79 protein-coding genes (2 of these 79 only partly in view) are annotated in these 115,343 nt (G+C 39.9%); 43 read left to right on the forward strand and 36 right to left on the reverse strand.

The window, feature by feature from the left end:
* A protein-coding gene (locus BVC88_RS01990; RefSeq protein WP_075349422.1) for a TonB-dependent receptor crosses the window boundary here: on the forward strand, positions 1-1,976 show its 3' portion. The gene continues 901 nt to the left of window position 1, outside the view; 1,976 of the gene's 2,877 nt are visible here — the last part of the coding sequence; the start codon falls outside the window, past its left edge; the stop codon is at positions 1,974-1,976.
* A gap of 51 nt (positions 1,977-2,027) precedes the next feature.
* On the opposite strand, the gene BVC88_RS01995 is transcribed toward BVC88_RS01990, so the two are convergent.
* On the reverse strand, positions 2,028-2,510 hold the full coding sequence (locus BVC88_RS01995; RefSeq protein ID WP_075348965.1) for a cupin domain-containing protein: 483 nt from the start codon (positions 2,508-2,510) through the stop codon (positions 2,028-2,030).
* Between the two features lie 6 nt (positions 2,511-2,516).
* Complete coding sequence (gene wecB, locus BVC88_RS02000) at positions 2,517-3,611, reverse strand: non-hydrolyzing UDP-N-acetylglucosamine 2-epimerase (RefSeq protein WP_075348966.1); 1,095 nt, start codon at positions 3,609-3,611, stop codon at positions 2,517-2,519.
* A gap of 135 nt (positions 3,612-3,746) precedes the next feature.
* On the opposite strand from wecB, the gene BVC88_RS02005 reads away from it, so the two are divergent.
* Genes BVC88_RS02005 through BVC88_RS02015 form a run of 3 tightly spaced genes read left to right on the forward strand, consistent with a single transcriptional unit; the run spans position 3,747 to position 6,639 of the window.
* A complete protein-coding gene (locus BVC88_RS02005) occupies positions 3,747-4,412 on the forward strand; it encodes a hypothetical protein (protein WP_075348967.1) in 666 nt (221 codons plus the stop codon).
* Positions 4,409-6,112, forward strand: a complete 1,704-nt coding sequence (locus BVC88_RS02010) for a capsule assembly Wzi family protein (RefSeq protein ID WP_317044958.1) — start codon at positions 4,409-4,411, stop codon at positions 6,110-6,112. The genes BVC88_RS02005 and BVC88_RS02010 overlap by 4 nt, the downstream gene beginning before the upstream one ends.
* A gap of 14 nt (positions 6,113-6,126) precedes the next feature.
* On the forward strand, positions 6,127-6,639 hold the full coding sequence (locus BVC88_RS02015) for an FKBP-type peptidyl-prolyl cis-trans isomerase (protein WP_075348968.1): 513 nt from the start codon (positions 6,127-6,129) through the stop codon (positions 6,637-6,639).
* A 392-nt stretch (positions 6,640-7,031) separates the two neighbouring features.
* Here BVC88_RS02015 and BVC88_RS02020 read toward each other — a convergent pair whose 3' ends face one another.
* A complete protein-coding gene (locus BVC88_RS02020; RefSeq protein WP_075348969.1) occupies positions 7,032-7,859 on the reverse strand; it encodes a hypothetical protein in 828 nt (275 codons plus the stop codon).
* Between the two features lie 99 nt (positions 7,860-7,958).
* Positions 7,959-8,432 carry a 23S rRNA (pseudouridine(1915)-N(3))-methyltransferase RlmH gene (gene rlmH, locus BVC88_RS02025; RefSeq protein WP_075348970.1) on the reverse strand — a complete coding sequence of 158 codons (474 nt, stop codon included), beginning with the start codon at positions 8,430-8,432 and terminating at the stop codon, positions 7,959-7,961.
* A gap of 183 nt (positions 8,433-8,615) precedes the next feature.
* On the opposite strand from rlmH, the gene BVC88_RS02030 reads away from it, so the two are divergent.
* Positions 8,616-9,116 carry a fasciclin domain-containing protein gene (locus BVC88_RS02030; RefSeq protein WP_075348971.1) on the forward strand — a complete coding sequence of 167 codons (501 nt, stop codon included), beginning with the start codon at positions 8,616-8,618 and terminating at the stop codon, positions 9,114-9,116.
* A gap of 47 nt (positions 9,117-9,163) precedes the next feature.
* Here the strand turns inward: BVC88_RS02030 and BVC88_RS02035 are convergent, their stop codons facing one another.
* Positions 9,164-9,637: a YcxB family protein gene (locus tag BVC88_RS02035; protein WP_075348972.1), complete on the reverse strand. Its 474-nt coding sequence runs from the start codon at positions 9,635-9,637 to the stop codon at positions 9,164-9,166.
* A 150-nt stretch (positions 9,638-9,787) separates the two neighbouring features.
* Here BVC88_RS02035 and BVC88_RS02040 point away from each other — a divergent pair, with 150 nt between their 5' ends.
* On the forward strand, positions 9,788-10,018 hold the full coding sequence (locus BVC88_RS02040; RefSeq protein WP_075348973.1) for a hypothetical protein: 231 nt from the start codon (positions 9,788-9,790) through the stop codon (positions 10,016-10,018).
* Here BVC88_RS02040 and BVC88_RS02045 read toward each other — a convergent pair.
* Positions 10,015-10,422, reverse strand: a complete 408-nt coding sequence (locus BVC88_RS02045) for a Fur family transcriptional regulator (RefSeq protein WP_075348974.1) — start codon at positions 10,420-10,422, stop codon at positions 10,015-10,017. The genes BVC88_RS02040 and BVC88_RS02045 overlap by 4 nt on opposite strands.
* Positions 10,423-10,513: 91 nt before the next feature.
* Positions 10,514-13,048 carry a zinc-dependent metalloprotease gene (locus BVC88_RS02050; protein WP_075348975.1) on the reverse strand — a complete coding sequence of 845 codons (2,535 nt, stop codon included), beginning with the start codon at positions 13,046-13,048 and terminating at the stop codon, positions 10,514-10,516.
* Positions 13,049-13,158: 110 nt separating this feature from the next.
* Between BVC88_RS02050 and BVC88_RS02055 the strand changes: the two genes are divergently transcribed.
* The gene (locus BVC88_RS02055; RefSeq protein WP_075348976.1) at positions 13,159-14,265 is read left to right on the forward strand and encodes an NAD(P)/FAD-dependent oxidoreductase; all 1,107 of its coding nucleotides are present in this window, start codon (positions 13,159-13,161) and stop codon (positions 14,263-14,265) included.
* Here BVC88_RS02055 and BVC88_RS02060 read toward each other — a convergent pair.
* On the reverse strand, positions 14,262-15,158 hold the full coding sequence (locus BVC88_RS02060) for a UbiA family prenyltransferase (protein WP_075348977.1): 897 nt from the start codon (positions 15,156-15,158) through the stop codon (positions 14,262-14,264). The two genes, BVC88_RS02055 and BVC88_RS02060, sit on opposite strands and share 4 nt — an antisense overlap.
* A gap of 92 nt (positions 15,159-15,250) precedes the next feature.
* On the opposite strand from BVC88_RS02060, the gene BVC88_RS02065 reads away from it, so the two are divergent.
* From BVC88_RS02065 to BVC88_RS02075, 3 genes are read left to right on the forward strand one after another with little or no spacing between them, the layout of a single operon-like run.
* Positions 15,251-16,330, forward strand: coding sequence for a type III polyketide synthase (locus tag BVC88_RS02065; RefSeq protein ID WP_075348978.1), 1,080 nt, complete (start codon positions 15,251-15,253; stop codon positions 16,328-16,330).
* Positions 16,327-17,031, forward strand: a complete 705-nt coding sequence (locus BVC88_RS02070) for a methyltransferase domain-containing protein (RefSeq protein ID WP_075348979.1) — start codon at positions 16,327-16,329, stop codon at positions 17,029-17,031. The genes BVC88_RS02065 and BVC88_RS02070 overlap by 4 nt, the downstream gene beginning before the upstream one ends.
* Before the next feature lie 25 nt (positions 17,032-17,056).
* Positions 17,057-17,881, forward strand: coding sequence for a mechanosensitive ion channel family protein (locus BVC88_RS02075; RefSeq protein WP_075348980.1), 825 nt, complete (start codon positions 17,057-17,059; stop codon positions 17,879-17,881).
* A 31-nt stretch (positions 17,882-17,912) separates the two neighbouring features.
* Here the strand turns inward: BVC88_RS02075 and BVC88_RS02080 are convergent, their stop codons facing one another.
* From BVC88_RS02080 to BVC88_RS21255, 3 genes are read right to left on the reverse strand one after another with little or no spacing between them, the layout of a single operon-like run.
* Positions 17,913-18,590, reverse strand: a complete 678-nt coding sequence (locus tag BVC88_RS02080; RefSeq protein WP_075348981.1) for a nitroreductase family protein — start codon at positions 18,588-18,590, stop codon at positions 17,913-17,915.
* A 52-nt stretch (positions 18,591-18,642) separates the two neighbouring features.
* Positions 18,643-19,476, reverse strand: coding sequence for a hypothetical protein (locus BVC88_RS02085; protein ID WP_075348982.1), 834 nt, complete (start codon positions 19,474-19,476; stop codon positions 18,643-18,645).
* A gap of 40 nt (positions 19,477-19,516) precedes the next feature.
* Positions 19,517-19,681 carry a hypothetical protein gene (locus tag BVC88_RS21255; RefSeq protein WP_175574361.1) on the reverse strand — a complete coding sequence of 55 codons (165 nt, stop codon included), beginning with the start codon at positions 19,679-19,681 and terminating at the stop codon, positions 19,517-19,519.
* 113 nt (positions 19,682-19,794) lie between these two features.
* Between BVC88_RS21255 and BVC88_RS02090 the strand changes: the two genes are divergently transcribed.
* The 4 genes from BVC88_RS02090 to BVC88_RS21260 are packed head-to-tail and all read left to right on the forward strand — an operon-like array spanning position 19,795 to position 23,419.
* Positions 19,795-21,558, forward strand: coding sequence for a MutS-related protein (locus tag BVC88_RS02090; protein ID WP_075348983.1), 1,764 nt, complete (start codon positions 19,795-19,797; stop codon positions 21,556-21,558).
* Between the two features lie 52 nt (positions 21,559-21,610).
* Positions 21,611-22,750 (forward strand): 5-(carboxyamino)imidazole ribonucleotide synthase, encoded by a 1,140-nt coding sequence (locus tag BVC88_RS02095; protein ID WP_075348984.1) that lies wholly within the window; start codon positions 21,611-21,613, stop codon positions 22,748-22,750.
* Positions 22,747-23,262: a 5-(carboxyamino)imidazole ribonucleotide mutase gene (gene purE / locus BVC88_RS02100; RefSeq protein ID WP_075348985.1), complete on the forward strand. Its 516-nt coding sequence runs from the start codon at positions 22,747-22,749 to the stop codon at positions 23,260-23,262. Before BVC88_RS02095 ends, purE begins: the two co-directional genes overlap by 4 nt.
* A gap of 7 nt (positions 23,263-23,269) precedes the next feature.
* The gene (locus BVC88_RS21260) at positions 23,270-23,419 is read left to right on the forward strand and encodes a hypothetical protein (RefSeq protein ID WP_175574355.1); all 150 of its coding nucleotides are present in this window, start codon (positions 23,270-23,272) and stop codon (positions 23,417-23,419) included.
* Here BVC88_RS21260 and BVC88_RS02105 read toward each other — a convergent pair.
* Together BVC88_RS02105 and BVC88_RS02110 are read right to left on the reverse strand one after the other, a co-directional pair.
* Positions 23,416-23,880, reverse strand: coding sequence for a hypothetical protein (locus tag BVC88_RS02105; protein WP_075348986.1), 465 nt, complete (start codon positions 23,878-23,880; stop codon positions 23,416-23,418). The genes BVC88_RS21260 and BVC88_RS02105 overlap by 4 nt on opposite strands.
* Before the next feature lie 10 nt (positions 23,881-23,890).
* Positions 23,891-24,241 carry a DUF3127 domain-containing protein gene (locus BVC88_RS02110; RefSeq protein ID WP_075348987.1) on the reverse strand — a complete coding sequence of 117 codons (351 nt, stop codon included), beginning with the start codon at positions 24,239-24,241 and terminating at the stop codon, positions 23,891-23,893.
* A 348-nt stretch (positions 24,242-24,589) separates the two neighbouring features.
* Here BVC88_RS02110 and BVC88_RS02115 point away from each other — a divergent pair, with 348 nt between their 5' ends.
* Both BVC88_RS02115 and BVC88_RS02120 read left to right on the forward strand, forming a co-directional pair.
* Positions 24,590-25,192, forward strand: a complete 603-nt coding sequence (locus BVC88_RS02115) for an RNA polymerase sigma factor (protein ID WP_075348988.1) — start codon at positions 24,590-24,592, stop codon at positions 25,190-25,192.
* Positions 25,167-25,400, forward strand: a complete 234-nt coding sequence (locus BVC88_RS02120) for a hypothetical protein (protein WP_075348989.1) — start codon at positions 25,167-25,169, stop codon at positions 25,398-25,400. Before BVC88_RS02115 ends, BVC88_RS02120 begins: the two co-directional genes overlap by 26 nt.
* A gap of 33 nt (positions 25,401-25,433) precedes the next feature.
* On the opposite strand, the gene BVC88_RS02125 is transcribed toward BVC88_RS02120, so the two are convergent.
* Positions 25,434-26,297 (reverse strand): alpha/beta hydrolase, encoded by an 864-nt coding sequence (locus tag BVC88_RS02125; protein ID WP_075348990.1) that lies wholly within the window; start codon positions 26,295-26,297, stop codon positions 25,434-25,436.
* 10 nt (positions 26,298-26,307) lie between these two features.
* Complete coding sequence (locus BVC88_RS02130; RefSeq protein ID WP_075349424.1) at positions 26,308-27,744, reverse strand: aldehyde dehydrogenase family protein; 1,437 nt, start codon at positions 27,742-27,744, stop codon at positions 26,308-26,310.
* Between the two features lie 513 nt (positions 27,745-28,257).
* On the opposite strand from BVC88_RS02130, the gene BVC88_RS02135 reads away from it, so the two are divergent.
* Genes BVC88_RS02135 through BVC88_RS02145 form a run of 3 tightly spaced genes read left to right on the forward strand, consistent with a single transcriptional unit; the run spans position 28,258 to position 35,570 of the window.
* The gene (locus BVC88_RS02135; protein WP_175574362.1) at positions 28,258-32,145 is read left to right on the forward strand and encodes a DUF7507 domain-containing protein; all 3,888 of its coding nucleotides are present in this window, start codon (positions 28,258-28,260) and stop codon (positions 32,143-32,145) included.
* A 12-nt stretch (positions 32,146-32,157) separates the two neighbouring features.
* Positions 32,158-33,132, forward strand: coding sequence for a PorP/SprF family type IX secretion system membrane protein (locus BVC88_RS02140; protein ID WP_075348992.1), 975 nt, complete (start codon positions 32,158-32,160; stop codon positions 33,130-33,132).
* A gap of 2 nt (positions 33,133-33,134) precedes the next feature.
* Positions 33,135-35,570, forward strand: coding sequence for an OmpA family protein (locus BVC88_RS02145; protein ID WP_245803572.1), 2,436 nt, complete (start codon positions 33,135-33,137; stop codon positions 35,568-35,570).
* 214 nt (positions 35,571-35,784) lie between these two features.
* Here the strand turns inward: BVC88_RS02145 and BVC88_RS02150 are convergent, their stop codons facing one another.
* The gene (locus BVC88_RS02150; RefSeq protein ID WP_175574363.1) at positions 35,785-37,236 is read right to left on the reverse strand and encodes a helix-turn-helix domain-containing protein; all 1,452 of its coding nucleotides are present in this window, start codon (positions 37,234-37,236) and stop codon (positions 35,785-35,787) included.
* Between the two features lie 294 nt (positions 37,237-37,530).
* Between BVC88_RS02150 and BVC88_RS02155 the strand changes: the two genes are divergently transcribed.
* Entirely contained in the window at positions 37,531-38,100 is a 570-nt protein-coding gene (locus tag BVC88_RS02155) for an outer membrane beta-barrel protein (protein WP_075348995.1), read from the forward strand.
* Positions 38,101-38,120: 20 nt separating this feature from the next.
* Positions 38,121-38,762: a hypothetical protein gene (locus BVC88_RS02160; RefSeq protein ID WP_075348996.1), complete on the forward strand. Its 642-nt coding sequence runs from the start codon at positions 38,121-38,123 to the stop codon at positions 38,760-38,762.
* A 33-nt stretch (positions 38,763-38,795) separates the two neighbouring features.
* Here BVC88_RS02160 and rluF read toward each other — a convergent pair whose 3' ends face one another.
* Positions 38,796-39,527 (reverse strand): 23S rRNA pseudouridine(2604) synthase RluF, encoded by a 732-nt coding sequence (gene rluF / locus BVC88_RS02165; RefSeq protein ID WP_075348997.1) that lies wholly within the window; start codon positions 39,525-39,527, stop codon positions 38,796-38,798.
* Between the two features lie 208 nt (positions 39,528-39,735).
* Positions 39,736-41,040: a M23 family metallopeptidase gene (locus BVC88_RS02170; protein ID WP_075348998.1), complete on the reverse strand. Its 1,305-nt coding sequence runs from the start codon at positions 41,038-41,040 to the stop codon at positions 39,736-39,738.
* A gap of 323 nt (positions 41,041-41,363) precedes the next feature.
* On the opposite strand from BVC88_RS02170, the gene aspS reads away from it, so the two are divergent.
* On the forward strand, positions 41,364-43,118 hold the full coding sequence (gene aspS, locus BVC88_RS02175) for an aspartate--tRNA ligase (RefSeq protein ID WP_075348999.1): 1,755 nt from the start codon (positions 41,364-41,366) through the stop codon (positions 43,116-43,118).
* A gap of 23 nt (positions 43,119-43,141) precedes the next feature.
* Here aspS and BVC88_RS02180 read toward each other — a convergent pair whose 3' ends face one another.
* Entirely contained in the window at positions 43,142-43,831 is a 690-nt protein-coding gene (locus BVC88_RS02180; RefSeq protein ID WP_075349000.1) for a lysoplasmalogenase, read from the reverse strand.
* 343 nt (positions 43,832-44,174) lie between these two features.
* Between BVC88_RS02180 and BVC88_RS02185 the strand changes: the two genes are divergently transcribed.
* The 8 genes from BVC88_RS02185 (at position 44,175) to BVC88_RS02225 (ending at position 58,305) form a co-directional block, all read left to right on the forward strand.
* Complete coding sequence (locus BVC88_RS02185) at positions 44,175-47,513, forward strand: TonB-dependent receptor (protein WP_075349001.1); 3,339 nt, start codon at positions 44,175-44,177, stop codon at positions 47,511-47,513.
* A gap of 113 nt (positions 47,514-47,626) precedes the next feature.
* Positions 47,627-48,700 carry a DUF481 domain-containing protein gene (locus BVC88_RS02190; RefSeq protein WP_075349002.1) on the forward strand — a complete coding sequence of 358 codons (1,074 nt, stop codon included), beginning with the start codon at positions 47,627-47,629 and terminating at the stop codon, positions 48,698-48,700.
* A gap of 251 nt (positions 48,701-48,951) precedes the next feature.
* Entirely contained in the window at positions 48,952-50,040 is a 1,089-nt protein-coding gene (locus BVC88_RS02195) for a DUF481 domain-containing protein (protein WP_245803573.1), read from the forward strand.
* Positions 50,041-50,489: 449 nt separating this feature from the next.
* Positions 50,490-51,275, forward strand: coding sequence for an alpha/beta fold hydrolase (locus BVC88_RS02205; RefSeq protein ID WP_075349004.1), 786 nt, complete (start codon positions 50,490-50,492; stop codon positions 51,273-51,275).
* A gap of 16 nt (positions 51,276-51,291) precedes the next feature.
* Positions 51,292-52,368: an efflux RND transporter periplasmic adaptor subunit gene (locus tag BVC88_RS02210; protein ID WP_075349005.1), complete on the forward strand. Its 1,077-nt coding sequence runs from the start codon at positions 51,292-51,294 to the stop codon at positions 52,366-52,368.
* A 1-nt stretch (position 52,369) separates the two neighbouring features.
* Positions 52,370-55,432: an efflux RND transporter permease subunit gene (locus tag BVC88_RS02215; RefSeq protein WP_075349006.1), complete on the forward strand. Its 3,063-nt coding sequence runs from the start codon at positions 52,370-52,372 to the stop codon at positions 55,430-55,432.
* Positions 55,432-56,778 (forward strand): TolC family protein, encoded by a 1,347-nt coding sequence (locus BVC88_RS02220; RefSeq protein WP_075349007.1) that lies wholly within the window; start codon positions 55,432-55,434, stop codon positions 56,776-56,778. Before BVC88_RS02215 ends, BVC88_RS02220 begins: the two co-directional genes overlap by 1 nt.
* A 132-nt stretch (positions 56,779-56,910) precedes the next feature.
* Complete coding sequence (locus BVC88_RS02225; protein ID WP_075349008.1) at positions 56,911-58,305, forward strand: MltF family protein; 1,395 nt, start codon at positions 56,911-56,913, stop codon at positions 58,303-58,305.
* Here BVC88_RS02225 and BVC88_RS02230 read toward each other — a convergent pair.
* The 3 genes from BVC88_RS02230 to BVC88_RS02240 form a co-directional block, all read right to left on the reverse strand.
* A complete protein-coding gene (locus tag BVC88_RS02230; RefSeq protein ID WP_075349009.1) occupies positions 58,302-58,775 on the reverse strand; it encodes a RidA family protein in 474 nt (157 codons plus the stop codon). The two genes, BVC88_RS02225 and BVC88_RS02230, sit on opposite strands and share 4 nt — an antisense overlap.
* Positions 58,776-58,798: 23 nt before the next feature.
* On the reverse strand, positions 58,799-60,112 hold the full coding sequence (locus BVC88_RS02235) for a gluconate:H+ symporter (RefSeq protein WP_075349010.1): 1,314 nt from the start codon (positions 60,110-60,112) through the stop codon (positions 58,799-58,801).
* 80 nt (positions 60,113-60,192) lie between these two features.
* Complete coding sequence (locus BVC88_RS02240; RefSeq protein WP_075349011.1) at positions 60,193-62,496, reverse strand: T9SS type A sorting domain-containing protein; 2,304 nt, start codon at positions 62,494-62,496, stop codon at positions 60,193-60,195.
* Positions 62,497-62,534: 38 nt separating this feature from the next.
* Between BVC88_RS02240 and BVC88_RS02245 the strand changes: the two genes are divergently transcribed.
* The 3 genes from BVC88_RS02245 to BVC88_RS02255 all read left to right on the forward strand — a co-directional run bounded on the left by BVC88_RS02245 (position 62,535) and on the right by BVC88_RS02255 (position 66,504).
* Positions 62,535-63,725, forward strand: a complete 1,191-nt coding sequence (locus BVC88_RS02245; RefSeq protein WP_075349012.1) for an Lnb N-terminal periplasmic domain-containing protein — start codon at positions 62,535-62,537, stop codon at positions 63,723-63,725.
* A 61-nt stretch (positions 63,726-63,786) separates the two neighbouring features.
* Entirely contained in the window at positions 63,787-65,829 is a 2,043-nt protein-coding gene (gene uvrB, locus BVC88_RS02250; protein ID WP_075349013.1) for an excinuclease ABC subunit UvrB, read from the forward strand.
* Between the two features lie 30 nt (positions 65,830-65,859).
* Positions 65,860-66,504 carry an AlbA family DNA-binding domain-containing protein gene (locus tag BVC88_RS02255; protein WP_075349014.1) on the forward strand — a complete coding sequence of 215 codons (645 nt, stop codon included), beginning with the start codon at positions 65,860-65,862 and terminating at the stop codon, positions 66,502-66,504.
* Here the strand turns inward: BVC88_RS02255 and BVC88_RS02260 are convergent.
* On the reverse strand, positions 66,479-67,402 hold the full coding sequence (locus BVC88_RS02260; RefSeq protein WP_075349015.1) for a 1-aminocyclopropane-1-carboxylate deaminase/D-cysteine desulfhydrase: 924 nt from the start codon (positions 67,400-67,402) through the stop codon (positions 66,479-66,481). The two genes, BVC88_RS02255 and BVC88_RS02260, sit on opposite strands and share 26 nt — an antisense overlap.
* 52 nt (positions 67,403-67,454) lie before the next feature.
* On the opposite strand from BVC88_RS02260, the gene BVC88_RS02265 reads away from it, so the two are divergent.
* Positions 67,455-68,489 (forward strand): RluA family pseudouridine synthase, encoded by a 1,035-nt coding sequence (locus tag BVC88_RS02265; protein WP_089153050.1) that lies wholly within the window; start codon positions 67,455-67,457, stop codon positions 68,487-68,489.
* Between the two features lie 1,061 nt (positions 68,490-69,550).
* Complete coding sequence (locus BVC88_RS02270; RefSeq protein WP_139316504.1) at positions 69,551-73,843, forward strand: hypothetical protein; 4,293 nt, start codon at positions 69,551-69,553, stop codon at positions 73,841-73,843.
* 176 nt (positions 73,844-74,019) lie between these two features.
* On the opposite strand, the gene BVC88_RS21660 is transcribed toward BVC88_RS02270, so the two are convergent.
* From BVC88_RS21660 to BVC88_RS02305, 7 genes are all read right to left on the reverse strand, one after another.
* Positions 74,020-79,161, reverse strand: coding sequence for a glycine-rich domain-containing protein (locus tag BVC88_RS21660; protein ID WP_075349018.1), 5,142 nt, complete (start codon positions 79,159-79,161; stop codon positions 74,020-74,022).
* 438 nt (positions 79,162-79,599) lie between these two features.
* Positions 79,600-92,487: a PKD-like domain-containing protein gene (locus tag BVC88_RS02280; protein WP_075349019.1), complete on the reverse strand. Its 12,888-nt coding sequence runs from the start codon at positions 92,485-92,487 to the stop codon at positions 79,600-79,602.
* Between the two features lie 270 nt (positions 92,488-92,757).
* Positions 92,758-94,974, reverse strand: coding sequence for an autotransporter outer membrane beta-barrel domain-containing protein (locus BVC88_RS02285; protein ID WP_075349020.1), 2,217 nt, complete (start codon positions 94,972-94,974; stop codon positions 92,758-92,760).
* 324 nt (positions 94,975-95,298) lie between these two features.
* Positions 95,299-97,074 (reverse strand): transcription termination factor Rho, encoded by a 1,776-nt coding sequence (gene rho, locus BVC88_RS02290; RefSeq protein ID WP_075349021.1) that lies wholly within the window; start codon positions 97,072-97,074, stop codon positions 95,299-95,301.
* 192 nt (positions 97,075-97,266) lie between these two features.
* Entirely contained in the window at positions 97,267-97,956 is a 690-nt protein-coding gene (gene recO / locus BVC88_RS02295) for a DNA repair protein RecO (RefSeq protein WP_075349022.1), read from the reverse strand.
* A 39-nt stretch (positions 97,957-97,995) separates the two neighbouring features.
* Positions 97,996-98,580: a thymidine kinase gene (locus tag BVC88_RS02300; RefSeq protein ID WP_075349023.1), complete on the reverse strand. Its 585-nt coding sequence runs from the start codon at positions 98,578-98,580 to the stop codon at positions 97,996-97,998.
* A 9-nt stretch (positions 98,581-98,589) separates the two neighbouring features.
* Complete coding sequence (locus BVC88_RS02305) at positions 98,590-98,916, reverse strand: 2Fe-2S iron-sulfur cluster-binding protein (protein ID WP_075349426.1); 327 nt, start codon at positions 98,914-98,916, stop codon at positions 98,590-98,592.
* Positions 98,917-98,949: 33 nt separating this feature from the next.
* Between BVC88_RS02305 and BVC88_RS02310 the strand changes: the two genes are divergently transcribed.
* Together BVC88_RS02310 and BVC88_RS02315 are read left to right on the forward strand one after the other, a co-directional pair.
* Complete coding sequence (locus BVC88_RS02310; RefSeq protein ID WP_075349024.1) at positions 98,950-100,029, forward strand: hypothetical protein; 1,080 nt, start codon at positions 98,950-98,952, stop codon at positions 100,027-100,029.
* Between the two features lie 302 nt (positions 100,030-100,331).
* A complete protein-coding gene (locus BVC88_RS02315; RefSeq protein WP_075349025.1) occupies positions 100,332-100,907 on the forward strand; it encodes an HD domain-containing protein in 576 nt (191 codons plus the stop codon).
* Here BVC88_RS02315 and rodA read toward each other — a convergent pair.
* From rodA to BVC88_RS02340, 5 genes are read right to left on the reverse strand one after another with little or no spacing between them, the layout of a single operon-like run.
* A complete protein-coding gene (gene rodA, locus BVC88_RS02320) occupies positions 100,904-102,181 on the reverse strand; it encodes a rod shape-determining protein RodA (protein WP_075349026.1) in 1,278 nt (425 codons plus the stop codon). The two genes, BVC88_RS02315 and rodA, sit on opposite strands and share 4 nt — an antisense overlap.
* Positions 102,181-103,983, reverse strand: a complete 1,803-nt coding sequence (mrdA, locus tag BVC88_RS02325; RefSeq protein WP_075349027.1) for a penicillin-binding protein 2 — start codon at positions 103,981-103,983, stop codon at positions 102,181-102,183. Before mrdA ends, rodA begins: the two co-directional genes overlap by 1 nt.
* Positions 103,983-104,504: a rod shape-determining protein MreD gene (locus BVC88_RS02330; protein WP_075349028.1), complete on the reverse strand. Its 522-nt coding sequence runs from the start codon at positions 104,502-104,504 to the stop codon at positions 103,983-103,985. Before BVC88_RS02330 ends, mrdA begins: the two co-directional genes overlap by 1 nt.
* A complete protein-coding gene (mreC, locus tag BVC88_RS02335; RefSeq protein ID WP_075349029.1) occupies positions 104,494-105,330 on the reverse strand; it encodes a rod shape-determining protein MreC in 837 nt (278 codons plus the stop codon). The genes BVC88_RS02330 and mreC overlap by 11 nt, the downstream gene beginning before the upstream one ends.
* A 7-nt stretch (positions 105,331-105,337) precedes the next feature.
* Positions 105,338-106,366 carry a rod shape-determining protein gene (locus BVC88_RS02340; protein WP_075349030.1) on the reverse strand — a complete coding sequence of 343 codons (1,029 nt, stop codon included), beginning with the start codon at positions 106,364-106,366 and terminating at the stop codon, positions 105,338-105,340.
* Between the two features lie 307 nt (positions 106,367-106,673).
* Between BVC88_RS02340 and BVC88_RS02345 the strand changes: the two genes are divergently transcribed.
* From BVC88_RS02345 to BVC88_RS02370, 5 genes are all read left to right on the forward strand, one after another.
* Complete coding sequence (locus BVC88_RS02345; RefSeq protein ID WP_075349031.1) at positions 106,674-107,147, forward strand: ribosome maturation factor RimP; 474 nt, start codon at positions 106,674-106,676, stop codon at positions 107,145-107,147.
* 5 nt (positions 107,148-107,152) lie between these two features.
* Complete coding sequence (gene nusA, locus BVC88_RS02350) at positions 107,153-108,397, forward strand: transcription termination factor NusA (RefSeq protein WP_075349032.1); 1,245 nt, start codon at positions 107,153-107,155, stop codon at positions 108,395-108,397.
* A gap of 63 nt (positions 108,398-108,460) precedes the next feature.
* A complete protein-coding gene (gene infB / locus BVC88_RS02355; protein ID WP_075349033.1) occupies positions 108,461-111,337 on the forward strand; it encodes a translation initiation factor IF-2 in 2,877 nt (958 codons plus the stop codon).
* A gap of 380 nt (positions 111,338-111,717) precedes the next feature.
* Positions 111,718-112,263, forward strand: a complete 546-nt coding sequence (locus BVC88_RS02365; protein WP_075349427.1) for a hypothetical protein — start codon at positions 111,718-111,720, stop codon at positions 112,261-112,263.
* A 144-nt stretch (positions 112,264-112,407) separates the two neighbouring features.
* A complete protein-coding gene (locus BVC88_RS02370; protein ID WP_075349035.1) occupies positions 112,408-113,517 on the forward strand; it encodes a transporter in 1,110 nt (369 codons plus the stop codon).
* Between the two features lie 12 nt (positions 113,518-113,529).
* On the opposite strand, the gene BVC88_RS02375 is transcribed toward BVC88_RS02370, so the two are convergent.
* Positions 113,530-115,164: a carbon starvation CstA family protein gene (locus BVC88_RS02375; RefSeq protein ID WP_075349036.1), complete on the reverse strand. Its 1,635-nt coding sequence runs from the start codon at positions 115,162-115,164 to the stop codon at positions 113,530-113,532.
* A 111-nt stretch (positions 115,165-115,275) separates the two neighbouring features.
* Here BVC88_RS02375 and BVC88_RS02380 point away from each other — a divergent pair, with 111 nt between their 5' ends.
* On the forward strand, positions 115,276-115,343 hold the beginning of the coding sequence (locus BVC88_RS02380) for a protein N-terminal glutamine amidohydrolase (protein WP_139316505.1). Its footprint extends 574 nt past the window's final position; 68 of the gene's 642 nt are visible here — the first part of the coding sequence; it begins with the start codon at positions 115,276-115,278; its stop codon lies beyond the right edge, outside the window.

Raw genomic sequence — 115,343 nt, forward strand, 5'->3', positions numbered from 1 at the left:
ATCCAAATGGACCAAAAGGTCAAGAGTATCAGCAGATCCTAGGAGGATTTAATAAAACCTTGGGAGGATACAGAAGTAATAGTTTGATGGATATGGGTTTGAGTTTCTCTTTAGGAAATCAAATCGCAAGATCAAGAGCAACTTGGGGATATAATTTTGCTTTCACTTATAAGAATGAGACAGAATTTTATCAAGATGCAGAATTTAACCTTTATGCTAAGCCAAGAGAGTCCAATGCTACTGAGCTTGAAGCTTTAGAAAGACAAAAAGGTGATTATGGAGTGAATAACGTATTGTTAGGTGGATTAGCAGGAATCGCTTTGAAGACTGATAAATCAAAATTCAAATTGAATTTCATGCACCTCCAGAATGGTGAATCAAAAGCCGGTGAGTTTGATTTCGTAAATACTAACCTAGGTGCAAATTTCGAAGCAAAACAATACAATCTTGAATATAGCCAGAGAGCATTGACAAGTATCCTATTGGGAGGAACTCATTACATTAATGGAAGAGACTGGGAAGTAAACTGGAAACTAGCTCCGACTAGATCTACCATTGAAGATCCGGATATACGATTCACAAGATTTAGAGTGCCTGAAAATACAATCTCTACTGAGGTAGGTCTTCCTGCTAGAATCTGGAGAAACCTTGAAGAGTACAGTGTGGTAGGTAAATTGGATATTGCTCGAGCAACATCTCTTTTCCAGAGAGAAGCTAAAGTGAAGTTTGGAACAAACTATGTTTTCAAATACAGAGACTTTGATATCCAAAGCTTTCAGTTTGCTACTGGTAATACTGTATTTACTGGGGATCCAAATGAAATCCTATTGGATGAAAACCTTTTTGCCGCAGATAATAGAAACGGAGTAAGATACAATGCGGATTTTATTCCAATCAATCCTAATAAATATGAGTCATTCGCGACTAATATTGCTGGATATGGATCCTTGGAAACGAATCCTGCTGCAAACCTGAAAGCTATTGTTGGTTTGAGAGTGGAGCAATTCAACCAATTCTATACTGGAACCAACCAAACTGGAACAATCAATTATGATTTGGTTACCATGTTGGATGATTTGGACTTCTTTCCTACTGTCAACTTGATATACAATTTGAAAGAAAAGCAGAATTTGAGATTCTCTGCGTCTAGAACTATTGCCAGACCATCTTTCAAAGAATTGTCATATGCTGAAATTTTAGACCCAATCACTGGAAGAACCTTTATCGGGGGACTTTATCCAGAGACTACCAATGGAGGTTCTGAAGTGCTTTGGGATGGGAATTTGGTTTCTACTCGAATCAATAATTTTGATGTGAGATGGGAAGCATTCCAGGAAAGAGGTCAAATGTTCTCTGTGAGTGCATTCTACAAAACATTTGATAAGCCGATTGAAATGGTTCAATTCCTTTCTGATCCAGGTGCATTCCAACCAAGAAATGTGGGAAATGGAACAGTCGCTGGTTTGGAGTTTGAGTTTAGAAAGTCATTGAAATTTATTGCTCCAAAACTTGAAAACTTCAATTGGAATACGAACGTGACTGTGACGAACTCTCAGATCAAAATGTCTGAATCAGAATTCAGATCAAGAACTTTGACAGCTAGAGAAGGACAGGAAATAAAAGATACTAGAGATATGGCAGGTCAAGCTCCATACATTATCAATACAGGTTTGAGCTACCAATCATTTGTGAATGGTCTTGAAGCGGGTGTATTCTATAATGTTCAGGGACCTACTTTAAACCTTGTAGGTTTCGGAAACAGAACAGATACCTACACTGTTCCTTTCCATAGCTTAAACTTGAATATCAATAAATCCTTTGGTGCAGATGAGCGGATTCAAGCTGGATTTGGTATCCAAAATATGCTGAACGACAAAAGAGAATTGGTATTCCAGTCTTACGAGGCTCAAGACCAAATCTTTACAAGATTAGCTCCTGGGGTGAAAATGACATTTAGAGTGGCATTCTCATTCTAATCAATAGTACAACCACAGTGAAAATGGCCCCCAAGCAGTTGGGGGCTTTTTTTATGTCAATTGCTTAATAATCTCTGAATGATTTGGGAAATCCTGAAGTAATTCTTCTGGGCCGAAAAGCTTAAAATCTTTGAAATCAAATCCTGGTGCGACGACACAGGAAACTAAAGCATAACCATTTTGCTCTTCAATGCTGCTGCCAAAAATTGTATTCGCCGGAACAAGATGATAAGGTTTGGATTTTTCGGAAAGCGGACCAAGTTCCAATTTTTCATGGCCTTGATTATTTAGCAAATGAATAGTCAAGCAACTTCCTTCATGAAAATACCAATGCTCGTCGCTTCTTATCCTGTGAAACCTACTCACGCGATCAGCTGTCAATAAAAAGTAGATAGAGGTCATCAGGTTTCTATCGCCAGCCTTTGTGGGAATCGATTCCTGAGAATGGTAAGTTTCTTTATAAGACCCACCCTCAGGATGCGGCAAAAGCTCAAGATTTTGTACAAGGAAATTGACTCGATCCCCGTTTCCCATGCTAGATCAGGAATAAGACTCAATCAAAATATCCACGATTCGCTCAGCCGTTTTCCCATCCCACATTGGAATTCCTTGATACTGCTTCCAGGTACCCGCCATGATTTTTTCGAGGTATGGCTTAAGCTTAGCGGGATCAGTTCCAGCGAGCTCATTGGTACCCAAGTGTATGGTTTCGGCTCTTTCTGTATTGTCTCGAAGCGTGACACAAGGAACATTCATCACAGAAGCCTCTTCAGTAATTCCTCCTGAATCAGTGATTACACCTTTTGCATTTTTGACTAGGTAGTTGAACTCCAAATATCCCAAAGGATCGCTCATAAGTAGATTTGGAGCATCTATACCAAGGGATTGTAGATTTTTTGCTGTTCTTGGATGAACAGGGAAAATAATTGGGAGACCTTTAGTTCCTTCTAAAATTGCATCAATCATGGCTTTAAGCTTATGCTCTTGATCCACATTTGCAGGGCGATGCATGGTCATTACGAAGTATTGACCCGGTTCTAGATTTTCAAAAATTTTGCCTTCAGGCTTTTGAAATCTAGGCATCTGAGCCATTAGCGTATCGATCATTGTATTCCCCACATAGTGGATTTTGTCCTCTGCAAAACCACTTTTTCTCAAGTTGGCATTAGCAATTTCTGAGGTGGTGAAAAAATGATCCGTAATGCTATCTGTTACCATTCTGTTGATCTCTTCAGGCATGGTCAAGTCTCCGGAGCGAATTCCGCCTTCCACATGGGCAACATCGATTTGAAGCTTTTTTGCCGCTATAGAACAAGCTAAAGTGCTAGTTACATCACCGACAACTATCACAATGTCAGGGCGATTTTCCAGAAGTTCTTTTTCGAAAGCAACCATGATGGCAGCAGTTTGCTCTGCTTGTGTACCACCACCACCACCAAGATTTGCATCTGGTTCAGGAATATTAAGTTGCTCAAAGAAGTCTCCAGACATCTTTTTATCATAATGCTGTCCGGTGTGTACAAGTCGAAAGTTTACATCAAACCCCTCTTTTTGTTTTTTCTGAAGTTGGTGAATGATGGGTGCAATTTTCATGAAATTTGGTCGTGCACCGGCGACGATAGTAAAAATAGCCATGTAAATTCTGTTAGTATGGTAAAAGTAACAAATTAAATTTTGGACTCTGTCCAATTTGCTCCCTTTTGTTTATTCTCTTTTGGATGGTTTTTCGTTATTTTGCAGTTATTCTTTTCCTCAATAGACAAAAAATAAATGGGTTTTAATAGTTGGCAGCGTGGTAGGACAGCCCTTGTTTTAATAATTTCACTTTTTGCTTTATCCTCCTGTTCAGATACCCTTGAATCTGAACGAGTCGTGTATTCTAATGATTTTTCCACACTTGATTTGGCAGGGTTTGAAAATGGAAAGCTTTTTGTATTCCAGAACGACACGGTGGCTGGTTTTTATCATAATGAGGAAATAGCAGTTAATCTAGACGACCTTCCGTCTCACAACCTATTAAAAATTACGATCGATATTCTGATTCATGATAGCTGGGATGGGAATCCTGATGACGGAATCGGAGGACCTGATTATTGGTTTTTTGGGATAGATAATGAAGAAATTTTCAGAACTACATTTTCAAATTCTCCTTGCGAATCCACATACTGTTTGTATCAATCTTATCCTGATTCATATTTTAGGCAAAATAGGCCGAAGACTGATGCAGTGAAGAGCAATATGCCGGGATTGTGTCTTTTTGGTGCCTTTGAAAATTATACTACCCGTTACAGTATTTCCAAAATCGTAGAACATCAGAATTCGAACGTGAGAATATACATGAATTCAGATCTTTTGGCGACGAACTCACCCGATCCCGTTTGCGACGAATCTTGGTCATTGGCAGGTATCACCGTTGAAGCTTTAATTTTGAAATGATGAATAGAAATAAAGTATTTAGTCTATTCCTCCTTGCATTTTTAATGTTTGGACTTCTTCCGAAAGTCTTTTCTCAGACTATTTCTTTGGGAACTCCAGTTTTGGATGACTACCTCCGACGAGCTCAACTTTTGGGAAATATTGATTCTACATCTTCTTTCATGATAAGGCCGCTATATCCTGTAGATGCATTTGGGGTGAAAAATGGCTTTGATTTAGACAGTTCAATAGTAGACTTTGATAATTCAGTTTTTCACAGAAGATTTGGTCCTGAAGGTCAAGTTAAATTCTTAACAATGCCTGCCACCTATCGATTGCAATACAATTCAACGTATGCATTCGGGGTGAATGATGGGGCATTTATTCCGAATCGGGGATTTCAAAATATAATTAGTGCAGGTGCCTATGCGGAATACAAGGGTTTTAGTTTTCAGCTCCAGCCAGAGCTGTTAATGGCTCAAAATAAGGATTACCTGGGATTCCCTATTGAGCACCAAGCGACGATTCTATTTTATTATGAGTACATGAATCGTATCGATACACCGGAACGATTTGGGACGGGAGCCTATAACAAGTTATTTATGGGCCAGTCAAGTTTACGGTATAATTTCAAAGAGTATTCGATCGGAATTTCTACAGAAAACCTATGGTGGGGTCCGGGCAGACGCAATTCTCTTTTGTTAGGAAATAATGCACCAGGATTCCTACATTTCACGGCTAACACCAGAAAACCAGTAGAAACAAAAATCGGATCATTTGAAGGCCAAGTCATTGCTGGATTTTTGAAGTCCTCTAGCTATTTGCCTCCATGGCCTGATTATAACATCCAGGAAAATCCAGTCTACATTCCAAAACAAGCTGATGGAAATAGATTTCTTTCTGGTATTGTATTTACCTATCAGCCTAAGTGGGTCCCGGGACTCTTTCTGGGATATGGCTCAACCAATCACCTTTATCGAGATGATATCACTGATTTTGCTGATGTGCTTCCGATTTTTAATGGTCGAAAAGGATCGGATAACATTTATGACCCAATCCGGGATAAGCGACAACAATTCAGCTCAGGGTATTTCAGATGGCTAAGTCCGGAAGGTCACTTTGAATTTTATGGGGAATACGGAACTAGAGGAAACAGCAGAAGATTAGGCGACTTCATAATTACTCCGGAGTCCGGAAGAGGATTTACATTCGGGTTTTCCCATTTGATGGATTTGAATAAACCTGGACACTATCTTCAGATCAGTTCAGAGATGACTCAGACCGGACAGACTATAAGAGATGATATCAGAAGCTTGAAGACTTGGTACATTCATGATCATGTCCGTCATGGTTACACTCATAACGGGCAGGTGCTTGGTGTAGGAAATGGGCCTGCAAGTAATCAGATCTTTGTGGAGTTTGCATGGGTTCACAAGATGAATCGAATCGGTTTTCAAGTAGAGCGAATCGTCTATAATCTGGACTTTTATTATTATCGATATGAAGCCTCTAAGGACTTTAGAAACAAATATGTGGATCTAGTCCCTTCTTTTATAGCAGATTGGCAATTTGGAAACATCTTGGTAAATGCGAGAATGCAATATGTAAATACACTGAACTACATGTGGTTTTTAGAAAATCAACCTGACCAATATTTTGTACCAGGTTATGACAGGAGAAATTTTGTAGGGCAGGTAGGGCTAACCTATTTATTCAAATAACTCTTCTTTAGACTATGATAGTAGAAAAAAACAAGGTTGTATCCATTTGCTATGACCTAAAAGTTGATAATGGTGAAACTGGAATGCAGCCTTGGGAAAGTGTGCCCGAGAATGCTCCCTTTATGTTTTTAATTGGAACAGATTCAGTTTTCCCGAAATTCGAAGAGGCCTTGATAGGAAAATCAGCGGGCGATTCCTTTTCGGTTTTTATTGATTTTGAAAATGCATACGGAGATTACTATGAGGAGCGGAAGACAATTATTCCAAAGTCTAATTTTAAGCAAGAGGGAAAGAAAAATCAGGATCTTTTAAAAGTAGGCAAAGTAATTCCAATGCAAGACGAGAAGGGCGGTCAAATTAAAGGTGAGATCATTAAAATTGATTATTTGGGTGTTCATATGGACTTTAACCCTCCTTTGGCGGGGTACGATCTATCCTTTGAAGGAAAAATTGTTGCCGTAAGAGATGCTGATCCTGAAGAGATTTCTCATGGGCATGTTCATGGTCCAGGAGGACACCATCATTAATTTCAATCAAATGCCCTATCTCAAATAGGGCATTTGTCTTCTGGGAAAATTCGGTTTAGGGATGGGATTTACTATTGAAAATATCTACACAATCCTATTCATTTTGACTTGAATGAATTAGCCTCTGTCAGAAGTTTATACTAGATTTTATGGACTCAAATATTTTGAGTGAATTTAAACTTGTCTAGTAGGGCGATTAAACATTGTCTTTAATGAGTCTTTGTGATGGGAGTCAATTTTTATTTTATGTATATCCGCAATTGCACCAGAAAAAGGTAAAAAGCGACTTAATGTCTGGTAAACACTAGCAAAGCTGGTACTTCCGTCATTGGTCTTCCAGCCTCGTAAGCAAAGAAAAAGAGGGCTCTGGCATCAATACGGATAATCAGATTTTATTTTATGTCTTTGCCAAAAGTTTTATAAGCTTGCTCAATTGCAAGAGATTTTAATCCTTCTATACGGGGAGATGGGTATAAGGCCAAAGCTTTGTTTAATTGCAAAGAAGCATCAGAAAAATATTGCTCATTAAAATGCAGTATCGCGTCATTGTAATATTGAAGACCAGCTAACTGGATCAATGACACTTTTCTAAAAATAGATCTATCCTCCAAAACCCTGCTAGGATCACCTAGGCGTTGATTTAGATTATAAAACGGAGTATTATTAGTAGGCTTGTAGGACTCCAGATAGGCGATAACTTGGCTATGCGAGGTGATCATACCTCCAACAGGAAGTGTACTTTCGAAAATGATGTTTCTACCATCAAAATCAATCACTATAAACACATGGTAATCGGTCTCAATAATTTCAAAATTAAATCCATATCGCTCAAGCAGTAGACCCAATGCTGCTGAACCACTTACGCAGTCAAATTTTCCTTCAGTCAACATTGCATTAAAAGAGGAGTGTTGCTCATATTTCTTGAAAAGATCCCGATGCGATTTTTCAAAAATACTCCTAAGCAGGGCGATAGAATTTCCCTTTTTGTTGTGCTTTTTGTCTAATTCTAAGGTCAGATTTACCCATTTTTCATCCGAAAGACCTACTTGAGCATGTACAGCCCTGAATAAATCGTAAGGCGATTCTTGGCCTTTTTTCCAATGTTCTTCCTCCGATACTGATTCAAACTTGATCTCCTCTAATTGATCCATCGCTTCCTGGGCAAAGGAAATAAACCCCTGCAGAAGTAAAATGAATGTAAAGAGAAGTGCTTTTTTCATGAATGGATAAATCCTTTGTTACCAAATTAATTTAAAATTAACAATTCGGTAACATTGAAACAAATATTTATCCAAAACTTAACATTGAGATAATTCTATCTATTCATGATGATAAGGTTCATTTCGAAGAATTGTAAATGCCCTGTACAGTTGCTCAATAAAAAATGGTCTGATCATCTGATGCGAAAAAGTCATTTTAGAAATTGATAATTTACCATTAGATCGTCTATAAACCGCCTCAGAAAAGCCGTATGGACCACCAATTACAAAAATAAGCTGTTTCAAACCTGAATTCATTTTCTTTTGAAGAAAGCTTGAAAAGTCGATCGATGAGTAACTTTTGCCGTGCTCATCTAATAAAATGAGATCATCTGAAGGAGAAATTTTTTTTAGAATTAATTCTCCTTCTTTTTCCTTTTGAAGTGATTCTGAAAGAGTTTTGGTGTTTTTAAGGTCTGGGATTATCTCCAGCTCAAATCGAATGTAATGTCCCAGCCTAGACTCATATTCTTTTATTAATTGAATGATCGAGGGGTGGTCTGTTTTACCTACGGCTATCAATTTGATTTGCATTGGGGGTGATTTTTCTGAAAGGATATACTTTTTTGTGATTGAAGATAAGGAGTATTCTTCCGCTTAACCAAGTTAAAAGCCGTTGTACATAAAATCTGCCTGAATTCTATGACTTAACAAATCCTTGAAAAACAATTGTTTAAACAAGGTGTTAGTATTGCCTAACCAAAACTATTTTCTATCATGAAAAAATTCACAAGCTTAATGATGATTGCATTGCTAGTTTTCGCATCATCATTTACCCCAAAAAATGACTCTGTTCACGAAGTAGAAGCAGACATCGTTGACCTTGCAGTTTCCACTGATTTCCTTTCTACCTTGGTAGCTGCTGTAAAAGCTGGAGATTTAGTAGACGTGTTGAAGGGAGATGGACCATTCACAGTTTTTGCTCCAACCAACGAGGCTTTTGCAAAACTTCCAGCAGGTACTGTTGAGAATCTATTGAAGCCTGAGAATAAGGCAAAATTGGTGGCTGTATTGACTTACCATGTCGTGCCTGGTAAAATTCTTTCTACAGATCTAAAGAATGGCCAAAAAGCAACCACAGTACAAGGAAGTGAAATCACTGTTACCTTGAAAGATGGAAAAGCTATGATCAACAACGCTACTGTAACTGCAGCAGATATTATGGCTGATAATGGTGTCGTTCACGTAATCGATACAGTTATCCTACCTCCAATGTAATTCGAATTACAACTCAAAAGAGAGGGCTGCCAATTGGCAGCCCTTTTTTATTTTATAAATTCTTTTCTACGGAGGATCGTCTCCATGAATTTTCGCTCATTGTCCGAATTGAAAATTCTAAATGGAAGGTGGATAAATTGTGCTTTGGAAAGGTATAATACAAATGCATCTTTTGTTACCTCTACTTTCTTAATCATATTCCATTGGACAGGCATTCCTTGCTTGGTATTGATTTTCATTAATATCTGGCGACTGTCGATTTCATAAGCCATCTTTTCAAAAATCACTTTGTTTTGCTCCATCTGAGTGACTCCGGTAAATTGGATTGCCCAAAAAAGGACATAAAGTCCATAGGCGATCAATGCACCAATAAACCACCAAATAGAAGGAATCCAGAAGTAACCTAAACAAATCGATAAAGCAATTGGTATTACCCACCATTGCTCTTTGATAATGCTGATCAGCCCCATTTTAATGTAAGTACCTGACTCTAATTTATATTTCTTAGTTTTTACAATCATTACTTTAAATTTTCAGACCGCAAATATCCACCTATCCTTGGGATTTAGCAAGCCGAAATAAATCATAAAAGAATCACCATATTAAAAACATTTCGCATAATGCATTGATTTAAAAGTAGTATTCAATTATATTATCATAAAATTTTTAGTATGAGCAGTTTGGTGATTGATTTGATTCTTTGCGGCTTGGCGTACATTATTCTAATTTATTTTGTAGCCACTATGTCGAAAAATTCCTTTCGTAAAGGGAATAATAGAAGCGATGATGGTGATGGAGGGGTCGATAATATTACTCCACCAAAGATAGATTTGCCTCCAGGGGTAATTTGGCCATCAGATAGTCCAGTTAAAACCAATTCTCCGGAACCGGTTGAATTTTAGTGGCACTTATCGCAAATACCTTGTACCAAAAGGCTCATCTCTCGTTTTTTAAAACCCGAGGGTAATATGATTTTAGGAAGGGTTATTGAATCAAGGCAGGTCGTTTCACCACATTTTTCACATTTAAAATGCACGTGCTCATGATTGTGATGTTCTTCCTCGTGGGCGCATAGGGCATATTTAGTAGCTCCGCTGTCATCCAGTACTTTATGAATGAGGTCCTTGTCTAAAAAAGTCTTGAGCGTTCTGTAGATCGTAACTCGATCAAATTGGCTATTTAATCTTTCCTCTAAATCACTGTGTGCTAAAGCAACTTGCTTCTCTAAGAATTCTTGTATGATCTCCAATCTACATTCCGTGATTCTGAGTTTGTGATTTTGTAGTATCGAAAGGGCGTTTGTCATGACTGAAATCTTGCTTAAAAATAAGGAAAATACTTTCTTACAAAAAAGGGGCGTTTAACAAACGCCCCTTTTCAATTTTATCTGTTAAGATTTATTTTGGATCCAAAATCGTATTGATTCGCTCCAAAGCATCTTCTAAATGAAGTTTAGACATTTTATCTGAAGTTCTTGGGATCGCAGATCTGATGTTTGCCTGCAAGGTTTTCAATTCCCCTCTTGCCATAGGTCTGATATCAGATTGAGAGGCATTGATTTGTGGTCCTGCAAACCTTCTGAAATTTGCTGGAAGATTAGGCTCGCTTCCGGTTAAAAGAAGTTCCAATCTTTCAATATGCGCTCTTTGCAAAGCTCTTCTATGTACATCTATTGTTCGACCTGAGCTCAATTCTGTCCAGATTCCTTTTCTCAAATCATCAAAAAGCTCAGTCATCTTGTAAGCATCATTATTATTCAATGCTTCATTTTCGATCATTCGACCAAGTCTTCCCCACTCTAATATTCCATTTAGAGTGGTTACCTGTATTCCTCTGATGCGTTCTAAGGAACCAAAGTCACCGATTCTTGAAATGATCTCTTCATCCATCATCCACTCCGGAGTGGCAAAAAGATTGGTGTTTAAGAAGCTTACAGCAGACTTTTGAATGTCTTTTGAAGTGTGGATATAAACTGGGATGTCTTGACCTGATGCACGGTAGATCTCTGCTACTCCACCAACATTGGTTCTGACATGACCCATGTAACGATTGAACTGAGTGATAACTTGTCCATACATTTCTTCCAAGTCATCAAAATCCTTGAAAGGCTTATCTTCTTCCTTAGTCCATTCCATTAGGTTTGGCATAATACGCTTCAAGTTTTTGATTCCGTATTCAGAAGCGAGCATGGAATTATCTCCCAAGTCTTCGCTTTGAGCGGTAGGGTCGTAGCTATTTCCCTGGCGACCGTATCTATAGACAGGATCACCTTGTTTTTCCATGATCCATTTATCCAATGTAGCTTGCTCATCCTCTGGGCTTTTAGCACCTGGTATTGGTTTATAGCCCCACATTACGGCATACTTATCATATGGACCCACATTTGGCATCAAGCTCACGCCCTTATCTTCAGGCTGCGCTACATAGTTGAATCTGGCATAATCCATTATTGATGGAGCAGTACCCATCTCTGCGGTAAATGCGGCATCCCGAAGTTTCTCAACCGGATAGGCATGAGATGAAGCAAAATTGTGAGGAAGGCCAAGTGTATGTCCGACCTCGTGAGAGGATACGAAGCGGATTAATCTACCCATAACCTCATCGTCGAAATTAACACCTCTAGCATCAGGATTGATCGCTGCAGTCTGGATAAAGAACCAGTTTCTAAGAAGGTTCATTACGTTATGATACCATCCGATATCAGATTCTAGAATCTCACCTGATCTTGGATCTGAAACATGCGGTCCATAGGCATTCTGAATATCCGAAGCGAAATAACGAATCACAGAATAACGTGCATCTTCCGCGCTCCATGTAGGATCTTCCTCTTTTGTCGGAGCTTCTTTTGCAATAATTGCATTTTTGAAACCGGCAGCTTCAAATGCTACTTGCCAATCTTCTACACCTGCGATTAGATGAGGAACCCACTGTTTAGGAGTTGCCGGATCAATGTAATACACGATCTGCTTCTTTGGTTCTACCAATTCTCCTCGCTTGAATTTCTCCATATCCTCTTCCTTCACCTCAAGTCTCCATCTGTCAAGATATGTTCTTGAAGCAGCTTTCTGCTCATCGGAACCGTAATCAACGATTGATCTGCTAAACCAACCCACACGCTGATCAGAAAGTCGCTGCATCATTGGTTCTTTTGGAAGAAGAAGCATAGAAGAGTTCATTTCCAATGTGATCAAACCTGTCGAACTGTTTGAAGGTGGATCAGTTGCATTATAAGTCATTACATATCGAGCCTCGATATTCATCGGGTATGTATGGATGTGCGAAATAAAAGACCGATCGCTATCCAATCTGGTCACTTTATATTGTGTTCTTCTGTTTCGCGGCAATCCTAAAGCTTGAACATCTTTGCTGAATAAATCGGTGGCCTCGATTACAATACCAGTAGAGTCAGTTGATTTGGATTTGATATCAAACTTCTGAAGTATTGGCTCAAGGTTAGAGTTTTGAACTGCAATAGCGATAGGAAGGGAGTCAGCTGCATAATTATTTACTGAAACCACTTTCAGGAGGATATCATCATTGTTTTTTTCCCAGCGAAGCATAAGGGTATTGGTACGCTCTCCACCATAACCTAAACCATCTGCAGTCTTGGCTATTGTGGTCACCATAAGCATGTCGCGACTAAGTAGTGAATCTGGGATTTCGTAATAGAATTTGCCTTCAATCTCATGGACTTTAAATAATCCATCTTTCGATTTAGCATTTTTTGTAATTACCTCACCGTAAGGTTTTGGTCCATTGGTTTTTGCCCCGCCATTAGCAGGTCTACTTGGAGCGACTGTCGCAGCTGGAGTATTCTTGGCATCTTTTTTCTTCTTTTTTTGTGCCAAAGTATCCCCAGAGTAGAACATTACCCCCAAGACTCCTAGGATAAGTGTAAATCTCCTAAGTAATTTGGGTAGTGAGTTTCTCATGAATAGTTAAATTTTTGTTTTAGATAATTAAACAGCCAATTTCACCAAAGGGTAGTTAATGAACCTTCATTTTTGATAGGCGGTTTATTCTTAAAATTAAAGGCAATAGAGTGGTAGATAGGTTTGAAAATTTAATAATAGGAGGAGGTCTTGCGGGGTTGATTGCAGCCAATTTGCTTTCAAAGGCGGGTAGACAGGTACTCTTAATTGAGAAAAAGCCGTACCCATTTCATCGTGTTTGCGGGGAATATCTTTCGAATGAAGTTCTTGATTTTTTGAAAAGAGAGGGTTTGCTTCCTCCTTTGGATTTACCCCAGATTGATCGTTTTATTTTCTCCGACACTAGGGGTAAAAGCACGACTATTCCTTTAGACCTTGGAGGGTTTGGAATCAGCAGATATGTCTTGGATGATTTTTTATACAATAGGGCTTTAGAAAATGGCGCAGAAATCTGGACTGGAAATCAGGTGGAAAATATATCTTTCAATAAGGTTGATTTTACGTTGGAACTGGCAGATGGTAAATTCCTGACAGCAACCAATGTGATAGGGGCTTTTGGAAAAAGATCAAAACTTGATAAAGTCTTAAGTCGGGATTTTATAAAAAAACGCAGTCCCTATATTGGTGTCAAATATCATGTTAAAACAGAAATAGATCGAAATACAGTAGCCCTTCATAATTTCACCGGCGGCTATTGTGGCGTAAATGCGATTGAAGAAAATAAAGTAAATCTATGTTATCTAGGCAGCAGGGATCAGCTTAGGTCTATGGGTTCCATCGAAGAAATGGAACAGCATATTTTATTTAAAAACCCCCATTTGGAACGGATTTTTTCTGAAAGTGAATTCCTTTTCGATAAACCTGAGGTGATTAATGAAATCAACTTTGAAGTTAAAATGCCTGTGGAACAGCATATTCTTATGGCTGGAGATTCAGCGGGTTTGATCACTCCACTTTGTGGGAATGGAATGGCAATGGCTATTCAAGCTGGTAAGTTGGCAGCAGAAGCGCTCATTAACTTAAGCACTAGGGAAGAAATTGAAGATTATTATACTGCTAATTGGAAAATACTTTTTGAAAGAAGATTGATGATTGGAAGAGGGGTTCAGACTCTTTTTGGGTCAAAAAATGCGTCAAGATTTACCCGAAATCTGATAGCCCATGTACCATTTATGGCAAGACAGATTATAAAAAACACACATGGAAAGCCTTTTTAATATCCGAATGCCTGGAGAATCTGAGTGTTTTCCAGAAAATAGTAAACGAAAAACGCATTCAGAACAAGGGCAGAAATGGAATTCATTCCCATGGCCCAATTATAATTTGCATATTTCTCAGGGTTGGTCCGAACAAAGCTAAACCATAGAAAGAAAAACAATATTATCGGCGCCATTGCTGATCCATAGACCCACAAGACATTGATTTGATTTCGATCAAGGAAATACCAAACAAATGCAGCTCCAGTAAGCGCAAATAGAAAGGCTGAAAATGCAAAGGTGCCTTTGATTCCTAATAAAAGACTCAGGGTTCGGTCGCCTCTTCTAGCGTCTTCCCGGTGTTGATAAACCTGCGTCAAAGGATAATTTCCCCAAAGCATAAGGCTTGTCAAAAGACCGGGGATGATGATGTGAGTTTTAGTAAAAATATCCCAACCAAGATCACTGAGGCCTGCATAAGCCATAGCAAACGTAAAATAACCCTGGAATAATCCCGCAATGAACCAGCTGAGCCAAGGGTATTTTTTGATTCGAACAGAAGGATGGGAATAAGCCATACTGATCAATCCATAACAAAATAGCATACTTGCAAAACTCCAGTTGATCAACCCTCCCAGCCCTATTGCAATCGCAAAAAATAACAAGGAAACCCAATATAAATCCTTTGTCACTTTAGGGGGATTTTTTAGCCCTCCTATACTTTCTTCATCCTTGTCGAAATAGCTATTGTATCCATTGCTGGAAGGATATAAAAAAAAATGGAGTGCCAGAAAAACCCATAACATCCTGGATTCATTTAGATTAGGAGAGAGGGCCAGCGCAAATAGAAAAACAGGCATCAAAAATAATGAAAAGGGTATTCTCAGATGCTTAATTGTGGAAGCTGATATCATGAAGGCAAGAGTGATCGTCTGATAACCTTATCTGCTAAGGAAGGTTGTATTTGTATTCCTACAATTTAGAAATATTCATTTAACTTGATATAATGAATTCCAGCATAGTAAGCATAGGACTTGCAAATCCAGGTTCTCCAATTGATCAAAGTGCCATTGCTGATTTTATGCAAGCAGCACATCAACTTGATGAAAATGAGGCAAGAAAGTTGAATTTTTTGTACAGAAAATCCGGAATTACTTCCCGATACAGCGTCTTAAAAGATTTTGAAAAAAGAAATTTCATGGATTATTCTTTTTTTCCAAAGTCTGAAAACCTAGAGCCATTTCCGGGTACCAAAACCAGAATGGAATTATTTCAGCATCATGCTGGATCACTTTGTGAGTCTGCGGTTAAGGATTGCCTGAAGGAAACCGACGTAAACTTTAAAGATATCACGCATTTAATTTTGGTGTCTTGTACAGGTATGGTTGCTCCTGGAATTGAATTGGAGTTGATGCAACGCTTGGAGATGTCAAATACTGTGGAACGCTATTGCATTCATTTCATGGGTTGTTACGCAGCATTTAGTGGGTTAAAGTTGGCGGATAAAATAGTAAGAGCAGAGGCTGACGCTAAAGTCCTACTGGTGTCAGTAGAGCTTTGTACAATCCATTTTCAAAAAGAATATACTGAGGATAACCTGCTTGCCAACTCACTTTTCGCCGATGGAGCAGCTGCCGCATTGGTAGTCAATTCGGCTAAAGGATTAAAATTGAAGTCCTACCTGAGCCAAGTACTGTGGAAAGGAGAAAATGATATGGCATGGGGAATCGGTGATTTTGGGTTTGAGATGCGACTTAGCAAATATATTCCCGGACTGTTGGATGAAGGGATACAATCTTTGAAAGAGGTTTTTGAAAAGAAATTCAACTTGTCCACAATCAAGAATTTTGCAATTCACCCCGGTGGGAAGCAGATATTGCAAAAAGTCCAACAGGCATTTGGGATCTCCGAAGAGGAAAATCGTCATGCGCTTGAAGTTTTGAAGAACTTTGGGAACATGTCTTCAGCGACTATTTTATTTGTGCTCCAACGTTTTCTTCTTGATGATGAAGTGAGCGGTGATATTTTAGCTTTGGGATTTGGTCCTGGGTTAACACTTGAAACGCTACATCTGGAAAAATCATGAGTAAGTTCTCCCAAAGAAGCGAGGAAAAGGAGTTGATGGACGATCTCGAATGTTCAGGGGAGGAATTGGTACAAACCTTAAAAGAATTAAAAACCATTAATCGATGGCTAGGTGGAAATCATGTCACAACCAGTGGACTTGCGAAGTTTTTTGATTCCAATCCAAAGGATAAATATTTGATTGCGGATATCGGCTGTGGAGGGGGAGACATGATTCGGGTCATGCATGATTGGGCCAATAATCAGCTTTCACAGGTGAATTTTATAGGAATTGACGCAAATCCAAATATTATCAATGAAGCAAAATCTAGGCTCTTCGACCTAAAAAATGTAACTTTAGCAGTTCAAAACGTTTTTTCGGATGAATTTCTGAACCAAAAAGTAGATATCACTACTTGCACGCTCTTTACACATCATTTTACAGATTCCGAATTGGTGGATCTTATTAATGCCTTGAAAGTCAAATCTAAAATTGGTTTAGTCATAAATGATTTGCATCGGCATCCCTTTGCTTATTACAGCATTAAATATTTGACTGCAGTTTTCAGTAAATCACCGATGGTGCAGAATGACGCGGCAGTTTCAGTATTAAGGGCATTTTCCAGAAATGATTGGGAGCGAATTTTACAACAAGCCGGAATAAATGATTTTGAATTGACTTGGCACTGGGCTTTCCGTTGGCAAGTGCTTATTAAATCCTAATCAAAAAATCAAACAATTTACATTTATGGAAATTTCTCAGGAAACTACAGATGCATTAATCAGACAGGGAATAGATTTAGCCTATCAGGTAGTCCCATCAATTATTTATGCAATACTTTTTTACCTTATCGGTAAATTCATAATCAAAAAAGTTTTAAAGGGTTTAAAAACCTTTCTTGAAAAAAGAGAGGATAGCCCTTCATTAAATGTATTCCTGTACTCTTTTTCAAAAGTCATTCTTTTTATAGTACTCTTTGTCGGAGTGGCGGCTATTATTGGAGTTCCGGTCACCTCGTTTTTAGCAATTTTTGGTGCTGCAGGTCTTGCGATTGGTCTTGCTTTGCAAGGCTCTCTTTCAAATTTTGCGGGAGGATTACTTATTTTAGCTTTCAAGCCATTTAAAGTTGGGGATGTTGTCACCGGTCAGGGTCATACTGGAAAGGTTTCCAAAATTCAAATCCTCTATACTCATTTGCTCACTTTTGATAATAAGGAAATTATCATTCCGAATGGAAATTTGGCCAACTCCGATGTAATCAACATGAGTACTCAGGATACTCGCCGAGTTGATTATACAGTGGGGGTAGCTTATGGTACTAATATCAAACAAGCAAGAGAGATTATTTTGGGGATTTTTGAAAAAGATGAACGAGCTCTAAAAGATCCTGCTCCTGTTGTCTTCCTGAATAATTTTGGGGATAGTTCGTTGGATTTGGTAATTCGGGTCTGGACCAATGCGGAAAACCTCTGGCCATTGTATTTTGAAGGAATGGAAGCGATAAATAACGAGTTTGAAATAAATGGAATTGAAATTCCCTTTCCTCAGCGGGTTGTCCATCAAGGAAAATAAAATGTAAAAGGCGATCATTTGATCGCCTTTTTTAGTATTTGATAAGTATGTCTTTTAATTCCTTTCTCTGGATATCCGGAACAAACGTTTCTTCTTTAGAATAACCAACTGGAACCAGTAAAAAGGGTTTTTCATTGGATGGTCTTTCTAATATTTGACTGAGAAAGTTCATTGGACTTGGGGTATGTGTCACAGCTACAAGACCGGCCTGATGAATTGCTGCAATTAAAAAACCACAGGCAATACCAACAGATTCACTGACATAATAATGTTGGATCTTTTCACCATTTTCTAGCCCATAAGATTGCTTGAAGACCACAATAAGGTATGGGGCATCTTCCAAGAATGGCTTTTCCCAATTTGTGCCTAGTGGCTTAAGATCACTCTTCCAATTTTCTGGCATTCTGCTAGAATAGGAAATTTTTTCCTCCTCTTCTGCTGCCTCTCTAATTTTTCGTTTGATTTCCGGATCAGATACCAAACAAAAAGTCCAAGGCTGTTTATGCGCACCAGATGGAGCAGTACTTGCCGTTAGGATAATATTTTCGATTACTTCAAGTGGCACTGGTCTGCTGTCAAACTCACGAACAGTCCTTCGTGAATCCATCAGCTTATAGAAATCCTGGGAGCTTTGGATTAGCTCGGCTTCACTTGGTTGGTTGCGCAGATATCTGATGTGTTCGAATCCTTCGATTAATTTTTTCTCCATAAAAAAACGGCTATTCGTGAAAATAGCCGTTTCAATTTAATTTTCCTTGATTTTAATCTAAAGTGACTTCTTTTGAGCCTCCTGGGTAGATGATTGTCACGATTTTATCGCAAACCCCAGTTCCATAATCCACGGTCACTTCTACTCCTGTAAATAGAAATTGTAAGGTCCCGGCGCCTGGAACCCATACGCCAGTTTCCACACAGGTTTGCTTTATAATCAATGGATCAACTACAAGGGTGCTGTAATCGACTCCTGCTCTGCTTTTCCCAGTTGCCGTCCCGGTAATTGAGGCTTCATAACCTTCACCTCCCGGGTTAACTACTCGAACTTGGTTACTTGCCACGGTGACAAATGTATTATCAGGCCAAGTTATTTTTCCATTTTCTATTTTTACTGCCAGAGAAACAGTCCCTCCGATAAAATCAATCCCTGTATTGGTAATAGTTCGTATCCCTTCGATTTTTTTGTCATTGACGTGATAGCCATCGAAGGTAGTGATCACTTGTGCACCAGGGAAAAGGAGATTCCCAGAGTAAGAAAGTATGATTTTACCTTTTCTGGTGATACCGTTGCTACTGGTACAGCCCGCTCCAAAATCAATTGTTATTTTTTTTCCGGTCTCATCGAGATTTGCTGTCGCAGAGGCACAAATTTCAGTTAGTGAAACATCCTTGGTTATTCGTGCTCCCAATCCACTGTTATTAAGAGCTGTTAGAGTGATATTGTCCAGATCTTCAAATGCTTGAGTGATAAGATAATCATCATTTACAATGGTCAAATCAGGCTCTCTTAAAATCTCTTCAGAGTCAGAATTACAAGCAGAAAGGAAAAAAATTAGAAGCGACAATGCTCCAATTCCATAAGTAGTTAAAAGCTTTTTCATAGTTTAGATAGGTGTGTTTAAAAATCCTAAGTTAAAGATTTTAATCCTTTTTGACTTTGGGAGCTTGCTCTTTCTTTTTGTTTCCCACGCATCCAATGTTTTGTGTCAACGAAATATCCCTTGGGAAAATGCCAAAGTCTTCAGTTAAGTCCCAATCCTGAATCTCATCTAATTCAGGTTTTGGAGTTTTGTTTTCTTTTTTCATTGTTTTGAAGCTATAGAATTTGAAACGAATAGTATGCCACAAAGATTTTAATCCTGCGTGATTTACTTCCACTCTTTTTTAATCTTGGCATAGATCAATTCCTATCTTTGAGCATGAAGGAATTCGATTTTAAAAGGGAACAGCTAGCCGAGAAATTGGGTAAATTGAAAAGTAAAACTACAACACTCTCTTTTTTGAGAGTTCTTTCTTTTTTTGGAATAATAGGCTTTTTTATTTTAAGTCTTTCTGAAAGTCCAATTTGGTTTATTTTATTTTTTGGGACGGTAGCTTCTTTTGTCTATCTGATTTCTTCCTATAACCAGCTCAAAGATCAAGAGGCAATTTATTCCTCTTTGGAAAAAATGGATGGTAACAGACAATTGAGGAATTCCAGAAACTTGAAATCTTTTGATGCTGGTCTCGAATTTCAAAGTAAATCACATCCATTTTCAAATGATTTGGATCTTTTCGGAGATCATTCCCTATTTCAACTACTCAACCATACTGTATCTCAAGAGGGAAAGAACAAGCTAGCATCACTTCTAAATTCTGATTTTGATCTGAAAAAAGCCGCAGCATTTCGAGAAGCTATTGATGAGCTGTCGACCAAACCGGATTTTCTTCAGGCTATGGAAAGTATTGGGACGTCATTTTATCGAGATGAAAAATCAATTCATTCTTGGATTAATTGGCTCAAGACAAATGAAGAGGAGAAATCATGGATCAAGTTTTTTGCAGTTCTTGGACCGATAGGAGGGATAATATTGATGGTTCTCGCTAATCTAGGAATTATCCCGGCAGGTTTTTATGGGATATGGGTTTTAGTTGGAATGAGCTTTTTGGCGGTAGTATTTCGATCTTTAAAGAGAGCAGGGGATGAAATTCCTTCACGAAATCAGCTTAAAACTTATAGGTATTGGATGGTAGAACTGGAAAAACAGGAATTTCAAAGTGAGTTATTACAAAATGTTACGCCCGGTTTTTCTAACGGGAATTCTAAGCCTTCACTACTTTTAGAAGAGCTTGATCGATTGGGGTTATGGATTCAAAACCGGATTAACATTCTATATATTCCAATTAACCTTTTCTTTTGGACGGATCTTTTGCTTTACATAAGACTGATCAAATGGAAGAAAAATCACGGGAAACTGGTATCAGAGTTTCCTGAGCAATTGGCATTCTGGGAAATGTTAATTTCGTTGGGAACATTTCAATATGAGCTTGGAGGAAAAGGGGAGATTATCACTATAGAAAAAGGAATCAGAGGTTTGGAAATAGCTCACCCCTTACTTAAGCCTGAGATTGCAGTTTCGAATGATTTCAGTCAGGATTCTTCTACCAGTATAATCTTGCTAACTGGTTCGAATATGAGTGGCAAGACGACTTTCATGCGGACGCTTGGGATAAATTGTGTTCTGGTGAATCTCGGGTTGAGGCCATTTGCAGCGAAATTTGGATTTGGGAATTTCCAGCTCTATACCAGCATGCGGAATACCGATAATCTGGGAGAAAGCATCAGTTCATTCTATGCCGAATTGAGTCGAATCAAATTGGTGATTGATAGGATTGAAGCAGGAGAAGAAATTTTTTTCCTTTTGGATGAAATCTTGAAAGGCACAAATACTGAAGATAGAATCGCCGGATCAGAAGCCTTGATCAGGCAGGTTGTGGATACAAAAGCTTTGGGAATAATTAGTACGCACGATATAGAATTGGCCGAATTAGAAAATCGGATTTCAAAAGTGAAAAACTTCAGCTTCCACTCCGAGATCCATGATCAATCCATCGATTTTGATTACAAACTCAAGGAAGGCGCTTGCCCAAGTTTCAATGCACACAAGCTGATGGAATTAATGGGAATCCGTTTTCAGAATTAGCTTTGGTTTTTCCTTAGCTCAGATTGTCTTATTTTTGAAAAACAGTTAAGCAATGCAAACAAATTCACCCATTCTTGGAGTACTAGGTGGAGGTCAGCTAGGCCGGATGCTTATCCAATCTGCCATCAACTACAATCAAGATATCCACATTTTAGACCCCGATCCCAATGCGCCGTGTAAGGACTTGGCACAGGACTTTACTGTGGGTTCTCTTAAGGATTTTGACACGGTTTATGAATTTGGAAGTAAATGTGACGTCATTACTGTAGAGATTGAAAGTGTTAATACAGAGGCGCTTAAAAAATTAGAGCAAGAGGGAAAGCGAGTTTATCCACAGCCTCACATTTTAAGACTGATACAAGACAAGCGAGCACAAAAGGAATTCTATAGGACTAATGGAATTCCAACAGCAGAATTCATTTTAACTGCTGATAAAGCGGAAGTTATCCACAATGTGGGGTTTTTGCCAGCAGTTAATAAACTTGGTAAAGAAGGCTATGATGGACGCGGAGTTCAGGTTTTGCGTTCAGCAGCGGATTTGGGAAAAGCCTTTGATGCTCCTGGTTTATTGGAAAAGTTAATTGACTTTGATCGGGAAATCGCGGTGACAGTAGCACGGAATTCCAATGGAGATTTGGAAGTTTATCCAAGCGTAGAATGTGCTTTTCATCCAACAGCCAATTTGGTTGAGTTTCTTTTTGCACCGGCTGAAATCAGTAATGAAATAGCGGAGCGGGCGAGTGAAATAGCCAAGGCAGTTATTCTCAAACTGGATATGGTTGGGATTTTGGCTGTTGAAATGTTTGTGACGAAAGATGGGGAAGTTTTGGTGAATGAAATTGCCCCGAGACCTCACAATAGTGGTCATCATTCCATTGAGGCTAATTTCACTTCTCAATTTGAGCAGCATCTTCGTGCGGTGATGAACTGGCCGCTAGGTAATACTGAGTTGAGATGTCCTGCAGCAATGATCAACTTGCTGGGCGAGGAGGGGTTTACGGGTCCTGTACTGGTCGAAGGAAAAGAAGAAGCATTGGCAGAAAAAGGAGTTTATATTCATCTGTATGGCAAGAAAATCACTAAGCCATTTCGAAAAATGGGCCATGTGACTTTGCTCGATGACAATGTGGATAACTTGAAGAAAAGGGCTCAAAGAATCAAAGAACTCATTAAAATCAAATCAACGATATGAACCCACAGGTAGGTATAATCATGGGAAGTCAATCCGATCTTCCGATAATGGCAGAGGCCGCAGCATTTCTGGATGAATTGGGAGTTTCTTATGAATTAACAGTAGTCTCTGCGCATCGAACTCCTCAGCGGATGATTGATTATGCGGAATCAGCTCGCGAAAGAGGTCTGAAAGTCATTGTAGCAGGAGCAGGAGGAGCTGCACATTTACCTGGAATGGTGGCTTCGTTGACTAGTCTGCCAGTGGTAGGAGTGCCAATAAAAAGCTCTAACTCCATAGATGGCTGGGATAGTATTTTGTCTATTCTTCAGATGCCAAGCGGTATTCCTGTAGCTACAGTGGCTCTTAATGGGGGTAAAAATGCTGGGATTCTAGCTGCTTCGATAGTTGGATCATTTGATGTCGAAGTGGGATCAAAGATGGATGCCTTCAAAAAAACCTTAAAGGAAAAAGTGGAGCAATCAGCTGCAGAAATAGAGTCAAAAGGGTGGAAAGAATTTTTAAAAAAATAGTGCTTGGATGATTAATTGGAAAAAACCTGTTCGTTTCAAGATTGGAGATGTTCCTTGGGAATTTCCTTTGAATGTCTTGATACTTTTAATCTTAATTACGATTATTCTAATGCTTGGAGGAGCTTATTTGGGATTTCAATTTGGATCTGGGGGTTAGTTTTTAGTAAAAATCCCCCAACCATCATCTGTTTTTTCATTTGGATTTAGGCTTTTAATCCATTCAATAAAAAGTTTTCGGTATTCTTCTATAGAAGCCCGGAGTAATTCTAAATGTTCTTCTGCATGGGTTTCTTCCATCGCGAGCTGATAGGTCATCCCATTGAGGTTTTTTGCATGCACTTTTATAAAAACAGCTTTTTCCATTTTGGAAACAAAATCTGAGGTGGATTCTGCAGCTGCGAATTTGGAACTTATCAACATTGCGTCTTGGAGCATGATGCTTCCGTAGAGCTCTCTTCTAGCCTCATCCAAGCTCCCGACCAATGCTCTGGTCAGGGCTAGGATATCTTTGGCTTTTTTCATTAGGGGGTGTTTGTAGATTTTTTCGTGCTCTTTTCTGAAGCTACTTTCATCATCCTCATCCCAGGCATCCTCTTCTTCATCAAAATCATCCCACATACTAATTTTTTTAGAAAGGTAATTTATCCTCTTCACCTTCTGAATGAAAGGTGTCCACATCTGGCATTGCTGAAGTGCTAGGTGCTGGTGCGCCACCATTTCTATCTACTCGATAGGCTTTTACTTCGGTATACCATCTTCCGTTATATTCTCTGCTTTCCACGTCAATGCTGAGAGTAACTTGCTCACCCATCCCAATTGCAAATTGATCTATTTTATCTCCCCAAAGTGAAACACATACTTTTTTCGGGTATTGTCCTTCAGTTTCGATAATAAATTCTTGTTTTCTCCAAGCGTTTCCACTCTTTGAATTTCCACCTACTTCGGGTAGTTTTTGAATTACTTTTCCGCTTAATTCCATTGATTTACTTTTTTTCTTAGATCACGAATGTACACAATGAAGAGGAATCTGAGGAGTCCGAGTTTGTAAAAAAAGACAAATTTTGAATTCGTATTTAACATTCTTTGGCATTATCATTGGTTGAGGGATTAGTCAAATCAATTATTCTGCAAATAAATGATTGGTTTTTCGAATCATGTCCGATATAATCTTTTGATTTATCTGAAGATTTCTTTCTAAGATTAAAATCTTTCGAATTTCTTTGCACAGTTCTAATTGAAATAATACTTTTAGCAACTACAATTTTTATTTACCCTAAAGAGATACTATGGCCTAGACCTTTACGTTTATCATAAACCAACTTATAAAATGAGTAAGCGAATAGGTCCTAAGGACAGCGAATTGATCGCTCAGTATCGAAATGGCAGTGATGCTGCCTTTGATCTTTTAGTAGATCGGTACCAAAGCAAAATTTACACTACCATTGTTTTGATCGTTAAGGATCAAAAAGTTGCGGAAGACTTGCTTCAAGATGTTTTTGTCAAGGTAGTGAATACACTTCACTCAGATAAATACAATGAGGAGGGGAAATTTCAACCATGGGTGATGCGTATAGCACATAATCTGGCAATTGATTATTTCAGAAAAGCCAAGCGCTATCCTACCATTGTCATGGAAGACGGGTCTAATGTGTTGAATTCTCTAAGATTTGCAGAGGAAAATGTTGAAGATCGTCAAATAAGAGAAGATAATATTGAGCTGGTAAAGCGCCTCATTGAGGAGCTTCCTGAGGCTCAAAAGGAAGTGTTGATCATGCGACATTACTTGGATTTGAGTTTTCAGGAAATTGCGGATCAAACAGGAGTGAGTATCAATACCGCTTTAGGAAGAATGCGGTACGCTTTAATACATCTTAGAAAAAAAATGAAACAATTAAACATTGCCTATGACAAAACAATTTACCCAAAATGACCTGATCAGGTATATCTATCAGGAAATGAAGGAGGTAGAAAAAGAACTCTTGGTGCAAGCCTTACATAGTGATGATTCACTTATGGAAGAATACATTGAATTGCTGAGCACAATAGAGCAAGTGGATCAAATCCAACTTCAGCCTTCCGCAAGTGTAGTAAATGCCATTAAAGATATGGCTCATTCTACGGGACTCCAGCGAGTCTAAATCCCTTGGTAACCCGGCATTGTCCGGGTTTTTTTATTCTAAATTTTGCTCCAAAAAGCTAGCAGCATCTTTAAATGCTTGTGAATAAGTCAGATCATTGAATCCATGACCTTGGTTTTCAATTCGCTTGTATTCAAATCGAGCTGATACCGCATTCAGTTTGTCTGCAAAAAGATCGCTTTGCCAGACAGGTACTACGGTGTCGCTTGTCCCATGAAAGAAAATTGTAGGAACTACCGCCCCCCGGATAAAATTACTTGGGCTGGAATCTAAATAGGAACTTGCCTTTTCTTCAGGATTACCACCCAGCAAAGCATTAAGGCCGAGTTGAGTGATTTGATTATAAGTATAAAGCGAAACTAAATCGCTTGGAGGAAAGAATGCAATTACTGCTTTAATATTTCCAATAGTTTGATGTTTGTAGCTATGAAGTAATGCCAAATGACCCCCAGCGCTGGCACCAGCCAAGATAATTTGGTCAGAGATATTCCAATTCACAGTTTGTAATTGAATCGATCTCACTGCTGCAATCACGTCGTTTTCTTGTGTAGGAAATTTATTGTCTCCCGTTAAGAAGTCAAAAAGTCGATAATTAATGGAGGCGATGGCATATTCAGGGAATTCTCTTTGGAAAGACTGCCTAAACTGGAGAAATTCTTCCTTGCTTCCATCTATCCATCCCCCACCATGTATATATATAATGAGTGGTGTATTTTCTCTAGACCTTCCTTTTGGGAGAAATAAATCGAATAGTTGATTTGTCTCATTGCCATAAGATTGATCAAAAAGATCCAAGGCAGGTAATTCACCTGCCATGGGACTCTCAGTATTCTCGCTACAGTTCCATAGTAGAATGCTGAATGAAAGTAGGAAGATTGATCGGTAAAGTATTTTCATTTGTGGTAGGTTAAAACCATTTGATTAATGATTGGACAATCTTTTGAGCAGCAGCACCATAAGGAGGTCGAAGTAAAGTTGCATTATTTAATCCCACTCGTTGCTTCAGCACTCCCTTTTCATTTGAAAAGGCCAAGAATCCATAATGTCCATGAGCTTTGCCTATTCCACTATTATTTACCCCTCCAAAAGGCATCTCCAAATCTAGGAAATGAATCACACAATCATTGATCATAGCATTGCCAGAACTCGTCTCTTGAATAACTCGGGCGGAGTTTGTAGTGTTTGATCCGAAATAATAAAGCGCAAGTGGTTTGGGCTTCCCGTTAATGTAGGAAATGGCCTCATCAAGCTTGGAAAAAGTCTTGATTGGAAGGATTGGGCCAAAGATTTCTTCTTCCATAAGAACCATGTCATCGCTTAAGGAGCTGACCAATGTTGGTTCAATGTATCGGGAAGGCGCATCGTATTTCCCTCCAAATTCAATTATCGCCCCTTTTTGAATCCCCTCTTTGAGGCTTGAGACCAATCTTTCAAAATGCCGATCGTTGATTATCCTAGCCAGATCAGGTGACTTGTCAATACCTTTAAATTTTGGATCATACATGTTTTTAAGTGCAACCTTCAGCTCCATCAATAACTTCTCTTTGCTTTCCTCATGTACTAATAGGTAATCTGGCGCTACGCAGGTTTGTCCACAATTGATGAACTTTCCAAAAACTAGTTTCTCAGCAGCATCCTTCAAATTAGCATCTTGATCAATAATTACAGGAGACTTTCCGCCTAGCTCCAAAGTGACCGAAGTCAAATTCTCTGCAGCAGCTTTCATTATAATTTTTCCCACCGCAGGACTACCTGTAAAAAAAATATGATCAAAGGGTAGCTTCAAAAGCTCTTGAGCTACCTCTGATTCGCCTTGAAAAACAGCAACCTCTGAAGGGTCAAATAACTCAGAAATCATTTTCTCAATAAGAGAAGAAGTATTTGGCGTTAGCTCGGAAGGTTTTATGATCGCAGTACATCCTGCGGCTAAGGCAGAAACTAACGGGCCTATTGCAAGATTAAAGGGATAATTCCAAGGCGCAATAATCAAGGCACATCCTTTTGGCTCATAGTATATTTTGCCACTGGTCCCAAGTAAGGGAAGCGGGGTTGAAACAGACTTAGGTTTCATCCATGTTTTTAAATTCTTGATTGCATGGTTGATTTCTGAGGTCACAGTGTAGATTTCCGATAGATCTGTTTCGATCGGGGGTTTTTGAAAATCAGCCAATAATACTTCTTGAATATCCTTTTGATGTTCTTTTATCCATTCACGAATACTTTTTAGGCGCGAAATGCGATCTGATGCAGTTGAAATTCTCCAAGAATTAGCGGTCTTCTTTTGTAAAAGAAAGGTGCTTAAGAAAACTTCTGGTTCAATTGAATTTTCAGATAAGGTTGCCATTGATTTTAGGAGTTTGGGAAATAGAATAATCCGGAAGTAGATAAAACCTTCCTTAAGATACATGGATGTAAATTCAGATTAGGTTTTGATTTTGTTTTTTGATGAGTATCAAAAAAATCTACTTCATTTTAAACCATAACCCTCAACTCTCAGAGATTTTTTGAATGTTTAAAATATTGTTTCACATTAAAAAAATTGTATTACAAATCAAAAAAGAAGGGTATGAAAGACAATAAAGTGTATTTTTACCTGTAGTGAATTATTATGAATAGAAATTTTTGTTGTATTAAGTTTTTTTAAGTGATGAAAATCAACTCCTAAAAAAACAAATGGGCGATTTATAATAAATTTTTTTAAAGCATTAAGTAAATGATAGTGAGTGTATTATACAAATAAGTTTACGAACAAGAAATTTTAAAATAAAACGATATGGACATTTCATCCACTAGTCATTTCATCCGAATCCATTTTTTGTGGAAGGGGGTTTTGAAAAGAAATAAATCTTATGGTCCGATGAACTTATTAAAAATTGGAGTAATTCTTCTGTTATTTTTTTCAAACATAAGTTCAGGATTTTCTCAAAGTGGAATTGGCGATCCGATTTTTCTTGAAACTTTTGGGAAGGTTGGAGATAACCCAGCCGAGGAAGATTCCTTCAACGATGGAGCCGGAGCTGATGTGTATTTTAAAAGACAAGGACTTTCGTATATAAACTCAATTGACTTTTTCTCACCGGCACTTTGGACTAACATTGAAAGCCAGAAAACAGATTATCAGAAATCTCATGAATTGTTTTCCAGAAAAATCGAAATTACCCCGCTTGGAGATGGAAGAGGTTATACACTTCCGCTACCTCAGTCAGTAATTGATGGAAACTGGGGTCCGGCCTATGTCGATTATCTGGAAAATTCCATAGGACTTCCTCCTGAAGGTGGTAAAGGTGGCTATTCAATAGTAACTGACACTCGAGGTTATTATAATGAATATTTTGTTTCAAGTCCTGATCATACAGATGATGAAAATGGCTACATGCTGTTGGTAGATGCTCATAGTTCTACGACGACCTATTTTACTAGAAAAATCGAAGGACTGTGTGGAGGAGATTATTTTAGATTTTCAACTTGGATAATTGATTTAAACACCTCTGATGAGCAAGAACCTGATGGTGGAGGTGGCTTGGAAAGTAGTGCCCATCCAAGAGTTCGATTCGATATTTTTAGAGTAAATAGTGATGGTTCAAAAGGGGAATTGATTTCCTCCCGAACTACCACTGACAGTGAGGTCAAGCCTAGACATAATTGGTATGAGCTTAAATTTGATTTTCAGCTTCCTTCAGATCAAACAGGTGTATTCTTAGAAATCACGAATGTAGTTCCCAATCAATATGGAAACGATTTGGCCATTGACGATATCAGTTTTTCGCCTCTTGGGCCTGAAGCTATACTGGAATCGGCAGATGCAATTTGTCCGGGTGATGATCCACTTTTGAGAGCAAGAACAATAAATTCGCTATACCCTTTCTTTGAAAATCATTTTCAACTCCAATATCGGCCAGTTGGTGCTACTTCTAGTTGGATTAACATTGGTAGTTCGATTGTAAACTCTGATGTGGACGCTACGGTATCTTTTCCAAACCCATATTTGAATTTAGACCCAAACGAGAGTTTTGAATTTAGGGTACTAGTTGCAGCAAGCAACGAAACGTTAATAAATTCTAACTGTAGAGTGGTTTCGGAGAAAGTTGTTAACGTTTATGCACATAATGTCGAGTTGGAGTCGTCTGACACAAATATTTGCGAAGGGAGCTCTGCTTTGATTACCTCAAACCTCACAGATACTTTAACGACTACTGAGTTAAATTATATCTACCTATGGGAAAGACAGACCGATTCCGGATGGGAAACAGTGACGGATTCAGATGGTGATAAAACGAAATTAGTGCTGGAAAATGTCACAAGAAGTTCAATATATAGACTCACAGTATCAGTAGAAGGAGCACAAGAATGTGCCTCAAAAACTGATGAAATATCCATTGAGGTAACCGAAATTAAAAGCGCAGGAGGAAATGGAACTCTGACTATTTGTGAGGGTACTAGTCTAGATGATGCATTGCTGTTTGGTTCCCTAGAAGGAAATCCAACTCCAGGTGGGATTTGGACAAATGTAGGCAATGTGTACACCTACACAGTAGCTCCAACTTCACCATGTACACTGGCATCGATGGCCACTGTAACTTTGTCTTTCATAAACTGTACACTAACACCAAGTTTGAGTATTGAAAAAGTGGCAGATAAAAAAGTTGTATCTGAAGAAGGTGAGATAATCACATATACTTTGACAGTGACCAATACCGGAAACCTTCCCTTGACTAATATCGATGTTATGGATCCTCTTACTGGTTTCGTAGACATGATAGATGAATTGGTGCCAGGCGATTCTAAAACTTTTTCTACTACTTATTCAGTGACTCTCACGGATCTTTTGGAGGGAAAAATTGTCAATGTTGCTGTAGTCTCGGCAATAGATCCAAACGGTGGAGATGAAGATGTTAAGGATGAGGATGAGGAAATCGTCACGGTAGACTGCTTAGATAATACGCTAATCACAGGCGTCATTTTAAATAATTTGACTGGAGAGCCATTAGCCGGGGTACCTGTCACATTGCTTCCACAAGAGGGGACAATTGGTGAACAGCTAATCGTAGTAACAGGGGAAGATGGTAGGTATATATTCAAGGATTTTGTTCCTGGACAGTACCTAGTACAGGTTCAGGATGCTAATTTAAATAGCTCTAGAGGTCTTTATCCGGTAGAAAGCTCTTTGTTCTTTACTTTAATTGAAGTTTGTGAATTTCAGGTCAAAGACTTTAGGTATGAGATCTACGATGGAATAGTATTAGGAGATTTCGTATGGTATGATCTGAACGGTGATGGAATCCAAAATGAATGGTTTGATGCTGACGGGGATGGCCAAGTCACTCAAAACCCAATTAATAGCACTCCTATTAATATAAGAGCATGGGAATGGTTTGATCTAAATGGTGATGGAAGATATGATGGTCCTGAGAATGAAGGTGAATTGAATAAAGCAGGATTCGGAAATGATCAGAGCGCAAACATTAAAGTCACTGGACCAAATAGTTTTGAAGAAGATATCATTGTAGGGATCCTTGGCTATTGGAGATCTAGACCAGATGCTGGCTCAGGGGAATATACTGCAACCATGATTGTCGATAACTTTATTAAAGATCAGGCATCTTTCATGAGGAGCTTTAATAAAGTAACTGTTCTTCCGGGCTCTGGAAGTAGAATGACAGATATAAATGGGGTCCGAATTGAAGAGCAATGTGGTTTGACCACAGAGGGTAGCATTACTAGAACTACGAGCTCAACGGATAAAGTCTTCCTAGATATGGACTTTGGTTGGAGATGTTTGGATGAAGAAATCGAGATCATTGCTAATGATGATGACTTTGGAACTTACTTCCTGAGCTATGGAGGAGTTTTGGGTAATATTCTGACTAATGATCTTCTTGATGGTCAAGAACCAGATCCAGCAGATGTGGATATCATATTCATTGACTTTGGAGGCTTGCTGGGTGTATCAGTAGATGAAAATGGAGTACTCACTTTGATTCCTGGCTTGAATCCAGCTGGAACCTACACCCTCACTTATGTCTTGAGCGAGACAGCCTTCCCGGATAATCAGGATCAGGCTACAGTCAACATTACAATCATAAATGATCAAGTGGATCTTGCGGTGGTGAAGACCAGCTTCGAGGCAGAAGTCTATGAAGGAGATGAATTCGAGTATGAGATTACCTTGAGTAATATTGGAGGTACTCCAGCAACCAATGTGGTATTAATAGATGATCTTCCCAATGGGCTTACATATTTAAGTTCAACCATTGTAAGCGTAAATGACAGTCAAATACAAGTGGGAGCACCGGCAGTCACAGGTAGTCGAATCACCTGGACTATTCCGTTTTTACCAGCTGATGGAGTGGTAGTGATACGAGTTAAAGTTCAGGCTGGCGATGCAGGGACAATTACCAACTTGGTTGGAGTGAGCTCGGATGAAGATGACACCAACGAGCTCGATAATCAAGGCGATGATGTGAATCAGGTCATACCGTTCAGAATTCCTAATGTGATCACACCAAATCAAGATGGAGACAACGATTCATTCGAGATCAAAGGTCTTGGCAAGTTTGTAAGCAATGAGATTGTGATTATTAATAGATATGGTGACCATGTCTTCGAGAGAGAGAATTATCAGAATGATTGGGACGCACCTGGTCAAGTGGCTGGTACTTACTTCTACATTTTGACCACAGTAGATAAAGCTGGGAAAAGCCATGTGTATAAAGGCTGGATTCAGGTAATAAAGAACGAAGAATAAAATCGAAGCGATATGAAAATGACTTTTAAAATCACAGGACTAGCCTTCATACTGACCTTTATGGTCAGTGGGGTTACTTTTGGACAGCAGCTTCCCCAGTTTAGCCAGTATATTTTCAATGGGTTGCATATCAATCCGGGATATGCGGGTTACAAAGGGGAACCCTACATCCAGAGTACGTATCGAAGTCAGTGGGTAAATTTCCCAGGAGCTCCTGAGACGTTTACCGTGACAGCGGACTTGAGTGCCAATGAAGGAACAATGGGTTTTGGAGTATCGCTAATGAGTGATAACCTTGGACCGGCAAAAACCACAGGAGGCCTGCTTACCTATGCATATCGGATCCAGACTGGAACAAATAGCTACTTAGGTTTGGGTGTGAGTGCGGGTTTTTCACAATACTCGATCGATGGTTCGATGCTGGATCCAAATGATTTTCCTGACTCAGAAATCCCAGAGGGTCGAATCAACTTGCTGACACCGAATCTGAACTCCGGTTTGTTTTTCCATAATAAGAAGTTTTATGCTGGATTCAGTGTGTATAATATGGTTGGGAAGAAAGCCTTGGAAAAAGAAGATGTGGCCTTGGCATATCATGATTTTCACTATTATTTGACTGCCGGGTATTTGTTCGATCTTTCAACTAATGTAAAGTTTAAGCCTAGCTTTCTGATCAAGGAAGTAAAAGGTGCTCCTACGAGTTATGATATCAACGCAATGTTCCTGTTTATGGAGCGGCTTTGGGTAGGTGGAAGTTATCGAAGCAATATGAAGATCTGGAATGATAATTTGCAAGACGGTCTAAATAAGCGTAATGCTGTAGCTGCGATTATAGAGATTTTCCCTACAGAGCGTTTACGACTTGGTTATGCTTATGATCATAACCTAAATGTGCTGAATGCATACCGAAATAATTCTCATGAGCTTTCGGTAGGCTTCTATATGATTCCTAGAAAAGCGGTAATGAAAAATCAAAGATGGTTCTGATTATGAAAAAGATAGCAACACAAGTCATACTAAGTGCCCTGCTGATCTTTGGATCGGTAGGAATCACGCAAGCTCAGAAAAGTAAGATTCGGTATGCCGATTCGTTGATGAAGGTAGAGAAGAACTATAAAACAGCATCAACATTGTACCAGCAAGCTTATGCGAAAAAGCCCAAGATGGAGACTGCCACCAAAGTAGCAGAAAGCTACGATGAGTTACGGGACTATGACAATTCATATGTGTGGTGGAAAACTGCAATCGGCTACGAGGAAGCAAGTCCAAAAGTATATGCAAGCTTCTTGCGTTCGGCAGAACTAAGTGGCAACCTGAATGAGGCGAAGGCCTTACTTACGGCAAAGGTATATAGTTCTGCAGATAGTTCTGCAGTTCAAGAGTTATTGGCAAAACGACCATTTTATTCCCAGATCCCTGGACTGAGAAAAGTAAAACTGGAGCCGATGACTGAATTAAACTCAGCGGGTTCAGACTTCACGTATGCTAGGGATGTAAGCGGGAATGTTTACTTCACCTCCGACAGAGGTGGTGAGTTTGTTGACAAAATGCCAGGAATCCGAATTGATGGAAGAAACAAGATTTTCAGTGAGGAGAAGCAAGACAATACTGGTAGAGAATACTTCAGTGTCTACAGACAGGACAGCACTGGAGCGATAAGCGAGATGATCTCGAATGTACCGAATACCTACAACTTCGCAGATCCTAGCTATGCAAAGGAAGCAGGTCTGATGTTTTATTCGGTAACCAGAGGAATTACTAAGGAAAAGAAAAACAGAAACGTGGAAGTCAGTCCGGAGATATATTACAGTATCTTGAATGAATCAGGCCGGCTGGAAGGGTTCTTTCCGGTACCGTTTAATGATTCGACGGGTTACTCAGTGATGCATCCCTTTGTGGATGAAGAAGCAAAGCGCTTGTACTTCACCTCCGATATGCCTGATTCACTAGCTATGGGAGGCTATGACTTGTACTATTCCGAATACGATGAGAATATGACCTTTGGACCCGCAATCAATCTAGGCCCAGAGGTAAACACCGCAGGTGATGAGAGCTATGCCTTTAGAAGAGGAGGCAAGTTCTATTTCAGCTCCACTGGACACAAAGGCATGGGCGGTATGGATGTTTTTGTTGCAGACTACAGCGCAGCAAATCTCTTGAGCAACGTGAGAAATATGGGTATGCCAATCAACTCAATCGCAGATGACTTTGCCTATAGGGAGTTAGACAATAAGGAAATTTATCTTTCTTCCAATCGTAAAGAAGGAATGGGACTGGACGATATTTATCAGATTGAGGATGTGTATAAAGCATTTTTGGCAAGAGTAATCGACTGTCAAGGTGTGATCATCAGCGATAGCTATTTGGCTACTTTGACCGACAAGACCCAGGGAGGAACAGTACAGACCTATAGAAATGGAGATGGTACCCTTCGCTCAGAACTGGAGCCGGAGAGTGATTTTAGTATCACGATTAGCAAGCCGGGTTACTTCAGTGTGACCGACGATGCAATCAGTACAAAAGGTTTTGAGGGAGACACTATCAAGCGAGTATATAAGTTGATTCCGATTCCTTATCAGTTGCCGGTGTATGTTGACATTATCTATTATGATCTGGACAAGTTTAAGATAAGAGACGATGCAAAGCCAGCTTTGGACAAGTTGGGACAGTTGATGAACCAATATACATTCCTGGATTTATTGGTGTCCTCACACACGGACTCCAGAGCGAGTGATGAATATAATATTAGACTATCTAATGAGCGAGCCAAGGCAGTGACCGAATACATGGCACAACATAACATCTCTGCGGATCGAATCCGCTTAGAGTGGTATGGAGAGCAAAACTTGGTGAATGATTGCGGAAATGGTAAGCCATGTCCAGAGCCAGCTCATCAGCTAAACAGAAGATCAGAGTTATTGCTTGAGGCTTTCCCTGATCCGAGTAAGAACTACGACATTCCTGAGGGGTTGAAGAATCTGGACTATTGCGATCCAGAGCAGATCATGGATCTAATCCAGCGGGACCTGAGAGCTATCCCGACGATCTACTTTGACTTTGACAAGAGCATGTTAAGATCAGCGGATAAGTTGGAGCTGGAAAGAACGGCAGTGATGCTGAACCGGATGCCAAACTTGATGCTGTTCATCGGAGGTCATACAGACCAGCGAGGCGACGAAGCTTACAATGAGAAGCTGTCCGAAAAGCGCAGTGAAGTGGTAATGGAGTACCTGAAGAAGCGTGGGGTAGAGGAGAATAGACTGGATTACGAATGGTTTGGGGAGACTCAGCCGATCCATAACTGCAACGAAGTGACCTGTACCGAGGCGATGCATCAGCTGAACCGACGAACAGAGTTGAAGCTTGGTAAGACCACTTTTGGGTACACTGGAATAAAGAAGAAAGTAGATACTATGGAGGAATAGGGTTTTTATTATGCTTAAAACCATTGAAATAAATAAAGGGGCTTCTGCAAATTGTAGAAGCCCCTTTATTTGGCAAAACCTAATGGTTAATAAATACTTATATAGAAATTTTTGAAAATTGACAAATAGTTAAAAAAAGATCAATATCAGGTTTTATCTCATGATATAATCATGATTGGAAATGGGAGATTTGTCTATGTTCTATTTTAGGACCTTAATCTAAATTCAATTCATTTTTTAAGAATTTAACTGAGTAACCAATTTTAGATGCAATTTCCTCCAAAGACAAACCTGATTTGAGGAATTCTTGGGCCTGCTTTAACTTTATTTTTTTTAGGAATTTACCAGGAGTAGTGCCCATTTTTTTAAAATTTCTATTTAACTGAACGGGATTTGTTTCCAGATACTCGGCTAAATTTTCCACTGTAAATATTCTTTGTTCTAAGATTTGGTTTTCCAAATCATTTAGGTCCCATTCATTTTTATTGGATAGACTTGAATTAACCATGCTCTTTTTGGACCTTCTAAAGGTGATATAATACCAAGTCAACAATAAGATTAAAGCAATAAAGCCTGCAATTATCCAACTTGACTTCCTCTCCTGTAAAGGAATTTCCACTGAACTAAGGAGATTGGGTAAATAGGATTTTTCAATTTCATATGTATTTAGGGTATATAATCCATCTACTGCACCTATATAAAGTAATTCCCCAGAAAGCAATAGAGCTTCCCTGTTAAATTCTACATTAGGAATAATAACAATGGGATCTGGATAATTTGGAGTAAGAACATGAAGACCATTTTCTGTTGCTATCCAGAGATTCCCGAAATCATCCAAAGTAGTCATTACGCTATTTAGGGTATTTGCAATTTTCTTCAGACTGTTTTTGTCTCCATTATTTAACTCGTAAACCCCAAGGTCAGAAGCTAATAAAAGTCTATTCCCAATTGGGAATAAATCTCTGATCCTAGATGGGATTTTAGCCAATGTATCGACTTTTGTTCCGTCCCATCGCAGACAAAGCCCTTGAATGGTTGAAAAGATAAGGCCATCCCGATATATTTCCAGATCCAAATATTCTAATCCCTGATGAATAGGCTTGAGTTGAAATTCGGGAAGGACCATGGATACTGATTGTGTATGAAGGGCAAAAGTTTGGTCATTCCAGGGAATTAGTTTTCTGGCTTTTCCCGCAAACAAACTAGTCCCGTTTGGAATGACTTTGGAAGAGTCTGGAGGATAGAAATTACTGATCTCGTCCCAAACCAAATAGTATGAAGAGTCTATCTTTGCAAGTGGACCATTGGAGTAATTTGGGCTACTCAGTAAAATAGTGTCATTGACGTAGATCCCCGAATAGGTTGAAATGACCTTTAATCCATCCTCTATATAAATATCACGGATGGACATATTGAAGTAAGAACGCGAATAGTGCTCCCTAATTTCGTATTCGAATAATTCGCTTCCACTGGCTACAAAAAATCTTGATCCAGCTCTTGCCGCAGTTGCAATGAACCTCCCTTTTTGCGGTATAAGTTCCTTCATGGGGCCTATTTCAAATAATTCGGATTTGGGGATAAAGTCAGATTCATAAAAATTATCCTTATAGAACACATAGGGTTTTGAAAAATCTTGATCAATTGGAACCCACTCCTTATCATTCAACTGGAATAGTTTAGTTGTCGTTTTTGCAAAAATTGTCTCCTTGGCCCTAAAAATATTTTGAACGGGGCTATTGAAATGGTGTTTGTTGACGAATAATGTGTCTTGCGAAAAAACAGGGAACGGGGAAAAAATGAGCAGAAAATATATAATTATTGTCTTCATATCTTCATAAATAACAGATTAAAATAACGCTGTTTATAAAAAAAACTGGAACTGTTATTTTTAAAATTAATAATAAAACTGCTGTTATTTCTGAATTGACGAAATTTCAATTAGAACTTTAAACTATTTATTATGAAAAAACTATGGATATTAACCATCGCACTTAGCCTAACAGTTTTTTGCGTAAAGGCCCAGACTCAGATTAAACCAGGAATTGGGATCAATTCAACAAACGTGACCGGAAAGGGCTCAAATGCTTCTGGACAAATAGGTTGGCAACTTGGTGCGAGTGTTGCTTTTGGAGAAAAATTTTATTTCGAGCCAGGAGTATTCTATCAAACCAATTCTTTTGAGTACTCCACTGTAAACCAAGGACCAGTTACTGATGCTAGCTACAGTGGAATTCGTGTTCCAGTGGTAGTAGGGTTGGACGTTTTAGGCAATGCTGATTCTTTTGCTGGCCTTCGAGTTTTTGGCGGAGCTTCTGGCTATTTCGTGACAGGTACAAGTAGCGAATTTTTGAGTACTGATGATATCGAATCTCCTCAGTGGGGAGTTTTAGCTGGGGCTGGCTTAGATATCGCAATTTTCTACTTGGATGCTTCGTATCAGTGGTCATTAACAAATGTACAGACTGATGTGAATCAGATTGATCTTGGAAAAACGAAAGGATTTTTTCTTACCGCAGGATTGAGATTCTAATGAGCTCGGCTTTCTAAATAATGAATGGGGATAACTATTTTATCCCCTTTTTTTCCTCTTTACCTATATCCGTGAATACACTTCGACTCCTAACCCCTTTACTTGCTTTAGTTTTCTTTAGCTGTAGCAACACTACTAGGTCTGATAGTTCAGAAATAGCTGAGGAACAGCTTCCTGATTTATTGGATTCTGAAGAACTAAGGTTTACTCAAGATGATCAAGAAAACATTCAGCACCTCATTAAAATTACATTAAAGGATTTATTTAAGGAAGATATTGAAAAAGGGTATTTAGATACCTTGAGCAGGCAATTCAAATACAGCCAGTTCGATTTGAATCAGGATGGGAAGAAGGAAATTTTTGTTGGACTAACTGGACCTTTTTTCTGTGGCTCTGGAGGATGTACGATGCTTTTACTCTCCGATCATGGAGATGTCATTACTCGGTTTACTGTAGTGGACTATCCTGTTTACGTGATTACAGATAAATCTAAGGGATGGAATGATCTGGTCATATTTAGTGGAGGTGAAAACAGATTGCTGCAATTTGATGGACAGGGATATCCATCTAACCCATCTACTTTGGAGGTATATTCTAGAGATCTGGATAACATGAATAAGATTTTGGATTGGGAAAGTCAAGAATCTTATTCTTTCTATTGATTCTGTTTAATTAGAATTTGATTGAATCGTGGATTAATCAAAAGTCTTCGAACTATTTGCAATCAAAGAATTTAATTCAGCTAATTCCTTTTCTGTCAAGTCTCTCCATTTTCCGACTGGTAGGTCCAAATGAATGTTCATAATTCGGATTCGCTTGAGTTGAACCACTTTGAATCCCAAGTACTCGCACATTCGGCGGATCTGACGATTTAATCCCTGAGTAAGTGTTATCCGGAATTTAAACTTGCTGATTCGTTCTACTTTACATGGATCTGTGACTGTATCCAGAATAGGAATTCCGGCTCCCATTCTTCGAATAAATTCATCATTTACCGGACGATCTACCGTGACAATGTATTCTTTCTCATGGTTGTTTTTAGCCCGAAGGATCTTATTAACAATGTCACCTTCACTCGTAAGAAAAATCAACCCTTCGCTGTCCTTATCTAATCTACCTATCGGGAAAATCCGCTGAGGATGCCCGATAAAATCAATGATATTATCCTTTTCACCTTTGACATCAGTGGTTGATACAATGCCCACCGGCTTATTAAATGCGATATAGGTGTGATTTTGGATAGGTCTACCCACGTTTTCACCATCTACCGCGACTTGATCTTTTGGACCGACCTTGGTGCCGAGTTCGGGAATTTTACCATTCAAAGTGATTCGTCCCTGTTCCAAAAGTTTATCCGCTTCTCTTCTGGAACAAAAACCCACTTCACTCAAGTATTTATTGATTCGGATGTAAGATTCGTTTTCCACGGTTAAGATGTTTTGATCCCGTAAGTTAAGATTTCGCTTATGATTCTTAGTCCCAAATTCGGAACATGAGACTTACAAACATTGAAATCATGCCAACAGTTTATTTAGACTTTAACCAATTGATATTTTTTAAAATATCAAAATAAAAGGAGCTGATAGCGCGTATTTGGCTGTCAGCTCCTTTTGTAAAATTGGAAAAGGTTGTTTTTTAATCTCCAGATGGAATGGTACCAGAGCGCGTTTTAGCTACTAATTTTTCAGGTTCTCCTCCCAGATTTATTGAAGCCAAAAGCTCCAGAGATTCAGTTTTCTTGGCATTGAAAGCTACAAGATTTGCAGCCAAAATTGGTTCAGAAGGTGGGATTTTCTCTCTCAACCAATCTTCTTGTTTGCCATTTTTCCAAAATCTAAAGCATAGGTGAGGGCCTGTTGCCAATCCGGTACTTCCTACATACCCGATGACCTGACCTTGTTTTACCCGCTGACCTGGTTTCATGCCTTTTGCGATTTTAGACATGTGAAGGTATTGTGTAGTGTAAGTACCGTTATGTTTGATTTTTACATAATTGCCATTTGCAGAGGAATATTTTGCATCAGTTACCACTCCATCCCCTACAGATCGGATTTCAGTTCCAGTTGCTGCTGCATAGTCTGTTCCAAGATGGGCTTTGTATCTTTTTTGCACAGGATGAAATCTTTTCAAATTATATCGTGAACTGATTCTGGTATATTTAAGCGGATCTCTGAGGAAAGCTTTCTTTAGCGAATTGCCCTCTTGATCGAAGAAGTTTACTTCTCCGTTTTGCTCAAACGGGATAGCATGGAATTCCTCGCCTTTGTGTTCAAAATATGCAAGCTTGATATCTGAAACACCTACTACGACACCATCAATTAACTTTTCTTCGTAGATGACTTTGAATTTGTCACCTTTCTGGAGTGCTCCAAAATCAACTGACCAACCATATAAATCAGCAAATTGATCCACGATATCATAGGTAATATCTTGCTTTGACATATCTGAGGACAGATTACTTTCGATGATTCCGCCTACTTCTTTGGTTCGATATTCAGCAGGTTTCTCTGCTTTGTAGATATCTATAGAGTCTAGATTGAAGACTACATATTCTGCAGGATTAGGCTCATAAATAAAAAATTGAGCTTGGGTGGTATCTGCCGGAGTGATTACAGTGAATTTTTTATTGAAAGCGATGCCTCGAACGTCAAAAATAGATTTTGATTTCTTGGCTAGCTCGTCGATGATTTGATAAGGAACATTGAACGGAGCGAGAATGGAACCCAAAGTTTGGTTTTTAGCGACTGTGCCTTCTATGATATTTAGCCCAGTGACATCAATCCCATACAAGAAGACCTTTTCATCTTCAGGATCAATAGCCGGTGATTCTTGTAATTCTGAACTTGTTTCTTTTCCAGATTGGAAGTCAAAAAATTGGAGAGAGTAAGCTGCCCCCAATAGCAATAAAGCAGCAGCAATTCCGATCCATTTATTTTTCATAAAGTGTTGATAATAAGGGGTGATTGTAATTAAGACTCAAAAAAGGAAAAAAGAACCTTTAATCCAAACTTTTGGGTTGCAATTCTTAGGGTCTAAAAATAGGCAACTATAATGCCAACGAACTGAATTAAGGGTTTATTTGATTGGAATTAAATAAGAGCAAATACTAATTGGATGATTTACAGCTATTTTTTTTTCAGATAAGCATCTTTGAAAATGAATTTTTAAAAATAAACCTACCAAATCCTTACGAAAATTGTAATCAAAGCTGTGTTGTCAAAGTCAATTCTTTATCTTTGACCTCCTAAAAAAACAACAAAAAAATGCTGAGAACGCATACCTGTGGCGAATTACGCTTAGACCATGTAAATCAAGAAGTGACGCTTGCCGGCTGGGTACAGCGGGTAAGAAATAAAGGAGGATTGATCTGGGTTGATCTCCGTGATCGTTACGGCTTGACGCAATTGATTTTTGAGGAGGACTCTACTGAAAAAGTGGTGATCGAAAAAGCTGCTTCCTTGGGTCGTGAGTTTGTTGTTCAGGCTACTGGAAAGGTAATTGAAAGAACTGCTAAGAATGAAAAAATTCCTACAGGCTCTATTGAAATAAAAGTTTTCAAGTTAGAAGTCTTAAACGCTGCAAAAGTCCCTCCTTTTATAATAGAGGATGAAACAGATGGTGGTGATGAGCTTCGAATGAAATACCGCTATTTGGATCTAAGAAGAAATGTGGTCCGGGAGAAACTGCAGCTACGTCATCGAATGATGCAGGAGACTCGGAAGTATATGGATGCGCAAGACTTCATCGAGGTGGAAACACCGGTATTGATTAAATCTACACCTGAGGGAGCGCGAGATTTTGTCGTGCCTTCCCGTGTTAATCCAGGAGAATTCTATGCATTGCCGCAATCTCCACAGACTTTCAAGCAATTGCTGATGGTTTCAGGGTTTGACCGATATTTTCAGATTGTCAAATGCTTTCGTGATGAAGATTTAAGAGCTGACCGACAGCCTGAGTTTACTCAGATTGATTGTGAAATGGCTTTTGTAAATCAAGAGGATATTCTTTCCACGTTTGAAGGTTTGACAAAACATCTTTTCCGGGAGGTGAAAAAAGTGGAACTCGAGGAGGTGAAGCGAATGACTTATGCAGATGCCATGAAGTTTTATGGTAACGATAAGCCCGATCTTCGATTTGATATGAAGTTCGTTGAGCTAAATGAGTTAGTAAAAGGAAAAGGATTTCCAATTTTCGATGATGCCGAGTTAGTCGTTGGTATTTGTGCTAAAGGAGCCGGAGAGTACACTAGAAAGCAACTTGATGCTTTAACTGATTGGGTCAAAAGACCTCAGATTGGTGCCAAGGGATTGGTTTACGCGAAATATAATGCAGATGGGACCATCAAATCAACGGTAGATAAATTTTATTCTGCTGAAGATTTAAAAGGTTGGGCAGATGCCTTTGGAGCAGAAATTGGAGATTTAATGCTTCTATTAAGTGGAGATGCTAATTCAGTCCGAAAGCAACTTTCAGAATTGCGTCTTAAAATGGGTGAGGAACTTGGATTACGGGATCGAACTATTTTTAAACCACTTTGGGTCGTTGATTTTCCATTGTTGGAGTGGGATGAAGAGACAAAGCGATTCCATGCCATGCACCACCCATTCACCTCTCCAAAACGCGAAGACATACCACTACTAGAGACTGATCCAGGAGCTGTTCGTGCCAATGCGTATGATTTGGTTATTAATGGGGTGGAAATAGGAGGTGGATCGATAAGAATTCATGATCGAGGAACGCAACAATTGATGTTTTCACATTTAGGATTTACTCCAGAAGAGGCACAAAAGCAATTTGGATTCCTGATGGAAGCTTTCGAATACGGAGCACCGCCACACGGAGGAATTGCTTTTGGATTTGATCGTCTTTGTGCGATTTTTGGAGGTTCAGATTCAATTCGAGACTACATCGCTTTCCCAAAAAATAATTCGGGGCGGGATGTGATGATCGACTCGCCAAGTACGATTGCAGATGACCAGCTAGAGGAACTTTCGATAAGAGTAAATCTTAAAAAGTAATAGAAGAGGCTTCGGCCTCTTTTTTATTGTGGTTGAATTAAATGTGCCCGAATTCCCATAACTATAAGTAGTTGTGCAATGGCATAGGTCCCCATTACGAGCACATCAGCTTCTGGAAAGGAGACATAAAACCTATTAATTGCAATAAGTCCATCTGAAATAAAAAACAGAGAGGCCCCGATAAATACCTGCCAAAAAGAAGCGGAGTTACTTTTGCCAAATCGCTCTCTTGCCGTGGTGACCATACTTACGATTGCGATCGTGTACACTATTACAGGTATTTTGTATCCACCAAGATTAGGATTGATCAGATAGTACAAGTACGCAGCGATGATATAGATTGGCAGGTTTATAAAAAAAGCTTTTACAAAATTATAATTGAAGAGCGACTCTGGTGCTTTTTGGGCGACTTTGAATCCAATGATGTAACAAACTTGAGCAATCAAAAAAGCTGCTAATCCGAATAAAAAAAACTCTTCCCAAAGCAGAAGTATATCTCCAATCCATGAAAAGACTAATGCAGAGAGAATTGTTTTTGCGAGGAGCGTGGAAAAAACGGATCTACTAATTTGATAAAAATAAATACCTAAAGGTAAAATAACCAATGGTTTAGAAAAAAATCTTAACTCATTGTTATGCTCCAAAATAAAGGCGATGTCCGTGAGAATGGCTATCAAAAACACATAAAGCCATATGATTCCTTTTCTAGTCAATGGATGATTATTTTGAGTTTAAAATTAATTCAAAATTTTGGAAACGTAAAATGATTAATAACCAAATTCTATTTTGATTTTTCGTCAATTAACAATTTGATAATATTTAATAAAATCTACAGAATAATATTGGGAGAAAATTAAAAATAAGTCCGTTTATCGAAATTTTTAACCTCTCAAATTACTTTTTTGTGGAATATTTCATGATTGCAATGTTAAGTTAATGTTAAGAAAAGTTAATTTTGTATGCGAAAACTTAACTTAAACTACCCAACCAATAATAATGGTGGTTTTACCTTTGTGTCGAATTACATTCAAACCAACTTACATAAATCAACAAATTATGAGGCAAAATTTACTTAAGAGTTTTCTTGTCGTTGTTCTTTTGGCCTTTGGGCTTGGAGAACTGGATGCACAAGTTACAACCAGCTCAATCCAAGGGCAAGTTTTGGATGCACAAGGTGAGGTTTTACCAGGAGCAAATATCGTTGCTACTCACGAGCCTTCTGGAACAAGATACGGTGCGGTGTCTAACCTTGACGGTAGATTCAACATTGCAAATATGCGAATTGGGGGACCTTACACAATTGTAGTGAGCTTTATCGGCTATCAGTCAAGCAACTATACAGGTGTAGTTTTAAACCTTGGAACACCATATTTGCTTAATGCAACTTTAAAAGACGAGAGCACAGAACTTACTGAAGTAATTGTTTCTGGACAAAAATCTTTTGAATTTGACGGAAATAGAACAGGTACTTCTACAAATGTATCTACTAAGCAGCTTACTGAGTTGCCTCAGATAAACCGATCTGTGACTGAGTTCACAAGACTTACGCCTCAAGCAAACGGTACTTCCTTTGCTGGTAGAGATTCAAGATACAACAACCTACAAGTTGATGGTGCAAACTTCAACAATGGATTTGGACTTAGCGGTAATCCACTTCCAGGTGGAAATGCTCAGCCAATCTCCCTTGATGCTATTGAGCAAATCTCTGTAAATATTGCCCCATTTGATGTAACTCAGAGTGGTTTTACAGGAGCAGGTATCAACGCTGTAACTAGAAGCGGTAACAACACATTAACCGGTTCGGCATATTATTTCACCAAAAACCAAGATTTACAAGGTAAAAAGATCGGGGATAATGAACTTGAGTCTGTTGAAGCTGCTACTAAAAACTTTGGTTTCAGATTAGGTGGTCCAATCATCAAAAATAAATTGTTCTTTTTCGTAAATGCTGAAAGAGAAGAAGAAACTGGTGCAAATGCCTCTGGTACTAACCTTTGGAGACCATCTGAGAATGGTGTGGCAGACGCTGAAAACAACATCAGTAGAGTAAGAAGAAGTGAAATGGATGCTGTTGGTAATCACCTGAGAAATCAGTGGGGATATGAGCCAGGTAGATATGAGGGTTATGCAAATGAAGCGTCTCAGTACAACACTAAGTTTTTGGCAAGAATAGATTGGAATATCAATGACAAAAACAAATTAGCAGTTCGATACAATCAAGTAATCGGTATTTCTAACCAGCTTACAAATGGTTCTTCTGGACCAAGACCAAGAACTCCAAGTGATGCAAACCGTGTTTCTCAAAACTCAATGGTATTCGAGAATGCTGGATATGGTTTTGAAAACTCAGTAAGATCTCTTACTGCTGAACTTAACTCATCTATCAGCTCAAAAGTGTCTAACCAGTTCTTATTTACATATTCCAAGATTCAGGATAGAAGAACCACTCCAAGCAGCCAGCTTTTCCCATTTGTTGATATTTGGGATGGTGGAAGAGGCGATGGAGATAGAAACTACATCTCATTCGGAACTGAGTTATTCTCTTTCAACAACGATGTGATTAATGATAACTTCTCTTTCATCAATAACTTAACTTATGTAGAAGGTAAGCATACTATCACTGGTGGTGTAGCTTATGAAGTTCAAAAATTTGGTAACAGCTTTACCAGAATGGGAACTTCTTATTACAGATATGCTTCTGTAGAAGATTTCTTGACTACAGGAACTCCAAATGAAGTTGCTCCAATCATGTTTGGTTTGACTTATCCGTATGAAGGTCAAGAGACATATTCTAGAGTAAACTTTGGTTTAGCCTCTATTTATGCACAGGATAAGATTAGTGTAAATCAAAAGCTTTCAGTGACTGTAGGTCTTCGATTTGAGCTTCCAATCTACCTGAACGATCTGACAGCCAATCCTTCAATCAACAATTTGGATTTGTTGAATCCTGAGGGAGACGTGGTTAATTATGATTCTGGTAACTGGCCAAATTCAAGACTGATGGTTTCTCCTAGATTAGGATTTAACTATGATGTGAAAGGTGATAGAAGCTTTATCATAAGAGGTGGTACAGGTATATTCACTGGACGTGTTCCTTTTGTTTGGTTGACAAACATGCCTACAGGAGCTGGTGTATTGCAAAATACTGTTGAACCAGGTAGCTACAGTGAAGTGGCAGGATGGATAGGAAACGTAAATTTCCAACCAGAGCGCTATTACTATGTGGAGAATCCTCCAGCTGGTGCTGAAAACGTCTTTATTTCAAATCCTTTGGGTGGTGCGCCAAGTTCCTTTGCGCTAGTAGACAGAGAGTTTAGAATGCCAAGTGTTTGGAGAACAAGTCTTGGAGCTGATTACCAACTTGGTGATTCTCCTTTCTTGTTGACTTCTGACTTCCTTTATACTAGAGATGTAAATGCAGTGTACCAGTTTGGTGCCAACAGAGCTGTATCTGCAAATAGAATGAACTATGCTGGAGATACAAGAGAGGTTGTTCTTCCTGGAACATCTGTAGCTTACAATCCTGCGCTTGGTGCGAATAATGCTACTATCCTAACTAACACAGATCTGAAAGGATATGCATTCAGTGCGACTGTGGGTGTGGTAGTTCCTGATTACAACGGTCTCTCTGGTAGCTTGTATTATACTTACTCAGAGGCAAAAGAAATCAGTGCAAACTCTGGTTCATCTGCTAACTCAGCATGGGGAGCAAGTCCAAATATCAACAGTCCAAATGACGAGAGATTAAATATTTCAAACTTTGCTTTACCGCATAGAATCGTAGCAAATCTTGCATACAGAATTGAGTATGGAAAACACTTCGCTACAACTGTAGGTGTTTACTACAATGGATCACATCAGGGTAGATTCTCTTATGTATATGGTAATGATTTCAACGGTGATGGAATCGCTGCTGATTTGTTATACTTACCTGCAAATTCATCTGAATTGAATTTTGTCAATATCGTACAGAGTGGTAACGTAGTATATACTGCAGCTGAGCAGCGTGCAGCTTTTGACAAATACATTGCAGACAATGATCTTGAAGAATTCCGTGGAGGCTATGTGCCAAGAAATGAGTTCTTGTCTCCATGGTTGAATAGATTCGATGTAAGAATCCTACAGGATATTTTTACCAACATTGGTAGTAGAAGAAATACGCTTCAAGCAAGTTTAGACATTGTCAACTTTGGCAATTTGTTGAATAGCGATTGGGGTATTCAAGAGAACCTAAATGGAGCTCAAAATCTCTTATCAAGATCTGGTGGAGTATCGGCTGCACCTAACGTGATCATGAATAGAGTTTCTGGAAACCTTCCAACTAATCCATTCCAAAATGCAAGTGGCTTCGGTACTACTTGGAGCATGCAGTTTGGTGTGAGATATATTTTCTAAATAGGAAAAGAGCACTCTTTTATCCAAATTTTACAAAAAGCACCCCAAACCTGGGGTGCTTTTTTTGTTTTTTTAATCCTAATTCAATTACTTCAAGATTCAAATTTTGAAATATGAAATTTTTTTTGATTTTAATGCTTGTTGCTGTTACAGGTACTGTTCAAGGCCAAACTGATACTCTTGTACTTAGTAATCATGATGTCATAGTTGGAGAGATTAAGAATATGGATAAAGGTGTCCTAATAATTGAGACTGATTATTCCGATTCTGATTTCAAAGTTTCTTGGACTGGAGTAAAGAAGATAATTTCAAAGACCAAATTTCTGATTACACTTTCTTCTGGAAAAAGGTATAACGGAAGCATCAATAGTATTGACTCGCTGCATGCGATTATAGATACTTATGATCCACAAGAGTTGCTGAATATTTCCCTGAAAAAGAAAAAAGAGGACCAAAATCTAGAAAAACCATTGGGGGGTAAAGTTCAGGTTGATCTACAAGAAGTTGTTTATTTGAATGCACTTGATGATGGTTTTTGGAGCAGATTGTCTGCCAATATTGATCTGGGATGGAGTGTTACAAAAGCAAATAACTTGAAGCAATTCAGTGTAAGAAGTGGATTAGGATACTTAGCGGACCGTTGGAAATTAGGATCCTCTTTCAATTCACTACGATCAAATCAAGATGGAGTCGAGCCAGTAAAACGGACCGATGCAGATATTACATTTAATTTTTTCTTGCCAAAAGATTGGTTTCTCCTCTACAATATCACTTTCCTATCAAATACTGAGCAGCTGATTCGATTGCGAACAGGTAACAAAGTCGGTGTTGGTAAATACGTTATTCATACTAATAAGACCTATTTTGGATTTCAGGCAGGTGTTAACTTTAACAATGAAACTTATTTTGATGATTCGCCTAACAGAAGATCAGGGGAAGCATTTATCGGTTCAGAATTGAACTTATATGATATTGGAGATTTGAATTTACTTACCCAAGTAGTAGCCTATCCAAGTTTTACTGAAAAAGGGCGTTTTAGAACAGACTTTAAGTTTGATTTAAAATATGATTTTCCAAAAGACATTTACATCAAGCTTGGCACATCTCTAAACTATGATAATCAGCCAATTGAAGGGGCTGGAAAACTGGATTATATCTTCCAGACTACTGTTGGATGGAGTTTGTAACCAAAATTTGAATTAGCCTAATTTATCATCAATATGTGATTAACTTTTATCTGTCAAATCAGATTTTGATTATAGATTATCTTCCTATTTCATCATTTTTAGCTTTAGTTTAGATCAGTTACCTGGTCATTTAATCTTACTATGTTATGCCAAAATAGATCTTTGTAAATTCGCGCTTATGACTTTTAGAAAAGCATCCTTTTCAGGATGCTTTTTCTATTTTGCAGGAAATTCAAAATTCACATATGTGTATGAAAATTAATCAATTTGAAAAGAGATTTTATTTGATCCTATTGATCGGTATGGGTACGTTAATTTTAGCAAATGCCCAAACGGATTCTTTAATCTTAAAAAACAAGAATATAATTATCGGAGAGATTAAAAGTATGGACAAAGGCGTCCTTATCATAGAAACTGACTATTCGGATGTTGACTTTAATATTTCTTGGAACGGCATTGAACAGGTATTTTCCAAAACTAAATACCTTATTACTCTTTCAAATGGGAAAAGATACAATGGCATAATCCGAAGTATTGATGAAAATACCGTCGAAATTGATACCTACGATCCTGAGAGTCTTTTAAATATAAGAAAGGTTAAAAATTCAAAAACTGAGGATATTGGAGGTGGTAAAATAAATGTCCAAATAATGGAAATAGTGTATTTAAATGCACTGGATGAAGGGTTTTGGAGCAGGCTTTCAGCTAATATTGATTTAGGATGGAGTGTGACTAAAGCTAATAATTTAAGGCAGTTTAATGTTCGTAGTGGTTTGGGATATTTAGCAGACCGATGGAAAATCACCTCGTCTTATAATAATATTAATTCTAGGCAGGATGACACGGAAGACGTGAACAATTTAAATGCAAACATTACCTATAATTATTTTTTATCCAATGACTGGTACCTTATGTACAATATTTCATTCCTTTCAAATACGGAACAGTTGATCAAGTTAAGAACGAATAATCAAGTAGGGTTTGGTAAATATCTTATCCACAATAATAAAACATACCTTGGATTACAGGCTGGGATAAACCTTAATAATGAAAAGGATTTTGGTGATAATCCTGCTAAACAATCTGGTGAATTTTTTATCGGCTATGAATTAAATATGTATGATATTGGTGATTTTAGTATCTATAGCCAATTGATGGCTTATCCAAGTTTTACTGAATCTAAAAGATTTAGAACAGACTCTAGTATTGATTTGAAATATGAGTTCTTTTCGGATTTTTATGTGAAACTCGGGACCTCTGTTAACTATGATAATAGGCCTGTAGTGGGTGGTACTAAACTGACTTATGTTATTCAAACCACGATAGGTTGGAGTTTGTAACTGAAATATTTTGAGTTTCATTTCGGTTGCCCCTTGTAAATTTATTCTTTCAAAAGGCAATGCTTCTAGAAATTAATTTTGTTGAAATTAAAGCACTTGATTTTTCAAGTGTATTCATTAGATGAAACTGTTTTTCAAAAAAAGATACAGAATGATCAGATGAGGCTTTAGTTTTTCTTAAAAATTTGTTGCAGACTTTTTTTCAAAGATTAATTTGTGCTGAATTTCGATAACATGCCAACCGAAGGAGAAATAGATCTCTATTATGTCTTGTAAAGTCCTCTTGGATGGAAGTTTTAGGTTTTTTAAAGATTTTCCAAATAAAGCATCCTCATTTTTTTCCTTTGATGTTTTGGATTTGCCTCCAGTACTTTTTATGAAAAAGATGCTGTAAATACTCGTAATTTTACTTTTCAGAACCATTTACAATCGGCTTGAGTTTACCTTCCATGTTGTATTACAAGAAATTTGACCATCAAACGAGTAAAGAATGGGTAGTTTTTATCCATGGCGCAGGAGGTTCTTCTGCAGTATGGTACAAGCAGTTGAAGGATTTCAAAAAGCAATTTAATCTTTTACTCATTGATTTGAGAGGTCATGGCAAATCGGTCGACATTCCAAAAGCAATCTACAACGAGGAATATACCTTTACTGCTGTCACTGAAGACATCATTGAAGTGCTCGATGAATTACAAATTCCGCCAGCACATTTCATGGGAGTCTCTCTTGGAACAATTTTGGTCAGGCAATTGGCAGAATTAGAAAAACATAGGGTAAAATCGCTTGTATTAGCAGGTGCAGTTACGAGATTGACAACCCAATCGAGAATCTTGGTTTTTCTGGGGAATGCCTTCAAGCGAATTATACCTTTTATGTGGCTTTATAAACTTTTCGCCTTCGTCATAATGCCAAGAAAGCAGCATGCAGAATCCCGGAATCTCTTTATCCAAGAAGCACAGAAGCTTTGCCAAAAAGAGTTTATTCGATGGTTCAAACTTACCAAAGATATAAATCCATTATTGAGATATTTCAAAGAGTCGGACCTTGGGATCCCAACATTGTATGTGATGGGTGATCAAGATGTAATGTTTCTGGAGCCGGTAAGGCATATTATCAAATCTCACAAAAATTCAATATTAACCATTCTTGAAAAATGTGGGCATGTGGTGAACGTCGAACGTCCTGACGAATTCAATCATTTATCGCTTGCATTTATTCAAAATCACAGTAATTAAGCTCCAACTATTCTAAATGAATAAGCAAACCAAAACCCTATTAATCGTTGCAGTAATCGCCATTATCGCGGTCATTTACATTTATCCAAGATGGAATAGTGGCTCTGATTCAGGCCCGGTTGCTCCTTCCGGCCCTCCGGCAGGAGCTACAGAATTACCAGTTTCGGTAATTACGTTAAAAAAAGAAACGTTAAAGAATCAACTGAACGTGACTGGTACTATTCTACCTAATGAATCAGTATCGCTAAGACCTGAAGTTTCCGGCTTGGTCACTAAGATCACCTTTAAGGAAGGTCAATATGTTTCCAAAGGCACGCCCTTACTTTACTTGAATGACAATGACCTTCAGGCACAATATCAAAAATTAGAGTACACACAAAAACTTTTTGAAAGTCAAGAAAATCGTCAGAAGCAGTTGCTGGCTCGGGAAGCGATTAGTCAGGAAGAATATGACATTGTCTTGAATCAATACAATACAACGCTTTCAGATCTGAAATTAGTAGAAGCTCAAATCCAAAAGACTATTGTCAGAGCTCCATTTAATGGGGTATTGGGTCTGCGCCAAGTCAGTGAAGGTAGTGTGATTGGTTCCAATGATATTATAGCCACCGTGGTAAGCATGGATCCAATTAAAATTGAATTTTCTATTCCAGAGCGATATGCAAACATGGTAGAAGTTGGAGCTCCGGTTTACTTCTCAAGTGAAGCAACGACGGATGAGGCAGAAGGGAAAGTTTATGCTTTCGAACCACAAATCGATGCAGCTACCCGGACCTTGAAACTAAGAGCTCAAAGCTCTAATAAAGGAGGGAAATTCCTTCCGGGAATGTTTGTGAAGATTCGATTTGTATTAGGAGAAATAGACGACGCATTAATGGTGCCTGCTGAATCGGTAATTCCGGAGCTTCAAGGCTATAAAGTCTTTGTGGTAGGTAAGGACCAAAAGGCTGAGGAACGAAGTGTAGAAATAGGAACCCGTACCGAAAGTCAAGTTCAAATCACTAAGGGTCTGGAAGAAGGAGATATGGTACTTACATCAGGTGTGCTTCAGGCTCGGCCTGGGTCTCCTTTGAAAATCACAAATACAAACTAATATGGCAAGTCTTTCTAGTTTGAGTATCAATAGGCCAGTGTTGGCCATCGTGATGTCGATAACGATCGTCCTTTTTGGAGTCATCGGTATCAGTTTACTCGGGATACGAGAATATCCAAGCGTGGATCCACCGGTAATTTCTGTCAGGACTGCTTATACAGGTGCCAATGCAGATGTTATCGAAGCCCAGATCACTGAGCCACTCGAAGAGGCCATTAATGGTATTCAAGGAATCAAATCCATGAGCTCTACCAGTAATGATGGAACTAGTAATATTACCGTAGAATTTGATGTCGGAGCTGATCTTGAGGCTGCAGCAAATGATGTCCGGGATAAAGTTGCAGGAGCTCAGCGAAATTTGCCACCTGATGCTGAGCCTCCCGTGGTTTCCAAGGCTGATGCTGACTCAAATCCGATCATATATTTGAGTGTCCAAAGTGAAGTAAGAAGTTTGCTCGACGTTTCATATTTAGCAGACAATATTTTCAAAGAGCGACTTCAGACTATTCCTGGAGTAAGTAGAGTACAGATTTGGGGGGATAAGGAATATGCAATTCGACTCCGAATGGATCCGCTCAAAATGGCATCCTATGGAGTGACTCCTCTGGATGTACTCCAAAAGGTACAAAGTGAAAACGTAGAATTACCCTCAGGTAGAATAGAGGGGGCAACAATAGAATTGTCTGTTAGGACAAAAAGTCGTCTGAGTTCACCCATGGAGTTCAATGACTTAATTATCAAGGAGGATCAAAATAATATTGTTCGCTTCCAGGATATAGGTAAAGCAGAACTTACCGCTTTGAATGAGCGAACAGTTTTGAAAAGTGACAACGTTCCGATGGTGGTGGTAGTTCTAGTACCGTTGCCCGGATCAAATAGTATTGAGATTGCAGATGAATTCTATAAGAGAGTCGAAAGTATCAAAAAAGATCTTCCATCGGATGTATCTATTGAAGTAACTTATGACTCAACAAAGTACATTCGGAATTCCATTGCAGAAGTACAGGAGACTATAGTTATTGCCTTCTTTTTGGTTGTTGCTATCATCTTCTTATTTCTTAGGGATTGGAGAACTACATTCATTCCAGTTTTGACGATTCCTATTTCATTAATAGGAGTCTTTTTCATCATGTATTTGATGGATTTTTCAATCAATGTCTTGACACTTTTGGGGATCGTTCTCTCGATAGGTTTGGTAGTTGATGATGCGATTGTTGTTTTAGAGAATATTTATACTCGAATAGAGAAGGGAGAAAATCCACAGGAAGCAGCTGAAAAAGGTTCTGAAGAAATCTTCTTTGCTGTAATCGCTACTACAGTGGCTTTGGCCGCTGTATTTCTTCCAGTGATTTTCCTGACGGGGACTACAGGAAGACTCTTTAAAGAGTTTGGAATTGTAGTGGCTGGAGCCGTAATAATTTCCTCTTTCGTTGCATTGACTATGACTCCAATGCTAAGCTCGAAATTGCTCAAACGAAGAGAAAAGCATAATGCATTTTACAATTTTACTGAACCGGGATTTGTATGGATCAACAATCAATATGATAAAGCCTTAAGTGGATTTATGAAGGTTCGATGGGTTGCATTTATATTGATAGGAGTGATGGGGTTTGGGATCTATTGGTTGTTTAATAACATACAAACAGAACTTGCTCCGACCGAAGATCGAGGAGAAATACGAATTAATATGTCAGGCCCAGAGGGTGCAACTTTCGGCTATATGGATCCAGTAATCGATCAATTGACCCGTGATTTCATGGCGGAAATCCCAGAGGAAGAACGAATCAGAATGATCAGTGTGACTTCACCAGGTTTTGGTACTGCAAGTACTAATTCTGGGTTTATCCGTATGATTCTGACAGACGCAGATAAGCGAGAAAGATCCCAACAACAGATCTATGATCAGGTCAACCAAAAGCTGAGAACCATTACCTCTGTTAGGGCTTTTGCTTCTCAGGCACAGTCTATCGGAGATCGGCGAGGTGGCCTTCCAGTGCAATATGTCATACAGGCACCAACCTTGGATAAATTGAAAGCGGTTATACCTACCTTTTTGGAAGAGACCAGTAAAAGTCCTGCCTTTATCTTCTCTGATATCAATTTGAAATTCACGAAGCCTGAATTGGAGATTGAAATCGATCGTGAAAAAGCAAGAAATGTTGGTGTTTCTGTACAAGAAATAGCTCGAACTCTCCAACTTTCATATTCAGGACAGCGCTTTGCCTATTTCATTAGGGAAGGAAAGCAATATCAGGTAGTAGGCGAAATGCAAATTCAAGATCGAAATGAGCCTGTTAATCTTCGAATGCTCTACGTGAGAGCAGATAATGGGGAACTTATTCAATTGGATAACCTTGTACGTGTAGTGGAAAAAAGTACTCCGCCGCAATTGTACAGATATAATAGATTCGTAAGCGCAACAGTTTCCGCCAATCTTGCCGAAGGGTATACCATTGGAAATGGATTAGATGAAATGGATAGAATTGCTGCTAAAGTGCTTGATGATTCATTTTCTACGGATGTTGCAGGACCATCAAAGGAATTCCGGGAAAGCTCCAATAGCTTGCTGTTTGCTTTCATTTTTGCATTGATTTTGATTTATTTAGTTCTTTCTGCTCAGTTTGAGAGCTTTAGAGATCCTTTGACGATCATGTTTACCGTGCCACTGGCGCTCTTTGGTGCCTTGTTCACGCTATGGTTTTTCGGCTATACTTTGAATATCTTCAGCCAGATTGGAATTATCATGTTGATTGGATTGGTGACAAAAAATGGAATTCTAATAGTAGAATTTGCAAACCAGCGGAAAGCACAAGGAATGGATGTTAATGAAGCAATCTTTGGTGCTGCGGTTGCCAGATTCCGACCGATTCTAATGACTAGTTTATCCACTATTCTTGGTATTCTTCCAATTGCTTTGGCACTTGGAGCTGGAGCGGAAAGCCGAGTGCCAATGGGAGCGACGGTAATCGGAGGATTGGCATTAGCCACTATCTTGACTTTATTTATTATCCCAGCTATTTACACATACTTGACTTCAAAAGAAGCTAGACTAGCACGAATTTAATGAAGAGAATTACCCTATTGCTCTTATTGAGCAGCATTTCTACCTGTTTATTTGCCCAAAGCGAAGAATCTCTTGATTTGGAAAAGGCAATTCAAATGGGCCTGGAGAATAATTTGCAGGTGAAAATTGCAGTAGAAACTATTACGCTTCGTGAAGGAGATGAAAAAATTGGTACTGGAGATTTGTTTTTACCGCGAGTCGATGCTACTTATCTGAGAAACTTCAGTAAGGAGGACGTTACTCAAAAATTTGTAAACGATCCTGAGCCTAGACAGATAGACAATGCGAAATCGAGAAATGAAAATTTCACCGTAGCTGCGATTTATGGCTTTAGGCCAGAGAGCTTTATTGTCATGAAGCGTCTGGGTCAACTTACAGAGATCTCGGAGCTGGAGACCAAAGTTGTGGTAGAGAATACCGTTGCCGGAATCTCTTCAGCTTATTACCGACTGGTTTTGGAGCTACAACGCTATGAAGTTCTGAAAAATACTTTGGAACTCAGCCAATCCAGATTGGATATCGCCAAAGCCCAGTACGAGTTGGGTGGTGCGGGAAAGCGAGATTTCTTGACTGCAGAGGTAGATTACAATTCAGATTTAACTTTGCTTTTGACTCAAGAGCAGATTATCCAAAATGCTCGGGTGAATCTTAATGAATTGATGGCATTAGACCCGAATATCAAATTCACTGTGAAAGACACGATTTTGATTGGTGATCCGTTGCTGCTTCTTGATTTGGAGGAAAATGCGTTTACTGAAAATAAAAATCTATTGATTGCCCAGCGAGCTGAGAATGTAGCATTTCTTCAAATGAAGGAACTTCGTGCTTCTAGATTACCAATCTTAAATCTAAATGGGAATTACGTTAATAACACTTCCAATTCTGATGCAGGATTTTTGATTCAGAATCAGCGTCAAGGATTCAATGGTGGAGGTAATATCACTGTTAATCTATTCAGTGGCTTGACACTGAATAGACGAATCCAAAATGCAAAGGTCCAACAGAAGATCCAGTCTTATGCGACTGACCAATTTGAAGTACAACTCAAATCGGATATTCATCGGTCTTATAATACCTACCTGACGAACAAAAACCTTCTCGAGGTAGAAAAGAAGAACTATCAAACTGCAAAAGAAAGTACAGAAATCGCCTTGGAGAGATTCCGTTTGGGAATTTCTTCTTACCTCGAATTCAGAGATGCGCAAGTTAATTTGCTTACTGCTCAGAACCGTTTGATTACTTCGATTTTCAATATTAAGGAACAAGAAATTGAGCTAAGGAGACTTTCTGGGAAGATTTTCTTCCAGAATAGTTTTACTCCTTTTGACATTCCCACTGAGAATTAAAAAGACTGAGCAGCTGAAAATATGGCTGCTCATTTTTTTATTTGCTTTTTTTAACAATTCCCTACTTTTTCTTTTGGCATAGCATTTGCCAAATGGGCTTCGGAACATCCTGGGTTTCAATGACCCAACTTAATGAAAAGAGCCTCGATTCTATTTACTTTAGTTTTTGTACTTCTTTTTTTTGGGGTGCAATGTACTTTCCTCGAGAAGAATTTCGGAGTCAAATTGACTAAAGACACCTATATCCTTGATCTCCCTGGAATTCAAAAAAGAGGTTTTATTCGCGCAGCGGTGGATAATAATACCACTGGTTATTATATCTATCGTGGTAGAAGAATGGGCTACGAGTACGAATTGCTAAGAGATCTTGCCAAGCGATTGGATGTACAATTAAGACTGGTGTTGGTTTCGGATATTGATGCTGCCTTCGATTTTTTAGAAAATGGAAAGGTTGATTTGATTGCGATGAATCTGGAAGAGAATCCTCAGCGAGCCATTGGGAATTCCTTTTCTATTCCCCTTGGGAATATGAAAACTCTTCTGGTTGGCCGTGAAAAGGAAGGAAAAATCAAATCGTGGGAGCAGTTAGCAAATGATACCATCTTTGTAAGAGAAGGTACTGTTTACGAATCCAAACTAAATGAAATTAAAGATTCCCTTAATCTCGGATTCATAGTAAAAGCCTCTAAAAATCAAGAGGAAGTCCTGATCGATCAAGTAGTAAACGGTCAAATCAAATGGACTGTAGCCGATCAAAACATTGCCATGGCAAATGCTACCTATTATGAAGGCTTGGATGTCTCTTGGAAAATAAGTGATGAGGGAAAAGTTGCTTGGGTAGTTCGTGAAAACTCGCCTATTCTTTTAGAAAAATTGAATGAATGGATGCTGGATAAGCAAAAGAGATTTATTCCAGATCTATATTCGAAATACTTTAGAAATTCTAAAAACTCTTATTTCCGTAATACAAGCCCCTTTTCTTCTCTTGCTGGAAACCAAATATCAGAATATGATGAAATCATTAAAGAAGGAGCAGAGCAACTGGGTTGGGATTGGCGATTGCTAGCATCCCTTGTATATAAAGAATCACGGTTTGATACCACAGCTACATCCTATGCAGGCGCTCAAGGCCTGCTTCAACTAATGCCGGTAACATTGGAACGATTTGGAGTTACTAATCCAAATGATCCGCAACAGTCACTGCTTGGCGGAGTCAGATACCTCCGTTATTTGGATAAATTTTGGATTGAACGAGTACCTGATATGAATGAGCGCTTGAAATTTATCCTCGCTTCTTACAACATTGGTCATGGTCATGTCGAAGATGCCTGGAGACTTACTTTGAAATATGGGAAAAGTACTCAAAGCTGGACTGAAGTATCTAAATTCTTAGAATTGAAAAGTGATCCTGAGTATTACAAAGACCCAGTCGTGAAAAGCGGTTTTGCAAAAGGACACCTCGCCGTCAACTACGTCAAAGATGTCCTAAGCATTTTCCAATCTTACAAATCTCTTGTGGAGCCTTAAGCTCCCTCGTGAAGCTCGAACATTGCCTCGATTTCTACTGGGATATTATCAGGCAATGAACCCATTCCTACTGCAGACCGTACACCTATTCCATTTTCCTCGCCCCAAACTTGGGCAAATAATTCGCTGGCGCCATTGATGATATAGGGATGCTTTTCAAAAGTGGATATACAATTTACCATTCCGAGCACTTTGATAACTTTTTTGACTCGATTCAGAGAACCTAGATTAGCTTTGATAGTCGCCAGCATAGCCAATCCAACTTGTCTTGCTGCAAGTTTTCCATGTTCTTGATCCATGTCTTCACCGATTCTGCCGATGATCAATGTGCCATCTGGCTGGACAGTTCCGTGACCGGAAAGGTAGAGGTATTTGCCATCTACAAGGCAAGGCTTGTACACTCCTAAGGGCTTTGGAGCAGGCGGTAAGGTCAATCCAGTTTTGGTGAAGTTACTTTCGGGGGTTTCCATTGTGATCGAGTTAAGTGTTGAATTTATACGAAAAGGTCAAGAATTAACACTCCAGCAAGTCCTATAACTGCTACAAGCGTTTCCATAAGAGACCAAGATTTGATGGTGTCTTTGATACTTACATTGAAGAACTCCTTATACATCCAGAATCCGGCATCGTTGAAATGAGAAAACATCAAACTCCCAGCGCCTATTGACAGCACAAGGAGATTAGGATCTACATTCATGGTAGTCACTAGTGGAGCAATAATTCCGGCGGTCGTCAATCCTGCTACAGTAGCAGATCCTACACAAACGCGAATGATCGCTGTGATAATCCAAGCAAGGATCAGCGGATGAATATCCCAAGTCTGCAAGCTTTCTGCGATGACCTGACTAACTCCTGTATCTGTAAATATTTGTTTCAAAGCTCCTGCACCTGCTACAATCAGCAATATCATAGCAATATCTTTGGTAGCTATAGTGTAAATATCCATGAGCTGAGGCATGCTGAATTTGCGTCGTAAACCCAAGGTATACGTCGCTACCAAAACCGAAATCAACATCACAATACCTGGATTGGAGATGAAGCCTATCAGCTTGGCAAATGGACTTTCTTCGGGTGTATTCAAGCTGAGTGCCGTCGTGCCGACTAGGAGAAAAACCGGCAGCAAAGCAGTAAAAAAGCTATTTTCTTTTCCTGGTAGTTGTTCCTCAGGCTTGGTTTCTGCCTGAAAAGTCTTTAATGGTTTTGCCTCAATATTCTTTAGTGTTCTTGCGAAAATGGGTCCGGCGATGATGATGGTAGGGATTGCAATTATGAATCCGTAAAAAAGGGTCAGGCCCATATTGGCTTCAAACTGGGCGACAAGAGCAGCTGGCGATGGATGTGGTGGCAAAAATCCATGCGTTACAGATAATGCTGCCAAAAGAGGAATACCTACATAGACCGCAGAGATTTTATACTGATAGGCCACAGTAAAGGCTAAGGGCACCAATAGGACAAATCCCACATTATAGAAAAGTGGAATGCCTACGATCAATCCGGTCAGGGACATCGCCCAAGTGATGTATTTCTCTCCAAAGATTTTCATCAGGGTCCCCGCAATCTGCTGTGCCGCCCCGGATTCAGCCACCAATTTACCGAGCATCGCTCCCATGACGATCACGATGACCAAGTCTCCGAGGAGATTTCCCATACCTTTCTGGACGGATCCAGCGATCTGATCTGCAGGAAGCCCCAATAAAAAACCTGCGCTGATAGATGCAATCAAAAAAGCCAGAAAGGGATTGAGCTTGGCCCATACGATCAAGAGTACCAGGATCGCAATACTTAGCAGTACTAGAAGAAAGGTCATTGGCTGGGGTTATTTGGACTCTTAAGATAGAAAAAAGGATAGAAAGCAGTTATCAGAGAATCAATTTCTTTGCAATTCACTTATTGCCTGACCCACCGAATTGACTTCTGGCCGTGAATACTCTTTAAGCGGATCAAATAGATTCCGGGATTAAGAGATTCCAAGAAGTTTGAGCATTCTGATTCTGACCAGTTCAGAGATTTAAGAAGCTGACCTTGTATATCGAATACTTCCATTTGAGTATTTTCTGAAAAAAGTTCGGAATTCACTATTATCCGGATTCTACCGTTTCGGTATGGATTTGGGAAAATTTGAAAATGACTTTCTTCAAAATTGATAGGACTGGAAGCAATGACATTGCTCCAGGAATAATTTCCTGAAAAGTCGATTTGCTTGATTCTGTAATAGGCAATTTGATTGGGATAACTATCGAAATCATCAAAAGAATAGACTACAGGTTCATTGGAATCTCCCTTGCTAGCTATTTTTCCCAGCATCTTCCACTCCTTTTGAGGGTTTGTAGATCGATAAATTTCAAATTCTTTATTTCCTTCTTCTGATGCTAATTTCCAACTTAATTCGACCTTCGAAAAACTTCTTTTTGCCTCAACAGTCAGCCAAGTGACTGGTAAAACGCTTAGTGTCCTGAAGCTTCCTACTGTAAAATTAACCCCTTCCAATTGTGAAAAAGTCAAGTCCCTTCTTGCCCATAGTAGCGTAGGATCTAAACCGGGTAGATGGTTGCCAGGCGCAGCATATCCTGTGCCTACTATTCGAAGGTCATCAACTTGATCCACAATAAGGTTGTCGGCAGAGATTCGGAGTTCGACTGGATTGGAATTAGAAGTCAACCCATAAAAATTGAAATAGCTAAATAAGCGGTAAAGAATCGGAGTACCATCATTGTCATCAAACCCCGAATTATATTCAGCACCATCATATTCTGTGAATGAAATCCGGAGATCTTCTCCGCTAGTATTTCCCAATAACTGTACACTTCGAGTTCCTTTTTGGTAGCGATCTGCAAAAGGGAATGTTGCATTCGTTTCATTTAGTGTGGCAGGAAGAGAAAAATAGTGAATCTCCCCCAGTCTCTCCCAGGATCCGGAAGCATAATTAATCCCTCCTATTGAAGAGCTGTTTACAAAAAGGCTGTTTTCATTGAAATTCAAAATGCCATCAATCATGGAGAGTGTTTGGGTAATCGTAAGGTTTTGATTCAAATTGACTCGCCCTCCCGTTTTATTTACCGTTAAGTTTCGCGTCGTTAGGGCAAATCCTTCGATAGTTTGGGTTAAGTTACCGATAAAATGGAGGTCCGTTGGGCTGGCTAAAATTGCCCCAAGACCTGACTGAGTAATATTTCCTTGAACGAAAAAAGGACTCGGAATGGAAAGATTTTGATTCCCCTGAAGTTCCAAATCAGTGACTTGATTTGGTATACTGGCATCCGTGTATGAGCTGCTAAGAAAAGTCTTTGGAGCAGACCCTCCCCTAAAAATTACTGATCCATCCAATTGAAAAGTTGCAGCTTCCATGCGTGGATTTTGCCCTTCTAAAATCAATCGTCCACCGCTTTGTAAGTCAAATAGGCCGGCACTGACGGTAGCAGATCTAAACAGGATTCCCAAATTACATTGTGAGAGGAAAGTCGCTCCGCTTTCGACGGTAAGTGTTCCAAATGGGCCTGCTCCATAAACCGTTGTTTCATTATTAAAAGAAAGGGATGCGCATAGAGCAGGAATGATCGTGCTGTCTAATTTTTGAATTACTGTCCCAGACCTTACTGTAAATTGAACTGCTTTGAATGGTTCCTCTATTACTAATTCTTGTCCTATACCAGGATCGAATATCACACTGTATCTACTATTAATGGTGAATCCACTCCAGTGATTCTTTCTAATTATCGTTCTCGAGTTCCCTTTAAAAATCAATCTGCTTCCAATGGAATTCCCTATCCAGTTTTGGCTGTTCCAAGTTCCTGAAGGTAAACCTGGAGCAGGACCGGAAAAAGCATTTAGTGATCCATAAATTTCAAGTTCTCTTGAATTTAAATTCAGTTTTTGGCCAGCTGATGTCTCCGAATTTATAAAAACTGATTTCGCTTGCTCATTGCCAGTGAGGGTAACCAAGTGTGTCTGATCAATGTAAATGTCATTCGTATTTGATGGTTTGGCTAGCGCGGGTACCCAGCTGGTTCCATCAAAAATATGCCAAATGGCTGGATTCGAATAAATACCTGAGCTAACTGTTTTATAAGCATTGATTTCTTGCGCGGTGGCACTAATCCTGAATAGGCAAATTCCTATAACTGCCGATAATATACTGTATATTCGGCATCGAAAAATAAAAAGGTGGGACAACGTTTTGACCCTTGTTTTCATCTAAAAGTAGTTTAAAAAGAGTTTTAAGTTAGTAAAAAATGAATCAACAAAAGAAAAACTTAATTATTTTTTTTATACTGACCTTCAGCTCCTTAGAGCAAGTGATAGGTCAGGCCTATCAAATCAGTTTATTGACTGCAGATCCGGGGGATGAGCTCTATTCTGCCTTTGGCCACTCCGCTATTCGGGTTCTGGATACAGAGAACCGGACAGACTATGTCTTCAACTATGGTACTTTTGATTTTGACACTCCTAACTTCTACGGCAAGTTCGCTGGCGGTAAACTAGACTACATGCTTTCGGTCAGCACCTTTGCGGCTTTTGTCGCTGAATATGACCGACAGGGAAGGGGGATCAAGGAGCAAATCCTGGATTTGAGCGCAGAACAGACTCAATTCATGATCGAGTTTTTACAGATTAATTACCAACCAGATCGGCGCTATTACCGCTATGACTTTTTCTATGACAACTGTGCCACACGGATCCGGGATGCCTTGGACTTGGTCTTGGGAGACAAGTTGGTCTGGAAGGATGAGGTGAAAGAATCCGATGAAAAGACTTTTCGAAATCTGATTGACGAGTATGTCTATACCTTGCCTTGGGCCGATTTGGGAATCGATTTGGCGCTTGGAGCTGTGATCGATGTAGATGCAAAGCCACTAGAAGAGCAATTTCTTCCTGATTACATGTTTGAATCTTTTGCACGAGCAGAAATCCAAGGAGATGGTCCTATCAGGCCTTTGGTGAAGGAGACTTTAGTCATCATGGAATTTCCGAAAGAAGAAAAATCAATGGGTGCTTTTAATCCCTATTGGATTTTTTGGTTAATCGCAATCATCTTCACAGCGATTACTTTCATAGGCTTTAAGAAGAAAAAACTATTTATTGGCTTTGATTTGGCCTTCTTTGGCCTTTTGGGATTTTTGGGTATTGTTATCGCTTTGCTTTGGTTTGCCACAGAACATAGTGCAACCAAGTGGAACTGGAATTTCCTTTGGGCATTTCCCGGTCATTTGGTTTTGATCAAAGGACTATGGTCCAAGACCCTTGCCCCTTGGGTAAGAAAGTACCTGCTTTTTGCATTGATTATGGCAGATGCTGCAGTGGTATTTTGGATCTTGGGCTGGCAATCCTTCCATCCTAGCCTGATGCCGATCTTATTGATTCTGATTCTTCGTACCAATTACCTCTATTATAATTTAGGCAAGTATCGGTTGACTACTTCTTAAATCTTACCCGAAAGCAAACTTTTGCATAGGGGAATGGTGTTGGGTATCTTCAAGCTATCCCATGGAATTTAAACTTACATCAGATTACAAGCCTACAGGCGATCAGCCCAAAGCGATCCAGAAATTGGTCGAGGGAGTAAATGATGGGGAACAAGCCCAGGTTTTGCTGGGAGTAACAGGGTCGGGGAAGACTTTCACCATCGCAAATGTGATCCAGCAAGTTCAGAAGCCAACTCTCATTCTAAGTCATAATAAAACCCTTGCTGCGCAGCTTTACGGTGAGTTCAAGCAATTCTTCCCGGAGAATGCAGTCGAATATTTTATTTCCTATTACGATTACTACCAGCCAGAGGCCTTTATCCCAAGTTCGGGTACTTATATAGAAAAAGACCTTTCGATCAATGAAGAGATCGAAAAGCTGCGACTCAGTGCTTCTTCAGCCTTACTTACTGGTCGCAGAGATGTGATTGTGGTTGCTTCGGTTTCCTGTATCTATGGTATTGGTAATCCGGAGGAGTTTGCCAAGAATGTAATCCGCTTACAGGAAGGTGACAGAATCCCCAGAAATCAGTTGCTTTTCAAACTGGTCGATATCCTATACAGTCGCACTCAGCAAGAGTTGACCCACGGGACTTTTCGAGTAAAGGGAGATACGGTAGATATTTTCGTAGCATATGCGGATTGGGGCTATCGGATTTTCTTTTGGGGGGATGAGATCGAAGCTATTCAGCGGTTTGACCCGGCAACGGGAAAAAAACTGAACGATGAGAAAATCATTTCCATTTTTCCTGCAAATCTCTTTGTAACTGGAAGGGATACGATTAATACTGCGATCAAAGAGATTCAGGATGATATGGTAGCTCAAGTGAACTTCTTTGAGAAGGAGGGGAAATTTTTGGAGGCCAAGCGTCTTCAGGAGCGGACTGAGTTTGACTTAGAGATGATCCGGGAGCTGGGCTATTGCTCGGGAGTAGAAAATTACTCGAGGTATTTTGATCGACGCGAGCCTGGGATGCGCCCTTTCTGTCTGATGGATTATTTTCCGGATGATTTTTTATTGGTCATAGACGAAAGCCATGTGACTATCCCTCAAGTACGGGCTATGTGGGGAGGAGACCGTTCTCGAAAAGTGAACCTTGTCGACTTCGGATTCCGACTTCCATCAGCTTTGGACAATCGACCGTTGAAATTTGATGAGTTTGAGACTTTGGCTAATCAGGTCGTTTACGTATCAGCTACTCCAGCCGATTATGAGTTGGCACTTACAGAAGGAGAAGTGGTAGAACAGATTATCAGACCTACAGGACTTCTAGATCCAACTATCGAGGTGCGTCCAAGTCAAAATCAAATTGATGATTTGTTAGAAGAAATCGATCAAACCATCAAAACAGATGCACGTGTGCTGGTGACTACACTTACCAAGCGGATGGCAGAGGAATTACAAAAATTCTTGGAACGCGCTGGCGTGAAATCCCGATACATTCACTCTGAAGTCAAGACACTGGATCGAGTAGAAATCCTTCGTGAATTGAGACTGGGGGTATTTGATGTATTAGTCGGGGTCAATTTATTACGTGAAGGATTGGATTTACCTGAGGTTTCTTTGGTGGCGATTTTGGATGCAGATAAGGAAGGTTTCCTTCGAAATGAGCGAAGTTTGGTGCAGACGATCGGTAGAGCCGCACGAAATTCTGAAGGGCGAGTGATCATGTATGCTGATAAAATCACTGCATCGATGCAATTGGCTATCGATGAAACAAAGCGAAGAAGAGCGCTTCAGATCGAATACAATACCGAGCATGGAATCACGCCTACCACAATTTTGAAATCCCGGGATAAAATTATGGGACAAACAAAAGTGGCTGATTCTAAGAAAAATGCGAAATTCTACGCCGAGCCGATGCCCGGTGAGGCGAATATGGCTGCAGATCCGGTGGTGCAGTATTTGAGTAAGGATAAGTTAGAAAAATTGATCCAACAGACTCAAAAACAAATGGAGAAAGCGGCGAAAGAGCTCAACTTCATGGAAGCTGCGAGGCTACGAGATGAGTGGCAAGCTCAAAAATCCCGATTGGAACAATTGAATCTAGGAGTAAACAAGTAATAGGTTTTCCTGTTCATAAACCACTAGACCATGACCTTACAGGAAATTAGGATTCTCGCTTCGAAAGGGGAGGGATTGAAGATTGAATTCAAGAAAAAAGCAGCGCATCCGGAAAAAATTGTTCGGGAAGTCATTGCTTTGGCTAATACTGTAGGTGGAAATTTATTAATTGGAGTAGATGATGACGGCACGGTAAGTGGCCAGCGATTTATCGAGGAGGAGATTTTCGTGATGGAAAAGGCTATTCAAGAGTTGATTTTTCCAACTTTAGAATACGAGGTGTCTTCCATAAAACTGTCTGAAAAAAAAGGAGTGGCAGTTTTTAAAATTCCTATGAGTAATCAAAGGCCGCATTATTTGAAAGAAAAAGAGCGAAAGCAAGCTTTTATTCGTGTTGCGGATCGTAGCATACAAGCAAGCAGAGAAGTTTGGGAGGTTTTACGCAGAGGGAAAAATCAAAGAGACACTGTTTTTACCTACAGCTGGAAAGAAGAGTTGCTTATGAAAGCCATGGAAGATACAGGCAAGATAACCTTGAAAGAGTATGCAAAGCTGGCTAAGCTCCCAAAATTCATTGCTTCAAAAACCCTTGTGCGCCTCGTATTGGCGAATGTGCTTCAGATTCACCCTCAAGAAGCGGATGATTTTTTTACCTTAAAAGAGACGGGAGTTTGATCCCGGTGCGTTCCGTAAAACCTACATTCCCCTGAAGGCCACCACTATGAATCACAAGAATTTTTGATCCTTTTGGAAAATAGTTTTGGCAGATTAAATGCCAGATTCCGAAAAGCATCTTTCCTGTATAGATTGGGTCTAGAATAATTCCAAAAGACTCGTAAAACCACCAAATAAATTCGACTAGTTGTTGATCGTATTTCGCGTATCCTCCAAAATGGAATTGAGAAAAAATCTCAAAAGATCCCAATCCACTAAGATCAAAGCCTTTTAGTAAATCATCAATTTCCTTTCGAATAAAGTCCCCTCTTAAAGCCGAAAACCCAAGCAGCTTTTGCGATGATTCTAAGGAAGTATAGATACCGGCGAATGTTCCTCCAGTTCCAATGGAAGTAGCAATGTGAGAGTATTTTTTATCATTGGGTTGAAGAATTTCAGCTGTTCCTTTGATCGCAAGTTCGTTAGTTCCACCCTCTGGGATAAGGTAAAACGCCCCAAATTTTTCAGAAAGGCTTTTGAGAAAAGAAGGTTCTTTTTTCAGTCTAAAGGTGGCTCGATCTACAAAATGAAGATCCATGCCAAGAGATTCTGCATGAGAAAGTGTAGCATTAAGAGGATCTATCCGTTCTCCTCTGATGATCCCAATAGCCGATAAATTTAGAGCTTTTGCACCTGCTGCTGTGGCATAAATATGATTTGAAAAAGCACCTCCAAAGGTCAAAACCTTTTCAAATCCATCCAAAACCGCTTTTTCCAGATTGTATTTCAGTTTAAAGAATTTATTTCCCGAAAGCTCGGGATGGACCAAGTCTAGACGTTTGATCGCCAATTCAATTCCTTTTTCATCCAAAAGTGGATGATCTAGCGGTTGATTAATGACTGGAAGAGATTGTAGCATGAAAGCCCTAAATGGAAAAGTTTCTTAAAGTTAATAATCTTATTTTTGCATCATGAGCATGCTACCCGACGACGAAATCGAAGAGGACGAATTAGAATTATATGAGCACTACCGTTTTCTTGTAGACAAGGGCCAATCGCCAATCCGGATTGATAAGTTTTTGACTGAGAAGGTTGCTTTGGCGACCAGAAATCGGGTGCAGCTGGCCATTGATGCAGGTTCTATCCAGGTAAATGGAAAAAACACCAAAGGGAGTTATAAGATCAAACCAGGGGATGATATCCGAGTTCTATTTGAAAAACCTAGAAGGGAAACGGAAGTTCTAGCTGAGGATATAGACTTAGATATTATTTTCGAAGATCAATACCTGATGGTAGTAAATAAGCCCGCCGGGATGGTTGTTCACCCTGCGCAGGGTAATTGGACTGGGACACTCGTGAATGGACTGGTTTACCATTTTCAAAATTTACCTGAAATGAAAGGCAATGTGGGAAGACCCGGACTAGTTCATCGAATTGATAAGGATACCTCTGGTTTGCTTGTAATAGCCAAATCGGAGGAAGCGATGACTCATTTGGCAGCACAATTTTTTCATCATACCATTGACCGAACTTATCTAGCTCTTGTTTGGGGTGAGCCGGAAGGTGAATCGGGAACCATTACTGGCAATGTGGGCAGAAGCGCTAAGGATCGTAAAGTGATGGATGTATTTGTAGATGGAAGTCAGGGAAAGCATGCTGTGACTCATTGGAAAGTAATTGAGCGACTAAGGTATGTTACGCTAGTTCAATGTAATTTGGAGACAGGGCGAACTCATCAGATTAGAGCGCACATGAAGTTCATAGGACACCCACTTTTCAATGATGCCATGTATGGTGGAGATAAAATCCGGAAAGGGACGCAGTTTGCGAAGTATAAAACTTTCATTCAAAACTGTTTTGACTTAATTCCAAGGCAAGCCCTTCATGCCAAATCATTGGGCTTTATCCATCCTGTCACTAAAGAGAAGCTTTATTTCGAAGCGCCACTTCCACCAGATTTTGGGGGCGTGTTAGATAAATGGAGATCCTATGTGATTTATGAATAAGTATTTTTCTTATGAAATGTGTAATAAAAGCTCATTAATATTGAATTAATGATATTTATTTAATCAAATTTCGATTGATTCAGCAAAAAATAAAAGTCTTATTGAAAATCTGTTAATCTCAACAGTAATAAAAGGAGTAAAATTACCGAATCGTTATTTTTCAATCGATTTCATTAAAAATACTGTAAATTTTTAGAATTATTATTGAAATATTTTTAATAAACCTGTGCTCCCTCTATATTTGAAGTATCAATAAGGCACAACAGAAGGTTGGCATTCCAAAATACATTGAAATTACACTACACTGTAGGGTGTTGAAACTGGCAGACAAGCCCTCCTGTCTCGGGGGTGAGGTTACTGGGATAAAGCGTTTACCGAGCTCGTAAATTTGCCTAACTACTTCGTGGAGGTTCGAATCCTTCTCCTACAGCAGGTTATTTTGGGTTTATTGTTAATTGACTAAGACCATGAAATTTTGTTTCATGGTTTTTTTATGCCCTTTTTATTCTTATAAGTTATTTCATAAAATAACTAAATCACAATAGAAGATTTTGAAAAAATGTCATTAGGGAATCCATAATTAATTCTAAAAATTTGAGTCAAAAATAAAAATAATGTAATAAAAAGAGCTTTTTTAAATTTAAACTGTAAAAAAATAAAATAATTATTGCCAAAATTTTAATAAACCAATGGTATTTCTAATTTTGGCCTATTGAAATTTAAATCGATTGCGAAAAATAATAAATCGATTCTAAACTTCACTTATGCAAAAGGCATAATACCAACTACTCTAATGTAGGATGTTGAAACTGGCAGACAAGCCCTCCTGTCTCGGGGGTGAAGATTTTAGCATAAAGCATAATTCAACCGAACTATTGCCTAACTACTTCGTGGAGGTTCGAATCCTTCTCCTACAGCTAAAAAGCAGCACATAGGTGCTGCTTTTTTCATTTAGTGTAAAGCTTATTCCTTATTTTAGTTGAAAATTACCTTTGATGGACCGAAAGGATAGAACTAAGAACTTCAAGCACCCGATTCGAAAGAAGATTGTTAGAATCTTAATGATTATTTTTTTATCAATACTTTTCCTAGAGTTTTTGGTTTACTTCGGCTCTAACCTTTTGCTTTCCAATTGGACAAGGCAAAAAATCAATGAATCCACTAAAGGTGTTTACGAGGTTGATTTTAACAGGGTAAATTTTTCACTCATTCGAAGAGGATTGTTTTTGGATGGCATTATCCTAAAACCTGTCAATTCCAGAATGGATAACCAAGATCAGGCACTTTTCGATCTCTATTTGGACCAACTCGCAATTAAGAGCCTTTGGTATAGTTTTTCATCAGGGGTGTTTTCTATTGGAAAGATCGAGCTTGATAATCCAAATCTTAGCTTGGATTTGCCTGATCGGCAGAATTTTGATGATCAATCCGAAATTGTGCCCCAAAAAGAATCACGGGTAAAAGCTTTAGAAGCAGAAATCAAAAAGAGTATTGATCGATTAAGTTTTGCAGGTGTATATATATACGAGATTGAAATTGTCCATGCAGATCTTTTCTTTTTAAACTTTCTAAGTGAGAATTCTCTCAAGGCAGAGAATACAAAATTGATTGTTAAGGATGTGAACTGGGTCACTCAGCAAGAGTGGAAAACGCCTTTCAATGCCAAAGGATTTGAATTTGATCTCGAAAATGTCAATTTCCCTCTACCTGATGGAGTTCATACGGTCTCAGCTACCAATGTTAAGGTCAGTTCCTTAGATAATCAGATTGATCTAAAAGGACTTCAACTTACCCCGGATCGAACAAAGGAAAGCAAGGCTTATTACGATGTTTCACTGAAAGACCTTAGGGTTGGTAATGTGGATTTGAATACCGCTTTTATGACTTCAAAGGTTTTGATAGACGAAATTGTATTGGCGAATCCGAATTTCAAGGTGGAACGCCGAATTACCTCCGAAAAGGATACCACTTCTTCCGGAAATTTGAATGATTTGATTGACGGGATATTGGAGTCAATTGAAATCAAAGAGCTTTCTGTAGTCCAAGGAAGTTTTTTGACCTCAGACTTTCAAGATTCACTTAAGAATCGGATTGAGATCAAGGATCTTGATTTCAATATGATCAAGTTTTATTTAGGCAATGATCTAGAAAGGCGAAAAAATCAATTTTTTTATGGTCAGGATGCTTCTATGAGGATCAAGGATGCAAGCCTATATCTCTCCGACGATATCCATGTGATCTATGGTGAAAGTGTCACCTTATCTTCCTTTAAGGATGAATTAATCATTGAAAATGTAAGAGTTGAACCTAGAGTAGAGTCTCTTGAGGCTTTGGATCCGGATAATATTATTCAAATCTCTCTTCCAAAGCTTGCGCTTAACAATGCCAACCTTAAGCAATTCTACAATCAAGGGAAATTGGAAATGGATGAACTGATCATTGATTCTCCAAAAGTTGAATTTAAAGAATTGAATCAGAAGGAAAAGAGACCTTTTAAGGATGGTAAAGCATCAGAACTTCTGAAGGGCTATATGGATGAGGTTTCTATAGCAAAACTTCAGCTAAATGATGGTGAAGTTCAATTTACCGATGAGGCTGGAGTTCGTAGCAACGATATCGGTTTTGAGCGATTCAGTTTACTCTTGGAAAAAGTACTGATCAGACCAAATCTGACCACTTCTATTCAAGATATTTTTCTGGCTGAGGAAATGGTCCTTAGTATGGATAAATACCGCCTCAAGCTTAGAGATAACTTACATGAATTTCTGGCAGGAGAGATTTTGATAGATTCAAAAAATTCTCGGGTGGTAATCAAGGATTTCTCATTGAAACCAGAAAATCCGGATGCTGTCCAGAATGCATTGGATGCTTATAATAAAACCGTGGTTATTGATGTGGAAATTCCGGAATTTAGAATTGAGGGGATAGATCTTCAGGCTGCTTTTTGGGATGAAAAGCTAATCGTGGGAGAGATTCTGATTCCTTCCCCCAAAGCGGAATTGAAAAGATATCGAAAGAAAATTGTCAGTTCAAATGCTTCAGAACAGCTGAATTCTGCCGACGAATTTGAAACGCTCCTGACTTCTTATTTTTCCTACATACAGATTGATTCGGTCAGTTTCAGTGACGGACAAATCAAGTATGAAAATTTTTCCGGCTCAAAAGATATTTCATTGTCCGAGGATAGTCTTTCTTTAAAACTGAAGGGGTTTTTGATTGAAAGGGGAGTCCCGGTTGAAGAAGGTAGAACTTTCTTTTCTGAGGAAATAGATTTAAGTCTTGCCAAGTACTCTTTTAATGTCGCCGGGGGTAATTATGAAGTCGATACCGACAACTTGAATTATAATTCAAAGTCCAAAACAATTTTCATTGATAACCTAAGGTTATTTCCTTCCAAGGAAATCGATAGTAAAATCGCATTTGAGGTGAAACTACCGGAGGTTGCTTTCAGAGGTGTAGACTTACAATCATTTCTGTTCGACAACACCTTGATATTGGATCGTCTGGCGGTTAATGGTAGTGAAATCGAGCTCGGAATTAACAGGGACTTTGAAGCAGGGGCAAAGACTTCAAAAAAGAAAAGCACTTCAAATAAGGCCTTACCAAAAGCTATTGATGAGATAAGAATCAAAAAAATAGATGCCCTCGATTCAAAACTGACTATCAATTATTTGACTGGAAAAAGTGATGTCCAATCGATCCAAACAAACTTTGACTTAGAGGTTAGCGGACTTCGATTGGATTCAACTACCTCTTCCAAAGAGAATTTTTCGAGACTTTTTGAGGAGATTGATTTAAAACTAGAAAACTTTTCCTTTGCGCTCCCTGATAGTATTCACAATCTGAAATTCACTTCCTTAGAGGTGAATAATAAGGAGGAAGAAACCGTATTTTCTGATTTTGAAATCTCACCAATCAATACGATAGGGAAGCAAGGAGTCCCTGTTTTTTCCGCTAAAATCAAGCAGTTGGGAGTGAAACATAACAACATATCTACCATTGAGTCCACCGGGATTTTTGATTTATCCAGAGTGAGGTTGACTGAGCCTGTGATAAATGTGTATCTCGATTCCGAGGAAAAGGAGACAAGTAATTCAGTTCAGAATTCCCGAAAAGAAAATGCTTTTGTTTCCTCCATAATTCTCCAAGATCTTCTAATTCAGCATGGAAGTGTTACCCTTCACAACAAAGAGACGGGGCCAATACCTAGGTTGGCATTTTCCAATTTAGATTTTGAAATCAATGATTTGAATCTCAACCTTATGGGTCAGGATATGGATCTGAGACCACAATTTCTACTAGAGAAGGATTTAAGCCTCTCACTGACCAATTACCGTTTGATGACCAAGGATAGTTTAAATAAAATTCGAATTGGTAAAATCAAGTTCTTTGAAAATGACCTTACACTGGAAAACGTATTTTTTGGGCCTGCGGTAGGGAGGTATGAGTATATGCGAACTCGAGGGTTTCAAACTGATGCGATAGAAGCATCAATAAAAAAAATCTCGTTAGTTGATCTTGATTTTGATACTTACTTCAGTTCAAAAAAGATTAAAGCGAAAAAATTGGAGTTGGAAGGATTGGACCTGGATGTATTTCGAGATAAGAGACTTCCCATACAGGAAGGTGTGGTCAAGCCGATGCCGCAAGAAATGATGCAAAATGCTCCGTTCGATATGGAATTGGACTCGGTGATTTTAAGAGAGGGTAGAATTGAATATCAAGAATTTGCTCTCAGAGGAATGGCGCCTGGTTTTATCCGATTTGAGGACTTAAATCTGAATATTTCTCCTTTTGTTCTTACGCAGCCAGGATCAGATTATCCTGAAAAGAAATCAGTAATACATGCGACCACGAATGTTATGGGCCAAGGTCATGTAAAACTGAAGTCAGTTTATTTCTTTGAACCATTGTCCCCTATGGAAGTGGAAATTTCTATGGGTGAATTTGACCTTACTCTGGCAAATAGCATGCTTACAAACGGAGCATTTATTAAAGTAGTAGATGGAAGAGTGACTGATGGCAAATGGGATTTCAAAATTAACGAGAATGAGGCTTGGGGTAAGATGAATTTTAGATATGAGGATTTGAAAATTCAATTTTTAGATTCTGTGAGTATGCTTCCAGGTACAGGTAAATTGGGATTAATGACTTTTTTAGCTAACACCATTACCAAAAAAAGTAATCCAAGAAAGTTCTTTAATAATCGGGTAATTTCAGATGTGTACTATGAGCGGGATAAATCGAAATTTATTTTCGGCGGATGGTGGAAAGCCACCTTTAGTGGTCTTAAAGGAAGTGTTGGATTAGGTCAGCCGAAGATTCCAAAAAGAAGAGAGGATAATGAAGAATAAGGTCTTAAAAAAAATAAGAAAGCTCAATTGAGAAGTCAGAGTGCGCTTGAAAATTAATTCGGATGGTAATCTGATTAGAGGAATTCGAATTACATAATTCGACTAGGGTTTGGATAGTGAGGTTTCTGAAAACAAAAAGCAGAAATTGGGAAATAAAGCTTCCAATTCCTGCTTTTTTATTCTCTTAAAAGTTTTAGCTGCTGGGAGTTATTTCCCCATATTAATTGAAGGATATAAACTCCTGGGGTTGATTGTTCCATATACCTGTTGACCACATCAGAAACGACTTCTACTTGATTGACAGTGAATGTTTCGGAAACACCTCTGATATCAGAGATTTGAATCAAGATTGGTTCATCGTTATATACTGCTCTGTTTAACAAATCAACAGTGATCGTACTTTTTTTAGAGCTTGGGTTAGGGTATACTATCCAGGAACCCTGACCTTTAATACCATCTACTTTGATCGACTTTGTTACACTGTAGCTAAATGAACCATCAAAATTTACTTGTTTTAATCTGTAATAGACTATTCCACCAGAAGCTGGAAGGTTCGTATCAGTATAACTATAATCCTTAGGCGATTCAGAATATCCTTGTCCTACTTCTTGCCCGATTTTAGTCCAAGCGGTTACTCCATCTACCGATCGCTCGATCTCAAAGTGGGAGTTTTCCCATTCTTTAGCTGTGGCCCAGGATAGTACATCACTTCTTTTTTCTGAGTTATATTTTACATCGAAGTAGAGATATTCAACTTCTAGGATGCGGAAGTTTTCATAAACAATATAGACAACGCCATCTCCACCCTTACCACCTTTGCCATATCCTGCACCACCGCCAGAACCAGTTTTATTTCTACCTGTACCTCCTGTAGCACTAGGACTTGATAAATTTCCATCCCCTCCAAGTTTTACTCCGTTAACAGACCCTCCAATCCCAACTTTTTCTGTTCCATTGAAATATTCGCCAATCCCACCTCCTCCGGCACCAAAGTATTTAATGGAGTCACCCATGATCAGTGATACCCCTTTTCCTCCATCGCCACCTTCACCTTGACCATTTCCTGCAGCCTTCCCATCTGGACGATCTGAAGCAACCCATGGAATCAACCCTCCTCCTCCTCCTCCAGCAATAGCATTCTGATTTGTATTATAATCACCATTTCCTCCTGGATTTCCATGATATAAAGTGACATTAGAACCTGAATAAGATATAGGGATTGAATTTCCTCCATTGCCGCCCTGCCCACTAGGGTTAGGTCTTGCCCCTCCACCTCCTCCGGAGGAACCATTTGCGCCAGAAATGGAGCTTTGAGAACCTCCCCCTCCTCCTCCTTGTACTAAAATATTAATCGAACTTCCATCGATATGGCCTGAAAATGATGAGGGATTACCATTCCCTCCAGATGTGTTTTGAGTTGAGGCACCAAGTCCACCCGTTCCCACAGTAATAGGAAATGTCGAACCTGCTGGTAATCCATAAGGATTAGAAGTAGAAAATAATTGTTTTATTAAAGCTCCAGATCCGCCACCACCAGAACCAAAGCCGCTGCCCCCTCCACCTCCGCCACTACCAACGTATACCGTAAAATCCGCTAATCCCTCTGGAGCGGTCCAAGTATAGTCACAGGTAAATTCGATTATTGTAGTTCCAGAAATTGCCCCGTCATCAATTACCTTAAAACAAGGATTCACAGGGGGAAGTGGATAGGTAATAATCACATAACCAGATGCTCCTGAACCTCCATCACGATTATCTATTGATCCACCACCACCTCCACCAAATGGTAAACCTGGCTTACCTCTGTTTGCAGCTGCATTTCCACTTACACCACCCGGTCCACCTGCTCCCCCGTCTACTCCGCCACCTTTACCTCCAGCAGCTCCAACTGATGTAGTTGTTGGATTATTGCCTGGATTACCATCGGTAGTTTGTCCTAGTCCGCCTAGGCCTCGAGTTCCTCCATTTGCTCCTTCTCCACCGTATGCATAAGCAAAACCTGTCGTAGGAAGATTTGGGGGACTTGAATCCCGCGTGGCCCAACTTGTCCCTCCGTTCGCCGCTGGAGTACTAGAGGAGGTTTGTCCAGCCCCACCTGTACCAACAAAAATTCCAATTGCTTCTCCGGGAACGACTGAGATAGTTTGTTCGGAATATCCTCCTCCTCCTCCTCCTGCGCCACTGGAACCTCTTCCACCACCACCACCACCGGCATAAACTTTAACAGTGATTTGAAAAATACCTGCTGGTACATAAAATGTTCCATTTGTGTCGAAAATTTTTGGTTGTATTCCAAAGAAAGTAACATTATTTGCAAATAAAGGAACTGGGCAGGTAGTCGGATCAGTTACTTTTCTGATTGAATTTATTGTCAGAGAAGTAAGGCTTTCATTGTTTATGCCTGGGCTGGAAAAGGTACCTATTCCATTGATAAAATTTACGGTGATATTAGTTGCAATAAGGGGATTAGCTAAGCCCCTTTGATAATTTACAACATAAGAACCATTGGTAAGTGAAGCAGGACTTACCGTCAATTTAATAGTAGCCGCACCTCCTAAATTTGAAGGAGAAACAGAGGAAATATCGGTGAGTGTGTACTCTGGCTGAACATCAATAATTCCTGTGGCAACGACAGTTCCACAACCTCCCGTTAAGGGAATACTATAAGTTTTCGGGCCAGGAGTTACTGTTGCAGCCACTGTCCCGCTGATGGTTATTGTTCCGTTTGTAGCGGATCCTGTCCAGACAGCAGAAAGTCCCGTCGGAAGTCCAATTGGTGCACCTATTCCTGTTGCACCTACAGTGCTGTGTGTAATGGTAGGAAATACTCCAGTATAACATGCACTTGGATTTGGATTCGATGGTGGGGTCACGGTGTTTTTTAGTACTGTAATCGTATTTGAAGTTGCAGGTGAAGTCGCTCCACAACCCTGAGCATCTTGGTAATTGACAGTAACTGATTTGCTACCTGGTGTGAGCCATTTTAAGATTAAACTTGAACTTCCATTTCCTCCAGATGTGATTAAATAATCGGTACCTAGTATCCCAGGAATAGTCCAAACGTAATTGGTTTCGCCAGCTTGGGTTGAATATGTCACATCACTATCTACACATGTTGGGCTAGATGGCTGTGCTATAAATGATACTATTGGGAGTGCATTTACCACAAATGCTCCTGAAATTCCACTGGTAACTGTGGTTCCACAAGAGCCAGAAGAAGAGACTTCTACATAATAGTATTTTGTTCCAACGACAGTGTTAAGTGGTAAATAACTGGAGGAGTTTGCCCCTGTAATTGGACTTCCACCAGAGTTCACATTGGTAGTATTACTATACCATTGGTAGGTGAATCCAGTTCTATTTGCCACAGAAATGGCACCAAAAGCTGTGGTGTTAATACATCTGGACTGACCAGCTGGTCTTAAGTTTGGAGAAATAATAGCAGCAGTTGCATTCACAGTAATTGTTCCAGTGGCATTGACAGTCCCACATCCACCGATTAAAGGAATTGAATAAGTAAATACTCCTGAATTAGCTGGAGTCCCCGAGATGGATATTGTATTGCTAGTAAAAGAAGTTGACATCCCTCCAGGATTGGAAGGGCTCCAAGCAATAGCCCCAATTGCGGTAGCGCCTGTAGTCGTATGTGTGATTGCAGAAGGTAAAGCAGTGCTTATACAAACAGTTGGTGAGCTAGAAGCTGCAGTAACCGTGTTGGTTGGGGTTACTATATAAGCTCCAGATACTGAACTTGTAACAGCTGAACAAGTTGGCGAGCTTACGACTACGTAGTAATAAGTGGTTTCTGAGGTCGAATTAGGAGGAGTATACGTGTTCGAAGTAGCTCCAGAAATTGAATTTGGTGTCGTATAATCCGGAGTATCATTGCTAAACCACTGATAAGTGTAACCAAATCCAGTTCCAACGGACATTTGGCTAAAAGCTAAACCGTTAATACAAGTTGTACCTCCTGGTGTGTTTTGGCTTTTAATGCTTGGGGTTTCATTGATAGTAAGAGTTCCTGTAGCATTGATTGTCCCACATCCACCTGTTAGTGGTATGGAGTAGGGGAAAGAACCAGAAACTGTTGGGGTTCCAGAAAAAGTGATTTGATTTCCAGCCCAAGCAGCTGTCACTCCAGTTGGCAAACCAGTAGGAGTTCCAATGCCTGTAGCTCCTGTGGTAGCTTGAGTTACGCCAGCCGGCAGGGCAGAATCTTGGCAGAATGTGCTGGAGGAAATTGTTCCGACTGTGTTGTTTGGTGTCACTGAAAAAGAACCATTAAATGATCCAGGTCCAGAACAAGAGCCGGAAGTAGTTCCTACTGTTGGATAGATAGGTGCCAAGGTATAAGAAAAAGTGCCTGCAATAGTGGAAGCGCCTGATATGATGATTCTTCCATCGACATTTGAGACACTGACTCCTGAAGGAGGGGCGGCAGAAGGACTTCCGTTTAGAACCCAATCCAGTGTATATCCTGTAGCGCCAATTAGGTCATATACTACTGGTCCGAAACCGGTTCCTAAGCAAACAGGGGTAGGGTTTGGATTACCAGAAACTAGTACATTTGAACAAGCCCAAGAAATAATAATTTGTCCGTTTCCTCCATTACCTCCACTAGCATTACTTCTGCCTTCACCACCACCGCCGCCTCCAAAATTTCCTCCTGGACTTCCATTGGCTCCTGGATTGCTCCCAATACCTCCTGAACCACCGCCTCCGCTGTTAACTCCATTTCCTGCACCTCCAGCACGAGGAGTTGCACCTGAGTCGTTATTTCCATTTTGGCCATTGCCTGAAATTCCGCCTGCACCACCTCCACCAGATCCTCCTGAATTATTACTGCCAGTTCCGTTTGGAGAACTTCCTCCAGAGGATCTAATATCACCAGAAATTGAAGCTACTCCGCCCGCACCTCCTGTCAGTCCAGAACCTTTTGAACCTCCATTGGCTATGAATAAGTTGCCAGTGTGGCCAAACGAAGATGTTCCTCCGTCAATTGCTGAACTCGAATTAGATTGACCAGAACCTCCAGAACCTACTTCAAAAGGAGCTGAGGTGAATCCGACGCCAAATGTATAGGAATTAACCCTTGTGAAAGCCCCTCCTCCACCGCCTCCAGCACCTTTGTTGTCTCCAGTAAATCCTCCACCGCCTCCAGCACCCCAAATAGAGACTTGAAGGGTAGTTTGGTAAGGTTTAGGGAAAGTGCCTGTACCTAATGCAGTGATTGTAATTGTTCGACTCTGCCCATACCCCTCCCAGCTGAAAAAAATCAGGAATGTAAAAAATAGGATAGGCCGAAAATTGATATCCATTTAAAATACGATATAATGCGTTTCATCATATTGAAAAAGCTTTTCAAAGTTAGTGTATTTTTATGAATAACAAGAATAATCTTTGATAATCAGGGGGGTAGGTATTTTTGTAGGAATCAATTTTTTTTTTTTGGAAGTGTTAAACCTTTCAGAGAGGGTTTAGTGATACATAGACCACTTTTAGGAATAAATTTATTTAGGTGAAAAAGATTTAAAATTTCAAAATGGATTAAATATCAAAATAAAGAAAACACTATTAGAGTAATTTCGATATAATTTATCTTTTTGTAGTATGCCCAAAAATGGCCGTGGCTTTTGAGAATGCCAAAAAGTTAACTTGCTGAATCAAGGATTCAGGATTTTCTTCTTTAAGAATGGATGGGCTTTTTAAAGAGACTTATGCTGTTTCAATTTCAAAAATAAGCTACCCTTGAGGGCTTACCTCATCAAAATCACCTTAAGGTATTCCTTCCAATCTCCCCAAGCGATCTCTATAGTATAAACACCAGCAGCTTTGTCTCTCAGTATGTCTGAAAGTTGAATGCTAAGTTTAACTGTAGATTCGCCTTCAATAATTTCAAAAACTCCAGTAGAAGAAATTACTCTGACGATGATTTTTTCATCATTATAGGCTCCCGCATCCAGCATTTCCAGATTGATCGGATCTCCTGTAGTTGGATTAGGGAAGACTCTCCAGCTAGTTGTGCCGGGTACTGCTTCTACTTTAATAGACTTAGTATCGCTGTAAGTTGATTCTCCATCAAAATTAATTTGCTTCAATCGATAGAAAATATTTCCTCCAGCCAACGGTAGCTCCGAATCCCGGAAATCATATTCGATAGTTCCATCGGAATAGCCAGCACCCTTAACCTCTCCGATTTTCTCCCAAGTTTTCACATTATTTACCGATCGCTCAACCTCAAATCGATCATTTTCCCACTCTTTGGTAGTAGCCCAGGATAAGTCACCTGATCGCAACGGTGAATTATACAATGCTTTGAAATAGCTCAATTCAACAGGGAGGATACGGAAGTTTGGATATCTGATATAGACGACGCCTTGGAAGCCCGCACTACCGCCTGTTCTCCCTGCGCCTCCACCGGAACCATAGGTAGTGGCAGGAAGACCTATTCCAGTATTGTTGCCTCTGCCTCCAGCATAAAAAGTTGCACCTCCTGATCCCGCATATTGGCTTCCTCCCATTCCCGGTTCGTTAACAGTAGCACCTGCTGATGTGCCTCCACCCCCAGCACCATAATAAACATCCTCTCCGGAAATGCTTCGCATTTCTCCATTTCCACCCGATCCTGCACTCATCATGTTTGCATCACCTGACCCATCTAGCCCATCCGTGATAGCTCCCCCGCCACCAGCGCCCGATCCTCCGAAGCTTTGACCGAACGCAGTTCCTCCATTATTTCCTTCTCCGTCATCAGAAGCATCTGCAATTCCTCCTCCAGAGGTATCCGTTCCGAAAGCGGCTCCACCTCCACCTGATCCACCGTTGCTACCAGATCGAATGCTTTGATCAGAACTCGAGGTTCCACCACCTCCACCTCCAGCGGCGATTAGGTCAGTGAATGTATTACTACCAGCAAAGTCAAAGGCTGGACCAGAAAATGCAGAACCTTCTCCATTTTGTCCTTGAAGATTCCCGTTAGTTGCGCCTAAACCTTGTCCTCCTGGTGAAACATTGAATACAGCACCTTGTAAACCAGGAGATCCATTCATAGAAATACCCGTGTATTGCTGATAAACGACTGCTCCGCCTCCGCCTCCGCCAGCAGCGTCGCCAAAGCCTCCACCTCCGCCTCCACCAACAACTAAGACTTCAAATTCATCCAAACCATCCGGCGCAGTCCAGTTACAATCTCCAGTAAATCGAATGATAGTATATCCTTCTGAATCCGTGTATTGGTAAACGTCACCAGAACTCGAACATGGAGGAGGAGGGGTGCAATCATAGGTGATCACAATTCTACCATTCGGACCTGTAGTGCTCACAATTGCTTGTGCTAATCGATCAACAACAGGTTCTGTGTCAGGAACCTCCGTCACGAAAACATCGGTGCCATCAAAAACTAAGAAAATTTGGCCTCCAGGCTGAACTGTCATTATTTGTGATGCGGTAGCTCCACCTAATCCATCTCCAAAGACTTCAATCCTTACTTGAAAAATATCAGTTGGGACGGTAAAAGTGGCGTCTCCATCGGCAGCCAAATACTCTGTGCTACAATTGATTCCAAAAGGAATTGTATTGTTTGTGGGTACTGAGAATGGACATTGATCGGCAACTCCTTGGATGGAGTTTATAGTAAGGATTGTTGTTCCTTCATTTGAATAGGGGAGAGATTGGAAGGTAAATTGACCTGCTGTGGTGACTGTCACAGTAATCGTTTGATCTGCAACCGCATTAGTACCACTTGTGCTATAAATAATCTCATAATCTCCCGGAGTGAGCTCAGGACTGTATATCGTAAATGTAGAGACATAAGGAGGAGTGGAGCCTACTGCAGGATTGACCACCTCAATATTCGAAATCGGGTAGGATGGATCAGCTACAGTGATGGTTCCTGTTGCATTGACAGAACCGCAGCCTCCAGTCAGAGGAATACTATAATTGAAAACTCCGACCTCCATAGGAGTACCTGAGATAGTAATATTCCCAGTCGCAGAGTCAAATGCTGCACTTACCCCTAGCGGTAAACCATTCGCTCCTGCAACGCCTGCATTTGAAATTCCGGTTGCCCCAGTTGAGGTATGAATTATAGTAACCGGTTGAGGAACATCCAAACATAATGGAGGATCCGGATTTACAGGGGCTACCGTATTTTCTGGAATCACAGTTACCACTACTGTATTCGTAGGGATTGATATGCATGCTACTCCATTCAAGGTAGAAACTGTTATTCTTCTGAATTGGGTAGTTTCAGACAGCGCTGGTGAATCATAAGTGGCAGCAGTTGCCCCAGAAATCAGGGTCCAGCTAGGATTGGAGGAATTTGTAAACTCCCATTGGTAAGTGATGGTTCCATCTCCTGTACCACTTGACGAGCTGGTAAAAGCCACAGGATCATCTCCTGTACAAATGGTTTGATCTGATGCTATTAATCCGGCTACCGGCTCGGATTGTAAGGTGATAGTTACTGGATTAGTGGCAGGTCCCTCGCAACTATTCGCACCTACTGTGGAAATGGCATATCTTCTATATTGGGTTGTTTCTGCTAAAACAGAAGGAGCATAATCTGCACTGGAAGGATTTCCAGGAACATCTACCCAATTTGGAGAAGAGATGTCAGTATTCATTTCCCATCGATAGGAGATTACTGCGCCAGCATCTTGTGGAGTATAGACACTACCGGTTATTGCCGCAGGAGTATCGCCTTCGCAAATCGTTTGGTCACTTGCTATTGAACCTTGATCTGGGACATCTCTCACTGTGATCAAGCCTTCTACCCGTACTTGCTGACAGGAACCAGTAGTAAAGACCTCGTAGACATATTCTCCAGGTGTAGTTGGAGATCCACTGATTCTCAAATTTCTACCGTTCCAAGTTGCTGAGACCCCTGCTGGTAAACCGGTGACTATAGGACCTGCTAATCCTCCTCCAACAGCATATTCGATATCGATAATGGGTGAATCTTCGCAAACTACCTGACTATCATCTGTACCAACAGCAGAAGTAAGCCTAATAAATGGTGAAAGGGTACCAAAAGAGATATCATCTAATGCAAAGTCATTTCCTCCTAGAGCTGTATTTAAATTTACAATTTCAATAATTGCAGTTGTTGCAGTTCCTGAACTCCAGCTTGGATTAGATCTAAACTCTCTCCAGTTGTCTAATCCTACCTGAGCCTGACTAGTTGGCTCAGGAGCAGTTGATAAATCCAAAACAGTACCAACCAATTGACCATTGATTTTAAATTGTAGTCTAGCATTTGATGCTGGATTCAAATTCATTGCCCAGGCTGAAAAATAATATTCTGTAAAAGGCTCGACCGTCACTTCTTGCCTCCATATCACGGGTTGTCGGAGAGGGCTACCAACAAGCGCACCTCCATTCACCATCATAAAATTCCTCGGTCCAGTTGCATTATTGGTATGGTCTCTTCCGTAGAATGCGGTATGATAGCCTCGAGGATTTGTGGTTGTACTTCCGTTAGCATTTACGTTTACTGCATAATAACCTTCTGGCCATAAACCTGTCGCAGGATTACCATTTACATAATAAGCCTGATTTTGGGTGTATTCCGTGAAGAAACTTGGATTTGCAGGGTCAAAGTTTGTAAAAGATCCATCGACGATTAATTCTTCAGCTATACTAATTGAAGATGTGCTTATACAACCATCAGGAGAAGTAGCCGTCACTGAGTATGAACCGGCGATATCGACAAGCACAGAGGAGGTTGTTTCTCCAGTATTCCAAAGCCAAGTAGTACCTGTCACATTTGAACTTGCCACTAGTTGCACATTTCCATCCACGGCACAGTAATCCGCCTGTAAGGTAATTATAGGTGTAGGGTCTACAGTAATGGTGAAGGTTTCTGAAGGACCAGGACAACCATTTACAGTTGGGGTCACAGTAATTGTTGCAGTGATAGGCCCTGAGCTGGTATTTTCAGGAACAAATGCAGGAATATTTCCTGTGCCAGAAGCCGCCAAACCAATGGATGGATGACTGTTTGTCCAGTTATAAATTACTCCAGCCACGGCATTTCCGCTGAAGTTCACAGCCGTGGTAGATTGACCTGAACAACCAACATCCTGATTAGCGATTGGGTTTACTGTCGGCGTAGGTCGTACCAATACATTGACTTGGAAAGTATTTCCTACACATCCGTCTGGCGTAGTTGGCGTGACCGTATAGGTTACAGTCTGATCCACTAATGAAGTGTTGGTCAGGGCCTGAGAAATATTGGCTTGAGGGGTAGCAACATTCGATTCACCGGTTACATTTCCATTTGGGGAAACTGTCCAAGTGTAGGTTGTACCCGTAGGAACTGAACCGTTTGTTCCATTTTGGGGTGTCACACTAAATGTGGCTCCACTACAGATTATAGTTCCAGTGATGTTGGTTATCACAGGCGTCACATTGACATCCGTAGAATTGGTAACAGCAGACACTGCTGTACATCCTCCCGTATTGCTGTAATTCACCGAAACGTTTTTGGTGCCGCTAGTTAACCAGATAAGAGTAAGAGTGTGATTAGTAGCTCCAATACCTCCTGAAGTAATGGTATAATCAGTTCCTGCAGTTCCGGGTACTGTCCAGATATAGTTGGATTGCCCACTTTGTGTGGCATAAGTAACAGGAGCTCCTACACAGAGGTCAGCAGTAGGAGCATCTGTAAATGTAGGAACTGGGAGTGGATCAACGTCAATTGAATTGGAAACAGCTGTTGCCGCTGTACAATTATTTGAATTACTGTAATTTACAGAGACGTTTTTGGTGCCGTCTGTCAACCATGTCAAGGTTACTGAATTATCAAATGGCCCAACACCCCCAGCCGTGATCGTATAGTCAGTTCCGGCAGTACCTGGGATTGTCCAGATATAATTGTCTTGTCCGGTTTGGGTAGTGTAAGTTACCGAGGTGCCCACACAGACATCAGTTGATGGTCCTGTTGTGAATGTAGGTATTGGAAGGGCATTAATAATTGTGGAATTGACTACCGAAGCTACAGCGGAACAATTATTGGCGTTGGTATAATTTATAGAAACATTTTTTGTGCCTGCTGTCAACCAAGTCAGCGTTACAGAATTACTGGAAGTTCCAACTCCACCGCCTGTAATGGTGAAATCGGTTCCAGAAGTTCCAGGCAAAGTCCAGATATAATTGGATTGACCCGGCTGGGTGGTATAGGTGACAGAAGTGCCCACACAAACTTCAGAAGGAGGAGGAGCTATGAAGGTTGGCGTTGGAAGCGCATTTACAATTGTGGAATTTACTACAGCTGTTGGGGCAGAACAATTATTCGAGTTAGAGTAATTTACTGAGACGTTTTTCGTACCCGCTGTCAACCATCTCAGCGTAACTGTGTTGCTGGACGTTCCGATTCCTCCTGCAGTTATGTTGTAATCAGTACCCGGGGTACCTGGTATCGTCCAGGCATAGTTGGATTGACCCGGTTGGGTGGTATAAGTTATGGGAGTGCCGACGCAAACCTCAGAAACGGTAGGAGCTGTAAAAGTTGGTGTAGGTAGCGCATTTACTATTGTGGAATTAATTGTTGCAGCAGCAGCGGTACAATTGTTTCCATTCGTATAATTGACGGATACTGCTTTGGTACCACTTGTTAACCAGGTAAGTGTAACTGTATTGCTAGTATTTCCAATACCTCCTGAGGTAATGTTATAATCAGTACCCGCAATTCCAGGTACATTCCACACATAATTGGATTGACCCGATTGGGTAGAATAAGTCACGGAAGTTCCTATGCATACCTGTGCAGGTGGAGGAGCAATAAATGTTGGAACGGGCAGGGCGTTTACAATTGTAGAATTGACAGTTGCGGTTGCAGCAGCACAATTGTTTGAGTTATTGTAATTTATGGATACATTCTTAGTTCCGGCAGTTAGCCAAGTCAAGGTAACCGTATGATTAGTAGATCCAATTCCTCCGGAGGTAATGGTGTAATCCGTGTTCAGAATCCCCGGTATCGTCCATACATAATTGGATTGCCCTGATTCAGTAGTGTAGGATATGGAGGTTCCTACACAAACCTCACCTGCTGGAGTAGGAGTCAATGTTGGAACTGGCAATTCGTTTACCACAAAGCCTCCTGAAATACCAGAAGTTTGATCGGGCCCACATCCTCCAGAACTTGAGACTACAACGTAATAGTATACAGGAACGCCATCAGCGACATTTGAAGAAGGTGTAAATGTATCAGAGTTGGTCCCAACTGGGGTATCTGCGCCAGTATTAATTACTCCAGTGGTATTGCTATACCATTGATAAGACAAGGTTCCAGTTCCAGAAGCGCTAACAGAAATAGGATTAAATGGGCCCTGACCTTCACAAATTATAGCACCAGTAAGATCCTCCGAATCAATAGACGTTAATGGATTGACTATGAAAGCCCCAGAAACCGAAGAAGTAACAGTACCGCAACTAGGACTGGTGGCAGTAGCATAGTAATATCTCGGTAATCCATCTGCAACCCTTGCATCTGAAGGCGGGGTGAAAGTTGAGTTAGTTTCACCTGAAAGTAAAACGCCACCTGTATTATCAGGGCTTGTGTTTTGATACCATTGGTAGTCGGCCGGTATTCCACCATCACCAGTGGCAGCTATTTCAAGTTGAGAGAAAGTACCAGCTCCAAAACAGAATTCTTCATCAGGAGCCGTAGGGTCTAGATCTAGATTAATGGAAGTACCTGATGGAGAAACGATATATGCACCCGTAAGCTCAGAAGTTTCTGAGGCTCCACAAATACCTGATACCACCACATAATAGTAGGAAATACCCTCTGGAGAAGATGGTGGAGTAAAGGCCGCAGAAGTGGCACCACTTACCTGTGTTCCTGGGTCTGTGTTTATTGGAGAATTGTCTGGTTTACGATACCATTGGTAACTTAAACCAGATCCTGATGCAGTAATTGTAATAGGGTCAAAACCATCACCAAAGCATTCAGTATCACCGACCTGACCCGGATCAATCACAGGATCAATAGAAACAGGAGTGCTTATTTCAATTGTATTCGAAGCAGGGCTGGCTATTGAACATCCATTTGCATCAGTATAATTGACCGTCACCGTTTTCGTACCAGAAGTTAACCATTCAATGGTGACGGTATTGCTACTGATACCAATACCTCCTCCAGTGATATTGTAATCAGTACCAGCAGTACCTGGCAGATCCCAGTCATAATCAAATTGACCACCCTGTGTTGTATAGGTTACCACATCATTAAGACACACCGGATTAGATGGCTCCACAGTAAAGCTTGGAGCGGGAAGTGGATCCAAATTAATTGTATTGGAAGCTGGAGAAATACCCGTACAGCCATTGGCATCGGTATAATTTACAGTGACGGTTTTGGTGCCATCAGTCAACCACTGTATGGTGACAGTATTACTAGCTGCTCCAATACCACCTCCAGTAATGGTGTAATCAGTGCCTGCCGTTCCGGATACGGTCCAGACATAATTGGATTGACCTGACTCGGTGGTATAGGTCACTTCTTCCCCAATACAAACTGGATCGGATGGCTGAACAGTGAATGTTGGTACTGGAAGGGGATCAAGCGTTATCGTATTGGAAGCAGAAATTGCACTAGCACATCCATTTGCATTTGTATATTCAACACTTACAGTTTTATCTCCATCAGTCAACCATTCTATTGTGACGGTATTGCTACTTGTACCTATACTTCCAGCTGTGATGTTGTAATCAGTTCCTGAAATCCCCGTAACTGTCCAGACATAGTTTGATTGTCCCGACTCTGTAGTATATGTCACCTCATCTCCTATACAAACTGGATTTAAAGGCTCAGTTGTGAAAGTAGGGACAGGAAGGGGATCCAGATCAATGGTGCTAACTGCCGGTGATACTCCCTCACAATCATTGGAATTTTCATAATTTACGGTTACAATTTTTTGCCCGTCAGTTAGCCAAATTATGGTAATTGTATCATCGGTGCCGCCTGCGGTGATAGTATAATCAATTCCTTCATCACCCGAAATTGTCCAGTCATAATCTGAAATATCGGAGCCAGACTGGGTTGTATACGTGACTTCTTGGCCTATACAAACTGGACCTGAAGGTGCTGTAGTGAATGTTGGTACTGGCAATGAATTAATTTCAATTGTATTCGATGCAGCAGTATTACCGACACAACCGTTTGAGTTTTCATAATTGACTGTGACAGTTTTGGAACCTGTTGTCAACCACTCTATGGAAATTGAATTGGAATTAATTCCACCAGCAGTAATAGTATAATCTGTTCCCTGGATACCTGAAAGGTTCCAATTGTAGTTTGTCCGTCCTGACTGCGTAGTGTAGGTCAACACCTCGCCTAAACAATAATCATCGGCTGGCTCAATAATGAATGTTGGAGTTGGTAGAGGACTGACTGAAATAGGACTACTAATAAATGCAGCAGCTGAACATCCGCTGGAATTTGAATATTTCAGGAATACTTGTTTTGAACCTTGTGTTAACCAAACTAGCGTTAATGAATTACTTGTACTGGTTCCGCCAGAAATTTTAGTATAATCGATTCCTTCAATTCCGGAGATCTGCCAATTATAGTTGAATTGACCGGCTTGAGTTGAATAAATTACCTCTTCCCCGATACAGACCACACCAGAAGGTGCTACAGTGAAGCTTGGGATGGGAAGTGGGTTGATGGTTAGGCTACGAGTAGCGATATCCTGGGGACAGCTTCCCGAACCGGCTACAGTGTAGCTAATTGTAGTTGTCCCACTAGTAAGCGCTGTAACTACACCTGTTGTGGTGTTGATGGTGGCAACAGTAGGATTGCTCGAGGTCCAAGTTCCTCCCAGTGATGTGGAGGAAAAAGTAGTACGCTCTCCTACGCAAAGCTCATCAACACCACTCAAAGTTCCGGCATCCGCTAATGGAGTCACCGTGATGGATCGGGTTTCAAAATCATTTGCGCAGCCTCCTGATCCGGCTACCGTGTAGGTCAATATAGCTGAACCAGCAGATACTCCTGTTACAACTCCTGTGATTGGATTTACTGTGGCCACAGCTGGATTTCCTGAGGACCAGGTCCCACCTGAGACGGTGGAAGAAAATGTTCGGGTGCCTCCTTCACATACTTCTTGAGTTCCACTCAGAGTCCCTGCATCGGGTGGAGAAGTAACCGTAATGCTGATATTGGTTTGAGGAGCAGGACATCCTCCACTTGCTGGAAGGGTATAGAAAATATCTACCGTACCAGCAGCAACACCTTCAACCAAACCTGTACTGGAAACCGTGGCAATAGCTGGATTGGCCGAAGACCAAGTGCCAAAAGCGGTAGTAGATAAAAGCTGTGATTCCCCTCCAATACAGACATCCTGATTTCCACTAAGGGTTCCAGGGCTAATAGGCTGGTTGATGAAGACTGTTCTGGAGGAGGTGGCTACTGTACAGCCGGTTATAGTATAGCGAATAGTTGCAGCACCTGCACTTACTCCGGTAATCACACCTGTTGTAGGGTTGACGGTTGCGATAGTTTCATCAGCAGATGACCAAACCCCACCTGCCATCGTGGAAGTAAACGTTGTAGTACTTCCAATACAAATGGATTGAGGCCCATTTACAATACCTGCAGTCAGAGTATAAGAAATTTTGATTCTTCCAGCTCCCCCATTTCCTCCAAATACAGATGAACTTGAGCCATCCCATCTTGCACCACCACCACCACCTCCCGGAACTTGGCCCGCCTGACCACTGGTATTTTGTACATTGGTTCCAGCTCCCCCATTTCCTCCATCACTTCCAGCTGGAATTGTTCCAGGAGTTATTACACCGCCATTTGCACCATTAGAATTGGCATAGCCGGAGGATCCACCACCACCACTACTAGATCCTGATTGGTCACCACCCCTTCCACCAGAATAGGCTACATCATTCCCAGTACCAACCGTCCCCCCTGCTCCTCCACTACCTGAATTTCCAACTCCGGTTCCGCCCCTTGCAAGCAAACCTGCGCCAAAAGTAGTGTTCCCGCCATTAATTGTAGTATTATTTCCGCCAGGACCTACTACATAATTAAAAATATCACCGGGATTTACGCTTAGAATGGACCTAGAATAGCCGCCTCCGCCTCCGCCTCCGCCTTCATTTCCGCTTCTTATACCTCCTCTACCTCCTCCTCCCCAGCCTTCAACAATTATTTCGGTCACACCATTAGGAACTACCCAAGTGCCAGAAGGATTTGTTGCAAAATCTAAAGTCGCAACACATCCACAATCCTCGACCACAATAGTTCCTGTGGCAAAGGCTACTCCGCATGTTCCTAGTATTTCGATGCTGTAGTTGAAGGTTCCCAGCTCGGTAGCATTACCAGTAATGCTTATTTGCCCAGTAGAAGGATTGAATGTAGCACTTACTCCAGTAGGAAGACCATTGGCCCCATCCACTCCATCTCCGAAGATTCCGGTAGCACCCGTAGTACTATGCGTAAGATTAATGTCCCCTGTAAAAAAACAGAATGTATTGGAGGAACCAGGGCTTACGGTTTTGCCAGGATTAACCTGTATAGTTTTGGTAACAACTGCAGGACTGCAGGAACCTCCACTAGCAGTAAGTTGTAAGGTGATGAGGCCCAAAGCACTATCGTTTGCTCCTGCTGTGTAGGTAGCTGTAGCAGGATTATTGGCATTGGTCCAGGTACCTGTTCCATTTAAATTGGTCCAGACACCACTAGTTGCAGCACCTCCTATATTACCTCCCATAGGAGCTGAGGTATCTCCATCACAGATTTCAGGCAATGCTCCTCCAGCATTAGCTGTTGGACTGGTGGTGATTGTAAGCGTTTTAGTGGCTATAGCTACTCCACAGCTTCCCCCGATAGTGGTCAGGGTTAAAGTAATAGTTCCAGATTCCGAGGCTCCGGCAGTATAAGTTGCAGTTGCTGGATTGGTGGGATTAGTCCAAGTACCAGTTCCCCCGCTCCAGATTCCTCCCGCAACAGATCCACTAACTGATCCCCCCATTGCTGGGGTCGTTTGGCCCTGGCAAATTCCAGCTAAGGCTGGACCGGCATTGGCTTGGGGGAGAGCATTTACCAAAATTGTTTTTGAAACTGAGACTGTACCACAAGATCCTCCAGTCGTTGTCAAAGTAAGAGTTATTAAACCAGATTCTCCCGGTGCAGCCGTGTAGGTCGCATTAGCAGGACTATTGGCATTAGTCCAGGTACCAGATCCTCCACTCCAAGTTCCCGAAGTAGCTACACCGCCGATACTTCCTCCCATAGGGGCAGAAGTTTCTCCCTGGCATATCGCAGCCAATGCTCCACCGGCGTTTGCCGTTGCTCCGGGGTTTACAGTTATGGTTTTCGAGGCACTTACTGTCCCACAAGAGCCTCCTGAAGTAGTTAGGGTTAGGGTAGCTGTACCACTGTAGCCAACAGGTGGAGTCCATGTGGCATTTAAAAAAGTTGCGCTTGGGGAAAAGGTACCTCCGGCACTAGAAGACCAAACTCCTCCAGTAGCTCCACCGCCTACACTTCCTCCAAGAGCGGCAGAGGTTTCACCCTGACATATAGCTGCTAGTGGAGAACCTACGTTAACCGTTGGATTTGGATTTACCAGAATTGTTTTAGAGGCGGTTCTGATACAACTTCCTCCCGTAGTAGTCAGTGTTAAGGTAGCTGTTCCTGTATATCCTGCAGGCGGGGTCCAAGTAGCATTTAGGTTGGTTGCGCTTGGACTAAAGGTTCCCCCTGCATCAGAGGTCCAAGTTCCTCCTGTTGCCGAACCTCCAACACTTCCTCCTAGGGAAGCGGAAGTTCCTCCCTGACAAATTGTAGCCATAGCCGCTCCGGCATTTGCAGTTACTGTACAGGTAATTGGTTTGAGAGCTAGTAAAATACTTAAGCTTCTTTCGCTATCATCTAGATCTGCTTCACCTCTTCCTACATTCCCTGAATTTGTTTTTATGTTCCATGCCCCAGCTACAGCCAAATCTGCATCTGCATCTCTATCTCGATAAAAGAGCTCGTTTAAGGTTCCAGGGTTGTTGTTTTGTGTGCGCCAGTCATCTATGTCGACATTGTTGTTTCCAATGATGCTAAGCATTACTATTGCCGCATTCGGGGTTACAGTAGTGACGGTTTCAGTCCTTAAGTCATCATTATTTCTAGAGTTTAGGTCACCAGGAGCCACATCAAAAGGTGTTCCTCCAACTCCACCTGTAACATCCACTCCTGAAAAGGCAATAATAGATCCGACCATATCTTCAGCATCATCATCACCATTGAATGTGAAGTTTGCTGCCGCTACATCAGCTGCAGTTGCTACTTTGTATAAAACAGTTCCTTGCCAACGGTCAGAACCGCCTCCAACATTATCTCCATCAATAACCGTCCAGCCAGAAGAGGTGACATTTCCCATCCCGTCACGCTCATCGTTACTTTGACCAATAGTTGCAATCATCAAATCACCTACTTGCAAGCCAGTTGGCCTTGCAATGGTTAGTGAGTTAGTTCCGCTGGTGGCTGTTGTAGCAGTTCCTCTTTGCGCTATTTGCCCAAAACCTTCGGTTATCCCAGCACCAAAAAAAAGAAATAAAAGGGCAATCACCCAAAACTTAAAAAAGCCTTGGATTAACCTTAAACAAAAAGAAGAAGCGCTCTGCTTTTCCAATGAATTCTAATTATTAATTATATGTAAAAAAAAAATCTATTTTAATTCTAGCTATTCTATTTAGGCTTATTAATGACATCTACAAATCATTAAATAAACCAATAAAAATAGCTAATTATTCAACTTTTAGCAGTTCGAATATAGGCTAATAATTAAAACCTAAAAAATTTTTTCAAAAGGGTAATTAGGGATACAAAAAATTGATTTTCAATTAGCTAAAAAAGTAATTAGTAGAATATTTTGTTTACAAAAAAAAGTAATGAGTTTTAACTACCTCCTCAAAATCACCTTATGGTATTCCCGCTTAGCTCCCCAAGTAATCTCTAAGGTATAGACACCAGAGGGTTTTTGCTCAAAGTAGTTACTGACTTGTGTACCCATTTCACGCATTTCATCCACTTGAATAAATTCATATTGACCAGTAGGAGAAATCACTCGTAAGGTTACAGGCTCATCCCGATAGGCAGATGGGTCGAGTATTTCTATACTAAAAGGGTATCCCGTGGTAGGATTAGGAAAGACTCTCCAGTTTGTGACACCAAGTAGAGGTTCTACTTGGATCGCTCGGGTGTCACTATAGGTTGAGTCTCCATCAAAGTCTACTTGTTTTAGTCGATAGAAGATATTCCCTCCAGCAACAGGGAGTTTCAAATCTTGATAATCATATTCAATAGGACCATCTGAGTATCCAGTCCCTGATAGTTCTCCTATTTTTTCCCAAGAAGTAACATTGTTTATAGATCGCTCCACTTCAAAGCGATCATTTTCCCATTCTTTGGCCGTAGCCCAAGTCAAATCACCAGAACGCAAGAAAGAATTGTATTTAGTCTCGAAATAGAGATAATCTACAGGTAATATTCTACAGCCTCCATAATAAGCGGGAGAGGGTGCAACATTTATATTAGAGTCAGAACTTTCTAATGGAAATGTCCCAGTGCATATTTCAAAAACACTAGAATTTGTGACATCCAAATCACTTCGTGATCCTTTAGAGAAATTACCTTCTATCAAAACAACAGAAGTCCCGCTACTTGTCCAACTAGTACCATTATTATTGTCAAAATTTAGATTTCCCCTTAGAGTTGCTCGCGAATTCCCTGAGATTATGACGTCAGCACCTCCATCAATATTTGAATTTCCGACAATTACTATCTCAGAATCTCCTGAAAAATTTAATGTAGTTCCGCTATTATCTATCGTAAGTGTAGAATTCAAAGTCAAATTACCTGAATCACTTACAAATAAATCTGCTCCTCCTTCTGCTAACAAGGAACCAGAAATAGTCACTGTTGCATCATCTCTTAAATTAAGTGTACTACTGTTGCCGTCAAACAAAACATCTGAATCAAAAGTACCTACAGAATTGCCTGAGAACCTTATGCCATTAGCTAAGTTGTTAGTAGTCACTTCAACATCCCCTTCAACAAGCAATGTCGAGTTATCATCCATTGAGAAGGTAGATTGGTCGTCTAAAGATAATTCACCTTCTATTACAATTTGACTATTGTCATTACCTAATATTTTTGATTGGTCAACAAGCTCAATATTATCTGATATAGAAATTGATGCATCATTATTTAATGTTATTGTCGATTGATCTTCCATTTCTAAATCATCTCCGACTACTAAATCAGCATTATCATAAAAAATTAGCTGCGAACCTCCCAGCATTGTCATGTCACTTCCAATATTTAATTCCGAATCATCAAAAAATTCTAGCGTAAATGAATCATCTATTTCAAAATCACTTCCTATTAATAAACTAGAACCACCACTAAGCTGAATGTTGCCGCCATCAGAGAGAAGTAAATCTCTAGATTCCATAAAAGAATCATCTTCAAAAATTATTGAAGGTGTATTGCCATCAATAATTACATCTCTATTTGAAATAATTCCAGATGTACCTGAAAAGGTTACATTAGAGCCGCCGCGAATAATGAAATCCCTATTATTCCCAGTGGATTCGAAAATGGCATTAGTAGAAGCTGTAAAGTTTAATGAACCGTTTCCATCGATTGTTATACGATCGGATGAAAACTGAATATTACCACCAGCTTCAAACTGAGCAGCTTGGGTTATTTCTGTTATATCATCAACATTTATGTCTAAATCTCCTGAAATAGTTATGTTACTGTTTCCGCTAACTAAGAAATCATCTCCTACGTCTAGATTACCTGATCCACTTAATGTTAATGACTTATTATTGTAACCTGTTACTGATAAATCTCTATTTATTGTAAGAGTTCTATTCGCTGCTATTTGAATAGAGACCTGATTATTATTTCCAATATCTAAATCATTAAGGCCATTGACGTTGTGATTAATGATTATGTTGATTTGACAAGCGCGGTTATTTGTGGCAACGGGAGGAGTGTTGGGAATTGGACTTCCACAGCCTGCTGTATTTGTAATGGTCCACCTACCGGCATTATTCCAATTTCCGTTCGAGTTTGAAGTGTATGTTTGACTAAAACTTTTGCTTCCCAAGAATTGGCAACAAAACAGTAGAAGAAAATAGAGAAGATACCTACTTCGCATTAAAAACTAATTATAAAATGGGTACCCTACAGGGAACGGATTTGGTTAGACTTGTACAATATAATTTGCCTTTTGCTATATCAAAAAAGCTTTTGCAATCTCAACAAAGATAATTATATGTAAAAAAAGAACACTAAAATTCAAATAAATGTTTGTTGTAGTTTTAGAAATTACTTCCCGACAAATTTCATCCTTATTTTTATCAAATTTGAATAACAAAAAATGCTCTTGATTGAAAAATCAAGAGCATTATAAAATTAATAAATATGAATATTACCCATTCATACTGATCAAAAACTCAGCATTGTCGCGGGTTCCCTTCATACGATTAAGTAAGAATTCCATAGACTCCTGAGAGTTCATATCACTCATCAATTTTCTAAGGATCCATACTCGCTGCATTTCTTCTTTATCCATCAAGAGATCTTCTCTTCTTGTACCTGATCCAAGTACATCGATAGCTGGATAGATTCTTCTATTGGCAAGCTTTCTGTCAAGTGCAAGTTCCATGTTACCTGTTCCCTTGAATTCCTCGAAGATTACCTCATCCATTTTAGAACCGGTCTCTACTAATGCAGTTGCTATAATGGTCAATGAACCACCATTTTCTACATTTCGAGCAGCTCCAAAGAATCGCTTTGGCTTGTGCAATGCGTTTGCATCCACACCACCGGAAAGGATCTTTCCAGAGCTTGGTACCACTGTGTTGTGAGCTCTTGCAAGTCTGGTGATAGAATCCAAAAGGATCACTACATCATGACCTACTTCTACCATACGCTTTGCTTTTTCGAGTACGATGTTAGAAACTTTCACATGTCTATCGGCAGTCTCGTCAAATGTGGAGGAGATTACCTCTGCATTTACCGATCGAGCCATATCCGTCACTTCCTCAGGGCGCTCGTCGATCAATAAGATCATCAAGTGAACTTCAGGGTGGTTTTTGGTAATTGCATTCGCAATCTGCTGTAGCAATACGGTTTTACCTGTTTTTGGCTGCGCCACAATCATTCCCCGCTGTCCTTTACCTATTGGAGCAAAGAGATCCAAAATCCGGGTAGAGTATTTATCAGGAGTAGTAGATAAGTTTAATCGCTCTTCAGGGAAAAGTGGAGTCAAGTACTCGAAAGGTACTCTGTCTCTGATTTCATCTGTAGTTTTTCCGTTTACTGTAGCAATTTTCAAAAGGGCAAAGTACTTCTCGCCTTCTTTTGGAGGGCGAATTGATCCTTTGATATGATCACCGGTTTTAAGTCCAAATAATTTCACCTGGCTAGGTGAAACATAAATATCATCTGGAGAAGCAAGGTAATTGTAATCCAATGAACGTAGGAAACCGTAACCCTCTTGCATCATTTCCAAGACGCCTTCATTATCGATTACCCCATCAAATTCTCTTGGGTGTACAAAAGATTTTTTTCGATTGGCCTGAGGTACAACTTCAGCAGCCGGCGCCATTACCTCATCCTGTGATTTGAAATTTTTTCTTTTAGGAAGTTCAACATCTTGCTCTGTTTTGGAATTGTTGAAGTCGGGCTGAGCTTCTTGAGGAGCAGCTGAAGTAGCTTCTTCTTCAAATACTTTTTTTCGAGGTCTAAAAAGTTTTGGTTCCTCAGCGGGAGCTTCGCTACTGGCTTTTCGTGCTGGTCGCTCCTGAGTTTGTTCTCTTTTTGGCTTCCATTCTTTGGCTTCCCTTGGTTCTGCCTCTGCTTTAGGAGCTGGACTTTCGCTCGGAGTAGAGGTTGGAATCTCAGTTACATTTTGCCGCTTGAATTTTGGCTTGTATTCTGGTTCTTCTGCAGCAGCGGGTGCTGGTGCTGGTTTTTTTGGTTCTTCAGCCTTCGGTTTTGATACTTCCGGTTCTGGGCTGTTTTCTACGATTGAAGGCTTCTTTTTTGGAAGTGCTTGCTCTGGGGTGATGGCTTGCTGATCAAGAATCGCATAGACGAGGTCGTCTTTTTTGAGTGATTTATGGTTTTTTACACCTAATTCCTCAGCGATTTCCTTCAGCTCAGACAGTAGTCTGATTCTGAGTTCTTCTATGTTGTACATAAAGAGGGTATGAAATAAATAGTAATATGAAATCCTGTTTTTGGGATCGTGAATGATTTTCTGAGCAAAAAAGATCTGCAGGAAATAATCAAACCAAAGCGGGCTGGTCTGCTCATGCACGGTGATACCACAATATTAACCTATGCTTTTGGATTTAGCAAATTTTTATTTTGTGAGAATAAAATCCACCCCTTATGCTAATACCTGACGGAGAATACTCATCGATTTCCATTCTCCGGGATTTTCCAAATGTTGGCTATAGAAATCAAGTAGATGGTCGAGGAGTTTTCTACGCAAACTTAATGTGACTTTTTGGTTGCAATGAAAGGACTCAGCCATGAGCGATTCCAAGTAGGATTTTGCTTCTGTAAGTTCTAGTGATGAGAAAGGCTGAGATCTGCTTTCATCCAAATAACCTATAGCCTGATCTGGAGCGAATCCCAGGAAAACAGCTTTTTCTAACAAAAAGACGATTGGAAATTGGCTTAATTTTGCATTGGGGCTATCCAATTCCAAAATTGATTCATCCAGAAAATCAAATAAATGCTCGTTTTGATAATTTTCAAAAATTGATTTTGTAATGACTTCCGTGATAAAAAGTGCGATTCCTGTTCTGGCAAAATCGAATGAAATTAGCTGATTGGCCCGCAATAGGCGAACCTCCGAGATTCGGTTTAGACTGGCATTTGATTTATCATAGACTACTAGATCCAGCATTGTCAAAGGTTGATAGAATGCCATTTTGGAATTTTTGCTATTCACTCGAACACCGTTTACCAGGTAGGATTTTAGCCCAAGCTCTCGCGTAAAAATTTTTACAATAATGCTCGTCTCTTTAAATTTCAGGGTGTTTAAAACAATGCCAGTCGTTTTCTTTAACATTTTCCTTTCCGATCCGAGAGCCTACTTTTCATCATTATTTCAAACCTTGTCTTCATAAAAGCATTTTCTGCACCTTGCTTCGTAAGTTTCCTTTTCCCCCAATACTACTTTAGTTTTGGTATTACTTAAGCGAAAAGAAAAGGCCGCCAAATCCCCACATTTCATACAGATTGCATTCACTTTTGTAACATACTCTGCAATGGCCATCAACTGCGGCATAGGCTCGAATGGGTTTCCTTCGAAATCCATGTCCAATCCAGCTAAGATTATCCGCTTTCCGGAATTAGCGAGTTTACGAACTACCGAAATGATCTGCTCATCAAAAAACTGAACCTCATCGATTCCAATGACATCGCAGTCACCGCTCATTAATAAGATGTCATCTGCAAAATTAACGGGAGTGGAGCGAATGGAACTTTCATTGTGGGATACCACGTCGGAATCATGATATCTTGTATCCACTTTTGGTTTGAAAATTTCAACTTTTTGCTTCGCAATCAAGGCACGGTTCAATCTGCGAATCAATTCCTCAGTTTTTCCAGAAAACATAGAACCGCAGATGACTTCAATCTGTCCTTTTCTTTCCGGATTCCTACTTCTGCCAATGGATGGTTCTATAAACATGGTAAACGCTTATTCGCTATACTTTATATGTGGAAATTTGTTGATATCTGCTACTCGCCCCACTAGCTTCCCTTCTAGGATTTGTACTTGGCAAGCGAGCCTTTCATTAGGCTTCAATCTTCCTTGTGTTTTAAATAGTATTTCTCGATCTGTCGGTTCAGTGAGATTTTCAATTCCTTCCTTGACTATGATTTTACAGGTTGTACAACGACCTTTTTTGCCACAGGCATGCATCCAGTCAATGCCATTTTGATGAATTATTTCGATAACTTTACCTCCATCACGAGGCACATCAATCGTAAGATTAAATAGATTCTCTATGACGATTTGTGGCATTTGTTCGTTGACCTTTGAAAACCATATAACTCTATGACAATTCAAATTAACAGCAATTATTTAGAAAAATACGCTCAAGACTATGCCGAACTGGTCTGCGACAAGGTTTTTGCCTCCAAACAGTTTGTCACAGGACAGGATATTATTGGGATGACAAATAGTGCTCAAGTCAATTTTTTTGTAATCAAAAGACTTTTTGAGCTCTGGCAATTGGAGCTTGAAAAATTAAAAAGTAATCCTTATTTCGATTACAGGGACATTACGGTACACGAAGCCTTGACTCAATTTATGAATGCCCTCTCTCGAAGAATCAAAGTTGAGCGGACATATCTTGAGCCTTTGGTAAAAAGTTCTGTGATGAATTCCATCATTCTTGCGATTGATCCAGTTTCGTTTTACCAAGAAGAAATTGGTAAGGCAGAGGATACGATGATCAACGATTATTTAAAAGAAAATCGGAAATATTATAAGTGGCACCTCCCGGTAGTTTCCTTCCTGATTGACAAGGCTGGCTTTGGTCATGATCGGCAGGCCTATTTGAAAGCTGTCGCTGCTAATTACCAAGTAATCAAGGAATCTCTTGAATCCAGTAATTTACTTTTGGCAACATTAGGCGAAATCAAAGCATTCGATTTAGATGCACTTCTACTGAAAAATGATTCCGTCGAGGTCGAAAGTCCAAGTCCAAAAGAAGAGTCAAAAGAACCAGAAAAATCATTTTTTGAAGAAATCCAAAATCAAGAGGAACCAGAACGAGAAAAGCCCACTCAATCAGAACCCATGATTAAGGAGCCATTAAATTCGGATGGAAAACTAAATGCTCAACGAATAAAAGCGAAGTTTGAGAAAGAATCTTATCGTGGGATGAAAGGGATGATCGGCGAGCTTTCAGAAAGTCTGGCAATCAATCAACGGATTATGTTTAGTAAGGAATTGTTTGAAGGGAATGCAGACCTCTTGAAACATGCATTAAAGTCCATCGATGAAGCAGGAAGTTTTGCGGGAGCAATTGACTTATTAAACTCAAGATTTGTGAATGAATTGAATTGGGAAGTAGATTCTGAAGTGGTAGAGGAATTTTTGGTTTTGGTGTATCGAAAGTTTGATTTGTAAGAAAGAAGTAGCTGAAGCCATCCCTTAAAAATCTCCCTTTTATAAACTAAAAAAATGGAATCATCTTTGCGGGAGTAAATATTGAAATGTGAATAAAAAATATTAATTAATCAATAACTTGGTGAAGTTTTGAAATTTTAAGAAAGACTGAGATTCATTTATTTTAACGCAAAAAGAGTAGAAATTCTCCTAATCGTAGGTAATTGATAGTTCAAATTCGAGTTATCTTGGTCATTTGTTTATATTTATTTTGTAATCTTAATTCAGAAACCCATATTTAGGTTTCAAGCCCAGTTTACTGAATGCAAGGATATTTAAAGCTTAGAAGACATGTGTTAGCCAAATTGAAGAGCGAACTGCCTCAATACCTTGCCTATCACGGAATGAATCATACACTAGATGTGCTCAATGTTTGTGAGCAGTACATCAGGAGAGAAAATCTTTCTGAGGAAGACAGATATCTTTTAAGAATAGGAGCAATTGTCCATGATATGGGATTTTTGATTGGTCCGGCAAACCATGAAGCAGTGGGAGCTGAGATGGCTGGGGTATTGATGAAAGATCTTGGAATGGAACAGCGAATAATTGATCAAGTAAAAGGCTTGGTCATGGCTACCAAAATTCCGCAAACACCTTTAAATTATCTCCAAAAAATCATTTGTGATGCAGATTTAGACTACTTGGGGAGAGATGACTATCCTACGATTAGTGTTAAGCTTTTTGCTGAATTAAAGCACATGAATATTATCACCACTGATCAGCAATGGAAAGATCTACAGATTAATTTTTTAAAGTCACATCATTTTCAGACGCCTTTTGCAATCAAAAACAGGGAGCCTAAGAAGCAATACTGGCTTAAAAAACTTTTGGATTCTTAACCTAATCTACCCAATTGCAGTGCTCTCGAACTATCCATCTTGATGAAGATAAATAAGAGCATTGTAAAAGACCACAAAGATGAGCCTCCATAACTAAAAAATGGCAATGGTATACCTACTACTGGAAACAGTCCAATAGTCATGGCTATATTGATCATGAAGTGGAACAGTAAGATCGAGATAACACTGTAGCCGTAGATTCTCGAAAATCTATTTTTTTGTCGCTCAGCCATAATTACTAATCGGTAGAGTAGGCCCACGAAAAGGGAAATTACCACCAAACTTCCGAGCCAGCCAAATTCCTCTCCAAGAGTGCAAAAGATAAAATCGGTGTGTTGCTCTGGGACAAAATCAAATTTTGTCTGTGTCCCTTGTAGATAGCCCTTGCCAGCTAACCCGCCAGAACCGATGGCTATTTTGGATTGAGTCACATTCCAACCCACTCCGAGCGGGTCGATATTCGGATCAAACAAAACCATGATCCTATTCTGCTGATGTTCTGGCAGTTTGGAGATCACAAAATCTAAACTGTATGTATATACGATAAGTCCAATTCCGATTAGGGAAAAAGCAATGATTCGCTGAGGAGTTCTTTTTCCAAGAAAAATCAAAATAATTGTAATTATGCTGATTCCAATTACAAGATAAATGTTGTTGTCAATACCAAGCGCCAAAAGAGTCAAAGCAATCATTCCAAACCCTAAGATAAAATAGTGCTGTGGCAAGCCCTCCCTGTAAAACATAAGAAGCAAGGAAAAATAGACCATTGCTGTACCCGTATCTGGCTGCAGGATAATCAAAGCAACTGGTAAAAGTAATACGCCGAAGGCCTGAAGTTGGTAGTTAGATTTGGAGAGATCGAAGGTTGGTCTCTCCATGACTTTAGCAAGAGCCAGAGCTGTTGCAAATTTGGCAAACTCTCCTGCTTGGATACGGACTGAGCCAAATCCAATCGAAAGCACCTGCCCGTTTACTTCTTTTCCTAAGAAAGGCGTCAGAAGCAATAATACTATGAATATCAGATAAATGGGGATCGCTAGATTTTCAAAAAGTCTATGATCAGCCGCCATAATCACGATAATGATTCCTATTGCTGTTCCAATCCAAACTAATTGCTTCCCGGAATTAATTGCAAAATCAAAAATACTCTTCTCTGCCTGACCATCGTAAACTGCAGCATAGATATTAAACCAGCCCACCATGACTAGTGAAAAGTAAATAATTACTGTTGCCCAATCGACTCGATTGATATTAATATCAGCTTCCCCTCTCATTAGTAAATGAAGTTACCTGCAAGGACGTAATCCTGAAGATCTAGTCGCTTCACTTCTCCTTGAATATATTTCTCGATCATCAATGAGGCTGTACTTGCCGCAGCTCGACCTCCCCATCCTGCATTTTCTACATAGACAGCAATTGCGATCTTTGGATCATCTTTAGGTGCAAATGCTATGAAAACGGAGTGATCTTCTCCATGAGGATTTTGGGCAGTTCCAGTTTTACCGGCGATGACCAAATCTTTCATGACAGCTCTATTTGCGGTACCGTAAAGTGCCGCCGCCATTGCTTCCTGGATTAGATCAAAATGCTTCGCATCTATCCCAACTTCATTTTTCACTAAGTACTCCTGTGGAATCAATGATTTGTCCCCATTAATAGATTTTACAAGGTGAGGCGTATAATAGTAGCCTTTATTTGCAAAAATTGCTGCGAGATTAGCCATTTGCAATGGAGTCACCTGCATTTCACCCTGACCTATAGATAAGGAATAGATGGTAGAATATTTCCACCTTCCTTCGCCATATACTTTGTCATAATATGCACCTGAAGGGATTGAACCTCCTTTTTCTCCTCTCATATCGATTCCTAACGTGGAACCAAGGCCAAATTTTGCCACTTTCTCTCTCCAATCTGTAAGGCCTATTTTAGTATCTGTAAACGTGTTGGAAGAAACTTCACGATTGATAATCTGACGAAATGCTTGGTGATAATAAGGATTGCATGAGTTTCGGATTGCACCGAATAAATCAACCGGTGAGGGGTGATTGTGACAAGCTACAAGCGACTTATTACAAGCAAAAGTCGTTGAGGGTAGCAAGATTCCATCTTGGAGGCCAATCAAACTTTGGACGATTTTAAAAATAGACCCTGGAGGATAAGTCGCCATAATCGGTCTATTAAATAATGGCTTGCTGATATCAGAATTCAATACTCTATAATTCTTACTGAATTCAGCCCCAGTGAGACTATTTGGATCATAAAAAGGAGCGGAGATCATAGCAAGGATTTCTCCTGTTTTAGGTTCTATTGCTACTACAGATCCTGTTTTCCCTTGCATAAGAAATTCTCCATACTTCTGGAGTTCCATATCTATGGTGGAGGTGATATTATTCCCTGCAACGGAGGCGGTATCATATTCCCCATCTTTAAAAGGACCTTTGTCTATTCCTCGGACATTGACCATTTTGTATTTCACCCCTTTGGTGCCCCGAAGATCCTTTTCGTAATAGTTTTCAAGCCCACTTAATCCTACATAATCTCCCTGAACATAGTAATGTGAGCTGTCTCTTTCGAGTTGTCTTCCACTTATTTCCCCAATATATCCCATCGCATGAGAAGCAATAGGGGATGGGTAGGATCGTATTGACCGAGTCATAATGAAAAGGCCAGGGTAGTCGATCAAAAAATCTTGAATTCGGGCAAAGTCTTCTGTGGAAATCTGCTTGATAAAAGTAGAAGGCTTAACCCAAGAATATTTTCGAGCAGCTGTATAGGATTCTATTAAAGTTTCTTTGGAGATTTTGAAAAGTTCCAGAAATCGTGTGGTATCCCTGACCTCAAATTCTTTTGGAACGATCATTAGGTCGAAAATGGGATTGTTGTAAACCAGCAATTTTCCATTTCTATCATATACCAATCCTCTATATGGATGATCAACGACGCGTTGAATCGCATTTCGCTCAGCTTTTTTCATAAAGCTGTCGTCGAGCACTTGGATGGTAAAAAGCTTAGTCAAAAGCACCGCACCAACCAAGAATATAAAAATTAGAATTACTAGTGGTCTTTGGTCGTTCATCAGATTCCTCTCCTTCTTTTGAAGAATAGCAGTTGTACAATAATAGCCAAAATGACCGTAAAAATCGATGAGAAGAAGCTTTTGTTAAGGACATTTAAGATTCCTCCTGTACCCCACTGGTCAGCCAAAAAGAAAACCAGGCAAAAGGCAAAAACCAATGGAAGTGAGTAAGTTAAAAACCAACCAAATCCCATTTCAGAGATGGTTGGATCTGTGGTGTCATCATATCCTCCTGTTGGAGAAATGATCTTCAGCCAAAAGGGTCTTATAAATGCAAGAAATGTAGCTGCGAGTGCATGCATTCCGAGTGTATCGTAAAATACATCAATCATTAAACCAATCCCAAAGCTGACAAGAAGTAGGGAAATATTGGGGATCGTGATCGGTAAACTTAAAATAGCCAAGAGGTAAAGAAAGCAGAATGCAATACCAAAAAGAGCTAGATTCTTGAGTAGTAGTATCTGAACTAGCCCGAGAATTAGTACTAAAAATGAATAGGTGATTAATCTTTTAAAATTCATCCTGAATTTTTGATTGCTGATTTAAAGAATCGCGCTCACTGAGTTCTGTATTTTCTACCAAGTAGACATATTTTACCTTACTAAAATCAGTGCTGAGATCGATCAAAATATCTAGGTAATTAGGATCACCAGTTTGATTAATACTTGAGATAATACCTATGGGTATGCCTTCCGGGAAGACCGCATTGAACCCGGAGGTCACTATTGTGTCTCCGGCCTGAGCGGTCACATGCCTTGGAATATAGAGCATTTTAGCCTGTCGAGAGTTTTTGCCATCCCAATTTACTGTGCCAAATACACCATTTGATTTGATTTTTGAGGAGACAAGCAAACCGGTATTTAGTAATGAGATTACTACTGCATAATTCGTTGAAACTGACTTAACTCTACCCACAACTCCCTCCTGATTAAAAACTCCCATTCCAGGTTTGATACCATCTTTTTCACCTTTATTGATGGTTAAATGGTTCTGGGAAAAACGAAGCGAATTACCGACAATCCTTGCGCCTTTAAATTCAAAAGAAACCTTTAAAGTAGAGTCCAATTCAATTCTAGCACTATCTGGAATTAATTTGATGGCTTTCAACTCTTCGGTGAGTTTGGCATTCTCCTCCAAGAGTGCCTCATTTTCCTTGGCTAAAGAAAAGAAGTCTACTACATCAGATTGGGTTTTGAGAACAGATCCTATGACAGCTGAAGAACTATTGAAGAAAGCGGCACCCTGAGGAGAATTGTTAGCAACTATTAACCAGATCGCCAACACTTCTAGTAATGCGAATAAAAGAAAAGACCTTAAGCCGTAAAGGAATTGTAGGATGCGTAGCATTCAGGGTTTATGTCATCAATACTGTTCGGAAATTTTGTATGTTTTTCAAGGCAGTTCCAGTACCACGAACAACTGCTCGAAGTGGATCTTCCGCAATGTGGATTGGCAATTTAGTCTTCTGATGAAGCCTTTTGTCCAATCCTTTCAGCAAAGCTCCACCGCCTGTCAAATGAATTCCATTGTCATAAATATCTGCAGAAAGTTCAGGAGGAGCAATTTCCAAAGCTTTCAAAACTGCTTCTTCAATTTTTGATACAGACTTGTCCAATGCAAAGGCGATCTCTGAGTAAGAAACCTTTATGACTTTAGGAATACCTGTCATCAAATCACGACCTCTAATCTCATAATCCTCTGGAGGCTCATCCAATTCAGTGAGAGCAGAACCGATTGCGATTTTTACTTTTTCAGCGGATCGCTCCCCGATCAACAAATTATGCTGACGGCGCATATAATCCAGAATATCTTTAGTGAAAGTATCTCCAGCAACTCGAATGGACTGATCTGCGACTATACCTGATAGCGCGATCAAGGCAATTTCAGTTGTACCACCTCCTATGTCCACGATCATTGATCCCATAGGTTTCTCGATATCTATACCAATACCAATAGCGGCTGCAATAGGTTCAAAAATCATATAGACCTCTTTTGCGCCAGCATGCTCCGCAGAGTCTCTTACAGCTCTTTTTTCCACTTCCGTGATTCCTGAAGGGATACAAATTACCATTCGGTGAGATTGGGGGAACATTCCTTTCTTTTGACCAGGGATCATTTTGATCAATCCTCTAATCATTTGTTCAGCTGCATAGAAGTCGGCAATCACTCCATCTTTTAGAGGGCGGATTGTTTTGATATTTTCATGCGTTTTTTCATGCATGTTCATTGCCTCGCGTCCAACAGCGAGAACCCGATTATTGGTTTTATCAATTGCTATAATTGACGGTTCATCTACTACTATTTTATCCTTGTGGATAATCAGCGTATTTGCTGTACCTAAATCTATTGCGATATCACTAGAGAAAAAATCGAAGAATCCCATGTTGGAGTGTTAGTTGACTGGTATTTTGGAGTTGAATGCTTAATATACTGTCTAGAGACGTATTATTAACGGAGGTCGGCAAAATTATTATGTTATGCTGACAAATCTGAAAGAATCGGTTTTTTTTTTCACTATTTAATCTTTAAAAATAGAAGTTGAGATTTCCATTGTTTGATTTGGATCGTAATTGCATTTAAATGTATGATTTTTCACCTCCATTGTTTTTACTATAAAAATATTTTACCTTTGTCCCGTATTCGAAAGTTTCTGGAGGGGACCAAATGTCCCCTCTTTCATTATACCTATCATGACTGAGTTAAAAAGATCGATTCAAGAGATTATTGAAAAGCATCTACCCGATGAGAATCATTTCATTGTGGATGTAAATCTGTCTGAAAAATCTGGAAAAACACTTCTTGGTATTTTGATAGATTCCGATTCAGGAGTAACGATACAAACATGTGCAAAACTCAGCAGAGCAGTTTCTGAAGAATTGGAAGCTAAAGAAATGATGCCAGATGCCTATGTGCTGGAAGTGTCTTCTCCTGGGGTGGACTATCCACTTAACAGTAGAAGGCAATATCAGAAAAATATAAACCGAGAGTTAAAAATCACACTGACTAATGGTGAGGAAGTTACAGGGAAATTGCTTGAAGTAGGTGACACCGAGGTTAAACTTTCGGTAAAAAAGAAAGAAAAAGGCAAAAAGGCCTCGGAAGAAGAACTTCAGGTTCCTTTCGAAAAAATGAAGAAATCAATTGTACAAGTATCTTTTAAATAATTCAAATGGATGCCAAAGTCTTAATAGAATCCTTCGCAGAATTTGCGAGATCTAAAAATGTGGATCGCCCTACGATGATCCGTATCTTGGAAGATGTGTTCAGAGCGATGATTCGCAAGAAGTTTGAAACAGATGAAAACTTCGATGTGACTATTAATGCTGACCAAGGTGACTTGGAGATATTCCGTATCAGAGAGATTGTCGATGACAACTCCGAGGATATTTGGGATTTTGATAAAATCAGTTTCACTGAAGCCCGAAAAATCGAACCTGATTTTGAAATCGGAGAAGAAGTTTATGAGAAAATCGAACTAGAGGAATTTGGGAGAAGAGCTGTTCAAATGGCTCGTCAGACGCTTATTCAGCGAATCAAAGACCTAGAAAAAGATATTCTCTATAGTAAATATGAGGAACTTGTAGGAGAAATTATCACTGCCGAAGTATACCAGATTCTGGGAAGAGAGATATTATTGATGGATCAGGACGGAAATGAATTGATCCTACCTAAAGGGGAGCAGATTCCGAAAGATCGATTCCGCAAAGGCGACAGTGTCAAAGCTATCGTACACAGAGTGGATATGACAAATGGAAATCCCAAAATTATCCTTTCCAGGACTTCCCCGGTTTTCCTTGAAAGATTATTTGAGAATGAGGTTCCCGAAGTATATGATGGATTGATTACAATCATCAAGATTGTAAGAGAGCCAGGAGAGCGAGCTAAAGTCGCTGTAGAATCATATGATGATCGAATTGATCCGGTAGGGGCTTGTGTTGGAATGAAAGGTTCTCGAATTCACGCAGTCGTAAGAGAATTGCAAAATGAGAATATTGATGTGATCAACTATACCGAGAACTTAGACTTGTATGTGACTCGGGCATTAAGTCCTGCAAAAGTTTCTTCTATTACGGTGAATCAAGAAACTAAGCGTATTTCAGTATTCTTGAAGCCGGATCAGGTTTCTTTAGCAATCGGAAAAGGTGGCTATAATATAAAGCTGGCAAGCCGATTAGTGGGATTTGAAATAGATGTCTTCCGTGAGTTGAATGAATACGAGGAGGAAGATGTGGATCTTTTGGAATTCGTAGATGAAATTGATGGTTGGATCATAGACGAATTGAAGAAAACAGGATTGGATACTGCTAGGAGTGTATTAACTCTTACAAAAGAAGATTTAACAAGAAGAACAGAATTGGAAGAGGAAACTGTAGAAGAGATTTTCAGAATCCTCAGACAAGAATTTGAACAATAAATCGGGCTAAGGCTTCGATAATTACCTATATTTTACTTAAGATTTCGAAAGAGGTTTTTGCTTATGTCAGAAGAAAAAATGATGCGATTAGGCCAAGTAGCCAGAAAGCTCAACGTGGGTACCGCAACCATCGTGGAGACTTTGGCCAAAAAAGGCTATGAGGCGGAGAATAATCCGAATTTCAAAATAAATATGGAGCAGGTAGAACTGCTTAATAAGGAATTCAAATCTTCTGCACTGGATAAGGAAGAGGCATCTCACCTCTCGATAGGCAAGCGGCATGAGCCGATTTCGATAGAGTCTGAGACTCCAAAAGAGGAGCCTAAACCAGAGCCCAAGCCAGAGCCGAAGCCTGTTGTACCTGCGGTTACTCCAAAACCAGAGCCTGCTCCAGCACCAGCACCTGCTCCAAAGCCGACCCCAGTTCCCGCGCCTACCCCGGCTCCTGCAGCCAAAGAAGAGCCTAAGGTGTCTCCTGAAGCAGAAAAAGTATCCCCTGAAGCACCAAAATTGGAAGGGATTAAAGTTTTGGGTAAAATCGATTTGAGCAAAAATGTCGCTCAGCCTCAAAAGAAAAAGTACGGGAATCAGTCCCAAGGCCATAGAAAGCAAGAAAGACCCGAACAGCCTAGAAAACAGGAAACCAAATCACCAACTGCTGCTCCTAAGCCAGTAGAGGCACAAAAGCAACAAAAACCACAAGAGCAAAAAGCTAAACCAGCACCGCAGATTCAAAAAGAAGCACCGGTCCCTACAGTGCCTGCTCAGGAGCAAGTTATTTCGGCTAAAGCAGATTCATTAAAAGGGCTTACGGTACTTGGGAAAATTGAGTTACCTGCTGACAGACCAAAGAAAAAAGGAGGTCCTGTAGCATCTTCTGATGAGCGGGGTAGAGATAAAAAACGCCCTAGAAAAAGAATTGATAAACCCGGAGCTCCAGGGGGAAATCGTCCTGGAGGCCAAGGTCAAGGAAATCGTCCTCAAGGTGGAAGTCCAAGACCTGCTGGAAACCAACAGCGAGGCGGACAGCCTGTCAGGGTACAGAAAGCTGAGCCTACTCAGAAAGAAATTCAAGATCAAATCAAACAGACTCTTGCAAGACTTCAAGGCAAATCCGGAGGAAAGGGTAAGAGTAGAAGAGATAAAAAGACAGAAAGGGTAAGAGACCCTGAGATGGAGTCTGAAGAGGCAAAAATCTTAAAGGTGACCGAATTCATCTCGGCAAACGATCTTGCTGCATTGATGGATGTCTCAGTCAACCAGATTATCTCTGCATGTATGTCTCTCGGTATGTTCGTTTCGATCAACCAACGATTGGATGCAGAAGCAATTACAATCATTGCTGATGAATTTGGATATGATGTCGAATTTACCAAATCAATTGAGGACGAGTTGGAAGCGGAAGCCGAAGATTTACCGGAAGATTTGGTTGAGCGAGCTCCAATTGTGACCATCATGGGCCACGTAGATCACGGTAAGACATCCTTACTTGATTACATTAGAATGTCCAAAGTGACGGCAGATGAGGCTGGTGGAATTACACAGCACATCGGCGCCTATGATGTGACTACTAAGACAGGGCATAAAATTGCGTTTCTGGATACGCCAGGTCACGAGGCTTTTACAGCGATGAGAGCTCGTGGTGCTAAAATCACAGACGTTGCCATTATCGTGATAGCAGCTGACGACAGCATCATGCCTCAGACCAAAGAAGCTATTAATCATGCTCAGGTTGCAGGCGTTCCTATGATTTTTGCGATCAACAAAATAGATAGGCCAAATGCAAATCCTGCGAAGATCAAAGAAGAGTTAGCAAATATGAACCTCTTAATTGAGGAATGGGGAGGAAAATATCAGTCTCAAGATATCTCAGCCAAAACCGGTGAAGGTGTTGATGAGCTTTTAGAAAAAGTTTTGCTTGAATCTGAAGTTTTAGAACTTACAGCTAATCCTGATAAAAATGCAGCTGGAACCGTAATTGAAGCCTCCTTGGATAAAGGAAGAGGTTATGTTTCGACCATTATGGTTCAAGCAGGTACTTTGAAAATTGGAGATATAATTCTTGCTGGCAAGCATTACGGTAGAGTAAAGGCAATGTTTGACCATAAGGGCAAGAAACTCAAAGAAGCTGGTCCATCTACTCCAGTTCAGGTATTAGGTCTTAGTGGCGCCCCTCAAGCGGGAGATACGATCAAAGTTTATGATACTGAACGCGAGGCTAGAGATATCGCTAACTCGCGAGAGCAAATCCAAAGAGAGCAGAGTATACGGACCAAGAAACACATCACGTTGGATGAAATCGGACGTAGATTGGCCATTGGATCATTTAAGGAATTGAATATCATCATCAAGGGTGACGTGGATGGATCTGTGGAAGCACTTTCCGATTCATTATTAAAACTATCTAAGGATGAGGTTAAAGTAAGTATCATTCATAAAGGAGTGGGTCAAATTTCAGAATCTGATGTCCTTTTGGCTTCAGCTTCCGATGCGATTATCATTGGTTTCCAAGTGAGACCTTCTTCGAATGCGAAGAAACTTGCTGAGCAGGAAGAGATTGAAATTCGTCATTACTCTATTATCTACGATGCGATTAACCAAATCAAGGATGCTATCGAGGGAATGCTTGAGCCAGAATTTGAAGAAGTTATCACTGGTAATATCCAAGTTAGAGAGGTCTTCAAAATCACCAAAGTGGGTACTGTTGCAGGTTCATATGTTACAGATGGTTTTATCACCAGAAAGAACAAGATTCGTGTGATCCGAGACGGTATTGTAATACATGAGGGTGAGATTGACCAATTGAAGCGATTCAAAGACGATGTGGCTGAAGTGAAAGCTGGATATGAGTGTGGTATCTCAATCAAAAACTTCAATAATATAGAAGTGGACGATACGATCGAAGGTTACGAAATGAAAGAAATTAAGCGTAAAAAGTAATAAAGCTTAAAATATACTATGAAAAAAGGAACTGAATTTCAGTTCCTTTTTTACATTTAGGGTATGTGGATTACAATGATAGTTTTTTTTAAACTAGTTCTAGGATTTTGTTTGTTGAGCCTGATTGCAGGATTGATTAAGCCTGTATACGTATTATGGTTTCTAGATCGAATGAATAGATTAGACGTCCTAACCTATTACGGTATCCCAAGTGTTTTGATCGGAGGCCTTCTTTTTCTGCTGTAATCCAAAAAAAACAGAATAAAAATCTGCTTTTATTTCTTGAGACAACCTGGTACTGGCTAATTGAAAAGAATATTAGATTATTATTTGGCATAATTGAGAAAATTATGTTTGATTTGAGTCTCAATTCTAATCCTGTGAAAAAAGCAGTTGCTATCGCTTTATTTGTCTGCTTTGCCATTTATCATTTTGGATATTATGCTTTTTATTTAACGTATCAACGTCATATAGAGGGGCAATGGGTTAAACAGATTTACGACGAACAACTTCAAGACTATTCAGAAATATTGATAGAAGTGCCACTATCAATACCCTACATGGCTAATCAGGATGATTTTCGACCTACAAATACCCCATTTGAAAAAGATGGAAAGTATTTTCGTGTGGTGAAGCAGCGCTACCAAAATGATACATTACAGCTTATTGCTGTGCCCGATACCGCGAGAAAAGTTTTGGATAGTACAGTTAAAAAGTGGATTTCATTTCTTACGGATGATGAAATCCCTCAAGATCAAAAAAGCAAGACGTCCATTAATTTACTAGTTAAAGATTATATTCAAACAGAAAAATATAACTTAGAGTTTATTAAAGTCATTAAAGAAATTAACTCGCCTGAGTTTGTTTCTTCTATTTATAGCAATCCGTTTTTTAGACTTACAAGCCCCCCTCCTCAAATCGGATAATTTCTTATTTACTTTTCAGCTTTTTGATTCTCTCGAATTTCTTTCGAGAGCACTTGGTGTTATGCGCCACTTCGAGTTGAAAGCATTCACTGAGAAAAAGTTTTTTATTAAGAATTTAATTATTAAGAAATTATCTATTCTATCATGAAAAAATACAAGTATATATTTTGGACGTTGGCCTTAATTACTTTCGTGGATTTTAATTCAAACGCTCAAGGCTGCGTGGCTATCAGACAATTTTCTGGACTCGGCAATGCTGTCGGGCAAGGCAATATTTTGAATAAAGGTGAGTGGAACATCAGTGCCAATTACCGTTATTTCAAGTCTTTCAGACATTTCCGTGGTACCGAGCAAGAGCATGACCGCTTGACTGATCACACCGAAGTGATCAATAAGCAGCATGGCTTAGATATCAACATCAGCTATGCCTTTTCGGAAAGATTGTATGGAATCTTTTCACTTCCTACACAATACAATGAACGAAGTTCGCTTTATGAACACGGGAGAACTGAGCGACATACCACTTATTCTAAAGGACTTGGGGATATCCGAATTGGAGCTGGTTATTGGCTGCTTTCCGGGGAAAAAGCAAAAAAAGGGAATACAGCTATCGGACTGGGAATAAAATTCCCAACCGGAGATTATTCAGCGACTAGTACCTTTTACAATCAAGGTGAAAACGGAATCCAAGAGATTAAAACGGTGGATCAATCCATACAGTTAGGAGATGGGGGCACTGGTTTAATTATTGATTTTCAAGGGCTCTGGAATATTGGTAGTACCAACTTCTGGTATTATGACGGATTCTATATGTTTAATCCAAAAGAGAAGAACGGCACACCGACCAATAGAAGACGTGAAAATGAAGCCATCATGAGTGTTCCAGACCAGTTTGCACTTAGGACAGGTGTTTTCAGGTCCCTTGAGAAAATTCACGGTATGGGGATTTCGCTTGGAGGTAGAGTCGAAGGTATTCCAGTTCGGGATGCGATAGGAGGTAGTGATGGGTTTCGAAGGCCAGGGTATATTATTTCAATAGAGCCAGGAATTAGCTACATGAAAGGGAATGTAACAGGCACCTTGAATGTACCGGTAGCCTTATTTAGAAATAGAACTCAAAGTATCCCGGATATCGAAAATTCCACACCTACTGAAATTGTCCACGGTGATGCTGCTTTTGCAGATTATCTGATCAATTTCACACTTGCAATTAGAATTCCTAAGAAAGCAACTGAATTATTCAACGCTTTATAGAATGGTAAAAAGTCAAAGGGCCTTTAAGGGTTCTTTGACTTCCTTTTTAAGACTTTTTGTAGCTAATACCATTAATGAAATCGCAAGTATAAATAGAAGGGAGGCGATTAATGATAGGACATACACTTCATCCTGAAAGTTTTTCCAGGCAAACAATCCAAGCGAGGCCAGGGTCACTGTGAACATGAAAAACATGGGAATCGTCACGAAGAGCGCATTAACCTTTTTCTTGATCAACCATACTGCTATAGTAAGCAATGCTAGTGCTGCCAGCAATTGGTTTGCCGAACCAAAGATTGGCCAAAGGGTGGTGAATTCTCCAGAAAGCAGAAGAAGAATCGAAAAAATAACCACGACTCCTGTGGAAACAAATCTGTTTTTGGCAACAAACTGAGCCACAGGCTGGGGTACATCTTCAAAATATTCCTGAAGGGTAAATCTGGCAAGACGGGTACAAGTGTCAAGCGTCGTCAAAGCGAAAGCCGAAACCGTCAAAGCGACAAAGCCTACGGCAAAATTTTCTGAAACTCCCAAAGTGGAAATCATCCCTCCTAAGCCGGTTGAAAACAATGATACCGGTCCCTCACCTGCAAGGCGGGCAGTGTATTCGCCTTTAGTCAAAACTATGACAGCACCCACTGAAATTATTGCTAGAAATGATTCAATCAGCATTCCCCCAAACCCAACAACTTTCGCATCACTTTCTTTATCCAGTTGCTTGGAAGTGGTACCTGAGGCAACTAATGAATGAAAGCCACTAATTGCACCACAGGCAATGGTCACAAATAACACAGGAAAAATATACCCTAGGTTCTCATTGGAAATGGTAATTTCATTGGACATTTGAATATCAGGGTTTGATACAAATACCCCTAAAACTGCGGCGATGATCATCCCATAAAGTAAAAAGCTGTTCAAATAGTCCCTTGGCTGAAGTAACATACTGACTGGAGTTACCGATGCCAGAAATGCATACCCCAATAGGGCAAGAATCCAGATTTTGTAATCGAGAACAAATGGAAGCTGCATTCCTAGATAGACGAAATAGTACATTAGGATCACTCCAACAACAGTCAATATGATGAATGCTACTTTTCTATTTCCCACTAATCTATTTACAACTCCGAAAGCAATTGCCAACAGGATGAAAAGAATGGAAGCAGATGCCACACCTGGGTTGCTTACAAATGTTTTAGCAATGATGTCTGAAAAAACCCCAATAACTAGAATTAAGGTAGAAAAACTGAAAATGATAAAAAGCTGCTTTCCCTTTATTCCGATTTGGTTTCGAATGATGACTCCGATGGATTTACCATCTGATTTCAATGAGGAAGCCATACTTCCAAGATCGTGAACTGCACCAAAAAAAATACCTCCAACCAAAATCCAAATTACTGCTGGAATCCAACCAAATGTCACCGCGATAATTGGCCCTACAATTGGTCCAGCTCCCGCGATGGACGCAAAGTGATGGCCGAGAACGACTATCGGTTTACTTGGTTCATAATCAATTCCATCACGATGAGTATGGGATGGGGCAGGATGATCGTCATTTAATCCAAACTTTTTATAGACATACCTTCCATAAAAGCGATATGCTAGGAGTAGAATTACTGCTGAAATAATAAGAAGAAATGACAAACTCATGGGCTTTCTTGGAGAGTTGTGATTGATTCTTTTTAGAATCAAGATTTATTTCAAGATAAGGAAATCTATTTGTTGAAATCTCAAATAAAAGGATTGCCGTCCTCTCAATCTTTGATCACAGCTCTAAATTCAGATTTTTATCGAATCAAACAAAGTATTATCCTTTGCTTGAGTTCTTT

This window comes from Algoriphagus marinus (assembly GCF_001936475.1).
In the GTDB taxonomy this organism is placed as follows: domain Bacteria; phylum Bacteroidota; class Bacteroidia; order Cytophagales; family Cyclobacteriaceae; genus Algoriphagus; species Algoriphagus marinus.

Coding starts and splice junctions, on each gene's coding strand:
- BVC88_RS01995 (WP_075348965.1), bottom strand. CDS start 2,510: ATGGGAAACGGGGATCGAGTCAATTTCCTTGTACAAAATCTTGAGCTT.
- wecB (WP_075348966.1), bottom strand. CDS start 3,611: ATGGCTATTTTTACTATCGTCGCCGGTGCACGACCAAATTTCATGAAA.
- BVC88_RS02005 (WP_075348967.1), top strand. CDS start 3,747: ATGGGTTTTAATAGTTGGCAGCGTGGTAGGACAGCCCTTGTTTTAATA.
- BVC88_RS02010 (WP_317044958.1), top strand. CDS start 4,409: ATGATGAATAGAAATAAAGTATTTAGTCTATTCCTCCTTGCATTTTTA.
- BVC88_RS02015 (WP_075348968.1), top strand. CDS start 6,127: ATGATAGTAGAAAAAAACAAGGTTGTATCCATTTGCTATGACCTAAAA.
- BVC88_RS02020 (WP_075348969.1), bottom strand. CDS start 7,859: ATGAAAAAAGCACTTCTCTTTACATTCATTTTACTTCTGCAGGGGTTT.
- rlmH (WP_075348970.1), bottom strand. CDS start 8,432: ATGCAAATCAAATTGATAGCCGTAGGTAAAACAGACCACCCCTCGATC.
- BVC88_RS02030 (WP_075348971.1), top strand. CDS start 8,616: ATGAAAAAATTCACAAGCTTAATGATGATTGCATTGCTAGTTTTCGCA.
- BVC88_RS02035 (WP_075348972.1), bottom strand. CDS start 9,637: ATGATTGTAAAAACTAAGAAATATAAATTAGAGTCAGGTACTTACATT.
- BVC88_RS02040 (WP_075348973.1), top strand. CDS start 9,788: ATGAGCAGTTTGGTGATTGATTTGATTCTTTGCGGCTTGGCGTACATT.
- BVC88_RS02045 (WP_075348974.1), bottom strand. CDS start 10,422: ATGACAAACGCCCTTTCGATACTACAAAATCACAAACTCAGAATCACG.
- BVC88_RS02050 (WP_075348975.1), bottom strand. CDS start 13,048: ATGAGAAACTCACTACCCAAATTACTTAGGAGATTTACACTTATCCTA.
- BVC88_RS02060 (WP_075348977.1), bottom strand. CDS start 15,158: ATGATATCAGCTTCCACAATTAAGCATCTGAGAATACCCTTTTCATTA.
- BVC88_RS02065 (WP_075348978.1), top strand. CDS start 15,251: ATGAATTCCAGCATAGTAAGCATAGGACTTGCAAATCCAGGTTCTCCA.
- BVC88_RS02070 (WP_075348979.1), top strand. CDS start 16,327: ATGAGTAAGTTCTCCCAAAGAAGCGAGGAAAAGGAGTTGATGGACGAT.
- BVC88_RS02075 (WP_075348980.1), top strand. CDS start 17,057: ATGGAAATTTCTCAGGAAACTACAGATGCATTAATCAGACAGGGAATA.
- BVC88_RS02080 (WP_075348981.1), bottom strand. CDS start 18,590: ATGGAGAAAAAATTAATCGAAGGATTCGAACACATCAGATATCTGCGC.
- BVC88_RS02085 (WP_075348982.1), bottom strand. CDS start 19,476: ATGAAAAAGCTTTTAACTACTTATGGAATTGGAGCATTGTCGCTTCTA.
- BVC88_RS21255 (WP_175574361.1), bottom strand. CDS start 19,681: ATGAAAAAAGAAAACAAAACTCCAAAACCTGAATTAGATGAGATTCAG.
- BVC88_RS02090 (WP_075348983.1), top strand. CDS start 19,795: ATGAAGGAATTCGATTTTAAAAGGGAACAGCTAGCCGAGAAATTGGGT.
- BVC88_RS02095 (WP_075348984.1), top strand. CDS start 21,611: ATGCAAACAAATTCACCCATTCTTGGAGTACTAGGTGGAGGTCAGCTA.
- purE (WP_075348985.1), top strand. CDS start 22,747: ATGAACCCACAGGTAGGTATAATCATGGGAAGTCAATCCGATCTTCCG.
- BVC88_RS21260 (WP_175574355.1), top strand. CDS start 23,270: ATGATTAATTGGAAAAAACCTGTTCGTTTCAAGATTGGAGATGTTCCT.
- BVC88_RS02105 (WP_075348986.1), bottom strand. CDS start 23,880: ATGTGGGATGATTTTGATGAAGAAGAGGATGCCTGGGATGAGGATGAT.
- BVC88_RS02110 (WP_075348987.1), bottom strand. CDS start 24,241: ATGGAATTAAGCGGAAAAGTAATTCAAAAACTACCCGAAGTAGGTGGA.
- BVC88_RS02115 (WP_075348988.1), top strand. CDS start 24,590: ATGAGTAAGCGAATAGGTCCTAAGGACAGCGAATTGATCGCTCAGTAT.
- BVC88_RS02120 (WP_075348989.1), top strand. CDS start 25,167: ATGACAAAACAATTTACCCAAAATGACCTGATCAGGTATATCTATCAG.
- BVC88_RS02125 (WP_075348990.1), bottom strand. CDS start 26,297: ATGAAAATACTTTACCGATCAATCTTCCTACTTTCATTCAGCATTCTA.
- BVC88_RS02130 (WP_075349424.1), bottom strand. CDS start 27,744: ATGGCAACCTTATCTGAAAATTCAATTGAACCAGAAGTTTTCTTAAGC.
- BVC88_RS02135 (WP_175574362.1), top strand. CDS start 28,258: ATGAACTTATTAAAAATTGGAGTAATTCTTCTGTTATTTTTTTCAAAC.
- BVC88_RS02140 (WP_075348992.1), top strand. CDS start 32,158: ATGAAAATGACTTTTAAAATCACAGGACTAGCCTTCATACTGACCTTT.
- BVC88_RS02145 (WP_245803572.1), top strand. CDS start 33,135: ATGAAAAAGATAGCAACACAAGTCATACTAAGTGCCCTGCTGATCTTT.
- BVC88_RS02155 (WP_075348995.1), top strand. CDS start 37,531: ATGAAAAAACTATGGATATTAACCATCGCACTTAGCCTAACAGTTTTT.
- BVC88_RS02160 (WP_075348996.1), top strand. CDS start 38,121: ATGAATGGGGATAACTATTTTATCCCCTTTTTTTCCTCTTTACCTATA.
- BVC88_RS02170 (WP_075348998.1), bottom strand. CDS start 41,040: ATGAAAAATAAATGGATCGGAATTGCTGCTGCTTTATTGCTATTGGGG.
- aspS (WP_075348999.1), top strand. CDS start 41,364: ATGCTGAGAACGCATACCTGTGGCGAATTACGCTTAGACCATGTAAAT.
- BVC88_RS02185 (WP_075349001.1), top strand. CDS start 44,175: ATGAGGCAAAATTTACTTAAGAGTTTTCTTGTCGTTGTTCTTTTGGCC.
- BVC88_RS02190 (WP_075349002.1), top strand. CDS start 47,627: ATGAAATTTTTTTTGATTTTAATGCTTGTTGCTGTTACAGGTACTGTT.
- BVC88_RS02195 (WP_245803573.1), top strand. CDS start 48,952: ATGAAAATTAATCAATTTGAAAAGAGATTTTATTTGATCCTATTGATC.
- BVC88_RS02205 (WP_075349004.1), top strand. CDS start 50,490: ATGTTGTATTACAAGAAATTTGACCATCAAACGAGTAAAGAATGGGTA.
- BVC88_RS02210 (WP_075349005.1), top strand. CDS start 51,292: ATGAATAAGCAAACCAAAACCCTATTAATCGTTGCAGTAATCGCCATT.
- BVC88_RS02215 (WP_075349006.1), top strand. CDS start 52,370: ATGGCAAGTCTTTCTAGTTTGAGTATCAATAGGCCAGTGTTGGCCATC.
- BVC88_RS02220 (WP_075349007.1), top strand. CDS start 55,432: ATGAAGAGAATTACCCTATTGCTCTTATTGAGCAGCATTTCTACCTGT.
- BVC88_RS02225 (WP_075349008.1), top strand. CDS start 56,911: ATGAAAAGAGCCTCGATTCTATTTACTTTAGTTTTTGTACTTCTTTTT.
- BVC88_RS02230 (WP_075349009.1), bottom strand. CDS start 58,775: ATGGAAACCCCCGAAAGTAACTTCACCAAAACTGGATTGACCTTACCG.
- BVC88_RS02235 (WP_075349010.1), bottom strand. CDS start 60,112: ATGACCTTTCTTCTAGTACTGCTAAGTATTGCGATCCTGGTACTCTTG.
- BVC88_RS02240 (WP_075349011.1), bottom strand. CDS start 62,496: ATGAAAACAAGGGTCAAAACGTTGTCCCACCTTTTTATTTTTCGATGC.
- BVC88_RS02245 (WP_075349012.1), top strand. CDS start 62,535: ATGAATCAACAAAAGAAAAACTTAATTATTTTTTTTATACTGACCTTC.
- uvrB (WP_075349013.1), top strand. CDS start 63,787: ATGGAATTTAAACTTACATCAGATTACAAGCCTACAGGCGATCAGCCC.
- BVC88_RS02255 (WP_075349014.1), top strand. CDS start 65,860: ATGACCTTACAGGAAATTAGGATTCTCGCTTCGAAAGGGGAGGGATTG.
- BVC88_RS02260 (WP_075349015.1), bottom strand. CDS start 67,402: ATGCTACAATCTCTTCCAGTCATTAATCAACCGCTAGATCATCCACTT.
- BVC88_RS02265 (WP_089153050.1), top strand. CDS start 67,455: ATGAGCATGCTACCCGACGACGAAATCGAAGAGGACGAATTAGAATTA.
- BVC88_RS02270 (WP_139316504.1), top strand. CDS start 69,551: ATGATTATTTTTTTATCAATACTTTTCCTAGAGTTTTTGGTTTACTTC.
- BVC88_RS21660 (WP_075349018.1), bottom strand. CDS start 79,161: ATGGATATCAATTTTCGGCCTATCCTATTTTTTACATTCCTGATTTTT.
- rho (WP_075349021.1), bottom strand. CDS start 97,074: ATGTACAACATAGAAGAACTCAGAATCAGACTACTGTCTGAGCTGAAG.
- recO (WP_075349022.1), bottom strand. CDS start 97,956: ATGTTAAAGAAAACGACTGGCATTGTTTTAAACACCCTGAAATTTAAA.
- BVC88_RS02300 (WP_075349023.1), bottom strand. CDS start 98,580: ATGTTTATAGAACCATCCATTGGCAGAAGTAGGAATCCGGAAAGAAAA.
- BVC88_RS02305 (WP_075349426.1), bottom strand. CDS start 98,916: ATGCCACAAATCGTCATAGAGAATCTATTTAATCTTACGATTGATGTG.
- BVC88_RS02310 (WP_075349024.1), top strand. CDS start 98,950: ATGACAATTCAAATTAACAGCAATTATTTAGAAAAATACGCTCAAGAC.
- BVC88_RS02315 (WP_075349025.1), top strand. CDS start 100,332: ATGCAAGGATATTTAAAGCTTAGAAGACATGTGTTAGCCAAATTGAAG.
- rodA (WP_075349026.1), bottom strand. CDS start 102,181: ATGAGAGGGGAAGCTGATATTAATATCAATCGAGTCGATTGGGCAACA.
- mrdA (WP_075349027.1), bottom strand. CDS start 103,983: ATGAACGACCAAAGACCACTAGTAATTCTAATTTTTATATTCTTGGTT.
- BVC88_RS02330 (WP_075349028.1), bottom strand. CDS start 104,504: ATGAATTTTAAAAGATTAATCACCTATTCATTTTTAGTACTAATTCTC.
- mreC (WP_075349029.1), bottom strand. CDS start 105,330: ATGCTACGCATCCTACAATTCCTTTACGGCTTAAGGTCTTTTCTTTTA.
- BVC88_RS02340 (WP_075349030.1), bottom strand. CDS start 106,366: ATGGGATTCTTCGATTTTTTCTCTAGTGATATCGCAATAGATTTAGGT.
- BVC88_RS02345 (WP_075349031.1), top strand. CDS start 106,674: ATGACTGAGTTAAAAAGATCGATTCAAGAGATTATTGAAAAGCATCTA.
- nusA (WP_075349032.1), top strand. CDS start 107,153: ATGGATGCCAAAGTCTTAATAGAATCCTTCGCAGAATTTGCGAGATCT.
- infB (WP_075349033.1), top strand. CDS start 108,461: ATGTCAGAAGAAAAAATGATGCGATTAGGCCAAGTAGCCAGAAAGCTC.
- BVC88_RS02370 (WP_075349035.1), top strand. CDS start 112,408: ATGAAAAAATACAAGTATATATTTTGGACGTTGGCCTTAATTACTTTC.
- BVC88_RS02375 (WP_075349036.1), bottom strand. CDS start 115,164: ATGAGTTTGTCATTTCTTCTTATTATTTCAGCAGTAATTCTACTCCTA.